We start from the raw sequence: 115,343 nt of genomic DNA, 5'->3' as shown, positions 1-115,343 counted from the left end.
CAATCTGTCCTTCTGTAAATAATACCCTTTCCATTTTGGGAGGAACAGGAGGAACAGGACAAACCTATCAATGGCAAAGCTCTTTAACGGGTGCTGCAGGTACTTTTTCCGATATTTCAGGCGCAACGAACAGCACGTATATTTCCAACCAAACTGCGGACACTTATTACCGTGTTTATATGACTTGCGGAGGATTGTCCGATACAAGTGCCGCTCTTCTTGTCACTACCAGCAATTTTATTAACTGTTACTGTAACAGTAATTCTACCAGCACCGCCGATGAAGAAATCTTAGGGGTAAGCATTGGTACTTTAAACAATACTTCTACCTGTTCAACGACCGGTGGAGCTGGTTCCATGCAAAACCAGTATTCCAATTACACGGCGCTTCCTGCACCGACCCTTGCACGAACAGTTAATTACAACTTAAATGTTCAGGTAGGAACCTGTGGCGGAAACTTTAGCAATATGACGAAAGTATACATTGACTACAATCAAAACGGACTGTTTTCAGATCCTGGAGAAGAAGTATACGCATCTGCAACTGCCACTGTTGGCCCTCACAATGAAATCGGAACTGTTTTAATTCCATTAACTGCAACTCTTGGAACTACACGTATGCGTGTTATCACGGTTGAAACAACGGTTATCGGAAACATCACACCATGCGGAACGTATACCTGGGGAGAAACAGAAGATTATTTTGTAAATATCGCTCCGGCTCCAACATGTCCTCAACCAACCGGTTTGACAAATCTTGGAGCGACAGATACGGAAATCGATCTTGGCTGGACTGTAGGAGGAGCTGAAACTTCCTGGCAAATTCAATATGGCCCTCCGGGATTTGTACTTGGAACGGGAGATTCTGTTGTAGCAACTACGAATCCTTTTACACTGACCAATTTGACTCCGAACTCATTCTACCAGGTGTATGTGTTGGCGATCTGCTCATCTACAGACTCATCTTACTATACAGGTCCATTAACATTTAACACGTATAACCAGGGAATCTATATCGATTGGTCTAATGATTGTCCTACTGGTGGATTTATAGATATTTCCGGTACCGGAACAAATACAAATACAACTGATGACTCTGAATTCGGATTAACATTGCCATTCCCGCTTCTGTATCAGGGATCTTTAATCAATGATATCACGATCGGAAACAACGGTGGAGTCGTATTGGGTTCTCAGAGTGCTCAGGTTGGCTACACGATGGTGGCAGGAAATGGGTTATATCCATATGTTCAGGATTTGAATACTCCTTATGACGGTGTTTATTACGAAACAGTCGGAGTTGCTCCAAACCGTAAATTCATTGTGATGTGGTCAGATGTTGCACACTACTTCTCTTCATTGGGTACAGACGGAACTACTTTCGAATTAATCATCGAAGAGGCGACAAATGAAATCTATTTTGTTTACGAGGATGTAAATCACGATAACGCCTCTTATAATAATGGTGCCGATGCAGAAATTGGTGTTCGTGGTACTCAGAATATTAACGTGTCAATGAATAGTTCTGCTTACCTGCAAGACAACTCATGTGTCCATTTTTACTACACGGATTGTCCGAAACCTCAAAACTTCGTAACGACATACTTAGGCGCGGATGAAATCCAATTTGGCTGGACTGTTGGTTCTTCCAACGAAACAAACTGGATCATCGAATACGGTCCTCAGGGATTCACTCCGGGTACAGGAACCATTTTAAATGAAACAAACAGCTTCTCAAGTATTTCGTCTTTGACGCAATTAACGGATTACACGATCTACATTTACGCAAATTGTGCAAACGGCGATACTTCTTTGGCATTGGTTCATGATTTCACAACACTGCCGTATTGTTCTAACCCTGCATCAATCAACGGAACATCGGATCCGGATTCATTGGAGTTAACATGGGCATGGACAGCATCCAGCCCTGTTTTCCCGATCCAATCATTCAATATCCAATATGGAATGACAGGTTTCCAATTAGGGTCAGGAACAATCGTAGCTGCGAATGGTGTTGATCTGTCGGATACCATTTTCGACTCGAATCTAATGGGGTCAGGAGTTTACCAGGTTTACATTCAGGCTGTTTGTACAACGGGCGATACTTCCGCCTTCTCCGGACCTTTCACGATTATTATGCCACTTACAAATGATATTGTTTGCAGCCAGGAATCACTCCAATTAGGTCAAACATATACCTTTAACAATAACGGTGCTGCGGTTTCTCTAAACGAAACCAACATTGCTCCTGCCGCAACGGGTGCTCAAACAACTGATGGATGGGTAAACTCTACCCTGAACGGAACATTGTGGTATACATTCGTAGCTCCTGCATCCGGTTCGGTTCGAATCAACTCAACCGCCATTGCGTACAACGGTCAGGCCGCCGTTTACTCCGCTGTAAACTGTGCTGACTTCAATACATTTACGTTCATTGCAGCAAATGATGATGAGATTGATGGTACAAGTTTAGCTCCGAACTTTACAGTTTGCGGCTTAACTCCAGGTTCAACCTATTACATCATGTATGATAAGTTTGACGGAACATCAGGTAACTTCAGTCTGAATGTGTCGGGAATTGTTCTGGAAGGTGGATCCGCTCAACCGGTAACCGAAGTTTGTACGGGAACGGTGGTTGATCTGTTCACTACCATTACCGGTAACAATACCGGTGGTATCTGGTCATCTTCGATTGCAGCGGTTAACGCAAGTATTAACGGTTCTATGTTCAATACTGCAGGACTTGCATACCAAACCTTCGATTTACAATACCGCGTAACAGATGGTTGTGCTTACGATTCCATCATATCACAAGTGAAAATTTATCCGTTGTCCAATGCCGGACAAGACGGTTCTATTACTGCATGCAAGAACGAACCGATAGATTTGTTGGCAGGATTGAACGGAAATGCCGATTTGAACGGTGATTGGTATGACCCGTCGGATATCCTATTACCGAACTCTCAAATTACCACTGCAAATTTCCCGGGTCAATACAATTATGACTACGTCTCAGGGAACGGTATTTGTCCGGATGACACTGCAAATGTGGTGGTTACAGTTAGTACAAATTGTAACTGGTTGTCAGTCGATGAAGCCGCATTGGAACAAATTTCGGTTTACCCGAACCCATCCAGCGGAATTGTCTTTATAGAATCATCATTCGCCACAGGTAATTTTAACCTGGTTGTAACGGATGTAAATGGGCGGGTGATCCAAACAGGTCAGAATACGATCTCTGCCGGAATGAATACCGTAAATCTGAAAGATGTCGAAAGAGGGACTTACTTCTTCACACTTTCAAATGAAAACGCTCAAAAAGTAATCAGAGTAGTAATCCAATAACCAGATTAACATGATAACAAACAAAAACCCTTCCTGTTCAGGAGGGGTTTTTGTTTTAAAAACGGTTATTTTTTTTGAACTTGTTCGTTTCTTAAAATCAATTCAAAAAAAAATTTTCTATCAAATTGTTTCTTTAGTCGAATTAAGAAAATAGTTTGTCGAAAAAAATGATCGTTTTAGCTGAAAAAAAGAGAAAATTTCGTAACTTACATTAACATTTATTGATAAATCATTTATCAATTTGGTCTGGCTCTCTAAAATCGGCGTTAACAAACAAATTACTTTTGCTTAAACTGAATTTTATGAACAAAAATTACTACCAAATTTTCTCTATGCTTATGCTATGGGCGATGGTCCTATTTGGAGAACATGCCCGGGCGCAGGTATCGGGTTACGCTTTTAACCAATTATCGGGAACTTATACTCCAATCACCGGAGGTACCGTTTTTGGAACCACAACTTCTGACGATCAGCGATTTGTTGATCCTGCTACTCCTGCGGGAGGAACAACTCTTACAGGTGTGGGAATTCCAATCGGGTTTAACTTCACATACAACGGGATTGTATTTGATCGATTGGCAATCAACAACAACGGTTGGATTTCATTGGGACAGTCTTCATTGACCCCATCTGTAGATATTGCCTCTTCCAGCTCATACACTGCCTTGTCGTCAACAGCAACCAACACCCCATCACTATTACGAAACCGTATTGCGGGGATAGCACGTGACTTACAAGCTCAGACAGGTGCAGAAATTCGTGTAGAAACCATTGGAACTGCTCCAAACCGTATCTGTGTAGTACAATGGACAAATTACAAACGTTTCGGTACAACCGGAACAGGAGATGCACTTAACTTTCAGATTCGTTTATTTGAGACCTCCAACTATGTTCAGGTGATGTACGGATCCTGTACATTCGGTACCAGTTCTTCTACGAATACACATGTTGGACTTGGGGGTACAACCGCAACAGACTTTAATAACCGAACTTCTACAACCTCTTGGCTCGCTACAACAGCTGGTACTACAAATGCCCAGGGAATTACTCTAGGCTCTACCGTAACAGCTCCGTCGTCCGGTACTTATTTCATTTGGGGAGCCGCTCCGGCTGTTCCACCAGCGCCTACACAAGCTGTCGGAACTCCAACCTGTTCCGGAGGATCAGATTTAACAGTGACAGGATCTCCTGCTAATACGGACGAAATCTGGTACTGGCAAACAACACCAACAGGAACCAGCACCACAGACCCTGCTTCATCTCCATGGACTGTCTTTGCAAACGGTACCTATTATGTACGTGCATTTAATACACTTCTTAATGCATGGTCTACTGAATCTTCTATTACGGTAACCAACTTCCCGGTTGCTCCAACACCTCCGGCACCGGTTGCTTTGGCAAATCCCGCTTGTGTCCCAGGAACAACCATTTCGGTTCCGGCAGCACCAGTTGGTACCGAATATTATTGGCAGGGAACTACATTAAACGGTTCTAGCAACACAGAAAGTGCTGCTACACCCTATAATGTTACCACAACAGGAACTTACTATGTAGCTGCTTTTGAAACAGCTACTCAATGCTGGTCACCAACAAGCGGTGTTACAGTTACAGTTGACAGCCAAATTCCAAACGATCCGACTGTTAGCAATCCTTACTTAAATATTTGTACGGGAGCTACATCAGGTCTGATCTCTGCAACAACGACATCGAATTCACCAGGTTCATTGTCTACAACTTCCGCAGGTGGAAACGGTTGTGGCGGCGGTGCAATGTTCAATATCACAACGAATGCAAACCCGGTGAACCTAACAAGTCTGGATATCATTCCAAACGTTAACGGAGCTCAAACTGTTGAGGTTTTTTACAAGACCGGTACTTATTTGGGAAGTGAAACGACTGCAGGAAATTGGACTTCCATGGGAACTTACCCGATTACAGGAACTTCAGGAACACCAGTGAATGTCGATATTGCAGATTTGCTAATCCCAGCTTCTTCCCTTTACGCTATCTATGTAAACTATGGAGCTCAATATACGACTGTATCAGGGGCAACAAACTATACTAATGCAGACATGACAATTACTGCAGGTGCAGGATTATGTTCACTTTTCGGTGGAGTTAATGCCAACAGAGCTTTCAATGGTACGGTTAATTACACCATTCCTATGCCTTCTTCTGCTACTTGGTTTGATGCTCCAACAGGAGGAAACGTAGTAGGAACCGGAACTCCGTTTGAAACAGTGGGTTCTTCCGTACTTCCAACCGCAACTAACGGATCATATGATTTCTATGTAGCTTCTACACTTGGAGGATGTTATAGCGCAAACCGCGAATTGGTAACTGTAAACGTAAATCCTGTGGTTGTTTATTTGTCACCGATTGATATTTCCTGTAACGACTTGACGGATGGTTCTTTTGCTCTTGACAGTATAGATTGTGGTACTGCTCCATTTATGTATTCTGTTAACGGAGGTCCTTTCGGTGCGATCCCGACAAACCTTACAGCAGGCACTTATTCGATTGTTGCGCAAGATGCAACCATGGCGCTTAGTGCTCCTAACACGATCGTAGTGACTGAACCGGGCGCTCCTCAAAACCTGAATGCTCTGAATGTAACGTATTTTAACGGTCAGTTAACATGGACACCTCAAGGAAGTGAAACGACCTGGAATGTGGAGTATGGTCCAGCAGGATTCACTCCGGGAACAGGAATAATGGTCCCTGCAAGTAATGACACCATTGCTATTTCAGGATTAACAGAAAATACAGCATACGAGTTTTATGTTCAGGCTGGCTGTATTGCTACATCTGATTGGGCAGGACCGTTCGCATTTAGCACAGATCCGGGATTCCTTGCATGGGATAATGAGTGTCCTACAATGGGATTCTTTGATATTTCAGGAACGGGAACGGATTTGAACTTAACAGATGACTCGGAAACAGGTATCACGCTTCCTTTTGCATTCCCTTACCAGGGAGGTTCCATCACGGATTTAACGGTTGGAAACAACGGCGGAATTCAGCTTGGGACACTTTCAGGTGCTGTAGGTTATGGCGGAAACATGACAACCATCACTGGTGACTATTTGTTCCCATGGGGTGATGATATGGATGACGAAACCGGAAATGTATACTACCAGGTGACCGGAACAACTCCGAACCAGGTGGCTATTTTCCAATGGAACAATCAGAACAACTTTAGTAATGGTGCCGGTACGGTTACATTCCAAATCCAGATGTATGAAGCAACCGGAGAGATTTACTATGTCTATGACGATGTGGTATTCGGTGGATCCGAAACAGCAGACGATTATGCAGGAAACGCTGACATCGGTTTGTCAGGTCCTACAACGGATATCAATGTCTCTAATAATAGCCAGACATACCTGCAAAACAATTCATGTGTTCACTTCTATTACGCATTATGTCCGAATGTTCAAAACATGATCGTGATACCGGCAACGGATGACGCGCAGTTAAACTGGGATCCGGGACTTTACGGAGAAACTTCATGGACACTCGTTTATGGTTTGGAAGGGTTTGATCCTTCAATTCCGGGACAGGCAATCGATACATTGGAATTGACGACATCTGATACCAATTTCGGATTTACATTAGATCAAATGACTACTTATGATGTATATATTTACTCAGAGTGTCAGGCAGATAATTTGACTTCCGACGGATTCTTCGTACAATTTACTACATTACCTAATTGTTCCGATATTACAACACTTGCTGGAACCACAGACATTGATTCTCTTGAATTGACATGGAACTGGAACCAATCAAGCCCTGTATTCCCTGTAACAGGATTCAATGTTCAATACGGAATGAACGGGTTTGCTCTAGGAAACGGAACAATCGTTTCTGCATCAGGTATTGACTTTTCTGATACGATCTTTGATGCATCACTAATTGCTTCAGGCGTTTACCAGGTATATGTTCAGGCAGCATGTGCCGGTACAAATGACACTTCCAACTGGGTAGGACCTATTTCGGTTGTGATGCCTGCAACGAACGACATCGTTTGTGATCAGGAAGCCCTGCTTTTAGGTACGGATTATACATTCAATACAACCGGAGCAACCGTTTCTCTTAATGAAACGAATATTGCACCTCCGGCTACCGGTTCTCAACAAACCGACGGATGGGTGAACTCAACCTTAAACGGTACGCTTTGGTATTCTTTTGTTGCTCCTGCAACCGGTCAGGTACGTATTGACGGAAGTGCGATCAATTTCAATTCACAGGCTGCTGTATATTCAGCGACAAACTGTGCCGATTTCAACACATTTACGTTATTAGCAGCAAATGATGATGCGATCGGAGGAACCAGTCTCGCACCGAATTTTACGATTTGTGATCTGACACCAGGAAACACTTATTATCTGATGGTAGATAAATTTAATGCTACCAACGGTAACTTTGCAATTCGTATTTCCGATATCATTCTGAATGCAGGTACTGCAAATCCGTTAACAAACGTATGTGTCGGTGATACTGTAAACCTATTCAACACTATTTCGGGCTACAATACCGGCGGTGTTTGGTCATCGTCCATCCCAGCAGTGAATGTCAGCATCGTTGATTCCTTGTTATTGTCAGATGCCATTGCTTTCAATACGTATAACATCCAATATCGTGTAACAGACGGATGTGCGTATGATTCAATCATCTCTCAAGTGAAGATTTATGCGCCTTCTAACGCGGGACAAGACGGTTCAATTACGGCATGTAAAAACGAGCCGATCGACTTATTGGCAGGATTGAACGGAAATGCGGATTTGAATGGTAACTGGTTTGATCCGTCAGACAGTCCTATTCCGAGCTCACAAATAATAACAGCAAACTTCCCTGGTCAGTATAACTACGATTATATTTCAGGAAACGGAGTTTGTCCGAATGATACTGCAAATGTGGTGGTAACAGTTGGAACATGTGATTACTTGTCAGTAGAAGAAAGTGCTTTGGAAGAAGTATCGCTTTATCCAAACCCTTCTACAGGTGTTGTATTCATTGAATCAACATTTACAGGAAACTTTGATTTAGTTATTACAGATATCAACGGTCGTACAATTCAAACCGGAACAACTATTCCTTCCGGAACGAATACAGTGAACTTGAAAGAAGTTGAAAGAGGTACTTACTTCTTTAAACTTTCTACTGAGAACGCTGAAAAAGTATTCAGAGTGGTTATTCAATAAAACCATTCGGAACTCATTATAGAAGGGGCTCTTACAAAAGTAAGAGCCCTTTTTGTTGATTAATCAATCATATCAACAATTGTTGACATGAAAATTAACTTATCAATTGACTGATCAGTTTATTTTTTTCTACCTGTGACATCATTTGAAACCCCTTTATTTAAAAGGGTTTTACTTTAAATTCACAATTCAATAACTAATCTTCACATTCGACAAATTCAGGATGTTAATGGAATAAAAATAAACGAAAACCGTATTATTGAATCGTTAATTCTTTACATTTGTCTGAACGTAAATAATTTACAACTTATGAAGAAAAAATTGCTACCAATCTTTTACAAAGGTATAGCGGTATTCTCCATGTTGGTATTAGTCATAGGGCTAAGTCAACAGGAAGCTTTAGCGCAATGTACCAACGTTTCCAGCTACGGAAGTGCCACGGCACCTACGTCCGGAAGCACAACTATCTCCACTTGTTCTTATCTGGAGGAATATTCTACATTAAACAGCGTTGCGGCAAATACCGTTTATTCGTGCGCAATCGCATCCGGTGGATATGTAACTATTCACCAAGGTTCTCCGGCTGGTCCGGTTATTGGTTACGGACCATCTCCACTTACCTGGACATCTACAGTATCAGGAACCTATTATTCTCACTGGACTGTAGATGCTACTTGTGCAACGTCTACAGGTTGTGTAACAACTAGCATTAGTTTTATCGCAACACTTCCGGCGACACCTCCAACACCAACTCAAGATCCAGCAGCTCCAACATGTACAGGCGGTTCTGCGTTATCTGTTACCGGTACACCGGGAACAGATGAGGCTTGGTATTGGCAAACAACTCCGACCGGAACAAGTATGGCAACACCTTATTCAGGTCCATACACTGTTTTTGCTAATGGTACCTACTACTTAAGAGCTTACAATACAGTAAATACTTACTGGTCTGCAACTTCCTCATCGATAGTGGTAAGTAATTTCCCTACGGCAACAACACCTGCAGCTCCGACAGCCGGACAAAATCCAGCTTGTAACAGTACTACTCTTACAGCAGGGACACCGCCAGTCGGAACAACTTATTATTGGCAGACTGTTGCCAACGGATCCAGCAATGCTTCCGATGCAAGTACTCCACTTACTGTTAGTACAACAGGAACTTACTATTTGGCAGCTTACGATAATGCTAGCCAATGCTGGTCTGCCACATCAAGTACAATGGTGACTATTCAAACAATCGTTCCGCCTGCACCTCTGGCAAATCCTACTTATTACAATTATTGTTCGACGGAACCATCTATGCCTGTTTCCGCTCAATTGCCACCTCCAACAACAAATACCGGCAGCTGTTCTGCAACAGCAACAGCTTCAGGGGATGACGGATCTTCCGTAACAGCAACGGTAAACGACTTTTCTTGTGCGCCAACTACCATTGTTTCTGCATCAATGAATGCTTCAATTGGTCAGTACTGTGCATTATACGGATGGTACTCATACGATGTGATCGTAAACGGAACAACTATTCTTACCGGTTTGTGTGATCAGAACAATATCGATTTGACGCCATATTTACCGTTAACTTCCGTATCAATCGTGTCTAATGATGATGACGGTTATCCTTTTGACTTTGTAAATATGAGTTTGACTGTAAACGTTTCTTACATCACAGATCCATATACGATTTCTTGGTTCTCTGCACCAACAGGTGGTTCAGCTATCGGAACAGGTACTTCTATCGAAGCACTTGGAACAAGCGTTCTTCCAACTGCTGTGACTGGCTCATACGATTTTTATGCTGCAAACAACCAGGGAGCATGTGCCAGTGCAACACGTACTTTGGTTACTGTAAACGTTACGGACGTATTGGCTACCTTGACACCTGTAAATATCCTATGTAACGGAATGAACGACGGTTCATTCACATTGGGAACTGTTTCTTGTGGTACAGCACCTTTTACTTATTCTGTTGACGGTGGTGCATTTTTACCAATCCCTAATAACCTTACACCGGGTGTACATTCTATCGTAATGAAAGATGCGAATAACCTGAACAGTGCTCCTATTTCTATTACCATTACCGAGCCTTCTGCTCCAACCGGATTAAATGCTTTCAACGTGACTTTCTTTAACGGAATGTTGACATGGAGTCCACAAGGAAATGAAACTACCTGGAACGTAGAATATGGTCCTGCAGGATTCACTCCGGGTACCGGAATTATGATGGCAGGTGTAACGAATGATACGATCCCTGTTTCAGGTCTTACGGAAGATACAGACTATGATTTCTATGTTCAGGCAGGATGTACTGCATCTTCTGCATGGGCAGGACCATTCTCTTTCTCAACCGATGTTCCTTTCTCAACGTGGGATAGTCAGTGCGGACCAGGATTTACTGCGATCCATACTACAGGAACTGCTTTGAACCTTGCTGATGACGCTTCTATCGGAATCACAACGGTTAACCCGGTTTCATTCCAAGGAGTTACTTCCAACAATATCACTGTAAGCAACAACGGATGGGTATCATTCGGAGCGGTGAATATGAACGTTTGGAACGTTGACTTAGATGATGAAGAAGGAAATGTATACTGGCAAGAAACGACAATCGGTGGTGATAACTACCTGATCATTGAATGGTACAACAGACCAAAATTCTCAACGGTTTCAGGTCAAAACGTAACGTTTGAAGTAGCATTCAACCAAACAACCGGTGAAACTTTCTACCTGTATGATGATAAAGTATTCGGAGGTTCTCAGAGTGCTTACGATTACGCAGGAAACTTTGCTACAATTTCAGCTGCTGGCCCAATGTCAACTATTACTGTTTCATACAACAGCCAGACATACCTGCAAAACAATTCTTGTGTGAGATTGTACACATCACTTTGTCCGAATGTTCAGAATATGGTAACCATTACCTATACTGATGATGCTCAGTTGAACTGGGATCCGGGAATGTACGGTGAAACGAACTGGACTGTCATTTACGGTTTGGATGGTTTCGACCCAACAGTACCTGGTCAGGCAATTGATACATTGACTGTGAACACTTCGGAGGTGAACTTCGGTGGTACATTGACACAGTTGACATGCTACGATGCTTACATCTACTCAGAATGCCAGGCAGACAACTTAACATCTGATGGTTTCCTGGTAAACTTCTGTACAAAACCAAACTGTGCTGATATTACGTCACTTGCAGGTACAACTGATCCTGATTCTCTTGAATTGACATGGAACTGGACTGCATCAAGCATGGTTTACCCGGTAACAGGCTTCAATATCCAATACGGAATGACAGGATTTACGCTTGGAAACGGAACAATAACTCCGGCATCCGGTATTGATTTCGCTGACACGGTGTTTAACGCAACATTGATGGGATCCGGTGTTTACCAGGTATATGTTCAGGCTGAATGTAGTGGTACGACTGATACGTCTAACTGGGTTGGTCCAATTTCTTTGGTAATGCCTGTAACAAATGATATCGTTTGTTCTCAGGAAGCACTTCAATTGAATTCAATTTACACATTCAATAACAACGGAGCTACCGTTTCTTTAAATGAAACAAACATCGCTCCTCCTGCAACGGGTGCTCAAACTACAACAGGTTGGGTCAATTCAACATTGAACGGAACATTGTGGTATACATTCGTAGCTCCTCCGTCAGGTTCAGTAAGAGTGAATTCAAATGCAATCTCATACAATGGTCAGGCAGCTGTTTACTCTGCTGTAAACTGTGCTGATTTCAATACATTCACATTACTGGCTGCAAATGATGATGAGATCGGTGGTACGAGTTTGGCTCCAAACTTTACGGTTTGTGGTTTAACTCCTGGAACTACTTACTACATCATGTACGATAAATTCAATGGTACTTCAGGTAACTTTAGCCTGAAAGTAACTGAAATCGTTCTGGAAGGTGGTAACGCATTGCCACTGACTGAGATCTGCTACGGAACAAACTTAGACTTGTTCACAACGATTACAGGTAACAATACAGGCGGTACATGGTCTTCTGCTATTCCGTCGGTAAATGCCAGCATCACAGGTTCAGACTTTGAATCCAATGGCTTGGCATACACAACATTCGATTTCGAATACCGTGTTGTTGACGGATGTGCTTACGATTCAATCATCTCTCAGGTGAAAGTTTACGCGCCTTCTAACGCAGGACAAGACGGTTCAATTACAGCATGTAAAAACGAGCCGATCGACTTATTGGCAGGATTGAACGGAAATGCAGATTTGAATGGTAACTGGTTTGATCCATCAGACAGTCCTATTCCGAACTCGCAAGTAACAACAGCAAACTTCCCTGGTCAGTATAACTACGATTATATTTCAGGAAACGGAGTTTGTCCGGATGATACTGCAAATGTGGTGGTAACGGTTGGAACATGTGATTTCTTGTCAGTAGAAGAAAATGCTTTGGAGGGAGTATCACTTTATCCAAACCCTTCTACAGGTGTTGTATTCATTGAATCAACATTTACAGGAAACTTTGACTTGGTAGTTACTGACATCAACGGTCGTACAATCCAAACAGGAACAGGTATTACTTCCGGAACGAATACAGTGAACTTGAAAGAAGTTGAAAGAGGTACTTACTTCTTTAAACTTTCTACTGAGAACGCTGAAAAAGTATTCCGTGTAGTTATTCAATAACTTTAAGGTTAACCTATGTGAGCCCCTTGTAAAATTTACAAGGGGCTTTCTTTTTTTATCCAGCCGCTATTGCAAATAGGTCTTTCATTTGGTACTTTTGATAAAAACATCAGGATATGTTAATGCCATTTAATTTACATCAGTGGATCGAGGAAAACAGGGAGCTCTTGAAGCCGCCGGTCGGAAATAAAAATCTTTATAAAGAAGCCGGTGATTTCATCGTAATGATTGTCGGTGGTCCCAATGCAAGAAAAGATTACCATTTCAATGAGAGTGAGGAGCTTTTCTATCAAATTGAAGGCGATATCACAGTCGGTATTCAGCATGAAGGCAAGGCAAAGGACATTGTTATTAAAGAAGGCGAAATGTTCTTACTTCCTGCACGTATTCCGCACAATCCGCGTCGGGGTGAAAACACGGTCGGTTTGGTAATCGAGCGCGTACGCAAAAATACAGATATGCAGGATGGTTTGTTTTGGTTCTGCGAAAAGTGTAATCATGAACTGAAACACTACCGCTTCAAATTGGATAATATTGAAAAGGATTTTCTTCCACGATTTAAAGAGTTTTACAGTTCTGAAGAAATGAGGACTTGTTCTGTCTGCGGACATCAAATGGAAGCAGACCCAAAGTTCGTTTAATTGGAATTGTTACTTTTATCAAAAATCGAATTCATTTAGAAAACTAAACATATGCACTTTTTTGTCGGAATCATCTTTCCCATCCTAATTTCCATCATCTCCGGCGGCGGAGTATTATTAATGGCTTATCTGTTTTTGAAGAAAACAGGAGATCGTGAGGTCAGAGCTGTACAAATTGAATTAAAAAAAGAACGCCAGAAACATTTCCTTCCGATGCGTGTGGAAGCGTACCAAAGAGCAGCACTTTTAATGGAGCGTATCCATCCGGGAAGTTTGGTGATGCGCCTGCACAATCCCGGTCTCCCTGCCAGAAAACTTCAAACGGATCTATTACAGGCTATTCGGGAAGAATACGACCACAATGTATCACAACAGATGTTTGTTTCTCCGCAGGCCTGGGATATGGTCCGGAATTCCAAAGAAGAAACCATTAAGATCATCAATTTGGCAGGAAATCAAATGGATGCAACAGCTCTTTCAACGGATTTGGCAGGAAAAATCTTTGAAATTGTAGCAGAGGTCGGTAAGTTGCCCACGGAGATTACCGTGGAATACCTGAGAAAAGAACTACAGGAATTATTCTGATCACAAATCCCTCTTTGACAGAGGGATTTTTATTTTAATAATATTGTGTTATTACGTCAAAATGAACTTGACCGGATTACTTCAGTTGGATCCGAACTTCTCCTCCTACTTCAATCACATCGCCCGGAACTAATTTCGCCCGTTTCCGGGTCTCTACTTCTCCATTTCTCAGAACTTCCTCATCTTCTACAATCATTTTTGCATGACCGCCCGTCTGAGCAATTCCGGTAGCCTTTAACAAGCCTAATAATTCTATATACTCTCCATTGACAGTAAACTCAATCTTTTCCATGCTGCAAATGTAGGTCATTTAAAAGTTCCTGACTTCTTTTAGAAAACACTTCTTTATTTTTAGAATTAGTAATTTACGTTTTCCGGTAGAGCCTATAAATTTCTTCGGCCGCTTCAAAGGCAGAAATAACACCATTTTCTACTTCCAGTTCTTTCGCTTCGATAAAAGCCCTTGTTTTTTCCTCGATCCACAATCCCCGGATCAATAGGTCTTTTAGTGTTTCGTGCATCCAGTTCAAATCCTGATGTTTCCGTTTGGAACCGAAACTTCCGTTCAATTTGGTATGCCGTTCAAAACGTTCGATCATTTCCCATACAGTATCAATATCCCTATTTTCGAGCGAACTGCAGGTCTTCACCTCCGGGATCCAGCCATTGGACGTTGGAGGGAACAAATGAATGGCATTTTTCAACTCCCTTGCTGCCAACTTCGCTTTGTTCACATTATCACCATCTGACTTGGTAACGGCCAAACCGTCCGCCATTTCCATGATTCCCCTTTTAATTCCCTGGAGTTCATCCCCGGCTCCTGCCAAAAGCAGCAAAAGAAAAAAGTCAACCATGGAATGCACCATAATCTCCGACTGACCAACACCTACCGTTTCAATCAACAGGACGTCAAAACCGGCCGCTTCGCACAAAATAATGGTCTCACGTGTTTTGCGTGCAACTCCGCCCAAGGTATTCCCTGCGGCAGAAGGTCGAATAAACACGTTCTTATTTTGGGACAGGGTCTCCATGCGGGTCTTATCTCCTAAAATACTTCCTCCCGTGCGTTCACTGCTTGGATCAATGGCCAAAACAGCTACTTTCCTGCGATTCGCTAAAATCGTCTGACCGAATTTTTCAATGAATGAACTTTTTCCTACACCCGGAACTCCTGTAATCCCGATCCGCAAAGAATTACCCGAAAAAGGAAGACACAGACGAATCAAATCACGCGCTGTTTCCTGATCCTCTTCCCTTGTACTTTCAAGCAAGGTGATCGCACCGCTTAAAGCAATCGGATCACCCAACCGAATGGCATCAAACAACTTACCTGCCGTTCGATTTTCGCGCATTTTCTTCCGGGAAGAAAACCATTCTTCTAAGCGTTTCTCGTTCATGAATTACTTTACTCCAAAAGGAAATATTAATAGATCTTTTATACTGTCGAAAATCCAGGTTTTACCATCCTGTGCAACTAAAATGATGCGAATGGCCTCCTTCTGTCGGGATTCCGACTCTGCAATAACCTGTCTGCACGAACCACACGGGGAAACACATTCGTCTCCCGCGATCAAATCTCCCTGAGCCACAACCACAATGGTTTTTACAGCTGTCCCCGGATAATTTGCACCTGCATAAAACAAAGCAACACGTTCTGCACACAGTCCGCTTGGGTAAGCAATGTTTTCCTGGTTATTCCCTTTGATAATGCCTCCATCTTCCAGTAAAACTGCTGCACCAACCTGGAAATCGCTATAGGGTGCATAGGCATCTTTCGCCGCTTCGTAAGCCTTTTCAATTAAAATATGTTCAGTGTCAGGAAGTTCCTTCCAATGATTCAACCATTCGTAATGGATCGTCAATTGCTTTTTCATGCTTCGGTATCGTCTAACAAATATAACGATTAGTTACGCGGGTATTTTTGTACAGACTTGAAAATGTCTATCTTTGTAGCCTCAATTCTGCAAAAAAAATGCAACAGTTTAAAAAAGTCGCTTTTTATACCCTTGGATGTAAACTGAATTTTTCGGAAACATCTACCATTTCCCGACTTTTTGAAAACGCTGGTTTTGCAAAGGTGGATTTTGAAGAGACTCCGGATATTTTGGTCATTAATACCTGTTCCGTCACCGAAAATGCCGACAAAAAATGTAAGCAACTGGTCAGACGCGCAAAAAAAATAAATCCGGAGGTATACATCGCTATTATCGGGTGTTATGCCCAGTTGAAACCGACCGAAATTGCCCAAATTCCCGGAGTATCTCTTGTTTTGGGAGCAAATGAGAAATTCAATATTGTGGAGCATCTGGAATCATTGGAAACTCAGAATTGCAACGAAAACGAAGTAGTAGAAGCCGTAGTGAAATTTGAGCATATCAAACAAACAACCAGTTTTATCCCCTCTCATTCCATGGGGGATCGCACCCGGTCATTTTTGAAAGTACAGGATGGTTGTGATTATTTCTGCACCTTTTGCACGATTCCGCTTGCAAGAGGAAAAAGCAGAAATGCAAGTATTGCCGACACCGTATTGGAAGCGCAAAAAATAGCAGACACTCAAATCAAAGAAGTAGTCTTAACGGGGGTGAACATCGGGGACTTCGGGCAAGGAGACCATGAGAATTTCTTTGAATTGGTAAAAGCCCTTGACCAGGTAAAAGGAATTGACCGCTACCGCATTTCTTCTATTGAACCGAACTTATTAAGCGACGAGATCATCCGGTTTACGCTGCAGCATTCGGAACGTTTTGTTCCTCATTTTCACATTCCGCTTCAATCCGGAAGTAACCGTTTACTGAAAGCCATGCGCCGGAAATACCTGCGTGAGTTATATGTGGAACGCGTGCAACATATCAAAAAATTACGTCCGGACTGTGCGATCGGTGTAGACGTTATCGTTGGGTTTCCGGGAGAAACGGACGAAGAATTTTTGGAAACCGTTGATTTTCTGAAGGATCTCGAAGTTTCCTATTTACATGTTTTTACTTATTCCGAACGCGCAAATACAACAGCAGTGAAATTAGGAGAACCTGTCCCAAATCAGGTCCGGGCACAACGAAGCAAACAGCTGCATATTCTCTCCGAAAAGAAAAAACGCGCTTTCTACGAATCACAGGTTGGTTCTAAGCGAACCGTTTTGTTTGAAGCTGAAGAAGATGAGGGAATCATGTACGGCTTTACGGAGAATTACGTGAAGGTGAAAACCCCTTTCAACCCCGATTTGGTCAATCAAATGCAGACGGTTCAACTCACCGAAATTGACCGGGATGGAGTTCTAAAATGTGATTTCATCTAGAATGAATCGCAGCACTCAGATAATCTACTACCTCGGTTTTCTTATCGCATGCAGCTATGTTCTTATCCGCGGATTTTCTGTCGGGATCACACACGATGAGGCATTGACCTATAAAATTATCCAGGGAGATGAGATTTTAAAAGGAACCGCCAATCACCATTGGCTGAATACGCAATTGAGTTCATGGAGTACGGCTTTATTCGGAGCGAAAGAATTTGCTCTTCGGCTTCCGAACATCCTTTCATTTGCACTATTTTGGTTCTTCTTATTCCGCATTTCAAAGAACTTTCTAAGTACCTCAGCAACACAAATTGCTTTGCTGTTATTTCTTTGCGGAAACCCGTTCATCCTGGATTTCTTTTCCTTGTGCCGGGGTTATGGTCTTTCAATTGCCTGCGTAACAGCTTCCCTATTCTATGTCTTTAGAATTGTTGACCTAAAAAAGAATTCCAAAGCGATTCATTATTTCCTTGGAACCGGCTTCTCCATTTTAGCCTTAAGCGCGAACCTAAACACACTGAACTATTTTTTGATTGCCCAGACTTTAATGCTCTTAAGTCTTCTGGTATTTAAACCTAAAAAGTGGATATTCGTCTTTACGGTTTTCATTATTTTCAGTGGAGTCACTATCTATTTTTCCTTGGATCGCTTGTTTTTTCTAAAGACACAGGATGAATTGTACTTCGGTACCGGGAATTTAAACTCCAGCATCGATAGCCTGATCGCTTCCAGTTTTTATGCAATTAACGGATTTGAAAACCTGCATATTTTAAGGTATCTCTTTTATGTATTCCTGTTACTTGCCGGTTTATTGGCCCTTCGAAAAAGATCCGTATTCACCCCGGGATCATTTTCCTTCATAATCACAGTGGGTATCTTTAGTGCACTTGCACTGGAAAACCTGCTGTTTGATGCGCTTTATCCGATCAACCGTTCGTTATTATATCTTTATCCCATTTTTCTGCTTACTTTCCTTTTGAATATCGAACCATTGAAACTAAAAGTGTTTCACGGTCTTATTATAGTAAGTTCTGTTTCTTTTATAGGAGTAAATATCCCTTTTTACAACTTCAAAAAAACCATGACCTGGCGGGAAGATCAAGATATAAAAGAGGCCATGTTACTGATAAAAGGAGATGTCGAAGACAAATCAATTCATATAGCGCAATGCACCTGGATCTATGAACCTGTGATCAATTATTACCGCTTGGAATACGATGTTCCGATTCAACAACTTTTCAGAGATGCAATTAACTATCAATCCGAATATTTAATCGTTGATGATACCATGATTAATGATCTGATCAGAGATTCCATAAATGATCAGTACATCGTTTTGGATGCTTCTCATATTCAGGAAAGCGGTTTGACGCTATACAAACGAAAGCCTAGCGGAGCAAATTAACATGCCCCACGATCTGATGCCTTTCATCCGAAAGCATTTCACCATATTCGATTTTCCAGGTATACACACCATCCGGTGAAGGCAAGCCTGCATAAGTTCCATCCCACATTTGAGATAAAGCATCTCCTGTGTAGATCAATTCTCCCCAACGGTTAAAGATCTCCAGTTTAAAATCACGAATATTTACCCCAAGAGCAAAAAAGGTTTCATTTGTTCCGTTTTGGTTCGGTGTAAACGTATTCGGAACGTAAATGATCGCATCGTAATAAATACGTACTTTATCTGAAGCAGAACAACCGTTGATATCGTAGATTGTGACCGTGAAAACCATTGGTTTATCCGGTTGTGTAACGGGATTCTGGCACACATTACAGGATAAATATTCTGCCGGGCTCCAAACATAATTAATGGCGGTATTGGATGTTGCATTCAACTGAACGGTCTCTCCAAAAACAGCATACACATCCGGGTTTGTCTGAACAAAAGGTGAAGGGAATAAATGAACCCTGACTGAAGCCGTATCCGAACAACCGTATTGGTCCGTCCCTACCACTATGTAAGTGGTTGAAACAGTGGGTTTCACTTGCACCAATGAACCATCTGATTGCAAAAATCCATACGGACTTGGTGACCAGGAATAAGAAACTCCACCCGAAGCATGAACAGGAGTTATTTCTCCCGGACAAATTGTGGTGTCATTTCCTGCCTGGATATTCGGGATATTAATATCCACAAAAATGCTGTCTCTGACCGTTCCGCATGCATTGGAAAAATCACAGTAGTAATATTGATTGGTTTGTGCACTGATTGTTACCTGAGCACCACTAACCGGTGTAATATTCATTTGCGGCGACCAATTGTAAGAAGTTGCGCCGGAAACCGTGACGACGCCGGAAGCTCCAATACAATAGAACAGTGAATCAGGTATGACTGGTTGTGGCATGGTTGTATCCACATGAATATGAACAGTAGCAGATAATTGACAACCATCGGAAGTCGTACCGGTTGCCGTATAAGTAATGGATTGCAACGGAGTTGAAACAGGAGTCAAACTCGAAGGATTATCCAGGTAGGTTGCCGGACTCCAGGAAATCTGTGTCACGCCGGACGCAAACAAATTGACCGAATTACCTATACAAATGGCCGTGTCATTGGAAACATCGAGTGCTCCATTTAGTACATTTACCTGGGCGTATACCGTATCAATCCCGCAGCTATCCGAAATAATGCAATAAATTGAAATGTTCTGAGCAGTTGTTACCATCGGGTCCGAAATATTCGGATTGCTGAAATATTGAGGTGGGAACCAATGATAAACGGTCCCCCCGTAAGCTTCCATTTGTACTGGAACATTGGCACAGGTTTGCGCAGTAGGATTCACAATTCCGCCATTAAAATCCCCTATATTAACAACGAACTGAACGGTATCCGGTGTATAGCATTGCGTCGTGTCACGCACAATCAGAGTAACGGTATATTGTCCCGGTCCGCCATAAACGTGAGATGGATTGACCAATGTGGAAGATTGTCCGTCGCCGAAATGCCATTCGAATTCGTTTCCATTCGCACTGTTGTTATTAAATACGACAGGGTCAGGTAAACAAACCAAGGGATCAGGTGCTGCAACCACTGCTTCAATTGAACTCAATTCAAACTTGAATGCTGCGAGATTACAGTTCGGGCTCGGATTCTGCGTCGACCAAGCTTCATCTGTTGTAGAAAAACCATTGTTTACGCCACCACAAGCACCGCAAACCGCATGATAAATATTTCCGTTCTTATCAAAGCGACTGGTTCCACCATCTACGTGGTTATACGAACTGGTCGTTCCCCCGATGAATGTCGCGTAATTGAGTGCTGTTGCATCTTCTTCTAAAACAGCTAACCAGAAATTATTTCCGTTGGTATTCGGTTGGAACGCATCCGGAGTAACAGGTAAGCCGTTAGAACTACTGTGGATGGCTCCGGGAGAATTGTTTACGTTCACATTTCCTCCCCAACCTGCTAAATAGATTTCCCCACAGTTCGAAACCAGGAATGCAGTCGGTGAAATTTCAATGTGTCCTGATCCCGAACCAATTGGTGTTGTCCAGGTCAAAGCCGCTAAGTCAGGAGAAAATTTAGCTACGAACTGACCCGAATTTCCTATGCCATATTTTCCGGGAGAAATCGCAATCGAACCTTCCGATTGGGCATATATGTAGACATTGTCATCCAAATCCAATTGTACAAAAAATGCCTGGTCGTATTCACTGGTCCCGATATAAGTTCCCGAAAGAACAGATCCGGTAGCACCGGATAAATGCATCACATAGGCATCGGCAATTCCTCCATTATACGTGAGGTCGTTTCCGGTTGTGAATGGCATGTTCGAAGAGGTTGTTCCTCCGGCAACAAATACTTCACCGGTACTTGAAATCTGGATTCCATTTCCTGAATCGTATCCTGAACCACCCACATAAGTGGACCAAAGTAAGTTCGTTAACCCCGAGTTCATTTTGATAACCACCGCATCTTGTGCACCACTTAATGTGTTTTGAAATGCACTTGCCAAAGGAAAATCCGAAGATGAAGTGGAACTGGCCACATAAACCTGTCCGGAATTCACTACAATTTCTCCTCTGAACGGGTCCCCGTAATTGAAATACAAACTTCCGGAATTGATCCCGTCCGTTCCGCTTCCCCCTAAATAAGTGGAACCAACCAAATTCGCACCGGCTGCATCAAAATGACAGACGTAAATGTCCGCACCCTGAAAACCCAATTCATTGGTAATAATCGTTGATCCCCCATTAAAACTTTGATCGATACATCCTGCAATCGTTGGAAAATTCGGAGAACTCGTCACGCCAAGCACATACAAATGTCCTTGTTCATCAGTCACCAAACTATGAACGGATTCATTTCCTGAACCTCCCAGATAGGTCGAATAAATCAAGTTGGTTCCAATAGAATTGAACTTGGAAATCGCCACATCAAAACCCGGTAAGGTTCCTGTTCCGTAAGGATATGAATTCCCCCCGTTAAAACTTAGATCATATGATCCGGTAATAGTAGGATAAGCTCCCGGGCCGGAAAATACGATTCCTCCCGCGTAGAGATTTCCGTCCTGATCCGGTGTGGCTGTCATTCCCCAATTATCCATGGTGGAACCGGTAAAGGAAGAGAAAACAATATCCGGATCAATAATTAATGTATCTGTTTCTGAAAACCCTTTGGGGAATTCATAGGTAACCAACCCATTTTCCAATTTAAAAGAAACAGGCACTTTGGTCTTTTTTCCGTTATGAATATTCCAGGCAACCGGTTCTTTCTCGATCAGTTCGCCGAAATCGGTTCGGGTAACCAAATCTCCTTCCCTCAAAAATACTTCTTCACTTCCCGAAACCTGTGTTACGATCTGTTTTACATCCGCTCCGGGAGCAAGTACAAAAGAATATTTCAGAAAATCTGTCTGACCTTCAATAATCAAATCAATTCCCGGATATACTTCATCATAAACCACTTTATCCGTGCTAAATACCTTTGATCTCCACTTACTTTGATCACTTCCCTGGTAATAGTTTCGGTATGCCCGGCTTGCTTTTCCTTTTGTTTTGACACCTTTCCAGGAAGTATTCAAGAATTGGGATTTCAGAACCTGACAATGAATTTTTTTGTTTTCTATCGATTCGCTTTCTTTCGATTCGTGATTGTGGTCCATCGCATCGTGCAGAAAATACGCAAACCCGGTTTCGTTTATGAGCACCGATCCCCGATGCATATCTACGACAAAATGGATCTTCGGATCCCATTGTCCTTCGTTCGGATGTAACAATACTTTTTCGGTCTGCCCAAAAGCAACTGAATATAAGCATATTACCGTAAAAAAAACACGCCAGAACATCAAACGAATTTACAAATACTATTCAAAATAAAAAAACACAAAGAATGTTATTTATTTACCTGTATTTACTAGACTATGAATTCAATAAAAAGTTGTTTTTTGATAAAAGATTTCTCCCCTGAATCGATTTAGAATCCGTAACTTTGCACCAAGATTTTTGATGCCCATGAGCGATGCAATTAAACATGAATGCGGAATCGCACTCATTCGATTAAAAAAGCCATTACAGTACTATGTTGATAAATACGGAACGGCTTTTTATGGTTTAAACAAGCTTCATCTTTTAATGGAAAAGCAACACAACCGCGGACAAGACGGTGCCGGTGTCGCAAACATTAAATTAGACATGGAACCCGGAGAACGTTACATTTCACGTTACAGAAGCATCGATCCGAAACCAATCCAGGACATTTTCGATCATATCAATAAGCGTTTTTACGAAATCGGGGAAGAAAACCCGGAATTGCTCAAAGATGTTCATTATTTAAAGAAAAATGCCGGATTTACAGGAGAGTTGTTCCTGGGCCATTTGAGATACGGAACCTTCGGTAGGAATTCAATAGAGAGTTGTCATCCGTTCTTAAGACAAAACAACTGGATCACCAGAAACCTCGTTGTTGCAGGGAATTTTAACCTGACCAACGTCGACGAATTATTCGATGTACTACTGGAAATTGGTCAGCACCCGAAAGAAAAGTCGGATACTGTAACGGTTTTGGAAAAAATCGGGCATTTTCTGGATGTCGCCAACGACGAGTTGGTTCAAAAATACCAATCCCTTGGCTACAACAGCCACGACATTTACCAAAAAGTTGCTGAAAACATCGATATTCCCCAAATTTTGAAGCAATCTTCGGAAGTTTGGGACGGTGGATACGCCATGGCAGGCTTATTTGGTCACGGAGATGCTTTCGTATTGAGAGATCCGAACGGAATCAGACCGGCATTTTATTTTGAAGATGAAGAAGTGTGTGTTGTCGCATCCGAACGACCGGTGATCCAAACGGCATTTAATCTAAAATACGACCAGATCAAGGAATTAACTCCTGGACACGCTTTGATCATTAAAAAGAACGGCACGGTTTCAGAAGTGGAGATCAACGCTCCGAAAGCTCCTGCAAAATGTTCCTTTGAACGCATTTATTTCTCTCGCGGAAATGACTACGATATTTACCAGGAACGCAAAAACCTGGGACGTAATGTTGTTCCGAATGTATTGAAAACTATCGGCTACGATTTGGATAATTCTGTTTTCTCCTTTATTCCGAATACTGCAGAAGGAAGTTTCTATGGAATGATCAAAGGATTGGAAGATTATCTGAACGAACAAAAATACGAACAGTTACTGGCAATTGACGGGAAACCCAGCCCGGAACAACTGAAGGAAATCCTCAACCGCAGAGCGCGTATTGAAAAAATCGCTATTAAAGATGCCAAAGCACGTACGTTTATTACACAAGATGACGCACGCGATGACATGGTAGCACAGGTTTACGATATTACCTACGGATCTGTTGTTCGCGGGAAAGACAATTTAGTTGTGATTGATGACAGCATTGTCAGAGGAACAACCTTGAAACAATCTATTTTACGTATTCTGGACCGTTTGGAGCCGAAACGCATCCTGGTTGTTTCATCAGCTCCTCAAATCCGTTATCCGGATTGTTATGGAATCGACATGGCTAAAATGGGCGATTTTATTGCTTTTGATGCTGCAATTACCTTGTTAAAAGAAAGTGGCCGGAAACACATCATTGATGAATGTTACCGCAAATCAAAAGAACAAGAGAAACTTCCGAAGGAGCAAATTGTCAATTATGTAAAAGAAATTTACGCCCCGTTTACAGCCGAAGAAATTTCTGCCCAGATTGCAAAAATGCTGACCCCGGAAAATATCAAAGCAGAAGTCAATATCGTTTATCAAACAGTAGAAGATTTACATAAGGCTTGTCCCGGAAATACAGGAGACTGGTATTTTACCGGAAATTACCCGACACCGGGAGGAAATAAAGTCGTAAATAAAGCTTTTATTAATTATATTGAAGGCAAAAACGAACGAGCTTATTAAGAAAAATGCTTAAAAAACCCACAACTGTTTTTGTATACTTGTTGGGTGCTTATGTACTGATTCAATTCCTTTGGTGGGGCTATCACCTTATTGATCTAACCCGTGCTTCACATCACACGGACCAAACCATTACCAAACGCATCGTAATGATCATCGGAGAAGGCTCTGTCTTCCTGGTATTATTACTTTTCGGACTTTGGAAAATCAAACGTTCCATCAAGAAAGAAATTCAAATAGCACGTCAACAGAACAATTTCATGTTGTCCGTTACGCACGAACTGAAAACGCCTCTTGCGGCGACCAAACTGTACCTTCAAACCATTCAAAAACACAAATTAAGTGAGGAGAAGCAAAGTGAATTGATCCAAAAAGCACTGGACGAATCAAGCAGACTGGAAACACTGGTAGAGCAGATCCTGACTGCTTCCAGGCTCGAACAACAGGCCATGCCTCGTTTAATGACCTCTATTTCCCTGAAAGATTTCCTGCGTCATTTAATTGCTATCCAGGAGAAACGATTCAATATTTCAATTCATATGAATGACTTCGAGGACATTCAATTGGAAACAGACCCACTCATTTTTACCCATATTTTGAATAACCTCATTGAAAACGGATTCAAATACGGATATACCGAAAAAGGACTTGACCTAACTGTTTACAAAGAGAATGAGCAATCTGTGACCATTGAAATAAGGGATTATGGAAAAGGAATTCCTTTGGAGCAGCAAGATCTTTTATTTAAAAAATTCAATCGTTTAGAAAATGAGGAAACGCGCACGACTAAAGGAACGGGACTCGGCTTATTTATTGCAAAAGAATGCGCCCGGACTTTAGGAGGAAATCTCCGGCTAACAAAAGCAGACGGACCGGGCGCATGTTTCCAAATACAAATGCCTTATGATGGATAATCAAAAAGTTGGTTTAATAATTTTGGATGGTTGGGGAATTGGCGACCAATCAAAAGCGGATGCTATTTTTAACGCAAACACTCCGGTTATGGATTCCTTACTGGAAAAATATCCGCACAGTACTTTAACCGCCAGTGGCGAAGCTGTGGGATTACCCGACGGACAAATGGGGAATTCCGAAGTGGGCCATTTAAATATTGGCGCCGGACGGATTGTTTACCAGGAACTAACCCGCATCAATAAATCCATTCGCGACGGCCAGTTTTTCAATAACCCGACACTGATGAATTGTTTTGAAAAAGCAAAAAAGAACGGAGCAAAGGTTCATTTCATCGGGCTCGTTTCGAATGGTGGTGTACATAGTTCCCAAGAGCATTTACATGCCTTGTTGGACATGGCCAAAAGCTATAAATTAACCCATGTATGGGTCCATGTATTCACCGATGGCAGGGATTGCGACCCGAAAAGCGGCCTGGGTTTTATTCAAAAGCTGGAAGAACATATGAAGCAATCTACCGGCAAAATTGCATCCATCGTTGGGAGGTATTATGCAATGGACCGCGACAACCGATGGGAACGCATCCAGGTAGCTTATGATGCAATGGTAAAAGGAATCGGGACACCGTTTTCCAATGCCGCAAAGGCAATAGAAGCAAGCTACGAAGAAGATATCACAGACGAATTCATTAAACCTTTAGTCACCAGCTCCGGTGATGGCTTGATCCAGGATGGAGATACTGTTATTTGTTTCAATTTCAGAACAGATCGCCCGCGGGAAATCAGTCAAGTGTTGACCCAACAGGCTTTTCCGGAATACGGAATGAAACCGTTGCGTATTGATTATTATACATTGACACGATATGACGCCAAGTTTAAAAACGTACATGTCATTTTCGAGAAAGAAAATCTGCACAATACATTGGGAGAAATTCTCAGTAAAATGGACCGGACTCAAGTCCGCATTGCTGAAACGGAGAAATATCCGCATGTTACTTTTTTCTTTAACGGCGGTAGAGAGAAAGAATTTAAAGGTGAATCCCGGATCCTGGTGAAGTCTCCAAAGGTTGCTACCTATGACCTGCAGCCTGAGATGAGCGCACATGAAGTAAAAGAACGGATTCTCGAAAAATTAAAGACGGACGAACCGGACTTTTTCTGTTTGAATTTTGCAAACCCGGATATGGTTGGTCACACAGGTGTCTATGAAGCCATCGTAAAAGCGGTGGAAACAGTCGATAAATGCCTGGGAGAGATTGTAGACCTGTGCACTAAATTAAATTACGAACTGGTAATCATTGCGGACCATGGTAATGCAGACGTTGCTTTTAATGCCGACGGATCACCAAATACGGCTCATTCGCTGAATCCGGTACCAGTAATCCTTGTAACCAAGAAAGAAGGTATTCATTTGAACTCCGGGATCCTTGCGGATGTAGCTCCAACCATTTTGGATCGTATGCGTATAGCGGCGCCACTGGAAATGGAAGGAAAAACACTGGTCGCTTTAAATTAAACTAGGCAGAATAAAAAAGCAAAGGGGGCGAGTCAGATGACTCGCCCCCTTTTTATTGAGGTCCTGATTATTATCTGATCAACTGCAGGAATCCCTGACCGGTAATTTCTTTACCCATCAATCCTTTCACCGTATACTGCACGAAATAAACTCCATCAGGAGCAATTGTTCCATTGATTTTTCCGTCCCAATAAGGATCTAAACCGGAACCTTCGTATACATTATTCCCCCACCGGTTATTGATTTTCAGGATAACTTCCGTAGCATTTACCGTTGTTAATTTGAATACATCGTTGTTCGAATCTCCATTTGGTGTGAAGATATTCGGAACAATTACACTCGGTTCAGGGAAAATACATGATCCGTCGTTTTGAACAGCCGTTGGATCGTAGTTTGTTGCCGATGGATCCGTACAACCACATTCCACGATTAAAACAGATGCAAACGCTGTATCTCTGCACGGTCCGTTGATTGCAATCAGTGCCTGATCCGCAGAAGCCGTAAATACCTGCGTTTGTGAACTCAAATCATTCACCGTTACATTGTTTCCATTTCCAAAATACCATTCATAGGTCGTTGCATTCTGACTATTATTGGTAAACGTAACAGTCAATGGGTTACAACCCGAAATGGAACTTAACGTCATATCCGCAATTGGTCCCGGTTCGCTTGTCAGGAATACCGAGTCGGTAACTGAACATACGTTATCTGTAATGGTAAATACATACCATCCCGGGGAAAGATTTTGCATCACCGAAGCATCTATTTGACTTGGTCCACCGGTGTTCGGACCTTCCCAGTGATAATGTGGTTGACCCGTGATTCCTTGTCCCATTCCGCTAACAGCACCATCCGGTGTACAAGCAGAAGCCGGGAATGTCATCATGGTATCAATTGCCAATGTTTGATTCATTGTAACGGTAACCGTATCTGTTCCCATGTTTCCGCATTGATCCGTAGCCGTCACGATGTAATCAATTGATCCATTTTGTAAAATTGGTACATAGGCCGAACTTCCCGTTTGACCAGCATACGACCAGGCATATGTGTAAGGTGCAAACCCTCCACTGGCTGTCGCCGTTACCAGTACAGAATCATTTGCACAGAATACCGTAGGATTGGATTCATTGATCGGTAATGTTGATCCGTCAATAATATACAATGTTCCGGTCGTTACAATGGTATCACCACATTCCGTAATGGTCGTAGCAGTAATAATTACCGTTTCAGGAGATTCTGTAATTCCATCTCCCGTAGGAAATAAGGTAACTACAATGGTATCTTCTCCCGGAAGGAAAGTAATCGGGTTTGCCAGGTTATTGTAATCCGTACCCATAATAGCCGTTCCGCCGATATCATAATTCACCAGCAAGGTATCTCCCAATTGCGTTTGAGGACGCGAGAAGATAAATTGCGCACTGGTACAGTTTTCAATTACTGTTGTATCACCTGTAACCGTTGCTACAGCAATATCAACAGCTTCCGAAGAGAATGAATCGGCCTCTAAGAATACTCCTGAATCATAACCAGTATCAGAGATATTACAGATCGCCAATTTGATATGATATGTCTGACCACATTGTACACTTGCGTTTGCTGTTAAAACAACTGTCGTTCCGTCATACTGAATAGCAGTTCCGTAAGCAACACCATTTACATTATTCACATAATAAGCTGAATTTGTAGACGGGCTCACGTTGTCAATGGTAACCGGAGTCGATGTTCCCGGAACCAAAGCAATGTTTATAGAACTATTTGAATATGGTCCAGAGATTCCAGGACCGGAAAGGAAGAATCCGAACGCATCGTTAAATCCGGCATTTACGAACTCCGGATACTCTTCCGATGCAAATACATATCGAAAGCTAATAGTATCTCCAGCCGGAACAAAGTCAAATTCCAAAACAACTCCATTGGTCGGATCATCATTTGAAATAGCAATCAAATCAGGATCTGTAGAAACCATTGATGTAGCCGGCAAGTTATTGGAAAATGAACCTGAGTTATTCGGACCGACTGCCGCACTTCCATTACCGGATGTCAACAATACCCCAGTCGAAATCGGGAATGCAGAACCATTATTATTAAAAAACGTGACATTTCCCTGAGGCATCTGAGCGTCCACGGCAGAACCATTAAAGGTAATATTTGAAGCAACAACACCTGTTCCCATTAAGACATTCTGCACCAAAGAGGACGGAGACTGTGTATTTTGAACCGTGATTTGTGCCAAGGAGTTGCTACTCCAAAAGAGTAACATTCCAAAACTAAGTATCGTAGTAATTTTCTTCATTATAATCCAGTTATACCCTTTAGACTTATTTATTCGTTAAAGGTTGCATTTATGTGTCAATATTATTAAATTTTGTTTAACTGTTAAATTTTAATCACAATTATTCGATTAAAAACGCTATGATTTAACCAAATTTGCTCCAGAAATAGATTTTTTATGCAAAACACTCAAAAATATATACAAGACTCCCGGGAGAAGTTCTTAAACGAACTGTTTGACCTCCTGAAAATTCCAACTGTTTCAGCGGATAGTGCCTATTCAAAGGATGTGATCAGAGGAGCCGAAAAGGTAGCTGACTTCCTGGAACAAGCAGGAGCTGAAAAGGTGGAAATTTGTAAAACTGCCGGGCATCCGATCGTATATGGCGAAAAAATTATGGATGCAGCATTGCCTACCATTCTTATTTACGGTCACTACGATGTTCAACCGGCAGATCCGATTGAACTGTGGACTTCGCCTCCATTCGAACCGGTTGTTAAGAAAACGGATATTCACCCGGAGGGTGCCATTTTTGCCCGCGGTGCATGTGATGACAAGGGACAATTTTTCATGCATGTAAAGGCGTTTGAAGCGATGATGAAAGCCAATGAACTTCCATGTAATGTGAAATTCATGATCGAAGGAGAGGAAGAAGTTGGTTCGGTCAACCTGGGCATTTTTATCAAGGAAAATAAGGAACGTCTGAAAGCTGACATCATTTTGGTATCCGATACGGGGATGCTGGGCAACGATACTCCTTCCATTACGACAGGATTAAGAGGTCTGAGCTATGTAGAAGTCGAAGTCACAGGGCCAAACCGTGACCTGCATTCGGGTCTTTACGGCGGATGTGTCGCAAATCCGATTAATGTTCTTACCAAAATGATCGCTTCATTGCATGATGAGAACAAGCACATTACTATTCCAGGTTTTTATGCGGATGTGGTTGAATTGAGCCTTGAAGAACGTGCTGAAATGGCAAAAGCCCCATTCAATGAAGAACACTACAAAAAAGCGTTGGATATAGATGCGGTCTATGGTGAAACAGGATATACTACTCCTGAGAGGGGTTCTATTCGTCCGACATTGGATGTTAACGGAATTTGGGGAGGATATACCGGAGAAGGAGCAAAAACAGTCATTGCCTCAAAGGCATATGCAAAAATCTCCATGCGTTTGGTTCCGAACCAGGAGCCGGAAAAAATTACCGAGCTATTTTCCAAACATTTTGAATCGATCGCTCCCGCCGGAGTGAAAGTAATCGTAAATCCGCATCATGGCGGAGAACCGGTTGTGACACCGGTCGATTCCATTGCCTACAAGAGTGCAGCGAAAGCATACGAAAAAACGTTCGGAAAAACCCCGATTCCTGTTCGAAGCGGAGGAAGCATCCCGATCATTGCTCTATTCGAAAAAGAACTCGGCTTAAAAACAGTTATGATGGGATTTGGGTTGGATTCCGATGCTATCCATTCGCCAAATGAACACTATGGTTTATTCAATTTTTACAAGGGAATTGAAACCATTCCATATTTCTTCCATTATTTTAATGAAGCAATGAAGTAATTATGAAGAAGATCCTTTTTTTATTCGTCTTGGCGATCGCCATTTCGAGTTGTGAGTTCGATGAACCAATTGTCTCAGGATACTCCAATTTCAAATTCGGGAAATTAGACGGCCGAAGCCTACATGTTAGTTTCGACGCAACTGTTGACAATCAAAACAGCTACGGTTTCAAAGTTAAAAGTGGAAAATTAAATGTTTTCATCAATGATTTGGAAATTGGTGTAATCGATCTGGACAAAAAGATCAAAGTCAGGAGAAAATCTGAAAATGTGTATACCATTCCATTGCAACTTAGCCTAAGTGACGGAGCATTGTTTCGTATTGCCAAATTGGTCAGTGCCGAGAAATTTGAATTGAAGCTGGATGGAAAAGTACGCGGAAGCGTGATGGGGTTCGGGAAGAATTTCGATGTTCATGAAACCCGCAATTTATCTAGCGGTGATATTAAATTTGATGGATTGCTTCAGGGAATCATGAAAGGTACTGCCAGGGAGCAGCATTGACGCAACAATATTAAAAATAGGCACGGCGATAATGCCGTGCCTATTTTATGCTTTCAATTAATTACCAGGGTAGATGGTGGATAATCTTGCACTTATCCCCGTATAGAGAATCTTTCTATTTCGCAAGCAGGTTTCTCCAGCTTACTTTTTCTTCAATTTTTGCTCTCAATTCAGCAATAGCAACGCGCTCCTGTTCCATAGTATCCCGATCACGAATAGTTACAGTATGGTCTTCCAAAGTCTGGTGATCCACCATCACACAATAAGGCGTTCCGATCGCATCTTGTCGGCGGTAGCGTTTTCCCGGAGAATCCTTCTCATCGTATTGACAATTGAAATCAAAACGCAAATCATTCAAAATCTCCGTTGCTTTTTCAGGTAACCCGTCTTTTTTCGTTAATGGCATTACCGCAACTTTATAAGGAGCCAATTGTGCCGGCAGACTCAACACTACACGCTCAGAACCATCCTCCAGTTTTTCGTTCTTGTAAGACGCACTCATCACAGCCAGGAACATCCGATCCAAACCTACTGAAGTCTCAACAACATACGGAACATAGTTTTGATTCAATTCCGGATCGAAATACTGTAATTTCTTTCCCGAAAACTGCTCGTGTTGTTTCAAGTCGAAATCAGTTCTTGAGTGAATCCCTTCCAATTCTTTGAACCCCATCGGGAAATCAAATTCAATATCACACGCCGCATTTGCATAGTGAGCCAACTTAATGTGATCATGCTCGCGGTAATAGTTTTCACCCAATCCGAGTGCTTTGTGCCATTTCAAACGGGTTTCTTTCCAATGATGATACCACTGCATCTCTTCTCCCGGGCGAACAAAAAATTGCATTTCCATTTGTTCAAATTCACGCATCCGGAAAATGAACTGTCGTGCAACGATCTCGTTTCTAAATGCTTTCCCGATCTGAGCAATTCCGAAAGGAATCTTCATCCGCCCGCTTTTCTGAACGTTCAGGAAGTTCACGAAAATTCCCTGTGCTGTTTCCGGACGCAAATAAATAGTCGCTGCATCTCCTGCAACAGAACCTAATTCGGTTGAAAACATGAGGTTGAACTGGCGCACTTCTGTCCAGTTTCTGGAACCACTGATCGGACAAACGATCTCTAAATCTTCGATCAGTTTTTTAACTCCTTCCAAGTCATTTTCCTCCAAAGTCACACGCATGCGGTCTTCGATCTCTTTGATCTTCTCCTCATTGCGCAAGACATTCGGATTGGTCGCACGGAACTGCCCTTCATCGAAAGCATCTGCAAATTTCTTTGCTGCTTTTTCAACCTCTTTATTGATTTTTTGACGGATCTTTTCAATGTGTTCTTCAATCAATACATCCGCACGGTATCTCTTTTTTGAATCTTTATTATCGATCAACGGATCATTGAACGCATCCACGTGACCTGAAGCTTTCCAAGTAGTTGGATGCATGAAGATTGCGGCATCAATTCCCACGATGTTGTCATTCATCTGTACCATGGATTTCCACCAGTACTGCTTGATATTATTCTTCAATTCAGATCCCAGCTGACCGTAATCATAGGTAGCAGCCAAACCATCATAAATTTCAGATGAAGGAAAAACGAATCCGTATTCCTTTGCGTGAGAAATAACTTCCTTTAATAAATCTTCTTTCTGTTCCATGGCGCAAATTTAGTGGAAATATCTTTTTAACACCGAATTACGAACCGAATTATGGAAAACAGAAGGGGCGCGATTAATCGCGCCCCTTCTGTTTAATTTATCTTATTCTTTTTACTTTTTCGAACTGCAAACAAAATCCGTCGTCGGGATTCCTGCTTTCTTAATTGCTGCGAAACCTCCTGCTATATCGATCAACTGTTTAAATCCTTTTCGTTTTAACAGGGAAATAGCGATCACACTTCGGTATCCGCCTGCACAATGCACATAATACGTATTATCCGGTTTCAGACCACCCAGGTCATCCAGCATGAAATCCAATGCCACATGCTCGGCGTTTTCCAAGTGTTCTGCGTCATACTCTCCCGGTTTGCGAACATCCAGCACAGGAAGCGAATCAATCTTGGCAGCAATGCTTTCAGGGGTGACCGATTCAATGGTTTCAACCGGCTCCCCGGCTTCGATCCACGATTGGATACCACCTTTTAAATATCCGACACAATTATCGTAACCCACACGCGCCAAACGAGTTACCGTCTCCTCTTCTTTGCCTTCCGGAACAACCAATACGATCGGTTGATTGATGTTCTCAATCAAAGCACCTACCCACATGGCAAAAGTCCCGTTTAATCCGATAAACAAACTAGCGGGAATAGCACCTTTGATGTATTCTTCCTGGGTACGCACATCCAATACCAATACATTATCCGCGATCAATCTTTTCACTTCATCCACACTCAATGCTGTTTTTCCTTTCGAAATCACTTCATCAATCGATTCGTATCCATTCTTGTTCATCATGGCATTCTTAGGAAAATACTGAGGTGGAGGCAAAATTCCTTCGGTTACTTCCTTAATGAATTCTTCACGCGTCATATCTGCACGCAGCGCATAATTGGTTTGCTTTTGTTCTCCAAGTGTCCCAACAGTTTCGGAGCTCATATTTTTTCCGCAGGAACTTCCCGCACCATGTCCCGGATAAACAGTTATGGAATCAGGCAAGATCATGATCCGGTTTCTCAACGAGTCAAATAACATTCCTGCCAGATCATTCTGGGTTAAATCTCCTTTGATTGCCAGATCGGGTCTGCCGACATCTCCCAGAAACAAGGTGTCACCGGTGAAAATAGCCGTTTCCTTTCCGTTTTCATCCAGTAACAAATAGGTTACGGATTCGGGTGTATGACCGGGCGTATGCAACACTTTAATGGTCACTTTACCCACTTTAAATTCCTGATTATCTGCAGCAATGATGCTTTCAAAATTAGTTTTGGCCGTTGGACCATAAACGATTTTTGCACCTGTACGCTTCGCAAGGTCTACGTGTCCGGAAACAAAATCCGCATGAAAATGCGTTTCAAAAATGTACTTGATTGATCCTTTCCATTCTTTGGCAAGATCCAGGTAAGGCTGAACTTCCCTCAACGGGTCAATAACTGCAATTTCTCCTTCGCTTTCAATGAAATATGCCGCTTCGGCCAAACATTTCGTGTATAATTGTTCTATTCGCATGTGTGTGTGTTTTTGTAGAACAAATTTCGTGTTTTTTTTGAAGCAAAAAATGACTTTCCTCATAAGAAACGTCAAATATGGCTTCTTCCACCTATTCCTACTTTCATTTTTCACCACAAAGGGGATGTCTTGTCGGGTATTCCTTCCGGAGAGTAGCGCAAAAGGGGATGTATCAAGACATAGATATACGCCGTCTTTCTCGATATACTTCGCTACTCGAAATGACAGCTTAACAGTTTTGGACCAATTTTTGTTTTTTCTCCTGCAATTCGCAAAATTGCGCTATTTTTAAACCCAAATAATTGAATATGAAAAAAGGACTTCAGTACATTTCAGCGTTGATGCTTTTGTGTATTACTACCACTTCGCTTTTGGCACAAAAAATTGAATTGCCGAAAGATGCACAACCAGGTATTTATGCCGCTTTTGTTACTACGAAAGGGAATATTATTGTTAAGTTAGAAGAAGAAAAAACACCCATGACAGTTGCCAATTTTGTTGGCCTGGCTGAAGGAAATATCACCCTTTTTGATTCCATCAAAATTACAAAACCATTCTACGACGGATTGAAATTTCACCGTGTAATCAAAGATTTCATGATCCAGGGTGGAGATCCGCAAGGAACTGGAATGGGTGGTCCCGGATACAAATTCCCGGATGAAACACGACCGGACCTGACACATAGCGGACCTGGAATTCTTTCCATGGCAAACAGCGGACCGGCTACCAATGGAAGCCAGTTTTTTATTACGCACAAAGAAACTCCGTGGTTAAACGGGAAACACACTGTTTTCGGTCATGTTGTAGAAGGACAAGATGTTGTAAATAAAATTGAACAAAACGATGTGATGACCAAAGTGATCATTATTCGTAACGGGAAAGCATATAAATCGTGGAATGCAACAGAAACATTCAAAACAGCGTATGCGAAAGTGCAAGCTGAACTGGAAGTAAAAAGAGCAGAACAAGCGCGCCTGGATGCCATTGAAAAAGAGCGAATCGAGAAGGCATCCAAAATGACTGAAGCTGAATACCGGGTATATTTATTGGATGAGATCCGCAAAAAGTACCCGACTGCACAACAAACAGAATCCGGATTGGTTTACGTGATCCAAACCGAAGGAAACGGTGAAAAAGCAAATAAAGGAGACCAGGTTTCTACGCATTATACCGGAACGTTTTTAAACGGAACAAAATTCGATTCTTCCCGTGACCGCAATCAACCATTGGATTTCACACACAACGTGGGACAAATGATTGCCGGTTATGATGAAGCAATTTCCATATTGAGTAAAGGCGGAAGGGGTATTTTCGTGATCCCTTACTTCAAAGCATACGGTGCCGCAGGAAGACCGGGCGGAATTCCTCCGTATTCGGATTTGGTATTTGATATTGAATTATTGAATATTGTTCGAAGCGCTACTGTTCCAATGCAGAAACAAATTGGAGGAGGTGGTACTGAGAAATAAGTTCTTTTAACCCCATTTATTTAAAGGAGTGATTCGGTGTAACGAGTCGCTCTTTTTTTGTTCTAATTCTGAAGCAGAATCCCCAAAGTCAGTTTGGCATATGCGTTTCCCGCGGTTAAACCGTCGCTCTTGAAACCCGAGATATACCCCTGTACGCCGATGCCTGGTTTGACTAACAAACTAATCGCATCATTGAATGGTATTCGGACGCCAACCCCCATATTAAAACCAAGAAACGCTCCCAAATTCATTGTTGAATTAACATGTTCCTTTACGACGGTGCAGAACCAGAATGAATAATATCCGCCGAATACGCAGTAGCTGCATTCACTCCTAACTCGGCTCCCATTTCAAACAGGTACCTTACCGAATAACCGAAATTAACCTGCATAGCAATCGGAACACTGATATTCAGGGCGTTAAAATGCTGATTATACCTGCTTTCATATTTATTGAATTCGGGACCAGAAACTCCCCCGTTCCAGAAGTGATAAAAATCCGCTTGCAAACCAACTCGCGCTCCCAATGCCTGATCCGCTCTAAAAACATGATTTACGCCCAATCCCGCCCCGAAGAAATTGCGTTCAGAGCCAATTCCGTGGTTAACCGAAACATGGAACTCATTGAACAAATTCCTCAAAGATTGTTCATCCAATTGAGAAAACCCGGATCCCGACAAGAGGAAAAAGAATATTAAGATTCTGTTTTTCATATTCCCGTTGATTTGGTGTTGTTGTATGCTTTAATTAGTCCCTTTTTGATAAAAACGAAAATAATCGATTTCCATTGCCTGCGGAAAATCATCACTTGCATTCGGGTCGTTTTCATTTCCGTGTTGTACGCCCAGGTTGAATCGCACCTGCATTTGGTCTGTAAAAGGCCAGGATTCGTTTACTTTGTATTCCTCTCCTTCCCGGATAGTGTTGCAGTCTGTAGGCGTTCCATTCTTCGAATTAAACCGGTACAGCGAATGAACAACCTCTCCGTCGATCGTCCAGATGATCTTGTAATAATCCCATTCTACCGCATAAATGTGGTAATCGTCACTATAATCGATTTTTGAATTTCCCCAATTGCCGTAACACGGATACTGGTCGTCTGCACATTGGGAACTGGTACGATTGATGCTATCGCCATGGATGGTAAAATGTGGGTTCTTGGACAAGCGATTTTTCTTGTATCTCCCAACGCAATTATACTCGTTCCAAAATTCAAAAATGTCGATCTCGTAATTGTGTTTCCCATTTTCGCCATTGAACAGCCAGAAAGCCGGCCACAATCCTTTTCCTTTTGGGATTTTGATCCGTGCTTCGTATTTTCCGTATCCAAACATACGCTGCGATTCGATCCAGGCAGAAGAGTATAAAAAAGAAGAAGAATCTCTTCCCGGAGGAGTTTTTGACCAGTCCACCACGTAGCTTCCATCGATTGGGGTTGTTTCTTTTTGGGCAATCAATTTCAGGATTCCGTTTTGAGCAACGATGTTATGGGAAACCGGAATTTTGGGATGCGTGTTCGTATTGGCGTACCACACTTTGGAACCGTCCCGCTCAAAATTAAATCCGGCCAACACTCCCTGATAAGGAAGGATCCAGTGGTTTGAATTCAATTCTTTTCCGTCAAATTGCTCCTCGTATTCCAGTACCCATTCCTGATTGTTGCAGGGAAGCAATTCTTTGTTAGTGATTGTTGCATAAGTATCGTCAAAACACTGAGAAAAAGCAGCATTTGCGAAAGTAAGCACCATAAATACAAACATAGAGATCGATCGAAGCAGTTTCATTGTTGCAGTTTAATTCGTTGCTATGAAGATAGGATGAATATTGATCATTTCGAAGCTGAAAACAAAAAAGGCTGTATCGCAGTGGACACAACCTTTTAAATTATCTTACGAGCTTTAATTAATAAATCTTAAACCAAAATTAATTCGAATGTAAGCATTAGCCGGTGGTCCAGCATTTACAGCGAAATCTGGTTTGCCAGAATACAAATTTAGACCGACATCCGGTTTCAAGACCAAATTACATCTTTCATTAAGTGGAATAATAACACCAACTCCTCCATTTAATCCCAAAAAAGCTCCCAAACTCAATGTTGTTTTTTCATATTCGAATTTTCCGAATGATTCTGAATCAATAGCTGTTTGATATACATCTGCCGAATATTGAGTATGTACATTAACTCCAAGTCTACCTCCCAGCTCAATCAGAAAATGAATAGGAGTTCCAAAATTCAATTGAAATGCAAAAGGAACGCTTATATTCGTTGAATAATAGTGCTGATTCCTTCTCGGTTCATTACTGTAAGGCGGTGTAATTTCCCCATTCCAAAAATGAAAAAAGTCTGCTTCTAACCCCACTTTTGATCCGACAGTTTTGTCCGATCTGAACACATGACCAGCCCCAAGTCCTCCGCCAAAAAAAGTTCTTGGATTAGCAGCTCCGTGATTAATCGAAATCTGGTATTCATTGAAGAGGTTTTTTAAGGGTTGTTCCTTCTCTTGTCCGAAAGTAAAATTCAGAGAGCCTATTAAAACGAATAAAAGTAAGATTCTCATAACTCTATTTATTTCGTAAATCTCCAACCCACACTGACCCGGAAAAACAGGTAATTCAAGCTATACTTCTCCGGAACCGTACTTGGTCCTAAACCGCTAAATTTTCCTTCTGCAGTGGCTCTTTGGTGGCACATACTTGCTTTTACATACAGCGTTTGTTTTTTAACCGGAATGTTGTAACCCAGGCCATAAGCAGCATAGAAACCTCCGGTTTCTTTGTCTCCTTGAGAATTGCTTTTACGAGTCCCGAATTGATTTCCTATATCGCCATGCAGGAAAAAGCCCCTGATCTTCCGGTTGATTAATAAATCATAAGATACATGCAGGAAAAGCGGAACCACTATGCTATTGCCCCAATACCTCACCCCTGTACCGATTCCGGCAAAAAACGAACCCGTTTGAATTCCATTCGTGCTCGTTAACTCCAAAGCCCACTCGGAATTATGAGCCGTGTAATCACTGGCATCTTTCAAACGGCCTATTCCTTTTAATCCTCCCAATTCATTTTTGGAAGAAAATTGGATTCTTCGTTCCAATACTGAAAAATCGATTTTTGACTTTCCTAATGAATCGTTTGTTTGAGCATAAGCATTTAAATTCCAAGATAAGGAAATGAAAGAGGCGATTGCGATGATTGATGACTTCATATTGTCAGTTGTTACTTTAATAAATACCTATGCATAAGCGTGATATTCATTGAAGAGATTTTTTAAGGGCTGTTCTTTTCGTATGTTCTGTTTTAACTAAAATACAGAAAACAAAAAAGGTTGTACCAACGCACAACCTTTTTCTTGTTTATATATTTATAACCTTAACGAACAATTCCAGCTTCCAAAAGTGCTCTGTTGTCCATTACGTTCAATTTTTTCTGCAATGCCTGGCGGGAGTAGTTTGCAATACTTCCTTTGATCTGACCTAACATCTGCATTTTCTCTGCATCGTAGTTTTTCGCTGCAGGAGCTTTTACCGTTTTGTTCACACGGATAACGTATACTCCGGATTGACCAACCGTTGCTTTGGAAGACATTTTATCCTTGATCTTTCCGGAGAACAATGCTCCCACTACCTCCGGTTCATAACCACCACCCTGAATACTTGGTGATGCGAACGTTACTTCTGCTTGTTTTACATCTGTTTTCAACTTTTTAGCCAATGCTTCTAAGTTTGTTACAGATCCGATCTTCTTCAGGATTGAATTTGCTTTTTTCTCGTTCAACGCGTCAGTTCGCATACGTTCGTAAGTATCTACCAATGCAGGAGCTCCTTTTTCACGAATGGATGAAACAATGGCAATGATCAGGCGGTTGTCATCCTGGATCGGTGAAGAACACAAATCTCCAACTTCCGCTTCGTCATTGTAAGCCAATTCCAAAATGGTTTGTGCCGCCATTTTAGTTGTGAACCCTTGTACTTTCGGAGATTCATCAAACATACGTGCAGGTCTGGAGTAATATCCTTCTCTACGTGCAATGGTATCAAACAAGATAATTTTATCCGTGATATCTGTTTTCTTGTTTAACTCTCTGTCTATTTTCGCCAACAAGCTGTATGCTTTGTCTTTCAAATTCATTTTTGTATCCTCGGAAGGCAGCAGTGTTTTTTGAACTACTGCCAATACCGGGAATCTGGAATCGCTTTTTCGATCCAATACTTCCATGATGTGGAATCCGAAATCCGTTTGAACCACTCCGATTGTTCCAACCGGTTTGTCTTTTGCAAAGTCGGAGAATGGTGTCACCATTTCGTAATCCATAAAATCTTCGTAAACACCCCCTTTGTCTTTCGATCCCGGATCTTCCGAATATTTTTTCACGAATTCCTCAAAGTTGGAAGCATTCACCACTTTCGCCAAACTGTCGGCCAATTTCTTAGCAGAAGCAATTTTCTTCGTATCTCCTTTTTGTGCACTGATCAAAATGTGACGCACTTTCATTACTGTCGAGTTGAAATCCAACACCTTTGCGATGCGGGTTGTTCCATTCTCATTGTAAGGTCCAACGATCTGACCGATCGTTGCTGTTTTGAATACCGTATCCATTGCAGCAGGATATGTCATTCCCTGGCGTGCTTTCGGATCCCCTTCCGGACGGAAAGTCATCATATGACCTGATGCGTACATTCTCGGCAGTTCGGAATTTTCCAAAATGAACAGGGAATCATTTGTTTCGGTAGCAAATGCTTTCTTGATTGCTGCCAGTTCTTTATTGAACGCCATCGAATCCTTTTTGGAAGGAACGATCGTTACATCGAAGTATTTTACATCACGTCCTGCCATTACCTGGTATTTCGGCTTGTCTTTGTTCTTCTCATAGAATGCACGAACTTCTTTATCGGAAATCTTCATTTGTTCTTCTGTGATCTCACGGTAAGCTCCCATCACGAATGATATGGACTTGGATTCGTTCTTTGCCAAATATTCGTTTTTAGCCTCCAATTTTGTTACATACGCTCCCTGCCCCAAGAACTGGAAGTATTTTTCCTGCATCCGTTGTGTACGAATTGCTTCTTTGGTTCTTTTCCAGTTTTCGATCGCAGCAGGATCAGTAGATTTTTCCTGTTCCTGAATGTATTTCTCCAATTGAGCAGCATTGAACTGACCGGTAGCAGGATCTGTAAATGCTTGTTGAATTTCCGGCAATAAGGTAAATCCTTCCTCCCCATAAAGGAAAGAAGTAAATTCTTTTTCAGAAACAGCCAAACCAAGTGCTTCGTACTCTCCTTTTAAAATAATTTCATCTACAGAAGCTGTCCATGCCTTATCAGCAGATTGTTCCGCATCCTTATCTGTATACTCTTTTTGCTGTTGCTGAAATTGTTGTCTGTCAGACATTTCAAACTGACGCAATTTCGTATAATATACTGCCGTATCTACTTCATTTCCGTCGATTGTACCTAATGTACCTCTATCAACCGAAGAACCGATTTTATCAAATAATCCGGTAAGGATAAAAGTTAAAAGAGCTAAACCAGTGATACCTACCAGGAGGTAACGCATGTTTCTAATTCTACCAATGATTGCCATTCTATATTTTCTTTTAAGGGTGCGAATATAATCAGTTGAGCCGACTTTTTAAACCTTTCTACTTTTTTTTGTTGTTTCTGGCTCAATTATTTGTCTTATTTAAATTCCCGGAGCTTTAAATTGCAACTGGAATTTTTTCACCCGCAGATCTCGCTGATTTCGCAGATTTTAGCTTTGGAGCTTATGCTTCGACTTCGTCAAAGCCTTTTGAGCCTTAGTGAGAGAATAAAATTACAAACTTAATAAAGGTTAAAAACAGGGAGGAATAAAACCGGAAATAGAAGTCTGTCGTAACTTGAGAAAAATTATCTATGAAACAGTTCATTTTCTCCTTAATTGTTATGCTGATCTCCGTGAGTGCATGTGGTCAGAAAACCAAAACTGCCGAAGCGGACAAACTTTCAAAAACTCCTGCCCAATTATCCAACTACCAGGTTGCTTACTTCGGAAGCGGTTGTTTTTGGTGTGTCGAAGCTATTTACGAATCCGTAAAAGGAGTGGCCGAAGTGGAAAGCGGGTATTCGGGCGGACATGTCGAAAATCCGACCTACGAAGAAGTATGCACCGGAACTACCGGACATGCTGAAACTGTGAAAATTTATTACGATTCTACCGTTATTTCCTACGATGACCTTTTGAAAGTCTTTTACGATTCCCATGATCCGACCACGTTGAATCGCCAGGGCCCGGATGCCGGAACGCAATATCGCTCGGCTATTTTCTACCAAACTAATTACGAACGCGATCATGCAAAAGCGTATATTGAGCATTTGCTGAAAGAAAAGAAATTCCCAAGAATCACCACAGAGGTGGTCAAATTCACAGCTTTTTACAAGGCGGAAGAATACCATCAAAACTTTGAATGCCGTAATCCGAACAACGGATATGTGCAGGCAGTTTCACAACCGAGACTGGAGCAATTTAAAATTAAAGCTCCCGAAATGTTGAAAACGGAAGAAAAGAAGAACTAAAATGATACCCGTTAATCTGTTCTGAGGGCACGCGATTCATCGCGTGCCCTCAATTATCTAGTGGGATTTGTCGATAAATGTGCTGCTAGTTAATTCAAATTCTCCAAATAATCTTCTACTTCCCGCACATGCACCATCGGGATCGAACACAAACCTGCAGCGCACACCGTTGCTTCAGTATCGTTGGTATAACGCACCAGTAAAAACGGTGAACTTTGCTTTCTAAACACATTCCAATCAGCAGTTTTCGGGATTGTCAACAAACGCACTTCTTTTTGGAACCGCAGTAACAAGAGCGCCCAATTGGAATATCCGGAACCGTATTGCTCCATTCCATCGATCACATTTTGCAGTAATTGTTTGGATTTTGCTTCGTAATCCAGGTTGTCGGTCAACAAGGAAAGCGTGAGCAGGTTATTTGCCATGATACTGTTTGTTGCCGGAATGACATTGTCATTGATTTCCATTTTCCGGGCAATCAGGTCGTGATTATCTGCGGTAAAATAGAACATACCCGATACCTCATCGTAGAAATGCTGCAAAGTATAATTGCATCGTTCTTTGGCAAAATTCAGATCTTCTTCATCTGCTGTAATTTGATACAGTGAAAGAAATGCCTGAATCGTTGTGGCATAATCGTCCAAAAATCCGGTGATGAACGAACGTCCGTTTTGGCGGGTATGAAGTAACTGAAAATCAGCAGTTGTTTGGTATTTCCGGATCCATTTAGCAATTTGCAAGGCCAGTTTCAAGTAAGCCTGATCTTCCGTCGCTTTGAATGCTTCGAGTAATCCGGTGATGGTTAATGCATTCCAGGCCGTCAGACATTTGGTATCCGTAACCGGGGCAATGCGTTTTTTTCGGATATGCAACAAGGTATCCAATTGTTCTTGGATCTTTGTCGCATCAATGGATGGATTGTTCTTACAAAACGCTTCCCAGGTTTCATTTCTCAGTAAAACCCATTGTTGATGCTCCCAATATCCTTTATTTCCCGGATTGTAAAATTTCCAAAACCAGGACGCATTTTCGCCCAAAGCCGTATCAATCTCTTCTTTTGTCCACACATAATATTTTCCTTCCACTCCTTCCGAATCGGCATCCTGAGCAGCAAATAATCCGCCCTCTTCACTTTTCATTTCGCGTTCGAGCCAGCCGAGCGTTTGATCCAAGACTCGTTTGTATTCCGGAATTTTGGTGTGAGAATAAGCTTCTGCATATACACTCAGCAATTGCCCGTTATCGTATAACATTTTCTCAAAATGAGGGATTTTCCACAACAAATCAACTGAATATCGCGAAAAACCACCGCCAACTTGATCGTAAATTCCACCGAATGCCATTTTGTGCAAGGTCAGATGTACGTATTTTTGAACTCCTTCTTCTTTCTCCAGGATTCCGTAGTGCAATAAAAACTCCAGGTTGCTTGGAAGCGGAAATTTCGGTGCCGTGGTCGGACCACCTTCCACCATATCCATGCGAGGCTGCCATCTTCGAACCAATTCCCATAATTTATCTTCCGGAAAAGGCTTTACAGGTTCTGCCACTGCAATCAGATCAGATTGGTGCACACCATCCGAAAGTTCTTTTGCGTATTCCAATACTTTTTCCGGTTCAGATATATAGGTGTGATTCAGAGATTTCAGCACATGCATCCATTGCTCTTTTGGAAAATACGTTCCACCGTAAATCGGCTGCCCATTCGGAATCGTGAAACAGTTTAACGGCCATCCGCCGCGTTGTGTCATTAATTGCACAGCAGTCATATACACCTGGTCCACGTCAGGGCGTTCTTCCCTGTCGACCTTGATACAAACAAAATGTTTATTCATCAATGCTGCCACCTCTTCATCTTCGAAACATTCGTGTTCCATCACATGACACCAGTGACAAGCAGAATACCCAACAGAAACAAGTACCAATTTCCGTTCTTTTTCGGCTCTTTCAAAAGCTTCCTTCGACCAGGGAACCCAGTTTACCGGGTTGTGGGCATGCTGTTGCAAATACAGGCTACTTTCATGAATGAGTTCGTTTGTGTACTGTTCCATAACTTAAAGTTACGAATAGTCATGAAATGAATCCTGGAATTTTCGGAAGGATTTTATAGCCAATTAATAATTACCATGGTAAGTGGTGGATAATCTTACACTTATCCCCAGAATGCCAAAAAACTTCTGAAAGCCTTATAAATATTAGCCTGTTCACAATATCGCAATTCCGTTAGCTATCGGGATGCAACCCACATTAATACATCAAATAATCTTCAATTCCTTACAGATAATAAACAAACATTGGTCTATTCCCAATTTGGATTAATTTTGTAGCACAATTTTGACGTAAGTGAAGCAATTACAACCTTTTCATGTTCTTATTTACCTTGCCGGAATCCTGGTATTATTGAGTGGTATTAGTTTTTTGGTTAAGGGTGATACTATTGATCTTTTTGGTATGGATGTTCGTTTCCTAACTTTTAATGACGCCCTGACACCACCTAAACCGGTAGAAAAGAAAGATATTACCGAAATTGTAAAGGTTGATACTGTAAATGTAGAAGATATTGCAGCAGACACGACCATCAAAAACACCTTTGAATCTGATGGGAAAATGGGCGCACCTACCGGCGGGACATTAACTGCGGAAGCTGCTACCAGCCTTCAATTCAATGAAAAAGGACAAGAGGCCCTTCATGCGTTCTTCGAAAAATTAGATGGTGCAGCAAAGGGAAAAAAAGTGCGTGTCCTGCATTACGGAGATTCCCAAATTGAAGGTGATAGGATGACTTCTTATATTCGTCAACGCTTGCAAACGCAATTCGGTGGATTCGGACCGGGAACAATTCCAGCCAAAAACGAATACAATACCATTACCTTCAAGCAAACCTGCTCTCCCAATTTTAGCCGTTATACCGCTTTTGGCGGTACCAGTCTGAAATCACGGAAATACGGTTCCATGAATACGGCGGCCAGGTTTACTCCGGAAATGGACAGTGTGCAAATGTCCGCTTCCACCACTCTTAAGGAAGCTTTTATTGAAATTGAACCCACAAAAACGGCTTATTCACGTGCCAGAACGTACAACCATGCGAAAATGTTCTACACCAGCTGTTTCAAACCATGTAAAATCAAAGTCTATAACGGAACGACATTGGTTCACGAAGACAGCCTGGAAAACGATGGAAAATACCATGTTCTTTCGCTCGAATTTCCTTCTACACCGGGGAAATTGCGTTATGAATTCTCGTCAACCGTCAGTCCCACGATTATCGGGTTCTCCCTGGAAAGTGATTACGGAGTATTTGTAGATAATATCGGAATGCGGGGTTCAAGTGGTACTTTTTTTGGAAAGATCGATCACAATTCTGCATCGAAAATGTATGCTGACTTGAATGTGGAAATGGTCATTATGCAATTCGGAGGAAATGGCGTTCCTTATATGAGTGATTCTTCATCGGTGCGCAGGTATGCGAAGCAATTCAAAGGACAATTGCATACCCTGAAAAAACTCCGTCCTTCTGCTTCAATCATTGTAATCGGACCGAGTGATATGTCTATGCAAGCCGCAAACGGGCGTGTAACTTATAAAATGCTTCCGTTCCTGGTACAGGAAATGACACGCGTTTCAAAAGACGTCGGGGCATGTTATTGGGATCTTTTCAGTGCAATGGGCGGAGAAAATTCCATGCCTAGTTGGGTCGAAAAAGGATTAGCCGGAAATGATTACATCCATTTCACGAACCGGGGTGCAAGTATTGCATCTCAGCTTTTCTTTGATGCCTTTGCAGCTGAATATGTCAAATGGAAACAAAGGACTCAATAAAATGGCATGTTCGTTGCTCAAATGAAATACTGGATGAAGTTTAGTTTTTATACCGCATTATTAATTGCCTCTCTTATTGCCTGCACCGGTCAGTCGCAAGTGGAGATCCTGCGTGATAAAACTCCGCTGGACACTTACATTTATCCCCATTTCCATCACCTCGATACGAATTTAAAACACCAATACCCTTTTATCCGTTTTGAAACCAACTGCTTTCGGTTCTACAGCCCCCAAAGTGCCAATTGGGAGCATCTTTTCCAGGATTTCAGAAACATGGTGAATGATAAAAATTGTAAATTGAACTTTTATCACATCGGTGGATCGCACCTCCAGGCGGATGTTTATACACACGATATCCGGACATATTTGCAAACGCATTGGCTGGACCTTCCGGGAGAACGCGGATTAATTTTCCCCTTCGATCTCGCAAATACCAATAATCCCTGGAATTACGAATTCCACTCCAAAAATAACTGGCACACTTACCGAAGCGTGAGTTACCACCGCCCGGAAGGAATTGACTTCGGGTTATTGGGAGCTATAGTCGAAACTCCCGATTCCATTGTAGAAATCAAGTTCAACTACGACAAAACGGATGTCAAACCGGGATTTACACGATTGCGTGTATACCACAACAAAGGACCATTTCCTTATGAATTGAATTTCGGACCGGATGAGATTCTGATCGTCAATAAATTCCGGAATGAGACCCTGGGTTACACGGAAACAATCTTTACTGATCCGGTAGACACATTCAACCTCCAATTCACGCGATTGATCGCCGGACCATACAATCTGCAACTCAACGCATTTCAATTAGGCAACGCTTATCCGGGAATTTCTTACACTGCCATTGGAATTAACGGCGCAGGCTTATATACCTATCTCGCCAATAAGAACTTCGAAGAACAATTAAAGGAATCCCCGCCTGATTTCTTTGCATTTTCTGTCGGGACCAATGATGCCAACGTTCCTTACAGTTCATTCAATCCGGAGGTGTATAAGAATAACCTGGAAGCCATGATCCGGAAAGTATTGGCGGCCAACCCGGAATGCGCCATTCTGCTCACGGTTCCGAATGACGCCGGTTACAAGAAGAAATACCTCAACAAAAACGTTGCCCGCGAACGCGATGTCATCATTGAACTGGCAAAAAAATACGAATGTCCCGTGTGGGATTTTTACGGAATCATGGGGGAATTGGGCTCATCACGCATTTGGAAAGGAAATGGGCTGATGCGGGGAGATTTGGTCCATTTTACAGCGTCGGGCTATCACTTAAAAGCGGACCTGTTTATCGATGCCTTTGAAAAATGGCTCCAACAAATGGAAAAAAGAAAATACATCAATTAAAATCGTTTTAACCCCTATATGGAATCGTTGCACCGCATTTTTAGTTTCACACATATGTCAGCTGATGATCTGGCATTTAACCGGCTGGATTTTTGGATTTTCTTCCTGGTATTCATGGTGCTGTTTAGTTTCCTGCATAAACATCAACTGGTGCGCAGTATGTTTATTACACTTGCCAGTTTGTTCCTGTATTTTAAAACTTCGGGTTTCTTTGTAACACTTCTTGTACTTTCCGTAATCGTCAATTTCTTCCTGGGCAAATGGATTTTCCGGACTGAAAGTAAATTGGGACGAAAATGGATCATTGCGCTTTCCGCAGTTTTTAATTTATTTTTCCTGGGATTCTTTAAATATGCGCTCTTTTTTACAGAGTCTTTCAATAAGATGTTCCATACAAAGCATGAAGTCTGGAATTACTTCGCTCAAATAGGAAACAACATTTTCGGTGAATATACATTCGAAACCCACATCATGCTTCCGGCCGGAGTGAGTTTCTTTACCTTCCAATCCATCAGCTATGTGGTCGATATTTACCGGAAGGAAATTGAACCGGTGAAGAACTTCTGGGATTATTCGTTCTACGTAACCTACTTTCCGCATGTACTTATGGGACCTATTGTCCGTGCGCGCGATTTCATTCCACAAATCTACCAGAAATTCAAACTAAGCCAACAAGAATTCAGTGAGGCGGTCTTTCTGATCATGAAAGGGCTTTTCAAAAAAATCGTATTGGCGGATTTCATTGCGACTCATTTTATCAACGCCATAGTAGACAACCCGGATCCATATCCGGGCTACTGGAGTGTGATTGCCATGTGGGGATATTCCCTGCAGATTTACGGGGATTTCTCAGGCTATACCGACATTGCAATCGGAATTTCCAAACTGATGGGCTTCGAACTCCTGCCGAACTTCAATTCTCCTTACAAAGCAAACAGTGTTGCAGATTTCTGGCGAAGATGGCACAAATCACTTGGATCCTGGTTGCGGGATTACTTATACATTCCTCTCGGAGGGAACAAAAGAGGAACTATCGGGACGTTCATTGCCATTATCGTCATTTTCGTTTTCCTGATCTTCATTACCGGCTGGTTTGAACTGATTTTCGTATATGTTGGTTTAATGAGTTTGTACGGAATCGCCATTCTCATCAGTCCGCAAGTAAAAACTTTCATGTATCGGGATTTGAACTTGTTAATTACGATGATTCTCGGTGGATTATGGCACGGAGCTTCTCAAAATTTTGTCATCTGGGGAGCCATGAACGGGTTGGCTTTGGTTCTTTACAATCACTGGAAAAAAGTTTCTCCTTATGAAAAGAGTTCCTGGTGGATCGTGCATTTCTGGAAGATCTTGCTGACATTCAATTTCATTACGTTTACACGCATCTGGTTCCGATTAAAAACAGAAGGTGCACCGGAAAACATGCTCGACAGAATTTTCCATCATTTTACCGACTATAAATGGGAAACATTCCATTTACTAATAAACACGTACTATCCGGCGCTTCTGATCATGCTCTTAGGTTTCTTCCTGCATTGGATGCCTCAGAAATGGAAAGATTTTATGGTAGCCAGTTTCGTAAAAACCCATTATGTCCTGCAAATGTTAATCATTGCTATTTTCGTAGTCATCCTGTACCAGGCAGCTTCCAATTCATTCCAACCTTTCGTATATTTGGAGTTCTAAAATAAAAAGGTTCAAGTTTAATTGAGAATTGAAAATGTAAAATTGAAAAGATGTTTAAAACATCTATTTTGAACAAATAATCAATACAAAAACAGAAACAACGGCTAATAAGATGTTACCAAAGGTTCACTTTCAGGATTTGGGGCTGATCGATTATCAGGAAGCCTGGGATTATCAGGAAAAGCTCTTTGGGGAAACCATTGCCCTGAAAATCGAACGCAGGAATGAAACCAGTTCGGAAGAGACCAAAAATCACTTGTTATTCTGTGAACATCCGCATGTGTTTACCCTAGGGAAAAGTGGTACGGAAGATCATTTGCTTCTGAACGAACAGGGACTGGAAGAACACCAAGCGAAGTTTTACAAAATCAACCGCGGAGGAGATATTACCTACCACGGACCCGGACAATTGGTTGCTTACCCGCTTTTGGACCTCGATTATTTTTTTACGGACATTCATAAATACATGCGTTACCTGGAAGAAGCAGTTATCCAGGTATTGGCTCATTATGGGATCAAAGGAGAACGATCACAAGGGTTTACCGGTGTATGGATTGATCCGGCTTTGCCAACTGCCCGAAAAATTTGTGCAATGGGTGTCAAATCGTCCCGCTGGGTAACTATGCACGGGATCGGTTTCAACATCAATTCAAATCTTTCTTATTTTTCTCACATCGTCCCTTGCGGAATTGAAGATAAATCTGTAACTTCCTTGCAACAGGAACTTGGTAGAGCTATCGATATGCAGGAAGTAAAAGGCCTCCTAAAAGAAAAACTAGCCTCCCAATTCGGATTCACTTACGCACATTAGTCATGAAACGCACCCTGCTCAAATGGTTAAAACGAACTGGTTGGTTTGTCTTGATCCTATTTTTATCCGTCAATATTTTTATCCTTTTAAGTGGTCGTTTTTACCTCTACAAGGGAATTTATTACACCTATTTGCAAGGTGAAACCTCTCCTACGATCTACGATCTGAATAAATTTTACAATGCAACGGTTGAAGCTCCGAAGAAAGGCGAACCGTGGAGTTTCAACTTACCTCAGGGGGAACGACTTAGCAAGGAAGATCTCAAATACATGGATACCTGGCGCACATCGTCTTTCCTGGTTGTCAAAAACAACCAAGTAATTTACGAGCATTATTGGGACGAACATCATCCGGAAACCGTGTCCAATTCGTTTTCTGCTGCAAAAACGGTAGTAAGTATACTCATTGGAATGGCGCTGGAAGACGGTGATATCAAAAGCCTGGACGAACCTGTTTACAAGTATATCCCTGAATTTACCGGGAAAGGAAAGGAAAAAATTACGATTCGGCACTTGCTTGCCATGTCTTCCGGGCTGGATTGGACGGAAAGCGGGAAAAATCCTTTGTCTGAAAATGCAGAATCCTATTATGGATGGGATTTAAGAGGATTGGTGACGCGCCAGCATGTGGAACGGGCTCCCGGGAAAGAATTTATCTACCAAAGCGGGAATTCTCAGTTACTTGCTTTCATCCTTGAAAAGGCTACCGGTAAGGACTTATCCCAGTACGCTTCCGAAAGACTATGGCAACCCATCGGTGCTGTGTCGAACGCCTTTTGGAGTCTGGATAAAAAAAATGGTGATGAAAAAGCATTTTGCTGTTTGTACAGCACCACACGTGATTTTGCACGCATCGGAAAATTATTGATCCATCATGGTAAATGGAATGGCAAACAAATAATCCCTGCCGCTTATTTTGATGAAATGGTCAAAAATCCGGTTATGACAACGGAAGAAGGTGTTCCGAACACGCGTTACGGATTGCATATCTGGACCTATGTCAGCAATGGGCATCCGGTTTATTATTGCCGCGGAATTAAAGGACAGTACATCATTTCAATCCCGGATGAACAATTGATCATTGTGCGAACCGGTCACAAACGCGCACCGGATACCGATCCTAAAATCCTGGAAACGGCAAATACCAAAGAAAATCAAGAGAAAATCGGGCATCCTTCCGATCTGTTCGAATACATTCGCATGGGAAGGGAAATTGCCGGTGAAGACAAATGATTAACTTCACGTCCCAAACCGGACGAACAATGAAGCAATGATCACGCGCAGTAACTATACCAGGTATTATCTTCCGCTCTTTTTCATTCTTTTGGGGTTGGTCCTGAAAGGACTTTTTCTTGGATCCAATTCGCTTGGCGGAGACGAACCGTTCAGTGTGTATCATTCACAGCAGTCACTCAGCAATTTATTTTCAATTTTTCAGCAGGAAAACAATCCGCCACTTCATTTCCTTCTTTTACATTACTGGATCAAATACTTCGGTATTTCGGAAATCTCTGTGCGGATTCCCTCACTCATTTTCAGCTCTTTCACAGTATTGTTTGTTTACCGAATCGGGTTGCGTTTCTTCAATCTGCGTGTAGCAGTTATTGCTTCGATTATTTTCACCTTCTCGACCTATCAGGTTATTTTCGCACATGAAGCAAGGGCCTATGCACTCATGGGGTTTCTAACCGCCGTTTCTATGTTTCATTACCTGGAAATCATCCATTCGAAAAACCGGAATTTCCGGAATTTTTTTTGGTTCTTCCTGGCAAACACCTTGTTGATTTATACGCACTTTTTCGGATTCTTCATCCTGTTCATCCAGTTTTTCTTTATTCTTTTTCAACCCAGATTGTTAAAAGATTACTACAAATTCCTGTTGCTTTTTAGCGGTGTAATGCTGGTGACTTATTCGCCGTATATGTGGCTTATTTTAAGTCGTTTTTCAAGTGCTGCCGGAGGAACCTGGGTATCACCTCCAAGCGGAATCAGCGAACTTTATGAAATGCTTCGTGCTTTTAGTAACGCTCCTGTGACGGCTGTATTTACCATTATGACAATGGTAGCCGGTTTTGTTCTTTTAATTTTGAAACGCAGAAAAAATCCTGCACGCATGGCAACCCGGCTGATATTTTGCTGGTTTTATCTCCCATTCCTGTTCATGTTCGTGATTTCCTTCCGAATCCCCATGTTCCTGGACCGTTACCTGATGTTCCTTTCCATCGGTTTTCCTTTAATGGTTGCTGTTTCAGCCGATTTTGTGATACACCATCCGAAATTCAGGCTTCTAATTCCGGGCCTGATCTGTCTGTTGTTTCTTGTGACGGTCAAACCGAATAAAACCAACAAGCGTGAAGTCCGTGAAACCGTTCAATTGGTTAAACAGCTGGAAGGTAACAACACCTTGGTTTTGGTGGCCCCAGTTCACTTCTCACTCAACTTTATTTATTACTATGACCGCCATTTATTCCAGTTTCCCGACACAGAATTGATCCAAAAGAAACTGAATGAGCGATCCGTATACTGCATCAATGGTTTGGAGGGTCTGGATTACAAGTCCCGGAAACACATTGTCCTGGTGGATGCAGCAAGTAATTTTTCTGCGCCCGGCAACAACATTCTGAATACCCTGAATGCGACATTCAATCAAACCAACAAACATCACCTGGAAGAGATTTTTGACATTTACGAATTCGAACACAAGTAATCCGGAAAATCCCTTCGCCGGAAAACAACATACTCCGGCTCTTCCAATGCTTGATTGCAACTCTGTCCTCAAAAGCCGTAGCTTTTTATTACCTTTGCAATCCAAAATTGGTTGAAGAATGCGTGAAGAATTAAAAGGCCCGGTAGTAGAAAATGTAAAAGTTGTTGTCGTTCCCGAAATCAATGAAGAGGGCGGAACACAGCATTACGTGTATCTTTTGAACCTGCGTGATGATATCATGGAGGGAATCATCATTACAAGCCGCGGTTATGGCGAAGATGTAAATACCGGTGAGAAGATCAAAACGTCTACTTTGCGTCATTCCCTGGAAGTGCTTCTGCCAAATGAAGCTGCGAAAATCGAACCGATTATGGAAGAAGTGTTTGGCCTTACGAATGAGTATTGGGTCTCTTTTTGGGTCGATGATGTGATGTATGACAAGCGCTTTATCTTTCTTCCGGAAACCATCAACGAAAAAAACATGACTACGATTCCAAAATTAGGCGGAAAAGGTGTGATGATCGGCTGATTGGATACCAGGACTTTAAGATATTAAGACTTTAGACTCGAGACTTAAGACAGATTTATAGTTAAAATAAAAACTCGACTCCAATTGAATGGATTGTCGAGGTTTTTAATTTTAATGGATCTGTCTTGAGTCTTTTATCTTTTGTCTCAAGTCTAAAGTCTCTTACAACGTTCCACGTTTCTCCTGTTCTCTTTCAATCGATTCAAACAGTGCTTTAAAGTTTCCTGCTCCAAATCCTTTAGCTCCCATTCGTTGAATGACCTCGAAGAAAACAGTCGGACGATCTTCCACAGGCTTAGTGAAAATCTGCAGCAAATAACCTTCGTCATCCGCATCAATCATGATTCCCAATTTTTGCAATTCGTTGATATCTTCTTTGAATTTCGACATGTGGTCTTTCAAACGCTCCGGAATGGCATCATAATACGCCTGCGGAGGTGTTGAAAGGAACTCAACCCCGCGGGAGCGCATATCTGCTACCGTTTTGATGATGTCGTCTGTTGCCACCGCAAGGTGTTGAACGCCTTCTCCTTCATAAAAGTCAATGTATTCCTCGATTTGAGACCGCTTTTTACCTTCCGCCGGTTCGTTGATCGGGAATTTAATCCGTCCATTCCCGTTCGACATCACTTTTGACATCAAAGCAGAATATTCTGTGGTGATTTGTTTGTCATCGAAGGATAGGAAATTTACGAATCCCATGATGTCTTCGAACCATTTTACCGCCTCGTTCATTCTGTTCCAGCCCGTATTTCCAACCATGTGGTCGATGAACTTCAATCCAACCGGAGCAGGATTGTAATCCGTTTTATGCTCTACGTATCCCGGCATAAAAATACCCTTGTAGTTTTTGCGTTCAACGAATACAAAAACCGTCTCACCGTATGCTCCGTAAATTCCGGAACGAACGACTTCTCCGTGCTCATCCGATTCAACCATAGGTTCAAAATATGACTTCGCACCTCTTTTGGTCGTTTCCTCATATGATTTTCTGGCATCTTCGACCCAAAGCGCAATCACTTTTACTCCGTCACCATGCTTTTTTACGTGTTCCCCAATCGGCGAATCACTCTTTAATGCCGTGGTTAATACGATCCTGATTTTATCCTGCTTCAGCACGTAGGATGCACGATCCTTCATCCCGGTCTCTAATCCGGCATAAGCCAAATCCTGGAAACCAAAGGCGGTTTTATAGAAATGTGCCGCTTGTTTCGCATTCCCCACATAAAACTCTACATAATCCGTTCCCAGCAAAGGCAAAAAATCTTGCGCGCCTTCAAAAATTTTCTCTAATCCGTATTCTACGTTTTTAATTTCGTTACTCATACTATTTTTTTAAATGTTTCAACTATTCTCCCCCCTTATGCTTGCGCTTTAGCTCCAGCAGAGGGGAGATAATATTATTTGTCAAGCCAGCTTGTCGCATAGGTGTTATCTTCCATATCGACAGCAGCCTGAGTTAATTTCAAAGGTTTAAACGTGTCTACCATTACCGCCAATTCCTTGGTCTCTTTTTGTCCGATACTTCTTTCGTATGCTCCCGGATGTGGTCCGTGAGGAATACCTCCAGGATGCAACGAAATGTAGCCCTTCTCGACATGATTCCTGCTCATAAAGTCACCATCCACGTAATACAACAACTCATCCGAATCGATATTGCTGTGATTGTATGGGGCAGGAATAGAAAGCGGATGATAATCATACAAACGAGGCACAAACGAACAAATAACAAAATTATGGCCTTCGAAAGTCTGGTGGATCGGAGGAGGTAAATGCACGCGCCCGGTAATTGGTTCAAAGTCATGAATGGAAAAAGCGTACGGGAAATTGTACCCGTCCCAGCCTACAACGTCAAAAGGATGTGAAGCATACTCCAATTCATGCAGCATGTTTTCCTTTTTGATCTTGAGGATAAATGTTCCCAATTCATCATGCGTTTCCAACTCTGTCGGACCCCTGAAATCCCGTTCACAGAAAGGTGAGTGTTCCAATAATTGCCCGAAATGATTGCGGTAATTACGTGGGGTTAAAACCGGAGAAAATGACTCTACGATGAACAATCGGTTCTTCTCCGTATCAAATTCGATCTGGTAAATCATTCCGCGTGGAATAACCAGGTAATCGCCATAGCTGAACGGAATATTCCCCAGCATGGTTCTCAATTTCCCGCTTCCTTCGTGAATGAAAATCACCTCGTCTGCATCTGCATTTTTATAAAAATACGTTTGCATGGATTTTTTAGGTGCTGCCAGTGCAATGTTCAGGTCATTATTAAACAAAACGATCTCACGCGACTCTAAAAAATCATCTTTCGGAGCCACATTGTATCCTTTCAGCATGCGTGAAGTGATATTCTTATTGACTGCCGGAATAGGTGTCAAATCTTTCAATTCTCTGACAGATTTTACCATGGTAGGCCGGTGTACGTGATACAACAACGACGAAAAACCATGAAATCCTTCCGTTCCGAACAATTGTTCGTAGTATAAATCACCGGAATCCTTTCGGAACTGAGTATGTCTTTTAGGGGGAATTTTCCCCAAATTATAGTAAAAAGGCATGTTTATTTATATTATTTTTTAACAATTCGATCATAAAATGAACAAAAGTTCACTCGGGTTTTCGGATAAGCACCCACATCAGTTTTATCATCAATTCCAACCACATAGTACCTGAAAGTTACGCAAAATTACCGACAAAAAGACTTATAAAAAATGAGAATTGTCAGTTTTTAACCGAAAGTGAACACTTTCATTGCATGGAAAAAAAAGTATATTTGCGCTCAAATCGCACCCCATGAAAAAAATTCTGGTTTTAGGTTCCTGCGGACAAATCGGTACTGAATTGGTACTTGCATTGAGAGACAAATTCGGTGCTCAGAATGTTGTTGCTGCCGATTTAAAAGAGGAATGTCCTGAGAATCTTTCAAACGGGCCATACATCCGCTTAGACGCCCTGAACAAGGAGTTGGTTCGCTCCTATATTATTGAACAACAATTCTCCGACGTTTATTTGCTTGCCGCTTTACTTTCAGCCACAGCAGAGAAGAATCCGGATTTTGCGTGGAAATTAAACATGGAAAGCTTGTTCATTATCCTGGACCTTGCAAAAGAAGGGCATATTTCAAAAATATTCTGGCCTTCATCCATAGCGGTTTTCGGGCCCACAACTCCCCGATTCAATACACCGCAATATACGGTTATGGAACCAAGTACGGTTTATGGAATTTCAAAACAGGCCGGTGAAAGATGGTGCGAATATTATTATAATAAGTTCGGAGTGGACGTTCGAAGTATCCGTTACCCCGGATTGATCTCTTATAAGAGTTTACCAGGCGGAGGTACAACAGATTATGCCGTTGATATTTATTATAAAGCAAAGGCAGGAGAGCATTTCACCTGCTTCCTGAAAGAAGATACGGCTCTTCCGATGATGTTTATGGACGATGCAATCCGTGCTACCATTGAATTGATGGAAGCTCCTGCCGAGCAGGTGAAGGTTCGTTCAAGCTACAACCTTTCTGCTTTAAGTTTCACTCCGAAACAAATATTTGAAAGCATTCAAAAAGTAATTCCTTCATTCACAGTGAGCTACGAACCTGATTTCCGGCAAGCCATCGCTGATTCCTGGCCTGCATCCATCGATGATTCATATGCGCGTGAAAATTGGGGCTGGAGAGAACGTTATGATTTAGATAAAACTACCTCTGAAATGTTAAAAAATCTTTGATTTTGATCGAAAAAAATCAAACTATTCATTGTTAATCGAAAAAAAAAAGCACTTCAGCGAAATTTTGTATGTATTTAGGCAACTATAACAAAATAATTCTATCTTTAGAATGCGCTACAAAACTAATTCAAAACATGTGGAAGTATAAACAAGTCGGACTCATTGTTTTTTTCCTGTCACTGCTTATGACTGCTAAAGCATCTCCAACAACGGATCAAGATGGCAAGCTGAATGTTACAGATGAAAAAGGTAGAAAACAAGGCAAGTGGATTTACTACGGTAAAGACCGTCCGGACTCTGGTGTTCCCGCAAACGGTAAAGTAGAGGAAGGAAAGTATGTTGATGACCGCAAAGAAGGCATTTGGATTAAGTACCACACCGATGGCATGACTCCTTCTCTTAAAGGAAATTACGAAAACAACCGCCCGAAAGGTCAGTTTACCCGCTACTGGGCAAATGGTCAACCGAAAGAAAGAGGGAATTTCGAGAAAAACATTTACAAAGATTCGTTGATCCGTTATTACGAAAACGGACAGCCTTCTTACCAGGGAAAATACAATGAAATCGGAAAAGAGAACGGTAAGATCCGTTATTACTATCCGAATGGACAGTTGGAATATGAGTACGATTCCAATAACGGGGTAATTTCTGGAAAAGCTGTGCGCTACTATGAAAATGGGGATATAAAAGAAATTTCGTATTACGACGCTTCAGGAAACCAGACAAAATCCGAAGTGAAGGATCCTGTTAATCCGATGGTAAAAGTGAAAGATCCGGGACAATCCAAGGAAAAAGCTCCTGCGATCAACGGAACACCGAAAACACAAGGGGTCAAATGGTCTCCTAACGGTTACAACAAAGTATATAACAGTGACGGAGAAATCTGGCAAGACGGAGAATTCAAGAACGGCGCACTTTGGGATGGTAAAGTATATGTCTACGACAGTGACGGAATCCTTCTGAAGGTGAAAGTATACAAAGGTGGTGTATACCATTCAGACGGACAATTGTAAAGCAACCAAGACACATATATAATGAAAGTCCCTTCTGCTACGGTGGAAGGGATTTTTTATTATTGCTCACAGGATTGATTCGTTTTTAATCTCCTGCAGATTTACTGATTCCGCAGATTGAAGTTAGCAAGATCGTATTTTAAATAAATCCCGCAGAAAAGATTCACATAGTACTCACGAATGATTGGATTTGGAATAATTCTATTTGTACTATTCTTTATGATTCTATGTAAGTTCAGGGTTTATCCCAAAATTTAGGCTCTGAGAAACGGATGATCGAGATGAAATTATTGCTCACTTCCCGCATAATAATCGAATACAATAACCCCGTCACACCACTGTAAACAATTTGATATTCCGTGACAAACACTCCATCCTTGTAAACCAACTTTGACTGCAGATTCCCAAAGATGTCATATGTATAACGGGATTCGGAAGTTGGAACCGAATCCGTGTTTTTATAAACGGAAACCTTTTCGATCAATCCTTTATCCGAATAACTGTATTTGGTGGTAAGCCGGTTTCCCGTAATGGTAAACAACTCTTCCTCACGCGCCAAATACCCCAAACTATCCTTGTATTTGGTGACCTCCAGGTATTGATTTCCATAGCTGTTAAACACTTTCTTCTTGTATTGTCCCTGGTACAATTGGTACTCCATTGTCTCCGTATTCCACAGCAAACTGCGTTCGATCGCCGGCTTCAGAATGCTGTTCATCGTATCAATGTCCCTGTAAACTTCCTCCTTCACAATTTGCCCTTCGGAATTGTAGGTATAATACGTGGAGAGAAATCCTCTTTTCTGGCTGATCCGTTTCCTTACGATCCTTCCATCCGTGGTGTAATCATAGAAACGCACATTCGTGTCCGTTACCTGATCTCCTCTCGAAGTTTGGTAATGTCTCACCAGGTTTCCCAGCGTATCAAAGTTGAAAACGTATACATAATCTGACTCACGCATGATATCTCCCTGTTTCTTGAAGGTAAATTTTCCGTGAATTTCCTTGATCTTACTTCTCTTTACAAACTGGGTATTAAAGAATGGAATATCCGTAAATGCGACACCTTTTGTATTCTCTATCAATTGTGCAGAAGACTGGAATACGTTCAGAAGGGAAAATAAAAAAAAGCTATACTTCAAAAACATAGCACAAAAATGGCGTGAATTTCGAAGCATAGCTAGTATTTTAAGAAAAATTGGAATCTTCTAATTAAGCAACGGAAGAATAAAGCTAAATCCAAGCATCCCAACCAGTGCAATTGTCAAAACAACAACCGTCAACGGAGACAACTTGATTTTTTCGGTTGTTTCCTCAGCCGGAGAAGCAATTGCAACAATCACTTTCAAATAATAGTAGATACTGATCCCGGAATTGATCAATGCAATGATCACTAACCAGGAAGCACTTTTCCATGCGGCAGAAAATAAAATATATTTTGCAAAGAAACCGGATGTTGGTGGAATTCCTGCCAATGACAGCAAAGCAACGATTCCGACAACTGCCAGGAACGGATTTCTCTTGCCGAGTCCTTTCAATCCATCGATTCGGTCTTCCGGATCATTGACTGCAATTGCAACGGCAATAATTCCTACGATGGAGAAGCCGTATGCGAACATGTAGAACCACAAGAATCCTGCAGTGAAAAAGTAATCCACTTGAGACACAAAAAGAATCAGGGTATACCCTACATGGGTGATAGAAGAATAAGCCAACAAACGCTTGAATCTTACCTGACGCAGAGCAGATAAATTACCGACAAATAACGTGATGATAATCATTACAATTAAAGCATCCTTCCAGAACAGGAATAATTCTCCCTGTCCGAAGCAAATTGCAAACATCTTCAGGAATGCATAGAATGCGGCAATCTTCACAACAGAAGCCATAAATCCGGTTACAGCCGGTGGTGCCCCGTCATATACATCCGGACTCCAGAAATGGAACGGTGCTGCTCCCACTTTGAAGACAAACGAAGCCATGATCAATAAGACCCCGATCATCAAAATCGGACTTAGGGTATCCATTTCCGTGATTCTCATTTGAATCTCCTGTAACTTAAATGTTCCGGTTGCCCCATAAACCCAGGCCAAACCAAACAAGAAAATACCGGTTGCAAATGAACCCGTCAGGAAATACTTCAAAGATGCTTCAGAAGAACGCACGTCCGTTTTGTTACTTCCCGCCATGACATAAATCGGAATGGAAAGGATTTCCAATCCCAGGAAGAACATAAACATATCCGTATATGCAGTCATGATCATTGCCCCTGTTGCGGAGAATAGCAATAAACCAACATACTCTCCCGTATGAACCGGGTTTTCCTTAAATCGTTCGTATCCGATACCAATGATCAATAAAGACAAAACGCAGATTGCTAAGCTAAAGAGTAATGCGAATTCATCAAAAGCCAGTCCTTCATACGTCAGGAAATCAAAAAATGCCTTCCCTGTTTGAAGCTGACCGATAATCACTATAATAGCAGCCAACAGACCAGCCATAGCAGAGCCAACAACTAACCACGGTTTCTTCGCAAAAGCAGCAAATAAGGAAATCAATCCACTGGCAAAAACAATTAATAATGCATCCATATTATAAACCTGAAGGTGTTGAGAGGGTTTCTAAAACTACTTTTAAACTTGGATTTACGAAATCCGTGATCAATGCCGGGTAAACTCCCAAGATCACTACTGCAAGGATGATAATTGCCAAAACAACTAATTCTGACCAATGCAGATCTGCAAACTGATCCCTTGTTACCGGACCGTACATACTCAGCTGATAAGCTCTGAAGGTGTAAACTGCTCCAAGTATTAAGGTTGTCCCTGCAACAATTCCTGCGATCATATCAAACTGAACCAATCCTTTCAGCATCAAAAACTCCCCGATGAACCCGCTTGTTAATGGAACCGAAACAGAAGCAAAAGCCAATGCTGCAAACCAAAATGCAAATTTCGGGGCTTGTTTCGCAAATCCTCCCAAATCAGCCAGGTTTCTGGTACCTGTTCTGCGCTCGATAATTTCAACCGCTAAGAACAATCCAACAGCCACCAAACCGTGGTTTACTATCTGAACCATACTTCCGGATAATGCATCAAAATCCCAAACCATGATTGCAGCAGCAATTAATCCGACGTGAGACATGGAAGCAAATGCGAATACACGCTTCATGTCTTTTTGTTTGATTGCAATAATTGCCCCGTAAACAACTCCGATTGTCGCCAAAATAATTACCGGCCACTGAAGACAAGCTACCGCTTCCGGGAATAATGGAATCATCCAGCGAATCATTCCGTATAGTGCCATTTTCAGCATGATCCCCGATAGCAACATTGTTCCGGCCATCGGAGACTTCGTATAGGTATCAGGCTGCCACGTGTGGAACGGGAAAATCGGGATCTTAACAGCGAATGCCAGGAAGAAGCCCATTGCTAACCAGCAAGCTGTTTTACACGTAAACGTAACTGCTTTCAAATCTTCAATGTAGAACGTAGGTGCATTTACTTTGATACCGATCAAAGCAGCCAGCATGGCAAGGGATCCTACGAAGGTGTAGATGAAGAACTTCATCAATGCCGCTTTTCTTTCCGGAGCACCGAACCACCAGGAAATTAAGAAAATCGGGATTAAGGTAATTTCCCAGAAAATGTAGAACCACAATCCATCCATTGAAATAAATACTCCGATCAAGCCCAACTGCATGAAGAAAACCATGCTTGTAAACAACCGGTTCTCGGCCAATTCATTTTTGAAGTTGGAAACCAGGATCAGGGGAACCAATACCGCTGTCAATAACAACATCAGCAAGGAAATTCCATCGTATCCGAAGCTTAAGGTAATTCCTGCAAGCCATGGTTTATTTACAAAATAGTGTGTTGTTCCATCGTTGTTGTACTGCATCATACATGCTATTACAACACCTAAAACGGCAAGCGAACCGATAATTCCGTATGCCCGAACTCCTTGTTTCGGGATAATCAATACCGATAGCGCAAAGAAAAGGGGTAGTATAAATAAAAGTAGTTCCACGTATTAGTTTTTATAATAGATAATGTAATAAACAATTAACCCGATGATTCCGCTTACCATCCATAGAAGGTAGTTATCGGTTCTTCCTGTTTGAATTTTTCGCACCAGGTCACCTGATTTTCCAATCACTTTTCCGATGCTCACCACTCCACGGTGTAAAAAGGCTCCTTCAAAGTAATGTGCCCCTTTTTCCGAAAGCCAAAGAACCGGTTTCACGAATAGGAAATCGTAAATCTCGTCGAAGTATAATTTCATTGCAGAAGCTTTCTCCCAGCCTTTCAATTGGTCGTCTTCTTTCGGAATACTGTTTTTAGTAACGTAAATTGTATACGTAATCCCGGCAATTACAACGGCCATTGCTCCGGCAACAATCATCAGCATTAACGTTGTATTCGGATCACCATGTTCGCCAACAGCGACTCCAGGTCCTGCTACATTGTGTGCATAGTAATGAGACAACCAATGTGTTCCTTTGTGTAAGAAAACTCCCGGTAAATTCAACAATCCACCGAAAACAGAAAGAATTGCCAAAATAATCAATGGTAAGGTCATGGATGCTGGACCTTCGTGCAAATGGTGTTCCTGTTCGTGTGTTCCTCTGAATTTTCCGTAGAAAGTAACGAAGTAGAGGCGGAACATGTAAATTGCAGTCAATGCTGAACTGAACATTAAAGCAAAGTAGACGAATTTATGTGATTCAAATGAATGGCCAATAATTTCATCCTTCGAATAGAAACCGGATAGGAACGGAATCCCCGAAATTGCCAAAGTACCGATCAGAAAGGTCATGTGTGTTACCGGGATCTTCTTGCGAAGTCCACCCATTTTACGGATATCCTGTTCGTCAGACATCGCGTGGATCACACTTCCTGAACCCAGGAACAACAGTGCTTTAAAGAAAGCATGTGTGGTCACATGGAACATAGCAGCCGTATAAGCTCCCATTCCCAATGCTACGAACAACATTCCCAATTGCGAAACAGTTGAATAAGCCAATACTTTTTTGATGTCATTCTGGCGCATGGCAATGAATGCCGCAATGATCGAAGTTGCCAAACCGACGTATAGAATGATTTCCTTCACCACATGTGCCCCCTCCAATTCGTAAAGGAAGTTTGAACGAACCGTTAAAAAAATACCCGCTGTTACCATCGTAGCTGCGTGGATCAAAGCTGAAACCGGAGTTGGTCCCGCCATCGCATCCGGCAACCAGGTAAACAATGGTATTTGTGCTGATTTTCCAGTTGCACCGATAAATAAACAGATCGTAATTCCGAAGATCAGCATTTCAGAAATTTCGAATCCTTCTGTCATTACCGCTTTTGCCACTTCTGCATATTCCAGTGTCCCGAATTTTCCAAGGATCAAAAACAACCCGATCAAAAGACCCAAATCCCCGATCCGGTTCATGATGAATGCTTTTCTTGCAGCCAATGTGTTTTTGAAATCCTGGTACCAGAACCCGATTAATAAATACGAACAAATTCCAACACCTTCCCATCCGAAGAACAACATGAAGTAGTTACTTCCAAGAACCAATGTCAGCATGGAAAAGATGAAGAGATTCAGGTAAGTAAAGAACTTATAATATCCTGCATCGTGCTTCATATATCCCATAGAGAACAAGTGGATCAATGTCCCGACACCAGTTACGATCAGGGTCATCCACAGGGACAAGTTATCTGCAAACAGGCGCGCATTCAACGAGAACGAACTCGTTTTGATCATGGTGAACAAATGAACGGTTACCGGTTCGCTGTGCTGAACGCTCATAAAAGCCATGACAGCCAAAACAAACGAAATGGCCATGACGCCGGTCGCGATTGTCCCGACCATCACTTTCGAAAGTGATTTCCCGATGGTCCCGTTAATAAATGCCCCGATCAACGGAAGCAATAAAATCAGAGGTAGTAATTGTGATACCGACATGTTTCTTAGTTCTTTAATTTATTAAACAATCGAATATCTGTGGAACGCGTATTGCGGTAAAGTAATACCAAAATCGAGAGACCTACAGTAGCCTCAGCAGCTGCTACGACCATGATGAAGAACACGAATAATTGTCCGTCAGCCTGTCCGAAATAAGTAGAAAACGCTACAAGTAACAAATTCACCGCGTTGAGCATTAATTCAATGCACATCAATAAAATGATTGCATTTTTTCTGTAAAGCACACCGAATACACCGATCACGAACAATGCCGTAGCAAGTACCATGTAGTGTTCGATCTTTACCCCTGATTCAAATAATGTCGCTAATAACATATTACTCTATAGTTTGTTTTTCACGTTTTGCTAAAAGAACTGCTCCCACCATTGCAGCAAGGAACAGAATGGAAGAAACTTCAAAAGGAAGCACGTATTTCGTAAACAATACTTGCCCCAGGTTCTCAACCAACCCTACTTTTTCGGAGTTTTCGTCGATCATAGGAGCTGCCAGAATTGCATCACGCATGGCTGCAACCAATACCAGAAATAATCCACCTCCGGCAATCATAGCACCGACAGTCATCCATAATGAATGTTTCGGTTCGTTTTCTTTGTTCAGGTTCAGCAACATCAATACGAAGAGGAACAATACCATAATGGCTCCGGCATACACAATGATGTTTACAATCGCAATAAACTGCGCGTTCATCATCACGTAATTTGCAGAGATCAGGAAGAACGTGAGTACGAGGTACAACACACTTCTTACCGGGTGTTTGCTTAAAACAACCATTAAAGCTGTTCCGATCGTCAATCCACCCAAAATGTAAAATATAAGGTCTAAACTCATTACGCAGGTCTTTTTCCGGTTAATTGTCTTTTACTGATATCTACACGCTGATCAACCGGTTCTACCAGTTTGTCTTTTCCATAAATGAAATCGTTGCGCTCGAAATAAGTAGGAACGAGACGATCAGTCAGGAAAATAGCTTCCTTCGGACAGGCTTCTTCACATAATCCACAGAAAATGCAACGCAACATATTGATTTCATATGTAGCAGCGTACTTTTCTTCTCTATACAAGTGTTCTTCGCCTTTTTTACGTTCTTCGGAAGTCATGGTAATGGCCTCTGCCGGGCATGCAACTGCACATAATCCGCAAGCAGTACAATTCTCTCTTCCCTCTTCGTCACGCTTCAATACGTGCTGTCCGCGATAAACGGGAGCAAACTCGCGTTTTACTTCCGGGTACTTCACGGTATTGTGTTTCTTAAAAAGATGCTTGAATGTGATCCACATACCTCCCAGGATTGCCGGGAAGTACAGTTTCTCCATGAAGGTCATCTTCTTGTTCGAAACAACTTTTTTACGATTTGATAAACTTTCCATTCGAATATTTATAAGCTATTTCCGGTTTTCGTCTTTTCAAGGGATGTATTTACACCCAATGGTTGTTCTACTTTCGCATTGCTTGCAGATTCGCTGTCCTTATTCTTGGAGAACCAGCCCTCTGTGTAGGCAATCACCACTCCGGTAATTAGTAAGTTGATCAATGCCAGCGGAATCATTTTTTTCCAACCGATGTGCATCAATTGATCGTAACGGAAACGCGGTAAAGTCCAACGGATCCACATAAATACGAAGATGAAGAAGAATGTTTTCGCGAAGAAAACCAAACCTCCAAGGATTGTCAAAGTAAGTCCTGAGAAATGATCCATTCCAGGGAAGTTGTATCCTCCGAAGAACAATGCCGAGATTACCGCACAAGAAATGAACATGTTCACGTATTCAGCAAATAAGAAGAACCCTAATTTCATGGCACCGTATTCTGTGTGGTAACCACCGATCAATTCGGATTCACATTCCGGTAAATCGAACGGAGCACGGTTACATTCAGCCAATGCTGTAATTAAGAATACGACAAAACAAATCGGTTGCTTGAATACATTCCAGGAGAACCACCCGTCCTGCCAGAAACCATGCTGCATATCAACAATCTTATTCAAACTCAATGAACCCGTCATCATCACGATCGTGATCACGGAAACTCCCATTGCCAATTCGTAAGAGATCATTTGAGAACTCGCGCGGATTGCTCCGAATAAGGCAAACTTATTGTTGGAAGCCCAACCTCCGATCATGATCCCGTAAACTCCGATGGAAACTGCTCCCATGATAAAGAGGATTCCAATATTCACATCTGCAACCTGGATTGCAATGCTCTCCGTTGCCATTTGTATTGCCGGCGCCCATGGAATCACTGCCCCCGTAATGAGTGAAGTAAACATGGCAATTCCCGGTCCGATGATGAACAACCACTTATCGGCATTCGTTGGACGGAAATCTTCTTTGAAGAACATTTTTCCACCATCAGCCAATGGTTGAAGTAAACCGAATGGTCCCGCTCTGTCCGGCCCGATACGGTCCTGCATCCAGGCAGCAACTTTTCGCTCCATCAGAGTCAGATAAGCTGCGATCCCCAATGTGATTGCGAATAACGCAACGACTATGATTAATTTTATGATCATCTTACTTTCCTGTTAGTTTTTTGGTTTCGAGACGCTCGTCAACGAGGTATTGATTTTGAGAGATCACGGAATGACGGTTGATCACACGCGGCCCTTCAATAGTCCATTTCGTTTTATCTTTTTTGTCGAAACGGCATTCGTTGCAGATCCAGGCAGTTTTTCCGTCGATGTCTTCGATCTCCCCGTATTTGTCCTTGCGGCCAGTCACCCGGTAAATCTCATCTCCGAACATCCAAACAACTGCTTTCCCGGCACATTTCGTGCACTCGCAAGAAGCTTCCATCGGTTTCAAGAACCACACACGGCTTTTGAAACGGAACGTTTTATCTGTCAATGCTCCAACCGGACAAACGTCGATGACGTTCCCGGAGAAATCATTATCGATTGCTTTCTCGATGTAAGTAGAAATTTCCGCATGATCACCGCGGTGCATCACCCCGTGAACACGTTGATCGGTCAATTGATTTGCTGTGTAAACACAACGGTAGCAAAGGATGCAACGATTCATATGCAATTTGATCTTATCACCGATATCGATCGGATCAAAGGTTCTGCGTTTCTCTTCGTAGCGCGTTCCTTCTTTTCCATGTTCGAATCCAAGATCCTGCAAATGGCATTCTCCTGCCTGGTCACAGATCGGACAATCCAGCGGGTGGTTGATCAATAAGAACTCAGTTACTGCAGCACGGTTATCGTACACACGCTCTGAGGTTTTGTTCTTTACTACCATTCCATCCATTACCGGAGTTGAACACGATGCTACCAATTTGGGCATCGGGCGCGGATCTGCGGCAGAACCTGCGGCTACTTCCACCAAACATGTTCTGCATTTTCCACCGCTTCCCTGCAACTTGCTGTAATAGCACATTGCGGGAGGAACTACATCTCCACCGATCTGACGAGCAGCATTCAGGATGGTTGTTCCCGGTTCTACTTCTACTTCGATATCGTCAATGATAACTTTTACCATGATCTCTATTTTATACTAAAGGCATGTGATTTGACGCAATTCCGAAGTTGCGTTTTACCGCTTCATCCGGGTGAGTCACATGCCATTCAAATTCTTCTCTAAAATGACGAATTGCTGCTGCTACCGGCCATGCTGCTGCATCACCCAGCGGACAAATCGTATTTCCTTCTATTTTCTTGTTGATTTCTGCCAGCAAATCAATGTCGTGCATATGGCCTTGTCCGTATTCCAAACGGCGCAATACTTTCTCCATCCATCCGGTTCCTTCACGACAAGGTGAACATTGTCCGCAAGACTCGTGTGCGTAGAAACGCGCGAAATTCCAAGTATTTCTTACAATGCACTGATCTTCATCAAATACGATGAAACCTCCCGAACCCAGCATCGATCCTGTTGCGAAACCACCTTCAGCCAAACTTTCATACGTCATCAAACGATCCGTTCCTTCTGCTGTTTTGGTGATCAGGTTTGCAGGTAAGATCGGAACGGAAGATCCACCCGGCACACATGCCTTGATTTTCTTCCCGTTTGCGATTCCGCCACACCACTCATCCGAGTAAATAAATTCTTCTACGGAAAGACCCAACTCGATTTCGTAAACTCCCGGTTTTACCAGGTTTCCACAAGCGGAGATCAATTTGGTTCCGGTACTTTTACCGATCCCGATTTTCGCATATTCAGCTCCACCGTCGTTCACAATCGGAACAACCGCTGCAATAGATTCCACGTTATTTACCACGGTTGGGCATCCCCACAACCCTTTTACAGCAGGGAATGGTGGTTTGATACGCGGATTTCCACGCTTTCCTTCCAATGATTCGATCAAGGCTGTTTCTTCACCACAGATATACGCTCCACCACCCGGACAAATTGCCAGGTCCAGATCATAACCTGATCCTAAAATATTTTTTCCCAGGAATCCGTTTGCGTAAGCCTCGGCAATTGCTTTTTCCACAATTTCCAGCACCCACATGTACTCTCCGCGGATATAAATATACGATTGGTTGCACCCCAAAGCATAGGAAGAAACGATCATTCCTTCGATCAGCAAATGCGGGATCTTTTCCATTAAGTAGCGGTCCTTGAATGTTCCGGGCTCAGATTCGTCTGCGTTACACAATAAATAACGCGGAACTCCTTCCGGCTTTGCCAGGAAAGACCATTTCATTCCTGTCGGGAATCCAGCTCCTCCACGACCTCTTAATCCGGATGCCTGAACTTCCTCCACCACATTTTGCGGCGACATCGTTTTCAAAGCCTTCTCTACTGAACGGTAACCTCCGTTTTTGCGGTAGACTTCAAACGATTCGATTCCGGGAACGTTTGCATGTTCCAATAATAATTTTCTTCCCATTCCTATTTATCTGAATGTTCTTTACGCAAGGTATCCAATAACTCGTCTACTTTCGCAGGAGTTAAGTGTTCGTGGTAATGTTTCCCGCATTGTAACATCGGTCCGTAACCACAAGCTCCCAAACATTCTGCAGTTTTCAATGTAAACATTCCATCTGCTGATGTCTGACCAACTTTAATATCTAATTTTTGTTCAATGTGCTCGATAATCTGATCCGAACCAACCAACATACATGGTCCTGTTCTACAAACTTCCAAAACAACTTTCCCAGGTTTTTCAATGTTAAACATAGTATAGAAAGTTGCTACTTCATACACTTCAATCGGTTGAATATCCAACAAGCGGGCAACGTAATTCATCGTTGGAACGCTTAACCAGCCTCCGAAATCTTCTTCTGCCATGTGAAGAATACGCATCAACGCACTTTTCTGTTTTCCTTCCGGGAACATGTTGATGATGCGTTGTACTTCAACCATTCTCTCAGCGCTGAATTGTGGTTCAGCCTGATCTGTACTATTATGTGTAACTGATATACTCATCTTATGCATCCAATTCTCCTGCAATCACATTCAAACTACTTAAGGTCAATACGGCATCTGAGATGGTTTGTCCTTTAATCATTTCCGGATATGCTTGATAATAAATAAAACAAGGTCTTCTAAACTGAAGTCTGTATGGTGTTCTTCCTCCATCTGAAATCAGGTGAAACCCTAGCTCCCCGTTTCCGCCTTCCACAGCGTGATATACTTCTCCGACCGGAACAGGTGTTTCACCCATAACGATTTTGAAGTGGTAGATCAGGGCTTCCATTTTCGTATAAACATCCGCTTTCGGAGGCAAATAGAATTCGGGAACATCCGGTGAGAAGTGTTTTCCTTCCGGCATATTGTCGTAAGCCTGCTCGATGATCTTCAAACTTTGACGCACTTCTTCCTGGCGCACACAAAAACGGTCATACGTATCTCCCTGCGTTCCCACCGGAATAATGAAATCGAAATCTTCGTAGGAAGAATAAGGTGTCATTACACGCACATCGTAATCTACTCCAGCTGCACGCAGGTTCGGACCTGTAAATCCGTAATCCAATGCGCGTTCTGCGCTGATTGGTCCGGCTTTGATCGTACGGTCCATGAAAATGCGGTTACGCAATAACAAGTCGTCGAATTCCTGGAAGTGTTTATTGAATTCTTTCAAGAATTTCTTGATTTTTACGTGGAATGTCGGAGAGAAATCGCGCTCGAAACCTCCGATTCGACCGATGTTTGTAGTCAAACGTGCCCCACACACTTCTTCATACAATTCATAGATCAACTCACGTTGCTGGAACATGTAGGTAAATCCTGTCAATGCTCCGGTATCTACACCGATTACCGAGTTACAAACCAGGTGGTCTGCAATACGCGCCAATTCCATGATGATCACACGCATGTAATCTACTTTCTTCGGCACTTGCACCCCGATCAATTTCTCCATGGTCATTTCCCAACCCATGTTATTGATTGGAGAAGAACAATAATTCAATCGGTCTGTGATTGGTGTAATCTGATTGTAAGGTCTTCTTTCAGCCAGCTTTTCAAAAGCACGGTGAATGTAACCTACTGTTTGAACTGAATCCAGGATCTTTTCTCCATCCACCGTCAACACGTTCTGGAAAATTCCATGTGTTGCAGGGTGCGTTGGCCCAAGGTTCAGCGTCGCGATTTGTCCGTCGATGGTTTCATCGGCAAACAGGCTTTTATTAGTTGGAGTATCGCTCATAGTTTCTTAATTACCGACCGAAGAAGCGATCGTCTTTATCTTCTCTAGTTGCATCTTCCAAATGGTATTCTTTACGCATCGGGAAGTAATCCATTGAATCCTCGTTCAGGATTCGCGTTAAATTCGGGTGTCCTTCGAAAATGATTCCGAAGAAATCGTATGATTCACGCTCCTGCCAGTCAGCACCCACATAAATATCAGTAATGGACTGAATGGATGGATTTTCAATCGGGAGAAATGCACGAACGCGTAAACGCACATTATTCACCAAGGAATGCAGGTGGTAGTTCACACAGATCTCACGTCCTTTATCGTTTGGAAAATGTGCTCCGCCGATTAATGTGAGAAATGACACTTTCAAAACCTCATCGGTTTTCAACCACGCAATCAGATCGTGTGTTTTATCTGCCTGAATTTCGATGGTCAATAATCCGTATGGTTCTTCGTGATTTCGAACAGCTTCACCGAATTTTTCCTGGATACGGGTTAAAACCGCTTCGTTTGTCAAATTACTCATCGTTCAAATCGTATTTTTTCAACAAATGCTTGTATTCATCCGAATAACGGCGACGCAATGATTCGCTTTTTACCAGGCGGTGAATGTTCATACACCCTTCGATGATTTGCTCCGGTCTTGGCGGACATCCCGGAACATAAACGTCTACAGGAATAACACGGTCAATCCCCTGCAAAACGGAATAGGTATCAAAAATCCCCCCTGAACAAGCACAAGCACCAACAGACAACACCCATTTCGGTTCAGCCATTTGTTCATAAACCTGTTTCAGGATCGGAGCTAATTTCTTTGAGATGGTGCCGGCAACGATCAATAAGTCTGCCTGGCGTGGAGAAAAGGACATACGCTCCATTCCGAAACGCGCAACATCGTAATTACTTCCCATCGTTCCCATGTATTCGATACCACAACACGAGGTAGCAAATGGCAAAGGCCAAACGGAATTCGCACGAGCAGCTCCAATCACCTTGTCAAGCAAAGTCAATTGGAAACCTTCTCCGTTAATGGTTTCTACACCATTGATAATTTCTACTTTTCCCATTCTAAAGCGCCTTTTTTAAGTACGTAGAAAAATCCTGTCAGGAAGAATGCTACGAAAATAATTACCGCGATCAATCCGTCAGACTGTAAGAATTTGAAATTCACAGCGTACGGGTAGAAGAAGATTACTTCCACATCGAACAATACGAATAAAATTGCGGTCAACAAATAACGAATGGAGATCGGGAAACGAGCGTTTCCTACTTCTTCAATACCACATTCCCAGTTGGCATTTTTTTTCTTTCCAAACAACTTGGGGCCCAACATGGGGGCAATCACCAAAACTGTCACAACAAAACCCAGGGCAACACCTGCCTGGAGCAATATCGGTAAGTAATCTTCTGCAGAAGACATAATCTCTAATTTTTAAGACAGGCGAATTTAATACTTTTTAACAAGACAAAATCGCGAAAAATCCTATTTAGATTTAATCTAAATTACAGGGTAAATAGTTTGAAATCCCAGTAAAAACGTTGGTCGAAGAAAAGGATTTATAGAGCGATGATAAAGGCTTGTTGATGAGAAGCGTGCGAATGATCGTCCAATTAAAAATGGAAATGTTAAAAGTTTTTTTCAACTAAAAATACTTGACCATTTTACCGGAAATATTCGATTGCCGAGTTAAAGATTCAATGGAATAGTTGCCACCAGGTTGAAATAATCGTTCCCCAGAAAAAACGGATTTCTATCTGATCCGAAAGCATGCAGATAGGTTATATCCAGGAAGCTCAGTAAAGAGAAACCGATTTCTGCCGAGATCCGGTGATCAGGTTCCGATTTAAAATCTGTGAAACAGGTATACCCCACTCTCACCACTCCGATCTGGTAACGGTATTCAAAAGTTATTTTGGGCGCATACACCATGGATTTGGTGAGTCGGAAATCCATTCCGGCTGCAAGCCCGATATGCGATTCGGGTATATATCCGATCTCATGCCACATAAAAGTTCCCGCTAATCCCAGGAACCCGTATTTTCCCTGCAAGTAATTTACGCGTGCTCCAACTAAAAACGTATCAAAAGTCCGGGTGTATTTTCTCAGTTCTTTTTTCGTTATCCGCGGAATATTATCGGAATTAGACGTATCTGTTTGAGCACAGATCCGATTTTGGTATCCCATCCAACTCATTAAGAACAATAAAAGGATGGATGTGAGTGATCGTTCCATTTTTCAAAGCTTTCTGTAAAGCTCGGAAAACTATCGGAGAAAAAGGTTAATATTTCTCCCAGAACATCACACTTAACATAATATTTGGACAAGCCTGGTTTATTTGATTCAAAAGAGCAGTCCGAAGTGGTATTGACCTCGTTTACAATTTTATAATCGGACGGTAAACTGGTGTTGGTTGCCTTGTACATAAATACTCGAACCCCCGAAATCCCTTCCCCGGTAATTGGATTGACTACCCGACCTTTTGACCGTGACGTTCTTTCAGAATTTGGTGCAGGAATTCAACAACAGAAGAAGGACTGTCAGGACCAAAAAAATCAGTTTCATCGTAGATCATTTTTACAAATTTGCGCAAAATGTTTCAAAAACGAATTGCGATTTTCCGTACTTAATGAAATCGAGTTCCTACAACTCCGGAATGAAAAGTGTGAGTTCGAGTGTGAATATTGAAGAGACTATAAATCCTCCGAATCGGAAACATCTCCGCGCAGTGCACGGTATCGTTTACGAGCTTCCACGGTTAGGAGGCTTCCCTTGCACTCAAACAGGATCTTTTTGTAGTATTCCGCAGCTTTTTCTTTGTCGTGGAGATTTTTCTCATAGATCTCCGCCATGGTAAAGATTGCGTCATCGGAAAGGATGTCGTCCATGTGATAGGTAACGATCTTCTGGAGGTAGTCCAATGCTTCGGGCCATTTTCCCTGGTATTGCATGGCCTGCGCTTTCCGGAAAAGGATCTCATCTGCCAAGCCGTGTGCCGGGAAAGCCTTGTTAATGGAGTCGTACAATTTAAACGCACGGTCGAACTGGTGTTGTTCCAATAATAAATCTGCCTGCGCAAATTGATACATCGCGGTGTAATTGCTGTCCAAACCCAAGTTATCCGTAATCAGCACGGACAGTTTCATTGCATCATTTGCGATGAGTTTACTGGTGGATTCTTTTAAGATATCCAGTTGCGACTGGGCAAATTTAAAATCACCGTCATAATAGAAAATACGTGCATTCTTGAACTTTGCTTCGGAACCGATAGCCTCGAATTTGAAATCCTTATCGATTTGCATGTAGTAAAGGGATGCCTGCCAAATATCGTCCTGAAGCACCAGTACATCTGCCAATGCCATTTTCACTTGTGCTTTTTCCATATCGGACAAGCCCTGAACTGCCAAACAACTATCGAGTAAATCAGCTGCGCCTTTCGCATCATTTCCATAATAGGCTTTGATCTCGGCCAGTTCTTTTGCCGTGTAAACGGCATTTCGTCCCCAACCAAGCAATTTTAACCCTTCCCGGTACTCTTTTTCGGCTTCTATAATGTCTTGTGGCCGGTAGTTCTTCTCGATCGTAATTTCCCGGTAACGGATATTCAGTAAAGCACCATAGGCAGAATAGTAGTTCGGGTTTTGAGTGCCTTGATCAATGATGTATTTATACGCCAATCGGGCAGTTGCATAATCGCTGTTCTCCACACAGGTTTCTGCCAAATCCATTACCCGGTTTCCGGTTCCTTTCTCTCGTCTGTCCAGGGCCTGGGTTTGTACCAATGCCGATTTAAACTCTTTCTTTTGAATAAAGAGCCAGATCAGCATTTCGGAATACACAAAATCATTTGGTTTTTTCTGGATGCGTACCAGTAATTTATCTTTCAATTTTTGATACACTCCGGTTTTATCTTCCGAGAAATCAATCTGTTTCGTGAGTGCATTCTGGATGTTGCTGCTATAATTGGGATATTGGTCCAAAATATCAAAATATTCGTCGATCATTTCGTCTGTTCTTCCCAAGAGGGAATACACTTCGGCAAACTGAATCTGAAGCGGATAATTCTTTTTCAATTCTTTCCTTCCGGATTCCAGTGTTTTCAGTCCCCACTCTACTTTCCCTTTTTTAATAAATGAATTGTAGAGCTCAATGACTTCGTAGCCATTTGAAGCAACTTGTTTGATCCGGTCGTTGTATAATTTTTCGGTTTGTGAAACGCGTTCCGTCCGCTCATACAAATCGCCTAACGCTATGGTATAATCGAAATCGTTTGAATTAGCTGAAACCAACTTCTTCAGGAATTTCTCCGCATCTTTTATCTGGTTAGTTTTCTCCAGGCAATCCACATAACGCAATTGGTCAAACTTCGTACTTTGTTTCGTGATGATTTTCTCGAAATAAGGAAGTGCTTTATCAAACTCGCCGTTGTTGTAATACAAATTTGCCAATTGCTGGTCGGTACTGGTTTGTGCCGAAAGGGCAAAAGAAAGAAGAAGACAACAAAAAAATAAGGCTTGTTTCATGATTTATTTAGTGTACCGCTTTAAAACGCTCAAATGTAGGTTTAAATTGCTCGTAAGATTGTTTAAAATCCATAAATTGTTTCTCGAGGATCAAACTGTGCGAACGGATCTGCTCCGCTTCCTTTCGCTCAAATTGCACGTGTTCATAATAGGTTGAGCGATCTCCGGCCGCATTTTCAATGTCTGATTGTAATTTTTGAAGGCGCTCCCGCTGATCCTGCTGTGCCAAGCGCAGTTGTTTTATTTCAGTGGTGAAAAAATCTGTTGCTCGATAGGCTTGGATAAATCCGTCAATCTCTCTTGCCGTTGCGATGTCGAGTGTATCATTTCCCAGTTCAATATTGAAATTCAAGAGCATTTTTTTTGATTTTCCCCGCAGTTTCAAGACCTGGTTGGTATCCAATTGCTGCAGCAAAACCTGTACGGAATCATTGGTGGATTTGGCAAAGAGCACATCCTCTTCAAACTTACCCAGTTTGCTTTCGCAGGAAGTGACAATTCCAAGTAGTAAGAAAAAAGACATGATTCTTAGCATGAGACTAAATTAAACAAAATGATCCAGGTTTTAAATTTTACCGCAACGAATGGAAGAACGCAAAGAATGAAGATAAACTTCGCGCGCTTTCTCTTTGCGGTAAAAAAGTATGGAATAACAAAAAGCCCTCCGGTAAACCGAAGGGATTCGATTAACGCAATAAACTCAAATGCCCGTTTCTCTCATGCAGGGTGTTTGTCAAATCTTTGAAACGGATCACCCACGTGTATGTTCCGTCCTGAACGCGTTCTGTCCCTGCTCCATACGAACCATCCCAGCCAATTTGCATGTTATGGGATTCAAAGATCAACTCTCCCCAGCGATTATAAATTTCCATTGTAAAATCATTCTCCAAAATACCATATCCCGTTGCCATAAATGTATTGTTGTATTCATCACCATCAGGTGTAAATGCATTCGGTACAAAGAGTTCGAAAGACGGTTTTACGGTTACGGCCAAACGAGCCTGATCCGGACAATTGTATTGATTATTTGCATTCAGAGTAACCTCAAATTCACCATAGGTATCATAACTGTGAGTCGGATTCGTCACGTAACTCATATCGTCGTCTCCGAAATGCCATTCATATTCCGAAGCATTCTGAGACGTGTTGGTGAAATGAAGTTCAGGATCAATCGTTGTAACTTCAGTTTTATCTGCTGTGAACGAAGCAACGGCACGTGGATTAACCGTTACCGTGCCACTTGCAGCTGCAACACTTTGACAGCCATACTGATTGACAATCGTCAAATTAACATCAAATTGACCGGGAGAATTGAATACATGCACCGCTATCATGTCATGAGAAATACTTCCATCCTCAAAAACCCAGGTGTAAATCCATGAAGGGTCATTCGTGCCTGAATTCGAAACGGAAAAATATTCTCCCTGGCAATAAGTCCCCAAGTCCGGATTTAGATTCACAATCGGCGGTTCAGAAACCACTACCGTTACGTCCGAAGTAATTTGTTGGTTACACTGATTTACTGCCAAAATAGTATAAGTGGTTGTCGCTCCCGGTATAATGTTCTGGGTAATCGGGCAGGAAGTGCAATGTGTCCAGGAAAGTACAACCGTTTGATCGGAACCGGTATAAGCTCCAGTTATCACTACCTCTTCTCCCAAACAAATAACTGATTCAGAAATACTTGCGTAGATATCCGCAGGATTTAACGAAATCATGGAAATACTTGTAGAAGATCCGATTACACATCCGTTCGCGTCAGTTATATTACAGGCATATGTAGTTTGAGTAAGTGGTGAAACAATTAATTGATTGGTAGTTCCGGTCTGCGGTGTCCAATCAAATGTGTAAGCCCCGGTACCCCCATTAACCTGTGCTTCAAGAGTTATGGGACTTCCCGGACAAATCGTTGTATCCGGTGAAATTGTCATTGCTAAAGGAGTTGGTTGAGATACGAAGGTATTCAGATTCAAGGTACAGCCATTCGAGTCTGTAATTAGTACGGAGTAATTTCCCGAAACCAATCCGGTAATGGATGTTCCCGTCCCGCCTGTATTCCAATTGTATCCGTATGGAGTCGTTCCACCTGAAACGGAAGCCAGGATGCTTCCATCATTAAATCCGTTACAACTTGGCTGAACAATAGTGAAATTATTTGCCAAAGGCAGAGGTTCGGTGACAATCAAGTTCAAATTGCTCGTACATCCATTTTGGTCCGTAAGGGTTACCATATAATTTCCAGCGCTTAAACTAACTGCTGTTTCTGTATTCTGAACAGGATTGGTATTCCAGCTATACGAATAAGTCCCATAACCTCCTATCCCCTGTACACTAAGTGATCCGTCAGTGCCTCCGAAACAAGACACATTGGTTCTGCTTACTTCACTCACCTGCAGCAAAGGCGGCTCATTAATTACGAATGAAAGAAGTGTATCACAGCCAATGGTATTTAAGATACTGACCGTGTGTTGTCCCGGTGCTAAGTTTAAGACTGAATTGGAAGCATTGTAAGCTCCACCGTCAAAGGCAAATGAATATGGTCCGGTCGATCCGGTCATAGTTACCAACGCTGTTCCGTTGGTCATTCCAAAACAAGAAACATCCTGGGTTTCTATCAAAACCGATTCCAATACAGGATTGAACGCTATTTGAGTACTGTCCGAAACCTCCGGACATCCGGTATTATTCACGGTTTCCACTTGTATTTGGATAGCTCCTGTACTAAACTCTCCGGCACCAGGTAAATAATCTACTACCAATGAGGTATCACTCGGTGAAAAAGTTCCCGAACCTCCTGACCATAAAACTCCCTGCGTATTGGAAGCTGTAGCTGTTAATGTAATTGCCCCGACATAATTCAAACAGACATCTATATTCGCTCCTGCATCAACAACAGGAACAGCTAGCTGTGTTACGTTCACGGTAGCTTGACGAATAACACAGTTCGTTGCATCAGTAATGCTTACTGTATGTGTTCCGGCTGTCAAATCAGCGGTAGCTGTATTTGTACCGTTAGACCACAAATAAGCATATGGAGGTGTTCCTCCAGTCGCTTGAGCTGTTGCAGGAATGGTTAATTCATTTGGGCATAACACTGTATCGGGAGCCAAAATGGTTGCCGTTAACGGGGTGGCAAAAACAACTGTCATCGTATCACAGATTGGTTCGGTAGTACAACCGTTTGCTGCCATCCCACAAACCAGGTAATCAACAACCGGAGGGGCCAGTGAATTATTTATTGCCAAAACCGTATCGCAAGCTGCTGTACACGAAAGCAATCCGTTTTGTGATCCAAATCCTCCCGGATTGATACTGTTCCATGTAATGGTTGTTTCATCGTAAAATTGTACCCATAATTCATCCGAACAACCATCTCCCAATGTCAGGTTCGGGCCAAATATCGGGTTTGGAATGGTTTCAATGGAAAAGGTATTAATATTATTTCCCGGTTTACAAAATGTAAGATGAAACGGACCGGTTCCGTATAAACAGATCGGGGAACCAACCGGTGTAGGTGTTCCGCAATCGATCTGGTAGAAGAGTGCTCCCGGTGGAACTGCCCCCGAAGCAATATTGAATATTACGGCTGCAGAATTCGGATTCAATGTGATCACAAATTCCAGGCATTTATCCGGAGCTGAAGCTCCGCAACAAAACCCATCCCGATCCGTACTTGGACTCAACCAGGTCATATACGGACTTGCCGATAAATCGACATTAAATGTCGGTGTTATGGAATCGCAATACTGCGCATTGGAAATTAGGGGGACAAAAATACATGCGCCAAACAACCAGTTCAGCACACGAAGGAGTGGCACTTTAGTCTTCATAATACAGTTATTAAACTCAACACCTCAATGACGCAAAAAAAATTGAAGCGTCTAACCTGGCAAAAAAAGACTGCTGAATTGCCTTAATCTATAGAAAATTACGATTGGTCTTTTCATAACAGGAATTTGACCTCGAAATTCGACTAAAATGTCTTTAAAATACAAAATAATTGTTGTGTCAATTAACTGTTTGTATGAATATTTCACCGGTATAAATGAATATTTAACATAGCCCTTCTCTAAAATAGTCAATAAAAAAATCGCACGATAAGCTTACCGTGCGATTCAACTGATTTTGTATTGATTCCTGTTAATCTATTCTTGTGAACCCAGTGTACTTATGCAGCACCTCTGGAATTTCAATACCGTCCAGTGTCTGGTAATTTTCCATAATAGACGCCATGATTCTCGGAAGAGCAAGAGCTGAACCATTTAGAGTATGTGCGAGGTAATTCTTTTTGTCGCTTCCTTTGAAACGCAATTTCAGGCGGTTTGCCTGGAACGTATCAAAGCGGGAACAAGAACTGACTTCCAGCCATTTCTCCTGCGCTGCCGAGAATACTTCAAAATCATAGGTCATGGCAGAAGCAAAACCGGTATCTCCTCCACACAAACGCAGAATTCGGTAATGCAATCCCAATTTCTCCAATAATCCCTTCACATGATTCACCATTTCAGTTAAAGCACGGTCTGTATTTTTCGGATGTTCAATGCGAACAATTTCCACCTTATCAAACTGATGCAAGCGGTTCAAACCGCGAACATGCGCTCCGTAACTTCCGGCTTCACGACGGAAACACGGCGTGTAACCCGTCATTTTAATGGAGAAATTCTCGTCCGGAAGCACCACATCGCGGTAAATATTTGTAAGCGGAACTTCAGCCGTAGGGATCATATACAGATCATCCACCGGCATGTGATACATTTGCCCTTCTTTGTCCGGAAGTTGTCCTGTACCATAGGCACTGGCTTCATTCACGACGTGAGGAACAATGAATTCTTCGTAACCCGCCTTTTCTGCCTCGTCCAAAAAGAACTGGATCAATGCACGTTGCAATTTTGCTCCTTTCCCTTTGTAAACAGGGAATCCTGCCCCAGTGATTTTCACTCCCAGTTCAAAATCGATCAAATCAAATTTTTTGGTCAATTCCCAATGCGGAAGTGCATTCTTATGTAAAACAGCCGGCTCACCTACAACTTCCACCGTTTCATTATCTTCTTCATTTTTTCCTGCAACCACTAAAGCATTCGGAACATTCGGAATTTGGTAAAGCAATTGCGTGATTTCATTTTCAAGTGCATCTACCTGCCCTTTTAGCTGGCTCTCTTCTTGTTTCAAATCCGCAGTTTTGGTTTTTGCAGCTTCTGCTTCCGCGGTTTTCCCGCTTTTGAAAAATTCACCGATTTCTTTTGCCATCTTATTCAATTCGGATGCAATAGATTCCATGGATGTTTTTGCTGAACGCCATTGCTGGTCTTTCGCAATAATGGCATCAATAATCTCTGTTACATCGATGTTGCGCTTCCTCAGTGCAGTGATGATCTCATCACGTTCAGCGCGAATTTTAGTCATTTCTAACATAATGAATTGAATTAGTTTCCCGATTGTTGTCGGGTACAAAATTGGTAAATTTAAAATAAAAAAAGGCGAATCCCGAAACTGTCGGAACTCGCCTTTATCAAAAATCTATATTATTCGATTAAGCCTCCGCAGTTTCAAATGGAACTACCGATACAAACGAACGATTATCTCTTTTTTTACGGAACTCAACAGTTCCGTCAGTCAATGCGTATAATGTGTGGTCTTTTCCAATTCCCACATTTTCTCCTGGGTGGTGTGCAGTTCCGCGTTGGCGAATAATAATATTCCCTGCGATTGCCATTTGTCCACCGAAAATTTTCACTCCTAAACGTTTGCTATGAGATTCGCGACCGTTTTTGGAACTACCGACTCCTTTTTTGTGTGCCATGTTTTCTAATTTTTATTCGTCTAATCGCGACGAAGAATTACCCTTTAATATCTGTAATTGTAATTTGTGTAAAAGACTGACGGTGTCCGTTTCTTTTCACATATCCTTTTCTGCGTTTTTTGCGGAAAATGATAACTGTATCACCTTTAACGTGATCATTCACTTGAGCAGTAACTTTTGCTCCTGCGATAGCCGGGGCGCCAATATTCACTTTTCCTCCGTTGTCTACCAATAAAACACGATCAAATTCTACTTTTGATCCTGCTTCAGCGTCTAAACGGTGTACAAAGATTTTTTGGTCTTTTTGCACTTTAAATTGCTGCCCTGCTATTTCTACTATTGCGTACATAACAGATGTTTTAAAATTTAATTTGGAGGGCAAAGATAGCAAAGTTTTTCAACAATCAATGCAGTACAACTATTTTTCTTTAAGTAAAGGACATTTTCTTCAGTTTGGGGATAAGTGTAAGATTATCCACCACTTACCCGGGTAATAAAATTTTATTCCAATACCAAAGGCAAAGAATGCTCTCCATTCGCTCCGCTAACTTTGATAAAATAATACCCCGAACACAACCCTGCCAATGGAATCGAAAGGGTCTTTACATCTTCCAGGTTGCTCGTTTCAAACACCACTCTTCCTTGTGCATCCAATAACCGGACTTTTTGGGGTATCAGTTGATCCCGCCACTTCAATATAGCAAACTCCTCCTTGTCTGCCGGATTGGGATAAACCTCCATCAACCCTTCAGAACCCACTTCATGCAATCCCAACTCGTTCAGTTTCCCAATGCGAATATTGTCCAAAAAGAAATTGTTCCCTCCTTTTGATTCAAAACGGAATTTTACCTGTGTGTGGTCGGTAAAATTTGCTGCACCATTAATCAGGACCGTATCACTCGCCCATTCATTCATTGTTGCCGGAGCAAACGGGGTGGTCCATAATTGACTCACAGATTTCAGTGAGTTTGTTCCCACATATGTTTTTTTAACCAGCCAGTTTTCTCCGCAATCATTGGAAATAAAAATACGCAATAAATCTCCATCACTGGCCAATCGTTGTGCATATGCCCAATCGAACGCAACCGCCAGACTTGTAAATCCGGATAAGTCCAACGGATCGGAAAAGAACTCATATACCTGGTAAGGACCTGCTTCAAAATTATTGATCATCGTCGATTGAGCACTTTGAAAACCGATGCTGGCAATTTCCCAGTTATGCGGTTGACCAACTTCCCGAACCATCCATTTTGATGAAAAATCAGCCAGATCATTTTCGAAACCTTCTGTAATTCCATGATCCGAACCACTTGCAGGAAGTACCGTAATATAATCGGTCACTGTGAGTTCAAGCGTATCGATTCCATTGCTTACACGGATTGTTACATCATAAGTTCCCACTTGATTGTACACCACAATTGCCGTATCATCCGAAGCAGATCCGTTTAAAGTACCCGCTTCGAAAGTCCATAACCTGCTTGTAACGCCATGGGATGAAACATCCTTGAATAAAACCGAATCTCCCTGGCAAATAATTTGCTTACTGGCTTCAAACTTTGCCTCACAAAGCTGATTGTTCAGATCATCGGTTCCTGTCGCAGCAAGGTTAGCAGGTGTCCACAAATTATTTCGTTGTGCTACGGAAGAATTCAAGGCTGCATGCATGCGTATCTTTTGTCCTTCGGTAAACATCAATGCGCAGTACGCATAATCCATATAATTCTGAATATTGTCCAATCCGCTGCACGATGTGGCATTCAAGTTACAGGAAGACCAGCCGATCGTATTCGGAGTATCCGTTACCTCATCATCGTAAGCGCAATTCCCAGCATCTCCGACGGGTAAATAATAGAAATCAGGGACATTGTTTCCTCCCCAGATGTGATACAAGTTCAAATAATGACCGATTTCATGCGAAAGAACGGTTCGTTTGAAATAATCGGATGTTCCGATCGTTCCCACATAATCGTGTCGTATTACGATTCCGTCCCATTCGGGAATCGTATCTGCAACTGCTGGCATCAATGCATGACCCGCTAATCCCGCAGCATCAAAACACACATAAATATTCAGGTATTTTTCTGGTGGCCAATGGATCAGGCTTTTCACCTGGTGATCTCCGGGATATGTTAATACTGAAACCGTCCGTGTAATTCCGGAAGTACAATTGCCATCCGGATCGATTTGTGCCAAACGAATTTCGATTCCTGCATCTGCCGCAATCGATTGAAAAGCGGAGACAATCTGATTGGTATCCGGGTTCAGTTTCCGGTATTGCAGGTTGACTTGTTCAATTGCATCATGAATCTGCGAATCGGTGATATTTTCGGGACCATTGTTATGAATGATGTGAAATACCACCGGAATAATATAAGTTGCTCCGGATTTGGTTGGGTTATCCTGGAATTGTTTGGTAAATGATTCCAGTTTTTTCTTTGATCTCAAAAATCCCTCTTGATATCCGGGATGTTCGTGAAACAATTTTTGCTCCATTTCATCACTTCCACAATGAAGCAATTGTTGGGAAAATGCATTCGAACAACAGGTAAATGCAACAACGAGTAAAAGGATTCCTTTCATGTTTATCGACGAGTAGTAAGTTGGACAAAGATAGGAGCCTGTTTTGAAAGTCTTCCATCCTTTCATCACTTTTAGTGAACTCCGGTTTCTCAAGAAACAAAAAACCCTGATTCCGTATGCACGGAATCAGGGTTCTCAAATATGCCGATGCAAAATTACTTTGCTTCTGAATCGTTCTCTTTTTCAAATACACGTTTTGGACGCATTTGTTGGTTGATTCCCAATGTAATCCAAAAAGGAAGGACAAAGCCCATTAAGAACAATAACATCCAAAATGCCATACCCCCGATCAAAAGAAACAATACGATACCAAAAATGCTCATGATAGTTTAATTTGTGTTTTGTGTGGTAAAAGTAGTAAAAAAATCAAAAGTGAATCTTTTTGGAACAACTTTTCTGTCAAAAAAGACTTTAGGAAGGCAATTGACTTAACAAGTTTTCTGCATGTGCCAAAATCTTCTCCGTTTCTAAATGCTCAGTACCAAATCCGTAGCGGTACTGATCGCACATTTCGATGATTTCGCGTAAGCCCTTAGCAATCTCAGGATTGGTGTCCAATAATCTGTCAAAAGCCTTCTCTCTCGACTGGAAATTACATTTTTCACACTGCTCGATCCGTTGAATGATTGCTTTGGGCAGAAGAATTGCGAAAATGCTTGGATCTTCGACGTGCTTTTCAGCATCTTTCCAGTAATCGATGGTTTCTACGGGAATTTCCGCTTTTGTTTCGTTTAAGAAAACGGGGGTTCTTGGAAGTTCATCCGTTTCGGAGAGTTCAATCTTACCCGTTTCCTTTTTCTTGCGTTTCCTAACTGCCAGGAACACAAACAGAAGGCCCAGCAAACTGGTCGGTGCCACAATTCCTACCCACAATTTAGATTTGGAAGAAGATTTTGTTTTTGTTTCTGACGTAGCTGTTTTCTGAGTTTTCAAGTCAACCATATCAGTATGTGTCCCGGAAGCAGGGTCTGTCAGAACCACCGGATTAAAACTCTTATCCGGAAGTACATGAATGTTGAACGAATTTCCTTTGATCGTTATGTATTTTTCCTTTTCAGGATCAAAATAACTGATCGAGGGGGCACTAAACGCCAGGTCATGGTCTTCCAGCACCTGAATATTGAATCGGTAAGTAATCATTCCTTCCGCACCGCTTTCAGTGAATTCGATATCTTCAATCCGTTCCGGATCCCCGTAAATCGAGCAACCCTTTGGCAATTTTAATTTCGGAGCATTGGAATTATGCAGGTTTCCTACTCCTGCAATAACCAACTCAAGTGTGAATACTTCGCCTTCTTTGATCTCTTTGGTTGGGCTTTTTTGAGAAAGCCGGTACTCACCTACCGCCCCGATGAAATCTTTTGGAGCATTCCCAGGCAATGGTTTGATGTTGATATACAATCCGGATGAACGGAACCGCATGGTTTTGGAGAACAAAGAGCCATGACAGCGCAATGCCATTTCAAAAGGTTTGATATGGCATTTTCCGGTACCGACCGGGATCAGCAACTGCTTTCCATACTCGAATGCCAAGGCATCTTTTCCGTTTACACGGGTCTGCTCTACCTCCACACGACCGTTCGGGAAGGAGTGCTCTTCCATGGAAATATCTGCTTTAAAGTCAGAATATCCTTCCAAATACTCAATATTTATATAGGAAAATACCTTCGCTTTCAGTAAAATAGGTTCTCCCTCATACACACTTGTCTTTTTGCACTGGATAAAACCAAACACCGGGTCGTTTGAATTGACCTTGTTGTCTTCTTCCGAAGCTTCGGTTACTTTAATGGTAATCTTATTCGATCGGTAGACTTTATTTCTAAACGTGGTATAAGCATAGAACGAATAGGTTCCTTCTTTCTTGAAGGCTCCGGTTTGTTGCATGTAATAGTAGGTTTTGATCTTACCGCTCGGATCCATTTTTTGTTCCATGCCATGCATGACGTTCAGATCCACTTCAAATTCAACCGGAAAATCAATTTTCATGGATCCTTCCACATTGGCTGTAATGGTAAAACTCAGGTGCTCATTGACACCTAATTCCTTCTTATCGGATGTCAGCGCAACTACCGGTTTTTGAGCAATAGAAATCTGACTCACCAGTGTGAACAAAAACAACATTAATTGCCATTGATTACCAGTCTTTTCTTGCACTCTTACCACCTGTAGTACCTTTTGAACCATCCAATCTTTTCTTTGTATTCATTTCCTGCTTACTAAACTCATCGAGTTTGCGCTCGGTTTCTTTGTCTTGTAGTTTTTTTTCTTCGCTCTTTTGCTGTTGCGATTTTTGATTTTGCTGGTTTTGGTTTTGTTGATTATCCTTTGAATTATTCTGTTGATTCTGTTGATTCTGTTGATTCTGTTGATTCTGTTGATTCTGACTATTATTTTGATTGTCTTTATTCTCTTTATCCTGTTTGTTTTGTTGTTGCTTTTTCTGTTGTTCCCATAATCTTTTCGCCTCAACTAACCGTTGTCTTGCCTTTTCATTTTCTGGATCCATTCTCAAGATCTGTTTGTATGTTTCCACAGCATTTTGAAAATCCTGTTGCTTCATACGGGATTCTCCCAAACTTGTTCTGGCCCGGATCTCTTTTTCTTTCGTCTCAGCATTATTCGCCTGACGTTCAAAGTTTTCTGCGGCAGTTCCAAAATCATTCGCACGGTAAGCGGTCTGACCAATCTCCTGAGACAAATCTACGTCATTTGGAGCTATTTGATCGGCTCTTTTATAATACTTTAACGCTTCTTTGTAGTTTCCTTTTTTGTATAACCTTCTGGCTTCGTTGAGTGTCTCTTTCCATTCCTGCCCGAAAGAAGTTAAGGTTACCATACACAAAATGATTATCAATACTGTTTTCATGACTTATGCGGATGGATGATAATGGGTAAAAAGAAGTAGCAGATCATACACAAGAGCGCTAAAATTGTAGGAATGTAAAAATAGTTTTTATCTACCTTAAATTCTACTTTCATCACTTGCTTATTTTTTGTGTTCTTATAATTCGCTGCAATATCATAGATATTCGGGAACGGGCTATCTGAAGTTACTAAAATACTTCCGGATTCACCAGCCATGCGTGTCAATCCTTTTTGATCGATTTTAGACACAACCGCCTGTCCGTTTTCGCGTTTATATCCTTCGGATTCATCGTAAGGATTATTCGGTATGAGGCCACCTTTTGCAGAGCCCAGACCCAAATAGGCTAATTCTACGTTTTTCTTTTTGAGTTCCGTCAATTGTTTTTTCCAAAGTGCTTCGTGGTCTTCTCCATCCGTAATCACCAGGATCGCTTTCCCGGATTCCGTGTCTTTAAATTGGTCCTGCGCAACCTCCAGGGCTCTTCCGATATTCGTTCCCTGATCCGAGATCATGGAAGTTTCTATATCCGGAACAAACAACTTGGCTGCGCCGTAATCCATTGTCAACGGAAGCTGTGTATAGGCATCATTTGCGAAAACCACCACTGCGATCCGCTCGCCTTTCAATTGATTTAACAATTCCCCGATTGCATTTTTTGCCGCAGTCAGACGGCTTGTTTTATTTCCACCCATGTCCTTGGTATTCATGGAATTCGAAATATCCAGGCAAATAACCAGGTCGAGTACCCGCTTGGAACCATTCACTTTTCGTGATCCTGCTACTGGTTGGGCCATCGCCAGTACCACAAAAAAATAGGTGCTCCGCAATAAAAAATAATGTAAAAAGGCTTTAACCGGCTCAAATCTTACCCACAACATCCGCGTGGAACCATAACCGGAATATTCCGCATAAATCTGTGCTTTCCATCTCCATTGAATCCAGGTTAATATCCCTAAAAGCGGAATAATCGCCCACAAACCAAGCATTTCGCTGTGAAGCAGTTTTACTCCCCAACTTTCCAACGGGACAAACACATACATGACGAGTACCAGCGACCACCAAATTGCTTCGGAAACGAGCAACCCTTTCACCAAATGATTGTATGTATTGTTCTCTCTAATCATCCAACTTGAATTTCAACCGTTGAACCCCCCAGGCTGCAAGGGAAAACAACATACTCCAAATAAAAAAGGGAAATAAGGTCAATGGTGGTTCTACAGCTAAATGCTGATCTTCCATTTTCCGTTTTTCCAGCTTGTCAATTTCCGCATAGATTTTTTCCAGCGATTTTTCATCCTGTGCGCGAAAGTATTTTCCGTTGGTCAACTTGGCAATATCTCTCAATATCGCTTCATCAATTTCTACGGGAACATTCTGATAAATAACACCAAAAGGAGTTTGAACCGGTGTCGGTGCCATCCCATTTGCCCCCACACCGATGGTATATACTTTACATTTCTTCTGTTTTGCCAACTCAGCTGCTTCCATCGGGTCGGGTCCCGTATTGCTGCTGCCATCTGTTAACAGGATAATGACTTTGGAAGGCAAACTGTCACTTCTCAACCTGGTGACTGCAACTCCCAGGCCACTTCCGATAGCCGTTCCGGGCTCCAGGTATCCCGGTTCAATGGCCGTAATCTGATCTTTCAACAATTTGTAATCCAAGGTAGCAGGACATGCAGTATACGCTTCTCCTTCATAAACAACCAACCCAACCCGGTCACCTTTTCGGGAATCCACAAATTTCTTGGCCACGCGTTTTGCGACTTCCAATCGGTTCGGATCAAAATCCTGCGCGAGCATAGACCCGGAAGCATCAATAGACAAAATAATATCGATCCCGTTCTTGTAATCAATTTTAGGAGGATCTATGGAAGTGTTGTAAGGTTCTGCCAGTGTCAGAATCAAACAAGCCATTGACATTGCATAACAGGTGGTTATTCCCCAGCGGATATAACGCACCCATCCGATCGAATAGGATAATTGCTCTTGCTCCGAATTGGCGTACTTTAATTGACCAACCCGGGTTTTCTGCAGGTATTCCCAGAAAAACAGGAGCACAGGAATTGCGAGCAGGAGCCAAAGCATATGCGGATTGTAGAAATCATATTCCCAAAAAAATATGTTGAAATAGCGACTCATTCCGGGATTTCCAATGGACTTAATTCTGTTACAATTTCCTCTAAACGAAATAGACTGGACCGAATATGCATATCATGCAATTCTGTTTTGGCGAATTTCACCATATCGGCTTCCCTTAAAAGCACTTCGACCCTTCTGATCATATTCAGATCAAGGCCCTTTAACTTTAAGAGGGAAATGGTTTCATACGTTGTGCGCTCCATCAGGTTTAGTTCATAGCGGGTACTCAAATACATCTTCAATACGGAAGAAAAGGCGACATAATGCGATTTGGTTTTGCCGTGCAGCCAATCCTCCTTTTTCCGGAGTTGCTGAATTGCAAGTAAGGTCCGTTCTCTCAAACTCAATTCTTCGGATTTCCGGATTTTCTTGCGTTTGTTCCAAAGAATTCCAATGACTATCCCGGCAACTACTATCAGTAGAACCCACCAGTATTTTTTGAACAGCCTCCAATATTCATTTTCCGGTTCGATTGGAATTTCTTCAATTCCATCTTTCACCTTTTTCTTAACAAATCCTACATACAGGTTGGGTGCTCTAAATGAAAAGGTAGAGTCTTTCCAGCTCATCCACAATTCCGGCAAACGGTATTTGGCAGAATCCCAGGCTATCAGCGTATAAACTCCTTTCCAGTATTTGATCCCGTTCCGAGTATAGGAGGTATCTTTAAACGATTCTATTTCCAATTCTCCTCCCGGCTTCCAGAGTGTTTGCCCCTTGTGAGTAATGTCACAGATAAACACATCCGAAATAGGATTGTAATCAAAACGGGATGGCTTGTGTTTTACCAGGATGGTCAAATGCGCTTTATCACCGATGCGAACGGAATCTTTTTCCCAGTACACATGCTTTGTTTGTGCAAAACCTGCTCCAAAACACCAACAGATAAGTATGGATAAAACACTTCTCATTTCCGGCGTTTGAACAATTGAAGCAAGGGTAAATAAACGTGATCTCCGACTTCAAAAAAAGCCGCATCAATTCCCAATTGAAGAAAGAAAGCCTCATTTTTTTCTTTCCGAAGGAGGTGTTTTTTTTCGTAATCTTTTCTTACCTGTGCAGAAGAACTGTCTATCCAATTCGTTCGATTGGTTTCTGCATTCAGCCAGCGCACAAATCCTACATTCGGAAGATTTGCTTCTCCCGGATCGCTTACACCCAATGCCACCAAATCGTGCTTTCTTGCTGTATTGGCAAATCCTTCTTTACTTAGTTCCAATTGGGAAAAATCGCTGATTACGAAACAAATGCTTCGTTGTTTGAAAATATTGCGGGCATATTTCAATCCCATATCCAAACTGGTGCCACTCGATTTGGGTTGAAGGTTAATGAGCTTACGCAACAAAAAGTGTACATGTCCGAAACCCTTCTTAGGCGGAACATAATATTCCACTTCATCTGAAATAAAAATCGCTCCTACTTTATCATTCTTTTTTGCTGCTGAAAAAGCCAGGGTTGCTGCCAATTCAACAGCAAGGGATATTTTTGAATCTTTTCCTTGTCCGAAATACATCGAACCCGAAACGTCGATAATCAGCAAAACCGTTAATTCCCTTTCTTCTTCAAAAATTTTTACAAATGGTTCTCTGAAACGGGCTGTTACATTCCAATCGATTGATCGTACATCATCTCCGACCTGATAGGATCTCACTTCACTAAAGGACATACCACGACCTTTAAACGCAGATTGATATTGTCCTGCGAATACTTGTTCGGTCATACCGCGAGTTTGAAGCTCAATGGTACGAATGCGCTTTAATAAGGCTTCCTTATCCATGACAATTTATGGAACTTCTACACGCTGCAATAAACGTTCTATGATTTGTTCCGGCTTTACTCCGTCTGCCTCCGCCTCGTAGTTCAAACCAACCCTGTGGCGAAGTACATCCATCGCAACCGTTCTCACATCGTCCGGAATAACAAAACCACGCTGTTCCAGGAACGCATTCGCTTTGGCAGCTAATGCCAGATTGATGGTTGCCCGCGGTGATGCTCCATATAACAGGTATTTTGAAATTTCCGAAACTCCGGCAGTCGCCGGATTACGGGTAGCATCCACAATATCCACAATGTAACGCTCTACTTTTTCGTCCAGGTAAATGGAACGCGTTAAATGTTTTCCTTTGATCAGGTCCTCGGGATGCATGACGTGTGCGATTTTTTCCAATCCTTCAGGCCGTACATTGGAACGTAAGATCAACTGCTCTTCCTGTTTGGATGGATAACCCATAAACACTTTCAGCATAAACCGATCCACCTGTGCTTCGGGCAAAGGATAAGTACCTTCCTGCTCGATAGGGTTTTGGGTTGCTAAGACTAAAAACGGTTTCGGCAATTCAAATGTAGAATCCCCGATCGTAACCTGGCGTTCCTGCATTGCTTCCAGTAAAGCCGCCTGGACTTTCGCCGGTGCACGGTTGATTTCATCTGCCAAAACAAAATTGGCGAAAATCGGTCCTTTCTTTACCGCAAACTGCTCTGATTTCTGCTGATAGATCAAGGTTCCCGTCACATCGGCAGGAAGTAAATCGGGAGTAAACTGGATCCGGGAAAACTCTCCCGAAACAGCACTTGAAAGCGTGCGAATCGCCAATGTTTTTGCCAGTCCCGGAACACCCTCCAATAGCACGTGTCCGTCTGCAAGCAAGGCAATTAACAGACTTCGAACCATGTTCTCTTGTCCAACAATTACTTTTCCAATTTCGCGACGCAATAAATCGTATTTCAGTCCTTCTGTTTTGATCTCAGTTGCAATTACCTGCAACTGCTCCGAAGGAGATAAATTAGGTATATCCATCATAGTTTTAGCCTAAGGTCGCAAATATGTAAAAGAATGTTCTTTAGGGGGGATAAATGCTGTTAATTTATGTTAAGCATGTCTTGATTAACACTACCTAAAACTCGATGACTTTTTACTAATTCCTGTATTTCAACGTTTGCAAGTGACATCGCCAGGGAATAGGCTGTTTGATTATCCTTGTTCGTAATGTTCAGGTCCGAACCAGCATCCACCAGGATCTTTACCATTTTCAGGTTTTGGTTCAGCACCGCATACATCAAAGCTGTATTTCCATCCGGGCCCTGCGCATTCAACTGAGCACCCTTTCTAACCAGTAATGCAGCCAATTCTGTATTATTCTGATAACACGCCGCCTGCAGTGCACTGCCTTCAGCAGAAGGACGATTGACATTTGCTCCGTTCCTGATCAAAAATCCGGCGCATTTGGTTTGTCCGCGGTAACAGGCAATCATTAAAGGATCGAAACCCATTGCATTCGCCTTCTGAATGGTGTCTTTATTCAGGGCAATCAGTTTTTTGAGCTGCTTGATGTTTCCTGTTCGTGCAGCTTCAAACACATCCTGTGAATAAGCAGAAATTTTCATGAAAATGAAAATACTCGCTAAAAATGACATTTTAATCCACATAAATCCGGAAGAAAGAAGGTGTTTTATTTTGTTGAATTTTCACAATATAAATCCCGGAAGGAAGATTATCCAGAACTGTAAGCTTCGCATCCAGTTTGCGAACTGTCCTTCCACTTGCATCCATCACTTCTCCGGACGAATACGGGATTTTGATGATCAACGCTTTCCCATTCCAGGAATATTCGTTGGTTAACTCCTGTAATCCGTTTTCCAGCACTGCTCTAAAAGTCCAGGCTGTTGTATCGGTGATTCCTGCAAATGCATTTCCTGCCAAATCGGCAACTGCATCATTGTCAATTAAAATGTGATAATGAGCCGCCAGCGATAAACCTCCCTGATTCAGGGTTACCGAATTGGTTGTTGTACTGATATTACCCAACGCACTGCTGAATTCTACTGTTGTCAGATTATCTTCGTCTACGAGGAAGTAACTCCCCGTACCCGGTACAATATTTTCACTGAAAATGATTGTCGGAGTGACATTCAAAAGCACATTGATACTATTATCTGCCGGATCAAGACTGGCAATCGTCGGTGCCGTAAAATCTCCAACGGTAAAATTCCACAAAGTATTCGTTGTTATTCCGGCAAAGTCATTTCCTCCGAGGTCCTTAATGAATCCAGGATCAATATTAACATAGTAATCCGTGTTTTCAGTTAAGGGATTAACGGTTGAAAAATTCACGGTGACGCCATTCACCAATAACTGGGGCGATCCGAAACCAAATGATTCTACAAGCGTTCCGGAGGAAGTATAAATTTCTATCACTCCTACCGCGGAGATTTGCACATCTTCCGTAAAGGAAATACTGAAACTTCCATTTACAGGAACGTTTGTGGCATCATCTGCAGGAGAAAACGGAGCAACGGCCAATGGAGGTGTTACATCATTTGTATTGAAATTCCAGGTGGTATTTGTTGAAAATCCCGCGTAGCTGTTGTTTGACATGTCCTTAATAGCTCCCGACTGAACATTTACGTAATAATTGGTATTCAGTACCAAATCCGTTGGGTTGATCGTTACCACCGATCCGGAAAAGGAAATTAATGGACTGGTAAGCACGTCGTAAGATTCAACCAGCGTTCCTGTACCGCTATACAATTGAATTTCACCTGTCCCCGCTTGAATTGCTTCGTTGAAAGTCAGGGAAAGCGGGGTTGTCAGAGCAACTCCTATCGAATTATCAGCCGGAACAAAAGGCGCGGCAATCAAAGCCGGTGGTGTAACATCATTGGTATTGAAATTCCAGGTGGTATTGTCCGAAATTCCCGGAAAGAAGTTGTTTGCTGCATCTTTGAAGGCAGTAGCATCAATTTTCACGTAATACGGTGTGTTGATAACCAGGTTTGTCGGTGGATTATAGAAAAACGTACTTCCTGAGAGTGTTGCATTCGGATTGCCGTTTGAAACCGTTTGAATGACATTATCATTCCCATCGTAGAGTGTTACCGATCCCGTTCCCCAGGAGACATTTTCAGAGAAATTGATCGTTAAATTGGTTGTAATACTCACTCCAACAGCATCATCAGCTGGAATAACAGTTGAAATTGCAGGAGGTGTTACATCGGGAACAACCCAGTTGCGAACGATTCCACTTGCCCTGTTGCTTGCTCCATGATATTGTAATTGATTCGTTGCACTTGGCCCATGTGACCAAAACAGATTTTGGCTTGTTGCTGCAAAATTGAATGTTACGTCATTGGGATCTCCGGTATTCAGCGCTCTCGTTGCTACAATCGTGCGGCTTCCTCCGGAAACATTGTTGGAAACAACCGTCCAGTCTTGTTGTGCATCTACCGAAGGTTCAACTCCCTGCCCGATCATTCTGTGATCACGCAATTGAAGTGGTGCCGCCCCTGTTCCTAAAGTCGACCAGATAATCGCATCATTTCCTGTGGCCATCCCGGTTCCAAATCCAAAAGCAATAAAACGATCCGATGGCCCCTGAACGGTTACGGTAATATCTGTTGTAGTCATTACGGCACCAAAATACATTCCACTACCAACAGTGAGTTCGGAGAATGCAATTTCTTTGGTCTGACCAAAGCCGAGCAAAGGACAAATTGCAACCAGCAAAAGGTAAACTTTCTTCATAATCAGTAGTGTTTCAACAACAAACATATTCCATAAAGAATTAACAATCAATTATTTTTCAAATTATTATCGCCTTTTTGAATAAATCGATTATTTTTCAACTTCAGATACACGAAATCACTGGATAAAATGACAGACCGAAAATGCCTGGAATGCGGACAGAAATTAAGTGGCCGAAAAGATCAGAAGTTTTGTTCCGACTACTGCAGAAACACATATAACAATCGCCTGAATGAAGATGCTACCAAGTATGTAAGACGGATCAACAATATCTTACGCAAAAACCGGCGGATTTTAGCTGCATTGAATCCTGCCGGAAAACGAACGGTCGATGCCATAACATTGGCTGAAGAAGGATTCAATTTTCATTATTACACCAATACGTATCAAACCCAAAAGGGGAACACCTATTTTTTTTGTTACGAGCAAGGTTACTCGAAATTAGATGGTGATCAATACATGCTGGTACTGAAACAAGATTATGTGAAATAACAGAACCTATTATCGATGAATACCAATCATTTTAGTTTAACAGGACTAACGATGAATCCAGCTTCCCGCAAACGGGAAATGATTCCACATTCTCCATACAGGTGATATAAACCTACGATTACAATCACCGAATTATTTTGCTGAATGAATTCTGTGATCAAGGGCATCCATTTCTCATTTCGTTTGGTTAGAACTTCATCGTTTTCTGCACATTTTGCCTCGAATTGATAATCCAGTCGCATTTTTAAATACGATTCCACCACGGCACAAATTTTCTTTCGGCTTTTATCGTCCTGAAAGTTGTTAACCCATTGGTGAACAGCATCCTTCGCTTTATCCCAGGAAAAATCTTCACCATTTATACTGCTTATTGCATCAAACTGATCTGCGAAACTTTCCAATCCCTGTACTTGAATCGTGTTTTTTCGGGCTATGGACAACAGATAATCATCCATATGGTCAGTTGTGTCCGCTGACTTTATCGTTCCGCAATTCATTTTCACATATTCCTGCCGAAGCTTTAACAGAAGTTCTGAAGGTTTTTGTTTACTCAACGGGACTTTCCAGTCTATGGAGAGTTTTTCCAAAAAATCCACATCTTCTTTTGCCAGGAATTCTCTATAGGAAAAATCGTCCGTTCTATTCAGCATCACACGAATGATCTTCTCATTCTTATCTTCTACGCTCTCGAAAATAGCCAGATCCGATTTGAGTAACAGTTCCTTAATTTTGGGTTTTTCATCTACAAAAGAATTTCCCATTTGGTGAAGCGTACCTAATACGTAGGACGTCCTTTCAGAACCAGCTTTTCGAACAGACCATAATATGGTGTTTTGAGCAAGCGCAGCAATTATGCAGAACGTAAAGACAAACAGGTTAAGGACTTTTCTCATCGGATAATATTTGACACAATGTTAGATGATTCCCGGAAATTTCATTCAGACCTGTTTCGAAAAACCGGATAATAAAAAAGGACTACAAATGTCGTCCTTTCAAATATATCAATTAAAAAATTCTCATTCTTACAAATTCCACTTCTCCTTGAAAACATCCATTTTAGGGTGATCTTTTACGCCCTCACTTCCTATAAATAGGACATCCTTGCATTTTGTGCGATCGAAAAATAACGATAAATGAGATAGCGCAACGTTCATTGTTCCACTTAAGTCAATTTTGTGGATCGGTGCCTGGTGTACTTCGAACAAATCACGCAATTCTGCGGTTCGCTTGTCGAAGTTGTGATTGTCGTGAAAAATAACAACAGCATCAATCTTTTCTACCAGCTCATCATTTTCCTGGAAAGGCAAAACATGAAATCCCAACCCTTCCAACCAGGAATTCACGGTATCAGCGAATGGTGTTTTGTCATCGGTATAAATGGTCTGAATATGTGTTGTCATTCTTACCTTAATTTGTTATTTTTCGTTTACGCTTCTTAAAAGAGAGTGCAAAAATACTGTAAACTTTTAGTAAACCCCGTTTTAAATTGAATTAATTCCTTCTTTTATCCGAATTAGCAATGCAATAATCCGGAAAGCATTTGATCCTGAAATAATTAACCACAGTGCTTATTCGAGCTGAAAATTACAACAATTTGAACTAAAAACCTAGAGCCAACTAACTAATTCGATTTAGTCAGTTTTAGGGCTGATAACCGAGAATCCGCATAAAGTCATCCGCGGTCTGTTCCTTAGAAAACAGCTCCGATACGATTTTCCCGTGCTCATCCCGCTGAATAAGAACATGTTTAGGTTCCGGAATCAGGCAGTGTTTCAGGCCTCCGTACCCACCGATTGTTTCCTGGTACGCACCGGTATTAAAGAATCCAATATAAAGCGGTTTATTTTTATCGAATTTCGGGAGATAAATGGCATTTGAATGCTGCTCCGAATTGTAATAATCATCCGAATCACACGTCAAACCTCCCAAAAGCACACGCTCATAATCATCATTCCAGCGATTAATGGCCAACATGATAAAGCGCTGATTAATTGCCCAGGTATCGGGAAGATTTGTCATAAACGAACTGTCGATCATATTCCATTTTTCCCGATCATTTTGCTGTTTCTGATGTAGTACGTTGAAAATTGCGCCTCCGCTTTCTCCCACAGTAAACGATCCGAATTCGGTATAAATATTCGGTTCCGGAATATCGTTATCCGAACACACGCGTTTTACCTGCATCAGGATCTCCCGAACCATGTAAGCATAATCGAAATCAAAAGCCAACGACTTTTTTATTGGGAAACCGCCGCCTATATTCAAGGAATCCAGGGTCGGACACACTTTTTTCAGGTCGGAATAAATCCGAAGACACTTCGTCAATTCGTTCCAGTAGTACGAAGTATCATTGATCCCGGTATTGATAAAAAAATGCAGCATTTTAATTTGCACACGTGGATTATCCTGGATAAATGCTTTGTAAAAAGGAACTATTTCGCGGTAACGGATTCCCAATCGCGAAGTATAAAACTCGAACTTCGGTTCTTCTTCCGAAGCGATACGAATCCCGATCTTTAGCTCATTTTCTCCTGTTGCTGCGATCAGGTCGTGAATTTCAGCCGTGTTGTCGACCACAGGGATGACGTTCAATCGCTTGTCATCAATCAAGTCGGCGATATTCTGAATGTATTGCGGTGGTTTGAATCCGTTGCAAATAACATAACTTCCCTCCTTCAATTTTCCGGCGTTCAGCACATTTTTTACGATATCGATATCAAATGCAGAAGATGTTTCAATGTGGACATCGTTCTTCAGGACCTCGTCCAGGACAAAGGAGAAGTGAGAACTTTTTGTACAGTACGAATAATAATAGTTTCCGGAATACCCCAGGTTGTTCATTGCTTCGCGAAACCAACCTTTGGCACGTTGAATATTGTGGGAAATCTGAGGTAAATAATTGAATTTCAATGGCGTACCGTATTCTTCAATTAATCGCATCAAATCAATACCATGAAACATCAAGCGATCTTCTCTCAAGTGAAATTCATCTTGCGGGAAATCAAATGTCTGATCGATAAGGTCAATGTACTTTGTTCTCATTCACTACACGTTGCACTCCTCTGCGCCTTCGCTGAAGCTCTCACCTATGCGTAACCGCTTCGGTGGAGCAAGGTGGCGTAAGCGTTACGGAAATCTTTCTTAAAAGTTTACAAACCAACTAAATTATTCACGGAATAATCCGGTGCAAATTTAGAGTAAAGATTGGGATGTGACAGGAAAAAATTAAAAATCGTATTGTTTTCCATTCACAGGCATGGACACTTCCTTTAATGGCGGTTTTTTGAACGGTTTAATTATAGTTATACCGCGAAGTATCAAGAATGGTGTTTGGTCAGATGCTCTACCAATTTGGATGCTCTGTAACTGGAATAGATGCCAAAGGCGTTTACAACAATTCCTTTCACTTCCTTGTTCTTAGAAGAAATGGCATAAACGATCATTTCGTCTCCCGGATCAGTCATTCCTTCAAAACGGTATACCTCATCAATTTCAAAATCTTCCGGTGATAATTCCGTCGCAGTGGCCCGACAGACTAGGCAATCGCGTTCTGCTTCCATGGACAAATCTGCCGTATACCCGCGCTTTTTTAAATCGTTTACCGCTTCACTGACCGTTTCGTAATCGCGTATCATAATCGTCTTATTTGGTTTCCTTTAAAGATAAGGAAAAAGGAATCATTGTTGAAAGAAGAAACCTCTTTTTATCCCGGAAGCAACTGATCCCGTTTCCCGGCGTCTTGTGCTTACAAAACAATATCACATGAAAAAACTACTACTAAATGTTTCCCTGGCTTTGGGATTCACAACTTTTTCTCATGCTCAATGCAGTGTTGAAGTAAATGACAGCTTAATGAGCAATTACGATTATATCCTGAATGCGGTCAATATTACCGGAACCGGTCCTTTTGTTTACAACTGGACAGTAACTGACGGAAACGGAATGCCTGTCTCGTTTACTACCAGTTCGGGTGGTGACAGTATTACGATCGATGCGATGACCCTGCAAAACAATTATGGTTGTGTGATCTATCAGCTGTGTATAACGGATATGATTAACTGTACAACGTGCGCCTCTGATACGGCGGCACTGCAGGTACCATTTAATTGCTATTCCGCGTTCTCATCCTCTATTGTCGGGCAAAATCAGGTTTCCATTACATTGAATTCGACCATGCCGCCCTTCCTGATCGTGAATCAGATGATTATGTGGACTGACGGAAATGGCCAGGGTCAGGGAACACCATACATGGGACCGGGAACCATGGTAACTTATACACCAGGACCTTCCAATCCTTCCAACAAATTTTTCTGCTGTATTCTGACCAATACGACCAATGGCGGATGCATTTCCTGTGATTCCATTCAATATACCAATTCATCGTTGAGCCTGGAGGAGCTGAAAAACAAGGTGCTTCGCATAGCTCCTAATCCTGCTTCGTCTTTGGTAAGTATAGAAAGTTCTTCACCTATAGAAGATATAAACCTTTACAACTCCGTAGGACAGAAGCTTGCAGTAAACTTTACCGTAAACGGAAATACGGCACAACTGAACATTGGTGAACTTCCAAAGGGAATTTATACTCTTGAAGTAGTTGGTGCTTCCGTTCAATTCAAGGAGTCACTTATCAAAGAATAGGTACTTACTCTCTAAATATATTCCAAACGCAAAGGACGCTAAGACAGAAAACAAATTCTTCTTTGCGTTCTTTGCTTCCAAGCGGTTTTATTTTTTATCCAGTAATTCTTTGATAAGAATCGGAGGCCTGCCTACTATTGCCTGGTCACCGCGCACTACAATCGGTCGTTCGATCAGAATGGGATATTTCATCATAGCCTGGATCCATTGTTTTCGAGTACGGGTCTTCCCTGCGTATTTTTCTATGAAAATTTCCTCCTTTTGACGAATGATATCCAGTGGTTTTGCCTTCAATAATTTTAGTAATCCATCCAATTCTTCATAGGTTGGAGGAACCAGCAGATAATCCCTGATTTCTACATCCGCACCCAAATCTTCCAGGATACAAAGTCCTTCCCTGCTTTTAGAGCACCGGTTATTGTGATATATAATTGTTTTCATTTTCAAAGACATAAGACTTTAGACAAAAGACTCAAGACAAATTCAGACTTACAACGAATTCAAGTCTTTTGTCTTGCATCTTGAGTCTTATAGTCTTTATTAGTTTCCGTACATCATCAGATAAGACTTCAGGAAAGGCAATAAATCGCCATCCAGTACCTTATCCGGGTCGTTTACCGTGTAATCCGTTCGATGGTCCTTGACGCGTCTGTCATCCAAAACATAACTTCTGATCTGGGAACCCCATTCGATCTTTTTCTTTCCTGCTTCAATTTGCTCGCGTGATTCGGCACGTTTGCGCAACTCAATTTCATATAATTGGGAACGCAACAATTGCATGGCTTTTTCCTTATTGGCTAATTGAGACCGCGATTCGGAGTTTTCAATGATGATTCCGGAAGGGGCGTGTCGCAAACGGACCGCAGTTTCTACCTTGTTAACGTTCTGTCCGCCCGCACCGCCTGAACGGAAGGTTTCAAAGGTAATATCTGCCGGATTCACGTAAATTTCGATGGTATCATCCACAGATGGATAAACGTATACGGAAGCAAATGAGGTCATCCGTTTTCCCTGGGAATTGTAAGGACTGACACGTACCAAGCGATGAATTCCATTTTCACCTTTCAGGTAACCGAAAGCAAATTCCCCTTCGATTTCCAGCGTTACTGTTTTGATCCCGGCAACATCGCCTTCCTGGAAGTTGAGTTCTTTTACCTTGTAACCACTTTTTTCAGCCCACATAATATACATGCGCATCAGCATTCCGGCCCAGTCGCATGCCTCGGTTCCCCCGGCACCTGCTGTTATTTGCAATACTGCACTCAACGCATCTTCCTCTCCCGAAAGCATGTTTTTCAATTCCACTTCTTCAATGGTAACGAGCAAGGATTCATATGCCACATCACATTCGGATTCTTCTGCGGCTCCTTCTTTTACAAAATCCATCAAAACTTCCAGGTCTTCCGCCTGCGATTTCAAACGCGTATAGGATTCAATCCAGAATTTCAGTCCGCGGATTTCTTTCATTTGCGCTTCCGCCTTTTTCGGATCATCCCAAAAACCCGGATCCTGTGTTTTCAATTCACTTTCACGCAATTGCATTTGCTTTTCCGGAATCTTCAGATAGCTTGCAATTGCATCAATACGCTGATTAATTTCTTTGAGTTGGTCACTGTTTACCATAACACAAAGTTAATTGAAAATGGAAAATGGACAATTGAAAAGAAGGTGTGTGAAATTGTAGTGGCGAAAAATCTTTCGCTACTACCCAAAAAAAATTACATTTGCACCGAGAAAAGACTTATAAAACGAATAATAAGATGAATATTCCAGCAAATTTAAAATACACAAAAGACCACGAGTGGGTAAGTGTTGAAGGTGATGTTGCAACAATCGGTATTACTGATTTCGCTCAGGGTGAATTAGGCGATATCGTATACGTTGAAATTGAAACAGTAGGTGAAACAATGGACCAGGAAGAAGTTTTCGGTTCTGTTGAAGCAGTTAAAACGGTTTCTGATTTGTTCATGCCGGTTTCTGGAGAAATCATTGAGTTCAATTCAGGTTTGGAATCTAATCCGGAAGCAGTAAACAAAAATCCATACGGTGACGGATGGATGATCAAAGTAAAAATGTCTAATCCTGGAGAAATTGACGGTCTGTTGGATGCAGCAGGATACCAGGCTTTGGTTGGTTAATAAACATGCAATTATATCAGGCAGGGGCAGAAAATTTTCTGCCCCTGCCTGTTTTCAGACATCATTTTTGACTTTTCTTATGACCACTAAATTTAAATAGTAACTTCACAAAAATATTATCTGATGAAAATTGCATTATATATCATCTCAGGCCTGTTGATCTTTTTGAATTCCTGCACCATTATTACTTCCACCAATGCACCGGGAAAACCGGAAGCCGCTTTTCCAAAATCGATGATTGGAAAATACGAATTGATCTACCCAGAAAGTTTCCAGGGAATGATGGAAGGAGCTGATATGAAAACGACTGTTGTGATCAAATCTGATGAACTGATCATGAATAGCGGTGAGGGCGATTCACACATGAAAATCAATGATTCCATTTCCGTTACTAAATTGGGGAAACAATATTATCTATGCATGGGCAAAGCCCCGGTATTGAATGTTTTCAAAGTGATCAAAAAAGGAAAGGACCTGGAATTGCATTCTATGAACGCGAAAGAAGGGGTTACTGCTGATCAGTTAAAACCATTTTTTTCACAGGTAAGCACTTCACAAAACGCAGATGAAGAAACCGGTGAGATCACCGAATCTTATGTCGTAACGATTGATGACAGCAAAATCGACAGTTACTATAAAAGCGATATCATTCACGTTGAACCCTTTACGTTTAAGCGCATAAAATGAGAATCACGTTAACCATCTTTATTCTTTTACCATTTTCTGCAGAAAACTGGAATATTTGATAAAGGAGGTTTTTCGATTAATTCATTACCAATTTCATTTAAATTAACTTAGGTCAGAATGAATCTGGGGTGAGGAAAATGAAAAAGGGGCTGTCCCTATCTTTACAGCCCCGATTTATGTGTTTAATCTGCTACGAATTAAACAACCTCATCAATCTCGTCATCGAGGTAAATGAAGAATGCATATACATCATCTTTCAATGCCTCGGCTTGTTTGGCTTTTAGTTCTTTTTTCAATGTTAAGGTCTCTACCAGCGCTGCATCTTCTCTCAAGTCAGCTACATTTCCCTGGCGTGTATCCTTACGCAATTCTTTCTTAGCTGCATACAATTCTTTCTTAGCCGCTTTCCGTTCTAAATTCGCCTGGTGAATCGCAGTATACTGATCGGCTTGTAAATCACACTTGTCAATACGTAAGTACTTTTTGTCCCGTTTCAAGTCAGCTTTCGCTTTTCGGAGCTCTTTTTTACTCATATGTGACTCAATTGCCAAACCTGCCTCTTTGTTTTTCTTGAATTCAGCTTTGTAAAAAGCAATTCGTTGCTGATCCCTTTCTATTCGTGACATAGAGGCTTTCATCTCTTTGTACTCCTTCCGATTCAGGAATCGGTTTCCTTTGATTGAACCTTCTTCATGTGCGGCAAAAGAAGGCGTTGTCGCTACCAACCCTGCTACCATCATCCCGATCATAAACAGGTTCTTGAAATTCATCTTTTCCATAACTTGTTATTTTTTTGGTTCGCTTAAGTCAAGGCAATGGATGTGCCATGAATGATAAAATCGACTGAAAATGAAGAATAACAAGGGATTACGGTAGTTTATTCAAAATGAAAAAAAATGTGAATATTTTTCAAAATGAAAAAACAGAATTCGAAATGATAAATACCTAACATTCCTGAAGTTCAAAAAACGATCTAAATCTGTTCTACTTCCCTATTCTTAGTAAAACCGGGAAAGTAACTTTAACCTGTTCGAATTCCGGGAATTCCGGGAGGATCAAATCAATCGGGTTCATTTTGTGTTTTTCCTTGAAGTGTTTCACCGCCGACCAGGTACTCAAATATCCCAATAGTTGGTCACGTTTCCAGGTATGTTCGATCGCAAACTCCGGATGCAGAATCTCTTCAAAAGGGAAAGGAATTGTTTGATAGGCTTCATCGATATAACGGCGTTCCGGATCCCAATAATCTCCCAGGATTTCCGCATACAATTTGGTTACTGCTTTTTGGACGCCGGGATTGTCAATTTGAATGTTACCATAACCCAAAACAACGATCAAACCATTTGGTTTCAGAACGCGCTTTGCTTCCGCATAGAATTTCTCAAAGTCGAACCAATGAACTGCCTGGCCCACTGTGATGCAATCAAAATGCTGATCCGAAAAATCTGTTTGTTCTGCAACTTGTTGGGAGTACCGGATTTTCGGGTGAGAAACCGCATTTTTTAATTGATTTTCGCTTAAATCAGTGGCTTCTATGTGATCAAAGAGTTTCACCAGTTTTTCTGCGACTTGTCCGGTTCCGGTTGCGCAATCCCAGGCACATTGTTTTCCAGGCAGGACCGTGTGCAAAAAAGCAAAAACCCCATCCGGATAAGTTGGCCGAAATTGCGCGTACGCAGCAGAGTTATTTGAGAAGTTGTCTTTCATTTCTGGTTCTCCTTATCTCTGCTGAAGTATAGCATTAATTTAAAATAGAGGAAAAGCCCGAAGGAAATCACAAATAGTAATTGTGCCCAAATAGGTGTAAATCCATCTGTATCTGCCAGAAAAAATGCCCGGAAGAAGAAAGCCCCAACCCATAAGGAACTATTCTCTAAAACGCGAATTACTTTTGAATTTTTAGAAATCCAAGAGGTCAGCAATAATCCAAGCGCACTAAAAGACAACAACGACGAAAGCAAGAACCGATCTTCTGTATCTCTTTCTCCGGGAAATGTAAAATCCATTACCATAAGAAAACGTGTAATTACCTGAAAAAAATCAGAACAAGGAAGTATGTAAATTTTGCAAGTTTCAAAATTACTTACCTAGTAACTACTCGTCGCCCCACCCACATTTTCAATCGGGTGCCAGGTTGTTTTCAGTTCCTGCAGATCGGTGATGTAATACGGATTTTCGTCTGTTTCTTTGGTGAAATCATTTTCATAGATAAATACCCGTTTCACGTTGCAATCCGCACCGGATTCAATCGCCAACCCATATTCTCTATTTCCACCGGCATAAACCACAGCATTCACATCCATGTGACTGTGGAATTGCTCTACCAATTCTTTCTCGGTTCCAGTCAGGATGTTCACCACTCCACCTGTCAAATCAGAAGTTGCCAATACTTCAGCAAAGGTAATCGCACACAAGGGTAAATTCTCCGAAGCTAAAACAACGCACGCATTTCCACCGGCAATAACCGGTAAAATAGTTGAAACCAAACCGATCAGTCCGTTTGCTTGCGGGGCGATAATTCCAACAACTCCCATTGGTTCCAAAGCCGAGAAATTGAAATGGCTGCTCGCAACCGGATTCACCGAAGAGAATACCTGCTGGTACTTATCACACCAACCCGCATAATACACGCAGCGGTCGATTGCCAGCTCTACTTCCTGCTTCGCTTTTGCATCTGTGCTCCCTTGCTTCACTAATTCTTCTACGAATTGGGCTTTGCGCCCTTCCAGCATTTCCGCAATACGATACAAGATTTGTCCGCGGTTAAAAGCTGTTTTCTCAGACCAGGATCCGAATGCTTTTCGGGCAGCAACCACCGCGTTTCTAAAATCTTTCCTGGACGACAGGCACATATTTGCCAATGGCTGTCCTTTCTTATCAAGCGGTGTATAATACCTTCCGGATTCCGTGCGCGGGAATGCTCCGCCGATGAAGATTTTGTATGTTTTTAGTATTTCCAAACGCATCTTTTAATTGAAAATTTAAAATGGAGAATTGAAAAGAGGATTATCGTTTAATCCATGTGGAATTTGCCTTCGACTTTATAATAATAGCGCTTAAAATTCTCATTACTTGATCTGACTCCTTCCTCAATTCTATTAGTTCTTCCTTTTTTGACTTACTTAATTCTATCAATAACTCCATCCAGTAAATTGACTCATCGCATTCTTTAAGCGCAATTGATAACTTATGAATAAAGTCGTTTTTGCTTTCTGCATTTCTTGCTTCCCGAACATTAGCTCCGACCGAAGAAGCAGATTTAGCAAGTTGTTTTGTTATAATAAATTGTTTTTCTACTTCATTTATTTGCTCACAAATCCTAAAAGTTTGAAGTGCAAATTGAAAAGTTCTTTCTCGAATATCTATTGGCTTTAAGCTCATTTGTTTTCTCTTTCTTATTTAATTTAGATAAAAACATCCTTGAAAACCAACTTTTTAATCCTAAAACAAAATTTCTCGTCTTTTCAATTTTGCAATTCTCCATTCTCCATTCTGAGATAAGCTCCCAATCCCTGCAAGCCTCCTTCCCGTCCGAATCCGCTTTCTTTGTAGCCTCCAAACGGGGAAGTCGGATCGAATTTATTATAGGTATTTGCCCAGATTACTCCGGCACGCAGTTTTGACGTCATATTAAAAATACGCGAGCCTTTATCTGTCCAAACTCCTGCTGCTAAACCATACGGTGAATTATTTGCTTTCTGAATGACTTCATCAATCGTCCGGAAAGTTTGAATGGTAAGCACCGGTCCGAAAATTTCCTCCTGTGCAATTCTGCTCGATTGAGCAACATCCGTAAATAAGGTTGGACGCACGAAATATCCTGTTTTCGGAATTTCGCAGGAACTTTCATACATGCTTGCACCTTCGTCTTTCCCGATTTTAATATACTTGCGAATGGTGTCCAATTGTTCTCTCGAATTAATTGCACCGATGTCCGTATTCTTATCCAAGGGATCACCCACATACAAGGTATCCAAGCGATCTTTCAGTTTTTGGATCACTTCTTCAGCTACAGATTCCTGTACGAACAAGCGCGAACCGGCACAACAAACATGTCCCTGATTGAAGAAGATTCCGTTTACAATTCCTTCAACCGCCTGGTCGATCGGGGCATCTTCAAACAGGATGTTTGCCGATTTCCCTCCTAATTCCAAGGTTAGTTTCTTGCCTGTTCCCGCAACAGCTTTTTGAATAATCTTCCCGACCTGGGTGGAACCGGTAAATGCAATTTTATTGATATCCGGGTGGTTCACTATGGCTGCGCCCGTATCTCCGTAACCGGTAAGGATATTGACAACTCCTGCTGGCAATCCTGATTCATGAATGATTTCTGCCAGCAACATCGCGGTCAACGGTGTTGTTTCAGCAGGTTTCAAAACAACTGTATTTCCCGCAGCCAAAGCCGGGGCAATTTTCCAGGCCGCCATTAAAAGCGGAAAATTCCATGGAATGATTTGTCCCGCAACGCCTAAAGAACTCACCGTTCTATTCGGGAATGCATAAGCTAATTTATCTGCCCAACCGGCGTAATAGAAAAAATGATTGCAAGCCAGCGGAACATCTACATCGCGTGATTCGCGAATGGTCTTTCCCGCATCCAGTGTTTCAACAACTGCCAATTCTCTTGCTTTCTCCTGCATGAGCCTTGCAATGCGGTAAATGTATTTTCCCCGTTCTTTTGCAGATAGCTTCGACCAAACATTTTCATACGCTTTACGGGCTGCTTTCACCGCCTTGTCCACATCACTCTCATCAGCATGCGCTACCTGAGCGAGTACTTTTTCCGTTGCAGGATTGGTCGTCGGGAAGTATTTTCCAGAATTCGGTGCAACGAATTTTCCGTCTATATATAGGTCGTAACGTTCTTTCAATTTCACATGACCGGTACTTTCCGGACTTGGACTGTAATCCCAGCCTCCGTTAAAATTGAATAACACTTCCTCTTTATGTTTCTTCTTTGTCATATCCTCCCTCTTTGTCCCCCTCCAAAGGGGGAAATAAGTTAATCTATCGAAAAATAATCGGCACTTTGATAATGTCCTGTTTCTTGTTTTACCAATTGCATCAACACATCATTCGCCAGTGAACTTGCGCCGAACCGAAACCATTCGTTATTCAACCATTCGTTTCCAAGCGTTTCTTTTACCATAACCAAATTGTGCAATGCCAGTTTGGAAGAAGAAATTCCACCGGCCGGTTTCATCCCCACTTTTACTCCCGTTTTCCGGTAAAAATCCCTGATTGCACACAACATGGTGTAAGTTACCTGCATCGTTGCGGCAGGTTGAATTTTACCTGTAGATGTCTTAATAAAATCTGCTCCGGCATACATGGCAATATCACTTGCTCTGCGCACCTGATCCAAAGAAGCCAGCTCTCCGGTTTCAAAAATCACCTTCAAGCGAGCTTTACCACACACTTCCTTAATGGCTGCAATTTCATCGAATACAAAATTGTAATCTCCCGCCAAGAACTTCCCACGTGAGATTACCATATCAATTTCATCTGCTCCATTATCAACTGCAAACTGCGTATCCAATAACTTGATTTCCCTAGTGGATTGTCCACTTGGAAATGCAGTTGAAACAGAAGCTACTTTGATTCCGGAATCTCCCAATGCTTTTTTTGCTTCTGCAACCATGGTCGGATAAACACAAACAGCAGCGACTGTTGGCAACCCTTCCTGCAAATCATGCAAATGCTGTGCTTTATAACACAACTGGCGAACCTTCCCGGGCGTGTCTTTTCCTTCCAGAGTAGTTAAATCAATCATATTCAGCACCATTTTCAGGCCCTGAACTTTTGATTCGTTCTTGATACTTCGTGTTTGAAACCGGGCTACGCGTTCCTCCACACCCACTTTGTCAACTGTGGGAGAAAGTTTAAAATCAGGAATCTGCTTGAATGTTTTATTTCTATTCATCTAGTATGAATGTGATTCATTCAAAGATACAGATAGGAAATTAACTGGCGGTTAAATTTGAAGAAGAAATAGTGCTAAAAGGAATTAGTTATTAATTACCATGGTAACTGGTGGATAATCTTACTCTTATCCAAAATTACTTTCACACGAATCCGGCACGCAAAGGATCGCATTTTAGTCATCAAAAGCTATCGCTTTTCTTATCCCGAATCACTTTTCGCACTAACGTTTGTCGTAATTTAGTCTTCAAGCTATCGCTTTTTCTTATTTTTAGCCAATGATTAGCGCAGAAATTCAGTCTTTTATCCCCATCGTTTTGAAAGCTTGTGTGGAAGCTTCCGAGGCTATTATGGAAGTGTATGAAACAGATTTCGATCCATCCATGAAGCATGACGGAAGTCCCGTAACCAAAGCAGACTTGTTGTCCAATTCAATTATTAAACTGGCATTGGAAAAAACGGGAATCCCGACCATCATGGAAGAGAGTATCAACTCTCCGTTTGAGACACGAAAAACGTGGGAACATGTCTGGATCGTTGATCCCTTGGACGGTACGAAAGAATTCATCAAAAAAAATGGGGAATTTGCCGTTTGTATTGCATTGGTCTACCAAAACCAACCTGTTTTGGGATTCATTGTTTCTCCTGCAAACAAGGAGATTATTTTCGGTGGAAAGGAGATTGGTGTGTCCCTACTGGATTTTGATCAGATAGATCAAGCTGAACGCTGGAAAGTAGTTCAACCTAAAACCACAATTTCCACACCACTTAAAATTGCAGGAAGCAGGTCTCATCATTCCGGAAGTGATTTGAAGTTCAACGAATCCATGCGGGAATTATTCGGCGAGGTGGAATTCATTAAAATGGGAAGTGCTTTAAAATTTTTCGACCTTGCCTTGGGAAAAGCAGATGTTTATCCGAGATTTGCACCTACAATGGAATGGGATATTGCAGCCGGACAAGCAATTATTGAGGCCCTGGGAGGAATGGTGGTACATGCCGAAACGAACCAACCGCTTAAGTACAATAAAGAAAATTTGTACAACCCTTATTTCATTGTAAAAACCAAGCCAATTCTTGAGCGATTGAAGAAATGAGAGTACTGGTATATAGTGTTATTTCATTGTTTTTGAGTTATCCCGTTTTTGGACAGGAATACCGCGTACTACCCATCGAATCCTATTTCAGGGATGTTTCTTTTTTTACCGATTCATCCTTTGTACCTGTTTTTCCGGTGACCGATAACGAGGTCAATTATTATAACACGGCAAAAGAGCAGAAAGCACGCTATTCCAATGTGGGCTACTATATTTACCAACGGGAATTAATCCAACTTGTAAAGAATAACGGTGCGATTTGGGTCAGCCCGATTTTAGATATTCAAATGGGCGTGGAACGTGGAGATACCAGTATCCGCCAATACTTAAATGTCCGTGGTCTTCGCATGGAAGGAAGCATCAAAAACAAGGTTTTTTTCTCGGGTTCTTTCTATGAAAATCAGGCTGTTTTACCTTATTATGCACAGCAATACGTCACTAATCGGGGAGAATTCTATCCGAACAGTGGGGATTCAAGTTATACGCAATCAAATGCGGTAATCCCGGGAAGTGCTCGTACAAAGCCCTTCAAAACGAATGGTTTTGATTATGCTTATGCAACCGGAATGGTGCAATGGCAAGTGCTGAAAAGCCTGTCGGTTTCGGTTGGAAACAACCCGATTTTTATCGGAAGTGGTTACCGGTCGGTTCTTTACTCCGATAATTCACTTCCCACCATGAATTTCCGAATCAATTATTCCCTGGGTGAGAAATGGAACTTCCAACTCATACGAATGCAGGGACTGAATATGCTTCGCATTCCTTATTCCACGAATGGTGAAGCCCTGTATGAGCGAAAAGCCTTAAGTCTCGCTTCGATTTACTTCCAGCCAACGAAGCACCTTCGCATCGGGTTAATTGAAGGCGGAACATGGAGCCGGGGAGATTCCATTCAAAAACAAGCGGTTGAAGGCGGATTTTACATTCCCATTCCGGGAGCGGCGACCATTCAGGAAGGAATCAATGGAAAAAGCTATGCTTATCTGGGTTTGGACTTTAACTGGCGGATCTGGAAAATGCTTTTATACGGTCAATACGGGAGAAATCCTTATTCCAAATCCAGTGATGTCGGTCAGATTGGGATCCGTTACTGGCCTTTTCAATCACACAACTACCTGGTTCACCTGGAATACAATCATACATCAGCAAATGCGTACCAAGCTTCCAATCCGCGCATTCATTACAGCAACTTCAATCTGCCGGTCGGTCATCCGATAGGAGCCGGAGTGGATGAAATCGTATTCAGGCTTCGGGGAGAATGGAATCACTTGTTCGTTAGTTCTTCGACTAATTATTATATCAGCCAATCAGCGAATTACCGACAATTATTGCCGCTTTATGCATTGAACACCGGCTTGAACCAACAGGTATTCTACGAAAACGTCGAACTGGGTTACAACTTCAATCACCTGTACGGCCTGGAAATCTTTGGTTCCGCTAAATTGCGTATGGTGAAGAATCCTCTACAGGATGGTCAATCTTACTGGTTCAATATCGGGATACGAACCGCGCTTAATAACCATTATTTCGACTTCTGATGCGGATTCAATTTCTCATAGCGCTGCTCTTTTTTGCTTCCTTCGGCTATTCGCAGGCAAGTATCGACCGAATTCGCCATCTGAACCTGAAACCAGATGTTACATCTTCCCAAACGATCCATCATTCGGTGCAACCGATGATTCGCTACACACCGATCCAATCGAATCAAAAAGACACACTTATTTTTGATGGAGATACCAGCATTTTTAATGCACATTTCAGTCCTAAAGGATCGAACCGGAGTTTCGCCATTCTTCCGGCAACAGACAGTTATTTTCAATACGATACCGCTCTCAGTTACCGCGCGGCAATTGGATTTAATTTTGAGAAAACCTGGGGAAAATGGTACAATCGCACTTTATTGACTTCGGGGTGGAGTTTACGGGAAGATTATACTCAGACACATGTTGCTTTTTCGCCATTGCAAAACCGAACGTCTTTTTGGTTTACGGATATTCGCACCCGTTTGGGTTATACGCCGAATGAAATGCTGCACATCAGTGCCGGGATCGATAACCAGTTTTTTGGCGAGGGATACCGATCATTGATCCAGGGAGATCAGGTTGCCCCTAATCCCTTCGTTCAGTTCCGGGTGAATTTCTGGAACCTCGAATACGGGTTGCTCTACCAATTTCTACACGATAATAATTACGCTGATAAAACCCGCGATTGGAAATACAATACTACCCATTACCTGAGTTTGAACATCGGTTCGAATTTCAATATTATGTTGCTGGAATCCGTGATTTTCCAATCAAAAGACAGCACCTATAAGCGGGGTTATGAAGTGGAATATTTAAATCCGTTCGTGTTCTTTCGTCCACAGGAATATAGTTTAGGTTCTACCGATAATGTTTTACTCGCTTTGCAATCGTCTTATTATTTCTCAAATAAAAGACACTGTGTGTACTTTCAATTGCCGCTGGATGAATTCGTCTTAAAAGAAATCAAAAAACGCTCCAAATGGTGGGCAAATAAATACGGGGTGCAACTAGGAATAAAAGGACGCTTCAAACACTGGTCGTATCAATTGGAAGGGAATTTAGTCAGACCCTATACGTTCTCTCACATTTCTTCCGGACAAAATAACGGCTCCATGGGATTGCCTCTCGGTCATTATTTGGGAAGCAATTTTGCCGAACTGCTTGCGACGGCCCAAATTCCGTTCACCCATTTTCAACTGACACTTTTTTCTTCTTTTTATCTGAAAGGATACGATGATTCAGTTGTCAGTTATGGCGGCGACATTTATAAAAGTTATACATCCCATCCCAAAGAATTTGGGAACACAATCGGCCAGGGAATCACACAACGGGCCGTTTCCCTTCAAGCCAATGCTTCAACGACTTTAATCAAGCTGCAATTGGAATTATATGTTCAGGCAGGGATGCAGTACAGTTGGGGCGAGATGGGAACAAGCACCACTCCGCTTATTTGCCTGGGAATGCGTAGTAATTTATTCAACGAACGGAAAATTCGCTGATAAAAAAGGGATTCCATTAGCTGAAATCCCTTTCCTGTTAATTTATTTCTCATCTCACAAAACGTCAGATCTGGATCGAACCCACATTTTTTATCTGGCCTTTCGTAATCGTCACGTTTTGTATGCTTTTTTGGGACGCCAACACTTCCCCTTCTGCTCTTGCCTCAATCTTCAGAAGGTAAGTTCCATCCGGAACTCCTCTGATCATAAAGTACCCGTTCTGGTTGATATACGTGCTTCCGGTATAGAAACTGTTGCTTAAACTGATCGCAGCATGAGAAGCTCCGCTCACCTGACCCTGAAGACCTGTTCCCGGATCCGTAATTTCTGCGATTATCGGATTCAGTGTATAAGCTCCACCGGTTTGTGCAATGGATGATCCTACATTGAAGTCAAGCAAGATACTGGAGGTAACTCCTGAACTTACCTGGCAATGAATCGGCACTTCAACCTGTCCGGAGAAATTAGATCCGAAGGACAAATTCACTGTATTTGAACCATTTGATCCGTTAAATGTCAAACTGTTCTCACCGCTGAAAGTCAATTTCAATTTGGTGTATGTACCCGGCTGAACCGTAGTTGCACTTGCAATGGTCACTTCTGCTCCGTTTGTCAGGTCCAGGATATTGATCTCCTTGGAAGTTTCATTGATCGTAACCCATCCGGAATTTTCCAGGTAGGCTTCAATTTTCAGGATTTCAACATTCAATGACACAAAATCACCCGGTGAATCCGTCATTCTAACTTCCATTTGTCCCTGAGAGACTTGATTGTTCTTCTTACATGATTGAATTATGAAACCCGCACAAACAATCATCAACGTAAATACCAGTACCTTTTTCATAATCGTATATTTTAATCCGGAAACAGGTAAACGAAGTTTGTGCCAAAGGAAAGAACATTGAATCGAACCAATCGCGATTAAGCTGTAAATAAAGGGTGTAAACAAATCGACGGAAAAACGGTGAAGAACTTCAGGGATTCTGTTTTCGTTCAATATGAAAAGGTCATTTTCATATTGAAAAGCAAATTTTAGCACAAAAAAGAGGGAGGCTTACCACTTCCTCCCTCAAACTAACACACCTATGACCCGATTTTTGAGAATCCAAAAAAGGATCTCATAACCTGATACAGAACAAAGATATCCTTAAAGTTAAATCTAAGCTGTAGGAATTAATAAGAGGTAAGAACTAAGTAACATTTGGTTCATTTTAAAGAATACTTGAAATAATTATTATCTAAAATCAATCTAATTTAAACCCGATTTGAAATTTTGGATTGGAGTTGGGTACAACTTCACAAGTTGATGCGTACATTTGCACAATCTTTAAAAAGAGTAATTATGGGTATCGGCAAAAAAGTGAAGATGTACATGAATTTCACCAAATTCAGACTCTCAGCCCTTGTTATTCTATCTGCCCTTTCCGGATATTTATTTGTTGGTGGTCATGACGGACTGGAAATGGTCTACTTAATGGCCGGTGGTTTATTGGTCACTGCTGCTTCCAACGGATCCAACCAGATTTGGGAACGTGAATTGGACGTACTGATGAACCGAACGGGAAAAAGACCGCTTCCAATGGGAGAAATGTCTGTAAACGAAGGAATAACTGTTATAGCCGTTTGTTTACTTCCGGGATTGTGGATGCTTTACCAATTGAATTTAGGTTCGATGCTGCTTGGTTTGGCTGCATTTGTATCATACGTTTTCATTTATACTCCCATGAAGCGCATTTCAACCTGGGCTGTTTTTATCGGGGCATTTCCGGGAGCTCTTCCTCCTATGATCGGGGCTGTTGCCGGATCTGACAGTTTCGGATTGGTTCCGGGAGTGTTGTTTTTTGTACAATTCGTTTGGCAGTTCCCACATTTCTGGGCGATCGCATGGGTGGTGTACGACGATTATCAGCAAGCAGGTTTTTCCTTATTACCGTCCAAAGACGGTCGTACGAAAGGATCGGCTTTCCAGATCATGATCTACTCATTGGCACTGATTCCCTTTTCATTATTGCCCTGGCTGATGGGCTGGACAAGTGATATTACATTAATCGTAGCAGGAAGCTGCTCCATCCTATTCTTCCTTCAATCTTATAAATTATTCCTGAGCCTGACTATTGCTGATGCCAAAAAATTGATGTTTGCATCCTTTATTTGGTTACCGGTTGTTCAATTTTTATATGTGTTCGACAGAAAGCTCCCTGAAATCCTGGATGCTTTATGGCAGCACGGTACTCTTTTTTAAAAAAACTATGTCTCAAATCGATTACGAGAAAGAATTGACTCCCGAGGTACGGGAGAAGATGAAGAAAAACCTCATTTATGTAGGTATTTTCGGTATCATGATGCTGTTTGCCGGTTTGTCCTCCGGATACATTGTAAGTGCTGGCGATACCTTTTGGGTAAAGTATGACTTTCCACCGGCATTTTATATTTCGACCGCACTGATCGTTTTAAGCAGTATTGTCCTGTTTGTGGGGATTAAACTTGCACAAAAAGGAAATGCCAACATTTTGAAAACAGTTGTTCCTTTGACGTTTATCCTTGGTGTGGGATTTGCTTACTTTCAATTTAAAGGATATAAGGAACTGTATCAAAGCGGTGCCTTTCTATCATCAAAGATCACTGTTTCAGAAGGACGTTATGGTTCTTATTACGAGCTTCAGGTGGA

Annotated in this window: 94 protein-coding genes (2 of these 94 running past the window's edge); 32 read left to right on the top strand and 62 right to left on the bottom strand. The window is 41.9% G+C overall.

Annotated elements, in window-relative coordinates; genetic code table 11:
- From FO442_RS07280 to FO442_RS07260, 5 genes are all read left to right on the top strand, one after another.
- Positions 1-3,344: the 3' portion of a GEVED domain-containing protein gene (locus FO442_RS07280; protein ID WP_144332508.1), read on the top strand. The gene continues 625 nt to the left of window position 1, outside the view; 3,344 of the gene's 3,969 nt are visible here — the last part of the coding sequence; the start codon falls outside the window, past its left edge; the stop codon is at positions 3,342-3,344.
- A 302-nt stretch (positions 3,345-3,646) separates the two neighbouring features.
- Positions 3,647-8,551 (top strand): T9SS type A sorting domain-containing protein, encoded by a 4,905-nt coding sequence (locus FO442_RS07275; RefSeq protein WP_144332507.1) that lies wholly within the window; start codon positions 3,647-3,649, stop codon positions 8,549-8,551.
- Positions 8,552-8,860: 309 nt separating this feature from the next.
- On the top strand, positions 8,861-13,219 hold the full coding sequence (locus tag FO442_RS07270) for a T9SS type A sorting domain-containing protein (RefSeq protein WP_144332506.1): 4,359 nt from the start codon (positions 8,861-8,863) through the stop codon (positions 13,217-13,219).
- A 116-nt stretch (positions 13,220-13,335) separates the two neighbouring features.
- Positions 13,336-13,860, top strand: a complete 525-nt coding sequence (locus FO442_RS07265) for a 3-hydroxyanthranilate 3,4-dioxygenase (protein ID WP_144332505.1) — start codon at positions 13,336-13,338, stop codon at positions 13,858-13,860.
- 51 nt (positions 13,861-13,911) lie between these two features.
- Complete coding sequence (locus tag FO442_RS07260; RefSeq protein WP_144332504.1) at positions 13,912-14,445, top strand: DUF7935 family protein; 534 nt, start codon at positions 13,912-13,914, stop codon at positions 14,443-14,445.
- Between the two features lie 76 nt (positions 14,446-14,521).
- Here FO442_RS07260 and FO442_RS07255 read toward each other — a convergent pair whose 3' ends face one another.
- From FO442_RS07255 to FO442_RS07245, 3 genes are all read right to left on the bottom strand, one after another.
- The gene (locus FO442_RS07255; protein ID WP_144332503.1) at positions 14,522-14,737 is read right to left on the bottom strand and encodes an RNA-binding S4 domain-containing protein; all 216 of its coding nucleotides are present in this window, start codon (positions 14,735-14,737) and stop codon (positions 14,522-14,524) included.
- 73 nt (positions 14,738-14,810) lie between these two features.
- Positions 14,811-15,842, bottom strand: coding sequence for a methylmalonyl Co-A mutase-associated GTPase MeaB (gene meaB / locus FO442_RS07250; RefSeq protein WP_144332502.1), 1,032 nt, complete (start codon positions 15,840-15,842; stop codon positions 14,811-14,813).
- Positions 15,843-15,845: 3 nt separating this feature from the next.
- Positions 15,846-16,319: a cytidine deaminase gene (locus FO442_RS07245; protein WP_144332501.1), complete on the bottom strand. Its 474-nt coding sequence runs from the start codon at positions 16,317-16,319 to the stop codon at positions 15,846-15,848.
- A gap of 98 nt (positions 16,320-16,417) precedes the next feature.
- On the opposite strand from FO442_RS07245, the gene mtaB reads away from it, so the two are divergent.
- Both mtaB and FO442_RS07235 read left to right on the top strand, forming a co-directional pair.
- Entirely contained in the window at positions 16,418-17,740 is a 1,323-nt protein-coding gene (gene mtaB / locus FO442_RS07240; protein WP_144332500.1) for a tRNA (N(6)-L-threonylcarbamoyladenosine(37)-C(2))-methylthiotransferase MtaB, read from the top strand.
- A 1-nt stretch (position 17,741) separates the two neighbouring features.
- Complete coding sequence (locus FO442_RS07235; RefSeq protein ID WP_144332499.1) at positions 17,742-19,145, top strand: glycosyltransferase family 39 protein; 1,404 nt, start codon at positions 17,742-17,744, stop codon at positions 19,143-19,145.
- Here the strand turns inward: FO442_RS07235 and FO442_RS07230 are convergent.
- Complete coding sequence (locus FO442_RS07230) at positions 19,129-23,031, bottom strand: DUF7948 domain-containing protein (RefSeq protein WP_144332498.1); 3,903 nt, start codon at positions 23,029-23,031, stop codon at positions 19,129-19,131. The two genes, FO442_RS07235 and FO442_RS07230, sit on opposite strands and share 17 nt — an antisense overlap.
- Positions 23,032-23,197: 166 nt before the next feature.
- Between FO442_RS07230 and FO442_RS07225 the strand changes: the two genes are divergently transcribed.
- From FO442_RS07225 to gpmI, 3 genes are read left to right on the top strand one after another with little or no spacing between them, the layout of a single operon-like run.
- Entirely contained in the window at positions 23,198-25,099 is a 1,902-nt protein-coding gene (locus FO442_RS07225; protein ID WP_144332497.1) for an amidophosphoribosyltransferase, read from the top strand.
- A 5-nt stretch (positions 25,100-25,104) separates the two neighbouring features.
- The gene (locus FO442_RS07220; RefSeq protein WP_144332496.1) at positions 25,105-26,010 is read left to right on the top strand and encodes a sensor histidine kinase; all 906 of its coding nucleotides are present in this window, start codon (positions 25,105-25,107) and stop codon (positions 26,008-26,010) included.
- The gene (gene gpmI, locus FO442_RS07215; protein WP_144332495.1) at positions 26,000-27,523 is read left to right on the top strand and encodes a 2,3-bisphosphoglycerate-independent phosphoglycerate mutase; all 1,524 of its coding nucleotides are present in this window, start codon (positions 26,000-26,002) and stop codon (positions 27,521-27,523) included. The genes FO442_RS07220 and gpmI overlap by 11 nt, the downstream gene beginning before the upstream one ends.
- Before the next feature lie 70 nt (positions 27,524-27,593).
- On the opposite strand, the gene FO442_RS07210 is transcribed toward gpmI, so the two are convergent.
- Entirely contained in the window at positions 27,594-29,816 is a 2,223-nt protein-coding gene (locus FO442_RS07210; protein ID WP_144332494.1) for a choice-of-anchor L domain-containing protein, read from the bottom strand.
- A gap of 156 nt (positions 29,817-29,972) precedes the next feature.
- Here FO442_RS07210 and FO442_RS07205 point away from each other — a divergent pair, with 156 nt between their 5' ends.
- Entirely contained in the window at positions 29,973-31,361 is a 1,389-nt protein-coding gene (locus FO442_RS07205; protein WP_144332493.1) for a dipeptidase, read from the top strand.
- Between the two features lie 2 nt (positions 31,362-31,363).
- Positions 31,364-31,864: an LEA/WHy family protein gene (locus tag FO442_RS07200; protein WP_144332492.1), complete on the top strand. Its 501-nt coding sequence runs from the start codon at positions 31,364-31,366 to the stop codon at positions 31,862-31,864.
- 115 nt (positions 31,865-31,979) lie between these two features.
- Here the strand turns inward: FO442_RS07200 and FO442_RS07195 are convergent, their stop codons facing one another.
- The gene (locus tag FO442_RS07195; protein WP_144332491.1) at positions 31,980-33,518 is read right to left on the bottom strand and encodes a glycine--tRNA ligase; all 1,539 of its coding nucleotides are present in this window, start codon (positions 33,516-33,518) and stop codon (positions 31,980-31,982) included.
- A gap of 111 nt (positions 33,519-33,629) precedes the next feature.
- A complete protein-coding gene (locus tag FO442_RS07190) occupies positions 33,630-35,027 on the bottom strand; it encodes an MBL fold metallo-hydrolase (RefSeq protein ID WP_144332490.1) in 1,398 nt (465 codons plus the stop codon).
- 308 nt (positions 35,028-35,335) lie between these two features.
- On the opposite strand from FO442_RS07190, the gene FO442_RS07185 reads away from it, so the two are divergent.
- Positions 35,336-36,496 carry a peptidylprolyl isomerase gene (locus FO442_RS07185; protein WP_144332489.1) on the top strand — a complete coding sequence of 387 codons (1,161 nt, stop codon included), beginning with the start codon at positions 35,336-35,338 and terminating at the stop codon, positions 36,494-36,496.
- A gap of 271 nt (positions 36,497-36,767) precedes the next feature.
- Here FO442_RS07185 and FO442_RS07180 read toward each other — a convergent pair whose 3' ends face one another.
- The 5 genes from FO442_RS07180 to FO442_RS07160 all read right to left on the bottom strand — a co-directional run bounded on the left by FO442_RS07180 (position 36,768) and on the right by FO442_RS07160 (position 42,075).
- Positions 36,768-37,208 (bottom strand): hypothetical protein, encoded by a 441-nt coding sequence (locus tag FO442_RS07180; protein ID WP_144332488.1) that lies wholly within the window; start codon positions 37,206-37,208, stop codon positions 36,768-36,770.
- 30 nt (positions 37,209-37,238) lie between these two features.
- Positions 37,239-38,279, bottom strand: a complete 1,041-nt coding sequence (locus tag FO442_RS07175; protein ID WP_144332487.1) for a glycoside hydrolase family 16 protein — start codon at positions 38,277-38,279, stop codon at positions 37,239-37,241.
- 114 nt (positions 38,280-38,393) lie between these two features.
- Positions 38,394-39,080 carry a hypothetical protein gene (locus tag FO442_RS07170; RefSeq protein WP_144332486.1) on the bottom strand — a complete coding sequence of 229 codons (687 nt, stop codon included), beginning with the start codon at positions 39,078-39,080 and terminating at the stop codon, positions 38,394-38,396.
- Positions 39,062-39,700: a hypothetical protein gene (locus FO442_RS07165; protein ID WP_144332485.1), complete on the bottom strand. Its 639-nt coding sequence runs from the start codon at positions 39,698-39,700 to the stop codon at positions 39,062-39,064. Before FO442_RS07165 ends, FO442_RS07170 begins: the two co-directional genes overlap by 19 nt.
- Before the next feature lie 164 nt (positions 39,701-39,864).
- Positions 39,865-42,075, bottom strand: a complete 2,211-nt coding sequence (locus FO442_RS07160; protein WP_144332484.1) for a peptidylprolyl isomerase — start codon at positions 42,073-42,075, stop codon at positions 39,865-39,867.
- A 311-nt stretch (positions 42,076-42,386) separates the two neighbouring features.
- Between FO442_RS07160 and msrA the strand changes: the two genes are divergently transcribed.
- Positions 42,387-43,046 carry a peptide-methionine (S)-S-oxide reductase MsrA gene (msrA, locus tag FO442_RS07155; protein WP_144332483.1) on the top strand — a complete coding sequence of 220 codons (660 nt, stop codon included), beginning with the start codon at positions 42,387-42,389 and terminating at the stop codon, positions 43,044-43,046.
- An 89-nt stretch (positions 43,047-43,135) separates the two neighbouring features.
- Here msrA and FO442_RS07150 read toward each other — a convergent pair whose 3' ends face one another.
- Positions 43,136-45,094 (bottom strand): thioredoxin domain-containing protein, encoded by a 1,959-nt coding sequence (locus FO442_RS07150; protein ID WP_144332482.1) that lies wholly within the window; start codon positions 45,092-45,094, stop codon positions 43,136-43,138.
- 292 nt (positions 45,095-45,386) lie between these two features.
- Between FO442_RS07150 and FO442_RS07145 the strand changes: the two genes are divergently transcribed.
- From FO442_RS07145 to FO442_RS07115, 7 genes are all read left to right on the top strand, one after another.
- On the top strand, positions 45,387-46,862 hold the full coding sequence (locus FO442_RS07145; protein WP_144332481.1) for an SGNH/GDSL hydrolase family protein: 1,476 nt from the start codon (positions 45,387-45,389) through the stop codon (positions 46,860-46,862).
- 33 nt (positions 46,863-46,895) lie between these two features.
- Positions 46,896-48,215, top strand: a complete 1,320-nt coding sequence (locus FO442_RS07140; RefSeq protein WP_186279968.1) for a GDSL-type esterase/lipase family protein — start codon at positions 46,896-46,898, stop codon at positions 48,213-48,215.
- Positions 48,216-48,269: 54 nt separating this feature from the next.
- Complete coding sequence (locus tag FO442_RS07135) at positions 48,270-49,904, top strand: MBOAT family O-acyltransferase (RefSeq protein ID WP_186279966.1); 1,635 nt, start codon at positions 48,270-48,272, stop codon at positions 49,902-49,904.
- A gap of 112 nt (positions 49,905-50,016) precedes the next feature.
- On the top strand, positions 50,017-50,715 hold the full coding sequence (lipB, locus tag FO442_RS07130) for a lipoyl(octanoyl) transferase LipB (protein WP_144332478.1): 699 nt from the start codon (positions 50,017-50,019) through the stop codon (positions 50,713-50,715).
- Between the two features lie 2 nt (positions 50,716-50,717).
- Positions 50,718-51,947, top strand: a complete 1,230-nt coding sequence (locus tag FO442_RS07125) for a serine hydrolase domain-containing protein (RefSeq protein ID WP_144332477.1) — start codon at positions 50,718-50,720, stop codon at positions 51,945-51,947.
- 37 nt (positions 51,948-51,984) lie between these two features.
- Entirely contained in the window at positions 51,985-53,421 is a 1,437-nt protein-coding gene (locus FO442_RS07120) for a glycosyltransferase family 39 protein (protein ID WP_144332476.1), read from the top strand.
- A 118-nt stretch (positions 53,422-53,539) separates the two neighbouring features.
- On the top strand, positions 53,540-53,950 hold the full coding sequence (locus tag FO442_RS07115; protein WP_144332475.1) for a hypothetical protein: 411 nt from the start codon (positions 53,540-53,542) through the stop codon (positions 53,948-53,950).
- A gap of 162 nt (positions 53,951-54,112) precedes the next feature.
- Here FO442_RS07115 and hppD read toward each other — a convergent pair whose 3' ends face one another.
- Together hppD and FO442_RS07105 are read right to left on the bottom strand one after the other, a co-directional pair.
- Positions 54,113-55,276, bottom strand: a complete 1,164-nt coding sequence (gene hppD / locus FO442_RS07110; RefSeq protein WP_144332474.1) for a 4-hydroxyphenylpyruvate dioxygenase — start codon at positions 55,274-55,276, stop codon at positions 54,113-54,115.
- 74 nt (positions 55,277-55,350) lie between these two features.
- Positions 55,351-56,511: a homogentisate 1,2-dioxygenase gene (locus FO442_RS07105; RefSeq protein WP_144332473.1), complete on the bottom strand. Its 1,161-nt coding sequence runs from the start codon at positions 56,509-56,511 to the stop codon at positions 55,351-55,353.
- Between the two features lie 235 nt (positions 56,512-56,746).
- On the opposite strand from FO442_RS07105, the gene FO442_RS07100 reads away from it, so the two are divergent.
- A complete protein-coding gene (locus FO442_RS07100) occupies positions 56,747-57,679 on the top strand; it encodes an NAD-dependent epimerase/dehydratase family protein (protein WP_144332472.1) in 933 nt (310 codons plus the stop codon).
- A 134-nt stretch (positions 57,680-57,813) separates the two neighbouring features.
- Positions 57,814-58,692: a toxin-antitoxin system YwqK family antitoxin gene (locus tag FO442_RS07095; RefSeq protein WP_186279964.1), complete on the top strand. Its 879-nt coding sequence runs from the start codon at positions 57,814-57,816 to the stop codon at positions 58,690-58,692.
- A gap of 235 nt (positions 58,693-58,927) precedes the next feature.
- Here the strand turns inward: FO442_RS07095 and FO442_RS07090 are convergent, their stop codons facing one another.
- The 33 genes from FO442_RS07090 to FO442_RS06935 form a co-directional block, all read right to left on the bottom strand.
- Complete coding sequence (locus FO442_RS07090) at positions 58,928-59,869, bottom strand: hypothetical protein (RefSeq protein ID WP_144332470.1); 942 nt, start codon at positions 59,867-59,869, stop codon at positions 58,928-58,930.
- A 30-nt stretch (positions 59,870-59,899) separates the two neighbouring features.
- On the bottom strand, positions 59,900-61,282 hold the full coding sequence (locus tag FO442_RS07085) for an NADH-quinone oxidoreductase subunit N (protein ID WP_144332469.1): 1,383 nt from the start codon (positions 61,280-61,282) through the stop codon (positions 59,900-59,902).
- 1 nt (position 61,283) lies between these two features.
- A complete protein-coding gene (locus FO442_RS07080; RefSeq protein ID WP_144332468.1) occupies positions 61,284-62,720 on the bottom strand; it encodes a complex I subunit 4 family protein in 1,437 nt (478 codons plus the stop codon).
- Between the two features lie 3 nt (positions 62,721-62,723).
- Positions 62,724-64,649, bottom strand: a complete 1,926-nt coding sequence (gene nuoL / locus FO442_RS07075) for an NADH-quinone oxidoreductase subunit L (protein WP_144332467.1) — start codon at positions 64,647-64,649, stop codon at positions 62,724-62,726.
- A gap of 5 nt (positions 64,650-64,654) precedes the next feature.
- Positions 64,655-64,984 (bottom strand): NADH-quinone oxidoreductase subunit NuoK, encoded by a 330-nt coding sequence (nuoK, locus tag FO442_RS07070; protein WP_144332466.1) that lies wholly within the window; start codon positions 64,982-64,984, stop codon positions 64,655-64,657.
- 1 nt (position 64,985) lies between these two features.
- Positions 64,986-65,498: an NADH-quinone oxidoreductase subunit J family protein gene (locus FO442_RS07065; RefSeq protein WP_144332465.1), complete on the bottom strand. Its 513-nt coding sequence runs from the start codon at positions 65,496-65,498 to the stop codon at positions 64,986-64,988.
- Positions 65,498-66,037, bottom strand: a complete 540-nt coding sequence (locus FO442_RS07060; RefSeq protein WP_144332464.1) for a NuoI/complex I 23 kDa subunit family protein — start codon at positions 66,035-66,037, stop codon at positions 65,498-65,500. The genes FO442_RS07065 and FO442_RS07060 overlap by 1 nt, the downstream gene beginning before the upstream one ends.
- Positions 66,038-66,045: 8 nt before the next feature.
- A complete protein-coding gene (nuoH, locus tag FO442_RS07055) occupies positions 66,046-67,176 on the bottom strand; it encodes an NADH-quinone oxidoreductase subunit NuoH (protein WP_144332463.1) in 1,131 nt (376 codons plus the stop codon).
- A gap of 1 nt (position 67,177) precedes the next feature.
- Positions 67,178-68,146, bottom strand: coding sequence for an NADH-quinone oxidoreductase subunit G (locus FO442_RS07050; protein ID WP_144332462.1), 969 nt, complete (start codon positions 68,144-68,146; stop codon positions 67,178-67,180).
- A 10-nt stretch (positions 68,147-68,156) separates the two neighbouring features.
- Complete coding sequence (gene nuoF, locus FO442_RS07045) at positions 68,157-69,500, bottom strand: NADH-quinone oxidoreductase subunit NuoF (RefSeq protein ID WP_144332461.1); 1,344 nt, start codon at positions 69,498-69,500, stop codon at positions 68,157-68,159.
- A gap of 2 nt (positions 69,501-69,502) precedes the next feature.
- A complete protein-coding gene (locus tag FO442_RS07040; protein ID WP_144332460.1) occupies positions 69,503-70,039 on the bottom strand; it encodes an NADH-quinone oxidoreductase subunit NuoE family protein in 537 nt (178 codons plus the stop codon).
- A gap of 1 nt (position 70,040) precedes the next feature.
- Positions 70,041-71,258, bottom strand: coding sequence for an NADH-quinone oxidoreductase subunit D (locus FO442_RS07035; protein WP_144332459.1), 1,218 nt, complete (start codon positions 71,256-71,258; stop codon positions 70,041-70,043).
- A 10-nt stretch (positions 71,259-71,268) separates the two neighbouring features.
- The gene (locus FO442_RS07030) at positions 71,269-71,775 is read right to left on the bottom strand and encodes an NADH-quinone oxidoreductase subunit C (protein WP_186279962.1); all 507 of its coding nucleotides are present in this window, start codon (positions 71,773-71,775) and stop codon (positions 71,269-71,271) included.
- On the bottom strand, positions 71,768-72,316 hold the full coding sequence (locus FO442_RS07025) for an NADH-quinone oxidoreductase subunit B (protein WP_144332458.1): 549 nt from the start codon (positions 72,314-72,316) through the stop codon (positions 71,768-71,770). The genes FO442_RS07030 and FO442_RS07025 overlap by 8 nt, the downstream gene beginning before the upstream one ends.
- Entirely contained in the window at positions 72,304-72,669 is a 366-nt protein-coding gene (locus tag FO442_RS07020; RefSeq protein WP_144332457.1) for an NADH-quinone oxidoreductase subunit A, read from the bottom strand. Before FO442_RS07020 ends, FO442_RS07025 begins: the two co-directional genes overlap by 13 nt.
- A gap of 267 nt (positions 72,670-72,936) precedes the next feature.
- On the bottom strand, positions 72,937-73,482 hold the full coding sequence (locus FO442_RS07015; RefSeq protein ID WP_144332456.1) for a hypothetical protein: 546 nt from the start codon (positions 73,480-73,482) through the stop codon (positions 72,937-72,939).
- A 458-nt stretch (positions 73,483-73,940) separates the two neighbouring features.
- Positions 73,941-75,770, bottom strand: coding sequence for a tetratricopeptide repeat protein (locus tag FO442_RS07010; RefSeq protein WP_144332455.1), 1,830 nt, complete (start codon positions 75,768-75,770; stop codon positions 73,941-73,943).
- 7 nt (positions 75,771-75,777) lie between these two features.
- The gene (locus FO442_RS07005; protein ID WP_144332454.1) at positions 75,778-76,305 is read right to left on the bottom strand and encodes a hypothetical protein; all 528 of its coding nucleotides are present in this window, start codon (positions 76,303-76,305) and stop codon (positions 75,778-75,780) included.
- Between the two features lie 151 nt (positions 76,306-76,456).
- Positions 76,457-79,600: a PKD domain-containing protein gene (locus FO442_RS07000; protein WP_144332453.1), complete on the bottom strand. Its 3,144-nt coding sequence runs from the start codon at positions 79,598-79,600 to the stop codon at positions 76,457-76,459.
- Positions 79,601-79,910: 310 nt separating this feature from the next.
- Positions 79,911-81,182: a serine--tRNA ligase gene (gene serS / locus FO442_RS06995; protein ID WP_144332452.1), complete on the bottom strand. Its 1,272-nt coding sequence runs from the start codon at positions 81,180-81,182 to the stop codon at positions 79,911-79,913.
- Between the two features lie 118 nt (positions 81,183-81,300).
- Positions 81,301-81,570 carry a 50S ribosomal protein L27 gene (gene rpmA / locus FO442_RS06990; RefSeq protein ID WP_144332451.1) on the bottom strand — a complete coding sequence of 90 codons (270 nt, stop codon included), beginning with the start codon at positions 81,568-81,570 and terminating at the stop codon, positions 81,301-81,303.
- A gap of 37 nt (positions 81,571-81,607) precedes the next feature.
- On the bottom strand, positions 81,608-81,919 hold the full coding sequence (gene rplU / locus FO442_RS06985) for a 50S ribosomal protein L21 (RefSeq protein ID WP_144332450.1): 312 nt from the start codon (positions 81,917-81,919) through the stop codon (positions 81,608-81,610).
- Positions 81,920-82,071: 152 nt separating this feature from the next.
- On the bottom strand, positions 82,072-84,150 hold the full coding sequence (locus FO442_RS06980; protein ID WP_186279960.1) for a M43 family zinc metalloprotease: 2,079 nt from the start codon (positions 84,148-84,150) through the stop codon (positions 82,072-82,074).
- 155 nt (positions 84,151-84,305) lie between these two features.
- Entirely contained in the window at positions 84,306-84,473 is a 168-nt protein-coding gene (locus FO442_RS18695) for a hypothetical protein (RefSeq protein ID WP_186279958.1), read from the bottom strand.
- An 88-nt stretch (positions 84,474-84,561) separates the two neighbouring features.
- Positions 84,562-86,271, bottom strand: a complete 1,710-nt coding sequence (locus FO442_RS06975; RefSeq protein WP_186279956.1) for a BatD family protein — start codon at positions 86,269-86,271, stop codon at positions 84,562-84,564.
- Between the two features lie 13 nt (positions 86,272-86,284).
- A complete protein-coding gene (locus FO442_RS06970; RefSeq protein WP_144332447.1) occupies positions 86,285-87,016 on the bottom strand; it encodes a tetratricopeptide repeat protein in 732 nt (243 codons plus the stop codon).
- A complete protein-coding gene (locus FO442_RS06965; RefSeq protein ID WP_144332446.1) occupies positions 87,013-88,140 on the bottom strand; it encodes a VWA domain-containing protein in 1,128 nt (375 codons plus the stop codon). Before FO442_RS06965 ends, FO442_RS06970 begins: the two co-directional genes overlap by 4 nt.
- Positions 88,133-89,158, bottom strand: a complete 1,026-nt coding sequence (locus tag FO442_RS06960) for a vWA domain-containing protein (protein ID WP_144332445.1) — start codon at positions 89,156-89,158, stop codon at positions 88,133-88,135. Before FO442_RS06960 ends, FO442_RS06965 begins: the two co-directional genes overlap by 8 nt.
- A complete protein-coding gene (locus FO442_RS06955) occupies positions 89,155-90,069 on the bottom strand; it encodes a hypothetical protein (protein ID WP_144332444.1) in 915 nt (304 codons plus the stop codon). Before FO442_RS06955 ends, FO442_RS06960 begins: the two co-directional genes overlap by 4 nt.
- Positions 90,066-90,935, bottom strand: coding sequence for a DUF58 domain-containing protein (locus FO442_RS06950; RefSeq protein ID WP_144332443.1), 870 nt, complete (start codon positions 90,933-90,935; stop codon positions 90,066-90,068). Before FO442_RS06950 ends, FO442_RS06955 begins: the two co-directional genes overlap by 4 nt.
- 6 nt (positions 90,936-90,941) lie before the next feature.
- Positions 90,942-91,958, bottom strand: coding sequence for an AAA family ATPase (locus FO442_RS06945; RefSeq protein WP_144332442.1), 1,017 nt, complete (start codon positions 91,956-91,958; stop codon positions 90,942-90,944).
- A 59-nt stretch (positions 91,959-92,017) separates the two neighbouring features.
- A complete protein-coding gene (locus FO442_RS06940) occupies positions 92,018-92,542 on the bottom strand; it encodes an ankyrin repeat domain-containing protein (protein WP_186279954.1) in 525 nt (174 codons plus the stop codon).
- A 31-nt stretch (positions 92,543-92,573) separates the two neighbouring features.
- Complete coding sequence (locus FO442_RS06935; protein WP_186279952.1) at positions 92,574-94,679, bottom strand: Ig-like domain-containing protein; 2,106 nt, start codon at positions 94,677-94,679, stop codon at positions 92,574-92,576.
- Positions 94,680-94,808: 129 nt separating this feature from the next.
- Here FO442_RS06935 and FO442_RS06930 point away from each other — a divergent pair, with 129 nt between their 5' ends.
- Positions 94,809-95,171 (top strand): hypothetical protein, encoded by a 363-nt coding sequence (locus FO442_RS06930; RefSeq protein ID WP_144332439.1) that lies wholly within the window; start codon positions 94,809-94,811, stop codon positions 95,169-95,171.
- Positions 95,172-95,197: 26 nt separating this feature from the next.
- On the opposite strand, the gene FO442_RS06925 is transcribed toward FO442_RS06930, so the two are convergent.
- The 4 genes from FO442_RS06925 to FO442_RS06910 all read right to left on the bottom strand — a co-directional run bounded on the left by FO442_RS06925 (position 95,198) and on the right by FO442_RS06910 (position 98,806).
- Positions 95,198-96,064 (bottom strand): TraB/GumN family protein, encoded by an 867-nt coding sequence (locus tag FO442_RS06925; protein ID WP_144332438.1) that lies wholly within the window; start codon positions 96,062-96,064, stop codon positions 95,198-95,200.
- 129 nt (positions 96,065-96,193) lie between these two features.
- Positions 96,194-96,571, bottom strand: a complete 378-nt coding sequence (locus FO442_RS06920) for a hypothetical protein (protein ID WP_144332437.1) — start codon at positions 96,569-96,571, stop codon at positions 96,194-96,196.
- Positions 96,572-96,812: 241 nt separating this feature from the next.
- The gene (locus tag FO442_RS06915) at positions 96,813-98,213 is read right to left on the bottom strand and encodes a type III PLP-dependent enzyme domain-containing protein (RefSeq protein WP_144332436.1); all 1,401 of its coding nucleotides are present in this window, start codon (positions 98,211-98,213) and stop codon (positions 96,813-96,815) included.
- Between the two features lie 275 nt (positions 98,214-98,488).
- Complete coding sequence (locus tag FO442_RS06910; RefSeq protein ID WP_144332435.1) at positions 98,489-98,806, bottom strand: phosphoribosylpyrophosphate synthetase; 318 nt, start codon at positions 98,804-98,806, stop codon at positions 98,489-98,491.
- A 127-nt stretch (positions 98,807-98,933) separates the two neighbouring features.
- On the opposite strand from FO442_RS06910, the gene FO442_RS06905 reads away from it, so the two are divergent.
- The gene (locus FO442_RS06905; protein ID WP_144332434.1) at positions 98,934-99,809 is read left to right on the top strand and encodes a T9SS type A sorting domain-containing protein; all 876 of its coding nucleotides are present in this window, start codon (positions 98,934-98,936) and stop codon (positions 99,807-99,809) included.
- Positions 99,810-99,896: 87 nt separating this feature from the next.
- Here the strand turns inward: FO442_RS06905 and FO442_RS06900 are convergent, their stop codons facing one another.
- Positions 99,897-100,250, bottom strand: coding sequence for an ArsC/Spx/MgsR family protein (locus FO442_RS06900; RefSeq protein WP_144332433.1), 354 nt, complete (start codon positions 100,248-100,250; stop codon positions 99,897-99,899).
- Positions 100,251-100,349: 99 nt separating this feature from the next.
- Positions 100,350-101,432 (bottom strand): peptide chain release factor 2, encoded by a 1,083-nt coding sequence (gene prfB, locus FO442_RS06895; protein ID WP_144332432.1) that lies wholly within the window; start codon positions 101,430-101,432, stop codon positions 100,350-100,352.
- Positions 101,433-101,569: 137 nt separating this feature from the next.
- Here prfB and gcvH point away from each other — a divergent pair, with 137 nt between their 5' ends.
- Positions 101,570-101,947: a glycine cleavage system protein GcvH gene (gcvH, locus tag FO442_RS06890; RefSeq protein WP_144332431.1), complete on the top strand. Its 378-nt coding sequence runs from the start codon at positions 101,570-101,572 to the stop codon at positions 101,945-101,947.
- A gap of 123 nt (positions 101,948-102,070) precedes the next feature.
- Positions 102,071-102,634 carry a hypothetical protein gene (locus FO442_RS06885; protein ID WP_144332430.1) on the top strand — a complete coding sequence of 188 codons (564 nt, stop codon included), beginning with the start codon at positions 102,071-102,073 and terminating at the stop codon, positions 102,632-102,634.
- Between the two features lie 197 nt (positions 102,635-102,831).
- On the opposite strand, the gene FO442_RS06880 is transcribed toward FO442_RS06885, so the two are convergent.
- From FO442_RS06880 to deoC, 7 genes are all read right to left on the bottom strand, one after another.
- Positions 102,832-103,413 (bottom strand): hypothetical protein, encoded by a 582-nt coding sequence (locus tag FO442_RS06880; RefSeq protein WP_144332429.1) that lies wholly within the window; start codon positions 103,411-103,413, stop codon positions 102,832-102,834.
- A gap of 205 nt (positions 103,414-103,618) precedes the next feature.
- Entirely contained in the window at positions 103,619-104,341 is a 723-nt protein-coding gene (locus FO442_RS06875; RefSeq protein WP_144332428.1) for a class I SAM-dependent methyltransferase, read from the bottom strand.
- On the bottom strand, positions 104,338-104,640 hold the full coding sequence (locus tag FO442_RS06870; RefSeq protein ID WP_144332427.1) for a hypothetical protein: 303 nt from the start codon (positions 104,638-104,640) through the stop codon (positions 104,338-104,340). The genes FO442_RS06875 and FO442_RS06870 overlap by 4 nt, the downstream gene beginning before the upstream one ends.
- An 81-nt stretch (positions 104,641-104,721) precedes the next feature.
- Complete coding sequence (locus FO442_RS06865; RefSeq protein ID WP_144332426.1) at positions 104,722-105,600, bottom strand: aldehyde dehydrogenase family protein; 879 nt, start codon at positions 105,598-105,600, stop codon at positions 104,722-104,724.
- A 40-nt stretch (positions 105,601-105,640) separates the two neighbouring features.
- Positions 105,641-106,015 (bottom strand): four helix bundle protein, encoded by a 375-nt coding sequence (locus FO442_RS06860; protein WP_144332425.1) that lies wholly within the window; start codon positions 106,013-106,015, stop codon positions 105,641-105,643.
- 83 nt (positions 106,016-106,098) lie between these two features.
- The gene (locus FO442_RS06855; RefSeq protein ID WP_144332424.1) at positions 106,099-107,598 is read right to left on the bottom strand and encodes an aldehyde dehydrogenase family protein; all 1,500 of its coding nucleotides are present in this window, start codon (positions 107,596-107,598) and stop codon (positions 106,099-106,101) included.
- Between the two features lie 38 nt (positions 107,599-107,636).
- The gene (gene deoC / locus FO442_RS06850) at positions 107,637-108,557 is read right to left on the bottom strand and encodes a deoxyribose-phosphate aldolase (RefSeq protein WP_144332423.1); all 921 of its coding nucleotides are present in this window, start codon (positions 108,555-108,557) and stop codon (positions 107,637-107,639) included.
- A gap of 277 nt (positions 108,558-108,834) precedes the next feature.
- Here deoC and FO442_RS06845 point away from each other — a divergent pair, with 277 nt between their 5' ends.
- From FO442_RS06845 to FO442_RS06835, 3 genes are read left to right on the top strand one after another with little or no spacing between them, the layout of a single operon-like run.
- Positions 108,835-109,653: a 3'(2'),5'-bisphosphate nucleotidase CysQ family protein gene (locus FO442_RS06845; RefSeq protein ID WP_144332422.1), complete on the top strand. Its 819-nt coding sequence runs from the start codon at positions 108,835-108,837 to the stop codon at positions 109,651-109,653.
- Positions 109,650-111,191: a hypothetical protein gene (locus tag FO442_RS06840; protein ID WP_144332421.1), complete on the top strand. Its 1,542-nt coding sequence runs from the start codon at positions 109,650-109,652 to the stop codon at positions 111,189-111,191. Before FO442_RS06845 ends, FO442_RS06840 begins: the two co-directional genes overlap by 4 nt.
- Complete coding sequence (locus FO442_RS06835) at positions 111,191-112,675, top strand: hypothetical protein (protein ID WP_144332420.1); 1,485 nt, start codon at positions 111,191-111,193, stop codon at positions 112,673-112,675. The genes FO442_RS06840 and FO442_RS06835 overlap by 1 nt, the downstream gene beginning before the upstream one ends.
- Before the next feature lie 64 nt (positions 112,676-112,739).
- Here FO442_RS06835 and FO442_RS06830 read toward each other — a convergent pair whose 3' ends face one another.
- A complete protein-coding gene (locus FO442_RS06830; RefSeq protein WP_144332419.1) occupies positions 112,740-113,519 on the bottom strand; it encodes a DUF4382 domain-containing protein in 780 nt (259 codons plus the stop codon).
- Positions 113,520-114,017: 498 nt separating this feature from the next.
- Here FO442_RS06830 and cyoE point away from each other — a divergent pair, with 498 nt between their 5' ends.
- Entirely contained in the window at positions 114,018-114,917 is a 900-nt protein-coding gene (gene cyoE / locus FO442_RS06825) for a heme o synthase (protein WP_186279949.1), read from the top strand.
- A gap of 7 nt (positions 114,918-114,924) precedes the next feature.
- On the top strand, positions 114,925-115,343 hold the start of the coding sequence (locus FO442_RS06820) for a cytochrome c oxidase subunit 3 family protein (RefSeq protein ID WP_144332417.1). It continues 637 nt past the right edge of the window; 419 of the gene's 1,056 nt are visible here — the first part of the coding sequence; the start codon lies at positions 114,925-114,927; the stop codon falls past the right edge of the window.

Origin of the sequence: Fluviicola chungangensis (assembly GCF_007558725.1) — a bacterium.
GTDB classification, from domain to species: Bacteria; Bacteroidota; Bacteroidia; order Flavobacteriales_D; family Crocinitomicaceae; genus Fluviicola; species Fluviicola chungangensis.
Note: the sequence above shows the minus strand (reverse complement) of the source record. Positions and strands in the feature narration are given on the sequence as shown.

What these genes read in the sequence shown, in the direction of transcription:
- FO442_RS07275 (WP_144332507.1), top strand. Translation starts at nt 3,647, where the DNA reads ATGAACAAAAATTACTACCAAATTTTCTCTATGCTTATGCTATGGGCG.
- FO442_RS07270 (WP_144332506.1), top strand. Translation starts at nt 8,861, where the DNA reads ATGAAGAAAAAATTGCTACCAATCTTTTACAAAGGTATAGCGGTATTC.
- FO442_RS07265 (WP_144332505.1), top strand. Translation starts at nt 13,336, where the DNA reads ATGTTAATGCCATTTAATTTACATCAGTGGATCGAGGAAAACAGGGAG.
- FO442_RS07260 (WP_144332504.1), top strand. Translation starts at nt 13,912, where the DNA reads ATGCACTTTTTTGTCGGAATCATCTTTCCCATCCTAATTTCCATCATC.
- FO442_RS07255 (WP_144332503.1), bottom strand. Translation starts at nt 14,737, where the DNA reads ATGGAAAAGATTGAGTTTACTGTCAATGGAGAGTATATAGAATTATTA.
- meaB (WP_144332502.1), bottom strand. Translation starts at nt 15,842, where the DNA reads ATGAACGAGAAACGCTTAGAAGAATGGTTTTCTTCCCGGAAGAAAATG.
- FO442_RS07245 (WP_144332501.1), bottom strand. Translation starts at nt 16,319, where the DNA reads ATGAAAAAGCAATTGACGATCCATTACGAATGGTTGAATCATTGGAAG.
- mtaB (WP_144332500.1), top strand. Translation starts at nt 16,418, where the DNA reads ATGCAACAGTTTAAAAAAGTCGCTTTTTATACCCTTGGATGTAAACTG.
- FO442_RS07235 (WP_144332499.1), top strand. Translation starts at nt 17,742, where the DNA reads ATGAATCGCAGCACTCAGATAATCTACTACCTCGGTTTTCTTATCGCA.
- FO442_RS07230 (WP_144332498.1), bottom strand. Translation starts at nt 23,031, where the DNA reads ATGTTCTGGCGTGTTTTTTTTACGGTAATATGCTTATATTCAGTTGCT.
- FO442_RS07225 (WP_144332497.1), top strand. Translation starts at nt 23,198, where the DNA reads ATGAGCGATGCAATTAAACATGAATGCGGAATCGCACTCATTCGATTA.
- FO442_RS07220 (WP_144332496.1), top strand. Translation starts at nt 25,105, where the DNA reads ATGCTTAAAAAACCCACAACTGTTTTTGTATACTTGTTGGGTGCTTAT.
- gpmI (WP_144332495.1), top strand. Translation starts at nt 26,000, where the DNA reads ATGATGGATAATCAAAAAGTTGGTTTAATAATTTTGGATGGTTGGGGA.
- FO442_RS07210 (WP_144332494.1), bottom strand. Translation starts at nt 29,816, where the DNA reads ATGAAGAAAATTACTACGATACTTAGTTTTGGAATGTTACTCTTTTGG.
- FO442_RS07205 (WP_144332493.1), top strand. Translation starts at nt 29,973, where the DNA reads ATGCAAAACACTCAAAAATATATACAAGACTCCCGGGAGAAGTTCTTA.
- FO442_RS07200 (WP_144332492.1), top strand. Translation starts at nt 31,364, where the DNA reads ATGAAGAAGATCCTTTTTTTATTCGTCTTGGCGATCGCCATTTCGAGT.
- FO442_RS07195 (WP_144332491.1), bottom strand. Translation starts at nt 33,518, where the DNA reads ATGGAACAGAAAGAAGATTTATTAAAGGAAGTTATTTCTCACGCAAAG.
- FO442_RS07190 (WP_144332490.1), bottom strand. Translation starts at nt 35,027, where the DNA reads ATGCGAATAGAACAATTATACACGAAATGTTTGGCCGAAGCGGCATAT.
- FO442_RS07185 (WP_144332489.1), top strand. Translation starts at nt 35,336, where the DNA reads ATGAAAAAAGGACTTCAGTACATTTCAGCGTTGATGCTTTTGTGTATT.
- FO442_RS07180 (WP_144332488.1), bottom strand. Translation starts at nt 37,208, where the DNA reads ATGAAAAACAGAATCTTAATATTCTTTTTCCTCTTGTCGGGATCCGGG.
- FO442_RS07175 (WP_144332487.1), bottom strand. Translation starts at nt 38,279, where the DNA reads ATGAAACTGCTTCGATCGATCTCTATGTTTGTATTTATGGTGCTTACT.
- FO442_RS07165 (WP_144332485.1), bottom strand. Translation starts at nt 39,700, where the DNA reads ATGAAGTCATCAATCATCGCAATCGCCTCTTTCATTTCCTTATCTTGG.
- FO442_RS07160 (WP_144332484.1), bottom strand. Translation starts at nt 42,075, where the DNA reads ATGGCAATCATTGGTAGAATTAGAAACATGCGTTACCTCCTGGTAGGT.
- msrA (WP_144332483.1), top strand. Translation starts at nt 42,387, where the DNA reads ATGAAACAGTTCATTTTCTCCTTAATTGTTATGCTGATCTCCGTGAGT.
- FO442_RS07150 (WP_144332482.1), bottom strand. Translation starts at nt 45,094, where the DNA reads ATGGAACAGTACACAAACGAACTCATTCATGAAAGTAGCCTGTATTTG.
- FO442_RS07140 (WP_186279968.1), top strand. Translation starts at nt 46,896, where the DNA reads ATGAAGTTTAGTTTTTATACCGCATTATTAATTGCCTCTCTTATTGCC.
- FO442_RS07135 (WP_186279966.1), top strand. Translation starts at nt 48,270, where the DNA reads ATGTCAGCTGATGATCTGGCATTTAACCGGCTGGATTTTTGGATTTTC.
- lipB (WP_144332478.1), top strand. Translation starts at nt 50,017, where the DNA reads ATGTTACCAAAGGTTCACTTTCAGGATTTGGGGCTGATCGATTATCAG.
- FO442_RS07125 (WP_144332477.1), top strand. Translation starts at nt 50,718, where the DNA reads ATGAAACGCACCCTGCTCAAATGGTTAAAACGAACTGGTTGGTTTGTC.
- FO442_RS07120 (WP_144332476.1), top strand. Translation starts at nt 51,985, where the DNA reads ATGATCACGCGCAGTAACTATACCAGGTATTATCTTCCGCTCTTTTTC.
- FO442_RS07115 (WP_144332475.1), top strand. Translation starts at nt 53,540, where the DNA reads ATGCGTGAAGAATTAAAAGGCCCGGTAGTAGAAAATGTAAAAGTTGTT.
- hppD (WP_144332474.1), bottom strand. Translation starts at nt 55,276, where the DNA reads ATGAGTAACGAAATTAAAAACGTAGAATACGGATTAGAGAAAATTTTT.
- FO442_RS07105 (WP_144332473.1), bottom strand. Translation starts at nt 56,511, where the DNA reads ATGCCTTTTTACTATAATTTGGGGAAAATTCCCCCTAAAAGACATACT.
- FO442_RS07100 (WP_144332472.1), top strand. Translation starts at nt 56,747, where the DNA reads ATGAAAAAAATTCTGGTTTTAGGTTCCTGCGGACAAATCGGTACTGAA.
- FO442_RS07095 (WP_186279964.1), top strand. Translation starts at nt 57,814, where the DNA reads ATGTGGAAGTATAAACAAGTCGGACTCATTGTTTTTTTCCTGTCACTG.
- FO442_RS07090 (WP_144332470.1), bottom strand. Translation starts at nt 59,869, where the DNA reads ATGCTTCGAAATTCACGCCATTTTTGTGCTATGTTTTTGAAGTATAGC.
- FO442_RS07085 (WP_144332469.1), bottom strand. Translation starts at nt 61,282, where the DNA reads ATGGATGCATTATTAATTGTTTTTGCCAGTGGATTGATTTCCTTATTT.
- nuoL (WP_144332467.1), bottom strand. Translation starts at nt 64,649, where the DNA reads ATGTCGGTATCACAATTACTACCTCTGATTTTATTGCTTCCGTTGATC.
- nuoK (WP_144332466.1), bottom strand. Translation starts at nt 64,984, where the DNA reads ATGTTATTAGCGACATTATTTGAATCAGGGGTAAAGATCGAACACTAC.
- FO442_RS07065 (WP_144332465.1), bottom strand. Translation starts at nt 65,498, where the DNA reads ATGAGTTTAGACCTTATATTTTACATTTTGGGTGGATTGACGATCGGA.
- FO442_RS07060 (WP_144332464.1), bottom strand. Translation starts at nt 66,037, where the DNA reads ATGGAAAGTTTATCAAATCGTAAAAAAGTTGTTTCGAACAAGAAGATG.
- nuoH (WP_144332463.1), bottom strand. Translation starts at nt 67,176, where the DNA reads ATGATCATAAAATTAATCATAGTCGTTGCGTTATTCGCAATCACATTG.
- FO442_RS07050 (WP_144332462.1), bottom strand. Translation starts at nt 68,146, where the DNA reads ATGGTAAAAGTTATCATTGACGATATCGAAGTAGAAGTAGAACCGGGA.
- nuoF (WP_144332461.1), bottom strand. Translation starts at nt 69,500, where the DNA reads ATGGGAAGAAAATTATTATTGGAACATGCAAACGTTCCCGGAATCGAA.
- FO442_RS07040 (WP_144332460.1), bottom strand. Translation starts at nt 70,039, where the DNA reads ATGAGTATATCAGTTACACATAATAGTACAGATCAGGCTGAACCACAA.
- FO442_RS07035 (WP_144332459.1), bottom strand. Translation starts at nt 71,258, where the DNA reads ATGAGCGATACTCCAACTAATAAAAGCCTGTTTGCCGATGAAACCATC.
- FO442_RS07030 (WP_186279962.1), bottom strand. Translation starts at nt 71,775, where the DNA reads ATGAGTAATTTGACAAACGAAGCGGTTTTAACCCGTATCCAGGAAAAA.
- FO442_RS07025 (WP_144332458.1), bottom strand. Translation starts at nt 72,316, where the DNA reads ATGGGAAAAGTAGAAATTATCAATGGTGTAGAAACCATTAACGGAGAA.
- FO442_RS07020 (WP_144332457.1), bottom strand. Translation starts at nt 72,669, where the DNA reads ATGTCTTCTGCAGAAGATTACTTACCGATATTGCTCCAGGCAGGTGTT.
- FO442_RS07015 (WP_144332456.1), bottom strand. Translation starts at nt 73,482, where the DNA reads ATGGAACGATCACTCACATCCATCCTTTTATTGTTCTTAATGAGTTGG.
- FO442_RS07010 (WP_144332455.1), bottom strand. Translation starts at nt 75,770, where the DNA reads ATGAAACAAGCCTTATTTTTTTGTTGTCTTCTTCTTTCTTTTGCCCTT.
- FO442_RS07005 (WP_144332454.1), bottom strand. Translation starts at nt 76,305, where the DNA reads ATGCTAAGAATCATGTCTTTTTTCTTACTACTTGGAATTGTCACTTCC.
- FO442_RS07000 (WP_144332453.1), bottom strand. Translation starts at nt 79,600, where the DNA reads ATGAAGACTAAAGTGCCACTCCTTCGTGTGCTGAACTGGTTGTTTGGC.
- serS (WP_144332452.1), bottom strand. Translation starts at nt 81,182, where the DNA reads ATGTTAGAAATGACTAAAATTCGCGCTGAACGTGATGAGATCATCACT.
- rpmA (WP_144332451.1), bottom strand. Translation starts at nt 81,570, where the DNA reads ATGGCACACAAAAAAGGAGTCGGTAGTTCCAAAAACGGTCGCGAATCT.
- rplU (WP_144332450.1), bottom strand. Translation starts at nt 81,919, where the DNA reads ATGTACGCAATAGTAGAAATAGCAGGGCAGCAATTTAAAGTGCAAAAA.
- FO442_RS06980 (WP_186279960.1), bottom strand. Translation starts at nt 84,150, where the DNA reads ATGAAAGGAATCCTTTTACTCGTTGTTGCATTTACCTGTTGTTCGAAT.
- FO442_RS18695 (WP_186279958.1), bottom strand. Translation starts at nt 84,473, where the DNA reads ATGAGCATTTTTGGTATCGTATTGTTTCTTTTGATCGGGGGTATGGCA.
- FO442_RS06975 (WP_186279956.1), bottom strand. Translation starts at nt 86,271, where the DNA reads ATGTTGTTTTTGTTCACACTGGTGAGTCAGATTTCTATTGCTCAAAAA.
- FO442_RS06970 (WP_144332447.1), bottom strand. Translation starts at nt 87,016, where the DNA reads ATGAAAACAGTATTGATAATCATTTTGTGTATGGTAACCTTAACTTCT.
- FO442_RS06965 (WP_144332446.1), bottom strand. Translation starts at nt 88,140, where the DNA reads ATGATTAGAGAGAACAATACATACAATCATTTGGTGAAAGGGTTGCTC.
- FO442_RS06960 (WP_144332445.1), bottom strand. Translation starts at nt 89,158, where the DNA reads ATGAGTCGCTATTTCAACATATTTTTTTGGGAATATGATTTCTACAAT.
- FO442_RS06955 (WP_144332444.1), bottom strand. Translation starts at nt 90,069, where the DNA reads ATGAGAAGTGTTTTATCCATACTTATCTGTTGGTGTTTTGGAGCAGGT.
- FO442_RS06950 (WP_144332443.1), bottom strand. Translation starts at nt 90,935, where the DNA reads ATGGATAAGGAAGCCTTATTAAAGCGCATTCGTACCATTGAGCTTCAA.
- FO442_RS06945 (WP_144332442.1), bottom strand. Translation starts at nt 91,958, where the DNA reads ATGATGGATATACCTAATTTATCTCCTTCGGAGCAGTTGCAGGTAATT.
- FO442_RS06940 (WP_186279954.1), bottom strand. Translation starts at nt 92,542, where the DNA reads ATGAAAATTTCTGCTTATTCACAGGATGTGTTTGAAGCTGCACGAACA.
- FO442_RS06935 (WP_186279952.1), bottom strand. Translation starts at nt 94,679, where the DNA reads ATGAAGAAAGTTTACCTTTTGCTGGTTGCAATTTGTCCTTTGCTCGGC.
- FO442_RS06930 (WP_144332439.1), top strand. Translation starts at nt 94,809, where the DNA reads ATGACAGACCGAAAATGCCTGGAATGCGGACAGAAATTAAGTGGCCGA.
- FO442_RS06925 (WP_144332438.1), bottom strand. Translation starts at nt 96,064, where the DNA reads ATGAGAAAAGTCCTTAACCTGTTTGTCTTTACGTTCTGCATAATTGCT.
- FO442_RS06920 (WP_144332437.1), bottom strand. Translation starts at nt 96,571, where the DNA reads ATGACAACACATATTCAGACCATTTATACCGATGACAAAACACCATTC.
- FO442_RS06915 (WP_144332436.1), bottom strand. Translation starts at nt 98,213, where the DNA reads ATGAGAACAAAGTACATTGACCTTATCGATCAGACATTTGATTTCCCG.
- FO442_RS06910 (WP_144332435.1), bottom strand. Translation starts at nt 98,806, where the DNA reads ATGATACGCGATTACGAAACGGTCAGTGAAGCGGTAAACGATTTAAAA.
- FO442_RS06905 (WP_144332434.1), top strand. Translation starts at nt 98,934, where the DNA reads ATGAAAAAACTACTACTAAATGTTTCCCTGGCTTTGGGATTCACAACT.
- FO442_RS06900 (WP_144332433.1), bottom strand. Translation starts at nt 100,250, where the DNA reads ATGAAAACAATTATATATCACAATAACCGGTGCTCTAAAAGCAGGGAA.
- prfB (WP_144332432.1), bottom strand. Translation starts at nt 101,432, where the DNA reads ATGGTAAACAGTGACCAACTCAAAGAAATTAATCAGCGTATTGATGCA.
- gcvH (WP_144332431.1), top strand. Translation starts at nt 101,570, where the DNA reads ATGAATATTCCAGCAAATTTAAAATACACAAAAGACCACGAGTGGGTA.
- FO442_RS06885 (WP_144332430.1), top strand. Translation starts at nt 102,071, where the DNA reads ATGAAAATTGCATTATATATCATCTCAGGCCTGTTGATCTTTTTGAAT.
- FO442_RS06880 (WP_144332429.1), bottom strand. Translation starts at nt 103,413, where the DNA reads ATGGAAAAGATGAATTTCAAGAACCTGTTTATGATCGGGATGATGGTA.
- FO442_RS06875 (WP_144332428.1), bottom strand. Translation starts at nt 104,341, where the DNA reads ATGAAAGACAACTTCTCAAATAACTCTGCTGCGTACGCGCAATTTCGG.
- FO442_RS06870 (WP_144332427.1), bottom strand. Translation starts at nt 104,640, where the DNA reads ATGGATTTTACATTTCCCGGAGAAAGAGATACAGAAGATCGGTTCTTG.
- FO442_RS06865 (WP_144332426.1), bottom strand. Translation starts at nt 105,600, where the DNA reads ATGCGTTTGGAAATACTAAAAACATACAAAATCTTCATCGGCGGAGCA.
- FO442_RS06860 (WP_144332425.1), bottom strand. Translation starts at nt 106,015, where the DNA reads ATGAGCTTAAAGCCAATAGATATTCGAGAAAGAACTTTTCAATTTGCA.
- FO442_RS06855 (WP_144332424.1), bottom strand. Translation starts at nt 107,598, where the DNA reads ATGACAAAGAAGAAACATAAAGAGGAAGTGTTATTCAATTTTAACGGA.
- deoC (WP_144332423.1), bottom strand. Translation starts at nt 108,557, where the DNA reads ATGAATAGAAATAAAACATTCAAGCAGATTCCTGATTTTAAACTTTCT.
- FO442_RS06845 (WP_144332422.1), top strand. Translation starts at nt 108,835, where the DNA reads ATGATTAGCGCAGAAATTCAGTCTTTTATCCCCATCGTTTTGAAAGCT.
- FO442_RS06840 (WP_144332421.1), top strand. Translation starts at nt 109,650, where the DNA reads ATGAGAGTACTGGTATATAGTGTTATTTCATTGTTTTTGAGTTATCCC.
- FO442_RS06835 (WP_144332420.1), top strand. Translation starts at nt 111,191, where the DNA reads ATGCGGATTCAATTTCTCATAGCGCTGCTCTTTTTTGCTTCCTTCGGC.
- FO442_RS06830 (WP_144332419.1), bottom strand. Translation starts at nt 113,519, where the DNA reads ATGAAAAAGGTACTGGTATTTACGTTGATGATTGTTTGTGCGGGTTTC.
- cyoE (WP_186279949.1), top strand. Translation starts at nt 114,018, where the DNA reads ATGGGTATCGGCAAAAAAGTGAAGATGTACATGAATTTCACCAAATTC.